Genomic DNA, 107800 nt, shown 5'->3' on the forward strand with positions numbered 1-107800 from the left:
GGCGATGTCATTGATATCGCACTTCATACCGTACGGGTTCAGAACTGGGATAAAACCATCACCAACATCCCGACCAAACGCCTTATCTCCGAGTCTTTTAAAAACTGGCGCGGTATGCAGGAAAGTGGCGGACGCCGTATAAAGCGCGCCTTGTATATTGACCAGAACAGCATTCATTTTTTGTCCGACGAGCAGAAGAAAAAGCTTAAGCGTTTCTCCTTGCTTAGCGACTATCTGGAGCAAAAAGAGAAAGATATTTCAGAGTGGAACTCTAGCCTTGAGCAAACCGGAGCAGATCCAATTAATGGCCGACAGGTGACAAATATTGGTACCTTTCGCGCCTACGTGAAACAGTACCTTAGTAACAGACCTGACGTGCATAAAGGGCTGACATTAATGGTAAGGCAGCTGAGCCCTGGCCCTCAGGGCTTACCTATTGAAATCTATTGCTTTAGCAATGACACAGCATGGGAAACCTACGAAGGCATACAGTCTGATATTTTTGATCACTTGTTTGCCATACTGCCGCAATTTGATTTGCAGGTATTTCAGGAAACATCCGGCCAGGATGTGCGCACAGCGGTGCAGCAACTAGGGTTAACTCAAAATAAGCCGGAGTGAAATCTGTAGCAATTAATCAAGTATTTATTGAGTCAGCTCAAAAATGCTTGTATGGTCTTTCACCTCATTTGTAACCCGAGAATACAGTGGTGGTATCGTTGTGAAAGTGCTCTTCATGTTACCCAAGACCTTGTTGTTGCTGCTCTTCATTTTTGGCGTTTCTGATGCCAGCGCAGACAACAAAGAGCTCCTTAAACAAGTTACCTTTAATGAGGTGCTCGCCCTTAACAGTGAAGGCCCGACAAAAACTTACTCTTACGGAGACCAGACTTCACAGTTTATCCAGTTCTGGAGCACGCGCGAACATTCAGACTCAGCCGCTAACGTTATTTTTATTCACGGTGGCTGCTGGCTAAAAGACTACGACATTACTCACACCAACCCCGCCAGCAATGCATTAAGAAACGCAGGCTTTAATGTGTGGTCAATAGAGTATCGTCGTTTAGGCCAAGAAGGCGGTGACTGGCCAGCAAGCTTAAACGACGTAGAAGCCGCTATCGACTTTATTGGCGACAAGCTTAATGGCCGACCCAGCGCTGTTATGGGGCACTCTGCAGGCGGGCACCTTGCATTGCTGACCACTGCAAATGACACTCCTGCATCGCCTAACATCGAAGCTGTGATTGGTCTTGCTGCCATTACCGACATGGTCAGTTACACGCAAACCGATGGTAGTTGTAACCGCGCGGCTTTAAACTTAATGAAAACCGCCTACGAAAATACCAGTGATTACCAGAAGGCCAGTCCAAGAACCCAAAAACTGCACGATAATACCTGGTTAATTCAGGGAGATGCCGACCGTATTGTGCCACTGAGCCAAACTCACAATATTGACGTAGAAACAGAGATACTGGAAGGTGTCGGCCATTTTGACCTGATACACCCACACTCAAGCGCATGGAAAGCCATTATTAAACGCCTGAACAACGAGCTTCATCCATGAACCTTACCGACATACAAGAACTTGACATCATTGACCCTTTCGCAAAGCACCGCGAACAATTTCAGTTACCCGAGAATAAAGTCTATTTGGACGGCAATTCTTTAGGAATAATGACCAAAGCAACGGAAACACGTTTGCAGAACGTTATACAACAACAATGGTCACAAGATCTTATCAATAGCTGGAACGACCATAACTGGGTGAACTTGCCGCAAACCGTTGGTGAAAAAATTGCGCATTTAATAGGGGCCGAACCAGAGCAAACCATTTGCTGCGACTCAATATCGGTCAATTTATTCAAAGCACTCACCGCTGCGCTGACCATCGTTCAGACGCAGGACCCGGAGCGCACTGTTGTTCTGTCGACAAAAGACAACTTCCCTACCGACTTATATATGGTTCAGGGTGTTGCTCAGTTTTTAGGGCAGCATCGCTGCCAATTGAAGCTCGTTGACGAAAGCGAGCTTGAACAGCACATAAATAGCAAAACCGCTCTGGTGCTGGCAACCGAAGTGAACTTTCGGACCGGCCGACGCATTAACGCAAAGCAGTTGGTCGCCAATGCGCACGAAAACGGCGCTCTGGTAATTCTCGATTTAGCACACAGTGCCGGTGCTATGCCCGTTCATTTGGATGACTGGCAAGTGGATTTTGCGGTCGGCTGCACCTACAAATACCTGAACGGAGGGCCCGGTGCCCCCGCTTTTATCTACGCAGCAAAACGGCACCACAAAAACATGAGCCAACCCTTAAGCGGCTGGTTTGGTCACGCCAGGCCCTTCGACTTTTCACCGGAATACAAACCGGCTGCGGGTATACAGCAGATGCTTACCGGAACGCCTTCGGTTCTGGCTATGTCAGCCGTGGACGCCGCGCTGGATGTTTTTAAAGGCGTTAGCTTAGAAAAGCTAAGAGAAAAGTCGCTACAACTGTCCGATGTGTTTCATCAGTTATTAAAGACTCATGACCTTGATGACGTACTGCAGCCTATTTTTCCAGAACAACGAAGCGAACGAGGCAGCCAACTGTCTTATCACTACGAGCATGCTTACGGTCTCTGCCAGGCTTTAATTCAACGAGGCGTTGTTGCTGACTTCCGTGCACCTAACTACATTCGTTTTGGGTTCACCCCACTGTATAACAGCTTCGAGGACATTTGGCAGGCAGCCGAACAGTTGCGGCAAGTGTTAGCAGAAAACGAACATCTGGATCCGCGCTGGCAACAACGTAATACCGTCACCTAAAACCAAAAAGCCTCAACGAAACTCACTGCGTTGAGGCTTTTTCAGAACGGCTTTGGTTTACATCATATTTCCTAACGGAACTTTTTGACCATTGAGCATAGCCTCACCGCCTTCCATTTGGAACTCACTACGGTAATCGTCTTCAGTTTCCGTCAGTAAGCCCTGCTGTAAATACATGTTGATCATCATTGGCGCCTGTTGCTCAGCCATTTTCTGCATCTCGGCCTCATCAGCACCCGGATACTGCATACGCATAGTTGATAACAGTTGTTGTTCAGCAAGCCACTTTAATAGAGGTTTATCAACAGTCAGCGACGCATCGGCAATCAAACTCGAAAGCCAGAACCGAATATCATCCAAATTATCAGGTACCTGAGCCACACCAACCAATTTGGCTGATAAGTCGCCTTCAAAATTTCCCGGCTCCATTTCACCGCTAAACTCACTAACAACAAACTCAGGCTCTGCCTTCAGTAGTTGCGGTAAACTGTCTTTTACCAACTTCTCAGTTGCTGCCTCCATTTCGTCCGGCCCCTGATCATAAATAGTTTGCATAGTCTGGTTGTAGGCCCGCAAAAACTCGGCATCGAGATTATTAAACGCCATCTTTACAACAAGATTATCAAGGTGAGTGTCGCCAAACATAAATGATTTCATCGAATAGTTCATATCCACATTCATGTGTTTTTCATCATCGCTAAATGCACTGATAGCCTCGACATCAAGCTCTTCTACATTGAAAAAATCGACATCATCAGGCGAGCGCGCAGTAACCTTTTCAAGCTGCATCGACATTTCGCTTTCATAAAGTCCACCCTGCATAATACTGAGCAAGTCGCCTTTAGCTTCCGTACGGACTTTCATCTCACCAACGCTGACAGCCTGAACTTCCATAAGCACTTCAGCACCCTCTAATACGCCCTCATAGCTGAAGCTGTCTGACGAAACCTCGCCACTGCCTTCATAGCGGGACACTGAAATCTGCTGGCGGGCGTCATTTGGTACTAATGTAAACGAAGAAATGGAGTCGCTGTAGCTAAAGGTGCCGGAAAAACCGACAGAGCCAACCATATGATAAAAAGGCGTTTCATCTTCCCAGTCCAGAAACTCACGTAAGCCTTCGTCTTTAGAGCTGGCCTCAAGTGACGCCAGACCAAGCCCCGGAGAAAACTGAGTAAGCACAGGGCCATGCTGAACATCAATAACCACCTCAAAAGAAAGCTCTTCAGATTGTTCTGCTTCGGGAAAGGCGCCGCTGAAATCAACGCCCAGTTCGACAGTTGCGGTTGAGCCAAACCAGCCTCTGTCAAATGACACAACTTGCGCTGTATAGGCAGGCACATTATTTAATGCCTCGACGTGCTGCTTCAATGTGTCTTCAACTTGGGAGCCGGCAAAGCGGGGGCCAATTAAAGCAGCAGCGACAACGACAATACCGACGCCGCCAAGGAGTCCTTTCTTATTCATAGTAGTCCTTTCATTTATAGGGGTGAGTTGTAATTATTATGTTGAAATTATACATAGATTGAAAACCGACAGCAAAAGTTATGCCCGCAATAGGCGAGTGTGAACCTTTGTGTTAGTTTTCCAGTAGAAGTAACAGGTCTTTTTTAAGCAGGTATAGCAATATGGTCAGGATAGTAACGGCAGCATTGACTGCCCTCTTTCTTTTTGGATGTTCCTCAGGCGACTGGCGAGATGCGTCCAGAGAGCCCGCGGGTATCGCGCCTGACCCTGAAATTGAGAAACAAGCCGTCATTGAAGCCTATGCTGCCGATGCCTTTGGCTGGCGTGGCTGGTTTGCCGTTCACACCTGGCTGGCCGTGAAGCCAGAAAATGCCAGCGAGTATACCGTATACGAAGTTGTGGGCTGGGGTGTGGAGCATGGACGCCCAGCACTGCGCGTTTATCAAACAGCAACCCCTGACCGCTACTGGTATGGCGCCGAACCCGAAAAAATACTCTCGGTATCGGGAACCCAGGCCGCCGGCATGATCTCGCGCATTGAAGAAGCAGCTTCCCGTTACCCCTGGGCGGACCAATACGAAGTGCTACCGGGGCCTAACAGCAATACCTTTCCGGCCTGGATAGCCATACAAGTTCCTGAGCTTGGCCTAAAATTACCTTTCAGTGCTATTGGCAGCGGCTACGCGGATAATGATCAATGAATTTTAAATTGCTGAAGCTCTCTTTGCAGTGACATTGAAAGCTTGGCCAAATCATCGCTCGACTCTCTAACTTGAGCCGAACTTTGCGCCGATTGCTCTGCAATATCGGTTATGGTGCTGACATTCTTGTTAATATCTTCAGTTACTGAGCTTTGTTCATCTGCTGCGGTGGCGATATGATTGTTCATATCATTGATTTCAGTCACCGCTTCAGTAATTCCTTTAAGCGCACTATCAGCTCGCTGAGCTTTATCCACCGTAGCATCGGCACTTTCACGGCCCGCGTTCATAGAACTCACGGCTTCACTTGTTGCACTCTGCAAACGTTCAATCATATCCTGAATCTCTTGGGTCGATTGTTGAGTACGACTTGCCAAAGTACGCACTTCATCCGCAACCACAGAGAAGCCCCGACCATGTTCACCGGCTCTAGCAGACTCAATCGCTGCGTTAAGTGCCAGTAAATTGGTTTGTTCTGCAATACTGCCGATAACTTCAATTACTCTGTTAATATTGTTGCTGTCGTCAGCTACTTTATCAATTACCTGAGTAATTTGATGAACCTGATTAGCTAATGCCTGAATAGCATCAACAGTTTCACCTACAGCCTTGCGACCATTTCTCGTATGAGTATCCGCTTCTTGCGCTGATTGTGCAGCTTCATTGGCATTTTTGGCAATTTCATCCACCGTTGCCGACATTTCATGTATAGCAGTCGCAACCTGCTCGACCGCCTGATGTTGCTGTTTAATGCTCTGGTTAGACTGCTCAGAAATACTGGAAAGCTGCTCAGACGAAGTTGCCACTTGTTCAGCCATACTGCTCACTTTCTGAATGGTTCGCTGCAACTTCTCAATAAATTCATTAAACGCATCGGCAACTTTCCCTAGTTCATCCGTCCGTTGTAAGTGAATTCGTGCGGTTAAATCTCCCTCACCTTTGGCCATATCACGGAAACGCTCCAATAATAAATTCAGTGGCTTAGAAATCAGTGGAGGGAAAAACAATGCTAAAAGCACACAAACCGCTAAACCAATAATAAGCACTGCGCTTTGTGTCCAGTTACTTTGTGCAATGGTTGAATCAATTAACTCTGTCTGATCAAGTGCCGCCTCTTCTTGCCGCTGTTCCAACTGATCGAGGACACTGCGCATTGTCTCGAACTGGGGACCGCTTTGTTGCTGACTTAAACCCACCGCGGCATCAAGGTTACCGCTAGCATGCAATGCGATAACTTCTGCGGCTGTTGCAATCCAGACCTCACTCTTTTGTTTATAGTCGGCCACCATCCTGCGCTCGGTATCGCTTGAGGTAAGCTTCAGAAACTTATCGACCCGCTGCTGTGCTTGTTCAATATTTTCATTGTGAGTATCAATGAGCTTTTGCTGTTGCGAGCTACCCGGCTCTACAGACAGCAGTGTGCGCTCCGCCACTTGAGCCTGGTGTAAATCTCTGTCCGCTTGCAGCAAAAAATTAAGGCCCGGTAAATGCTCGGCTGAAATTTTGTCAACACTGCCCGCCACCGATTTGAAGTTAGTCATACTCACAGCCGTGATCGCAATGAGAACCAAAGCTAACAATACGATGGGTAATAGCAGCTTGTAACGAACGGTTAAATTATTAAACCAGCCCATAGATTTTTGTTCCTGTGACAGTTCTATTACTTTATATCGTAAGCAAAGCAACAAAGCTTTAGCCGGTCAATAAATATTCAATTTAAAGCATTCACCCAAGACGCCAACACTGAAAGCAGGCATAATACGCTCATATTTAAAATACCTTCGTTCAGCGGTTAATTTTCCCATGGAAATCAATGTAAACTTTCTCGACAATATGCGCCTTGAGGCAAAATTCGATGACTTCACGGTTATTTCGGATCAGCCCATTCGATACAAAGGCGACGGTTCCGCCCCCGGCCCTTTTGACTACTTTCTGGCGTCTTCCGTTATGTGCGCGGCGCACTTCATTCGTCTGTATTGCGACGCCCGCGATATTCCAACCGAGAATATCCGCATTTCACAAAACAACGTTGTCGACCCGGAAGACCGCTACAAACAGTTGTTCAAAATTCAGGTTGAATTACCGGCCGATGTTTCCGAGAAAGACCGCAAAGCCATTATTCGGGCAGCTGAGCGTTGTGCCGTTAAGCGCGTTATAGAAAATGATCTGGAATTTGACGTTGAAGCGGTTGAAAGCATTACTCAAGACGCTCAGGCGTTACTGACCATACGCCCTGACAGCGACAGCAGAACCTTTATTGAAGGCAAAGACTTACCGCTTGAGCAAACCATTGCCAATATGACCGCCATACTGGCGGACTTAGGCATGAAGATAGAAATATCTTCCTGGCGTAATATTGTCCCGCATGTGTGGTCATTACACATTCGCGATGCCGCCTCTCCTATGTGCTTTACCAACGGAAAAGGCGCCACCAAAGAAAGCGCTTTATGCTCCGCACTGGGCGAGTTTATTGAGCGTTTAAGCTGTAACTTCTTTTATAACGACCAATACTTTGGCGAAGAAATAGCAAACGCCGAATTCGTACACTACCCCAACGAAAAATGGTTTAAACCCGGCGCAAACGACGAGCTTCCCACCGAAATTCTGGACGAATACTGTCGTGAATTTTATGACCCGGAAGGCGAGCTGCGAGGTTCACACTTAATTGATACTAACTCAGGCCGTGCTGACCGCGGTATTGTGTCCTTGCCGTTTGTGCGTCATTCCGACGGCGAGACGGTCTATTTTCCATCGAACTTAATTGAAAACCTGTATTTAAGTAACGGTATGAGTGCGGGTAACACTCTGCCCGAAGCACAGGTTCAGTGCTTATCAGAAATTTTTGAGCGCGCCGTTAAAAAGCAAATTATTGAAGAAGAAATTGCCCTGCCGGACGTACCGCTAGAGGTACTTAACAAGTACCCGAATATTCAGGAAGGGATAAAAGCCTTAGAAGAACAAGGCTACCCGGTGTTGGTTAAAGACGCATCGTTGGGCGGTCAGTTCCCGGTTGCCTGTGTTACCTTAATGAACCCACGCACCGGCGGTGTTTTTGCTTCTTTTGGTGCGCACCCAAGCTTTGAAGTGGCGCTGGAGCGCAGCCTGACCGAGTTATTGCAAGGCCGAAGCTTTGAAGGTTTAAACGACCTCCCGGCACCAACCTTTAACTCCATGGCTGTGACCGAACCAAACAACTTTGTTGAGCACTTTATTGATTCGTCGGGCGTTGTGTCCTGGCGTTTCTTTAGCGCTAAGTCTGACATTGAATTCGTTGAATGGGACTTTAGCGGCTCTAACCAGGAAGAAGCCGATACACTGTTTGGCATTTTGCAGGACATGGGCAAAGAAGCTTACGTAGCCGTGCATGAAGACCTTGGCGCGCCGGTGTGTCGTATTCTGGTCCCGGGCTATTCGGAAGTCTACCCCGTAGAAGACCTCATTTGGGACAACACCAATATAGCTTTGCAATACCGTGAAGACATTCTCAACCTGCACCGCTTAACCGACGATCAGCTAGAAGACTTAGTTGAGCGCTTAGAAGACAGTCAGCTTGATAACTACATGGATATTATCACCCTGATTGGTATTGAGTTTGATGAAAACACGGTTTGGGGTCAGCTCACTATTCTTGAATTGAAGCTGCTTATTTACCTTGCACTGCAACGCCATGACGACGCTTTCGAATATGTGGAAATGTTCCTGCAGTTCAACGACAACACGGTTGAGCGTACGTTGTTTTATCGCGCTGTTGAAGCGGTGCTTGAGATTACTCTGGACGAAGAACTGGAATTAGAAGACTATCGCTACAACTTAGGCCGCATGTACGGCGAAAAAACCATTGAAGCGGTTATAGGCTCTGTTAAAGGCACTGCGCGCTTCCACGGTTTGGAACCGACCAATATGCAACTGGAAGGTCTGGACAGACACTTGCGCCTTATAGAGAGCTATAAGAAGCTACACACCGCCAGAACAAAGTAGACTACTCCTTCTGGCATAGTGTACAAAAGTTCCGGCAAGGGATAAGATCGTTGTTTGTAAATTGTACAATTTTCAGAACGATCTTAAGTAGCAGAGTAAGCATTTGATTCAAAACAGTCTTATTGCCGGAACTGACCCGCTCGATGCCATTGATGAGTTTCAGGCTATTGTTGACGACATCCCGTCCATCGTTTTTAGAACACCCATGTCATCAGACAATGGGGGCCCTGAAACCGCGTTTATTTCTAACGACGTTGAACGGTCTTTGGGCTATCCCAGGGCGACTATAAACAACCTGGAAGATTGGTGGTATGGCAATGTACACCCCGATGATATAAGCATTGCTAATGACCAGTTCTCCCGTTGGCAACAGGCCGACTTTAAAGGATTACTAAGACGTCAATATCGGTTTAAACACAAAACCGAAGACTACCTCTGGGTCGAAGACCTAATCAGAAAGCATTCTTCATCGACGCACCACGCGGACCAGTTTGTCGGCACCATTACGGTTATTGAAGACTTGGTAAAAACCCGGGAGCAACTCCGTCAACTGAACTACATTCTTCCCGGCGTCTTGTATCAATTACGGTTCGTTAGTCGCTCTGACATTTCGTTTCCGCTAATTAGTGCTCACTCCAAAAAGCTGTTTGATATATCACCCAGCGAATTAGCCGACTCTGCCGAGGCCTTTTTTGACAAAGTACACCCAGATGATCGGGAGCCTCTTATTGAAAGCCTGGAAGATGCCAGCAACAGGCTCACTGCGTGGCAGTTTGAGTTCCGGGTTATGGTTGAGCAGAAAGTGGTTTGGATATCAGGCAGGGCCGTACCGGACAAGCAAGTAGAAGAGAACCTTATCTGGAACGGCCTTTTTATTGATAATACTGATAAAAAGTCTCTGGAACTTGAGCTAAAGCGGACAAATGATGAACTGAAACGTGCTCAGCAAGTCGGTCGTGTTGGTCACTGGCAGGCGAATTTGAAATCCCGCGAATTAGTTCGCTCTACAATGGTTAGGGAGCTACTTGGATTAGAGAAAACGGATTCCAACACTTCGATAGAGCGCTTCAACAGTTTAGTTCACCCGGACGACCTGGAAGATATTAAATCGCTTGAAAGACTCACCCCTGACAACAATAAACTTCAAATTCAGCACCGTATGCAACATGCCGACGGGCATTATATTTGGGTTGAGGAATTCGCTGAGCTGCAAGACGATGGCTACACGCTAATTGGTACCTTCAGAGACATTACAGAGCAAAAAACATTAGAACTGGAGCTTTTGAAAAAGTCATCCACCGACAGAATGACCGGAATATACAACCGGGGCTATTTTACAGAGCAAGTGGACAAAGAGCTGTCACGCGCAAAGCGAAACGGCCGCCCTTTAAGCCTTATCATTCTTGATATCGACCACTTTAAAAACTGCAACGACTCTTACGGACACCCCTTTGGTGACGAAGTGATCATAAAAATTGCCTCGCTCCTTGAAAATGCCATTCGCTCTCACGACACCGCTGCCCGAATTGGCGGCGAAGAATTTGCAGCCTTGCTTCCGGAAACTAACCAGACTGACGCCGCCGCAGTGGCAGAAAAGCTACGCACGACAATTTCAGCACATAAATTCTCGAAAAATGGCGACGATATTTTTGTGACAGTGACATTAGGCGTGGCAGAAGTGCAGCCCGGCGATGATTGGACCAAACTCTTCAACCGCGCCGATAAAGCGTTGTATAGAGGTAAGCAGTCGGGCCGTGATCAGGTTTTTCTGGCGAGTGACCTTTAATTTAAACCTTAAAAGTTCAGCCCGACGAAAGCACCACGGTTACGTTTAGCCACAGCCTGCATAAAGGCAGCGAAGGTTTCTGCGTTACCACTTGCGCGGCTAAAGCCGATACCATGAATGCGCATTACAGGCTTGCCGTCCGCGCCCTTATTTTGACTCGTGATCTGCCGAACTATCGCATCCAGATTATTTACCCGATAATCATCACCAAAAACATAAATGCTGGTTGTGCCCTTGGTTTTTTTATAAAGGTTAATGGCTTTCAGAATACCCAGCTCAGGCGCACTTTTACCGCCGGTGAAGTTTGGCATTTGCTGCATAGCCGTTTGCCTGAAGCTTTTGGTATCTGGCAACCAGTCACCAGCTTTACTACTGAACATAAAGTCGCCATCAGCGGCCATAATTTGGAACCCTTTCATTTTAGGGTGGCTTTCAATAATGTCATTGACCACACTAATGACGCGGTTCCAGCCGTTGCCTCCGGACATCGATCCTGAGTTATCAATCACAAACACCACGTACTCCGCATCGGTAGGAATACCACCGACGTCATCGTCCGGCGTATCCGTGCTGTTAGGAGTGTTTAGCATTGCAGTGGCTTGCCGTATTTCGGCTCGTAACGAGGACGCTTTATTCTGCAGTTGCTGTAAGGTTTTCTGCGCCCGCGGAATAGAGCTTTCTAAATTTCTTTCCTGCTCGGTCACTGAAGCCGTTTTCTGTTCGGCGGCAGACAGTTCGTCTTGTTTGTCCGACAAAGCACCTTTTAATTCTTCAACCGACTGCTGGGCCTGAAGCACTTCAGAAACTAAGGTACTGAGGTTAGCCGGTCCGCGTTCTGTGTCTTCTGTACCATTTTTCGCCAGCAGTACCAGCATAATAACTGCACCAAAAGCGCAAGAAATAATATCCAGGAATGAGAGGTTAAAAACCTCAATTGGCGCACGCTGAATTTTTCTCATTATGGCCACTCCGGAGCTGGTGATAAGAAGGTGCCACCACTTACCCGCGACCAGTTCCAGTAAAGCGGTGAAGCGTAAGGGTCGCCTTCTATTGGCAAAAGGATAATATTGTAGCGAATACCTTTAGGCGCACGTTTTATGGTCTCAACCATCAATGCCTGACGGCAGTCTGAGGAAATAGATTTTTTCGTCGAAATAAAATTACGACAGGAAAGCGGCAGGCCGTCTCCCAATGTTGGCAGCCCATCCGTTACAATGTATACGTCAGTAATATCCGGGTTCGTCTCAAATAACGTGCTAATACCCAGCTGAAGGTTGGTTCCGCCCTCTGGCACAACCGCGCCTAAGTCCTTCACAATAGAGTTCATAGAGCCGCTGACTGAGGCAGTGCTAACGTTCCGTTGCCCTAAACGGTCCGCCGTATTGGAAAACGTCACCACACTCACTTTTGAGGTTTGCGGTAGACGTGCCAGCAACCACTGAGCAACCCGGCGGGTTCTTATCCACTTAGCGGTAGACACTTTGTCGCCATCGCTTAAAGCCAGCTTGCTCAGCACGTCGATTAAGTTGTCGCCCATCATGGAGGCGCTCTTATCCACCAGAATGCCTATTTGTTCGCCTTCCACCTTCATGCCGGTGATAAAGTTCTGCTCACCCGTACCCGAAAGCTCAACGTTGGCTGACTTCTCAACTTCTTTGGACAAAGCCGCTAACTGGTTTTCCAGGTCGGCAACAACAGCCAACTGAGTCGACAAGTCCTGCAAAGCTTTGGTTTGATCTTGTGTGGTGTCGTTTTTCGCTTCTTTAGAGTCTTCCTGCTTAGCCGACTCCAGCGCAATTTTGTCATTGATTTCGTCAATGGATTTTTTCAGGCGCTGCTGCTCGTCCATTGACGCCGCCAATTCCTGTTCGAGCTTTTCCTTTTCTTCCGAGGGCTCGGGCGTAAAGGCTTTAAAGTCTACCAGAATGAAAATAAGGATAACGGCGCCCAGCCCGCATGCCATGACATCCAGAAAAGATAGATTAAAGCCGTCGCCAGCCTGGCGTGTTCGTCGCATCTGAGTCGCTCAATTAACTGTGTAAATGAGACAGCAAATGCTTCTCGCAGGACTCTTGCGTGCGGATCACCATCTTGTCCTGACGGCTGTTCAGCAAGTGCATAAACAACATCAGAATCAAAGAAATAAACAGCGCCACCAAAGTCGAGTTAAAAGCTACCCCCAGTGATGCAGTCATACCGGCAATGTCACCATCCAGTGCTTTGTCGGCCTGCGCCAGCGCCGAGCCAATACCGCGCACCGTACCCACGAAGCCAATAGACGGAATAGCCCAGATAATGTAGCGGATCATGTTGTTGCCGCTTTCTAACTGAATGGCAATATTGTCTACCGACGACTCAATAGTGTCAGCGGCGTGCTGAACGTTTTTGGTGTTTTTAAAACGACGAATACAGTTAATCCAGGTGCTGTATGCGGGAGTCTCTTTATAAGCCGAGCTTTCTAAGTCATTTAATGCTGCATCAACGTCCAGCGCTTCAGACTTGTCGTAGCTTTCCAGTAAGTCGCGCGAATATATTTCTTCTTCGTCAATTAACCGCCACAGCTTATACAGCATAAGGAACAGACAAAACAACATGAGCGAAATACACACCTGCTGTTCAACATCTTTGAAGATGACCGAGAATGCAGTTAGAGCTTCGGTTCCTTGCTCTGCCATTGCCACTTCGGCCGCCGGGCGAATAAGTCCTGCATACAGCAAATGTACAAGGGTAAAAATAGCCAGTAGCACACCACCACTGACAAAAAAGTTAGGGCTCATTGAAAGCGTATTATTTTTAGACATTATGCATTCCGGGCGTTAAATGTTGGTGGGGAAATCTTGTGGTGCATCCAAAGACACAAAATAAGCCATCGCGCTGCCGGCCAGAGCCAGCAGTATGACGCCCAAAATCACGCGTTTTTTCATGATGTTTCTCCTCATCACTCATGATACCGGGCTATTCTAAAGCCGATATCCTCTGCCGAAGCACTTTCGCCGTCGCGAACGCTGGCACGAATATTTTTCAACCGTCCGACTTTGTATGACGCGCCTTTTACCACATGGCCATTACCACGCAACGCGCCCAGGTAGTCGGTATAAACCCGGTCAAGGTCGGGCGGGTTCAAAGTATAACTGTCGTGCACCCACTCTTTGACGTTACCGTCTAAATCAAAAAAGCCGCCACGTTCTGCTTTAAAGCTGCCGACAGGGGCTTTACCGGCAAAACCGTCATTGTAACCACGTAAAATGAAAGTTTGCTGACCTTTTGCAGACTCATCGGCAAAGTTGCCCTGCTTGTCACGCAGGTGTTCCTGGCTGCCCCACACATAAATAGTAGAGTCAGCTCTGCGATTAATTTTGGCAATGTATTCCCATTCGGCTTCGGTCGGCAAGCGGTAACCTCGCGAGCTCGCATCGGTTCCCACCACTTTACCATTACTGACTTTATAAAAAGGCTGCAGGCCTTCCTGTTCACTCAGCCAGTTGGTAAATAACGCAGCCTCGTCCCAGGACACATTCGTAACCGGCATTTTAGTTTTACCACCAGAGCCTTTAAACGCGGCGAACTGCGCCTCGGTAATTTCATGGCGCGATATCCATACGTCCCGCGAAAAGTCTACTTTCACCTGATGCTCATTACGCCCACGGCTAGGTTCATTAACCGGTGACCCCATAGTGAATTTTTTCGGTGACAGGCGGCTCATTTCAATACCCAGAGTACTGACAAACAAAGGCTTGCCTTCTTTTCTTCTGGCATCAAACTCGCGCAGCATTTCTGCTTTTACGTTCAAAGTTCGCTCGCTGCTTGGCTGAAATTCCTGTTTCACGGTACGGTACCCGTTCTTTCGGAATTCAACTTGTGAAGGCAACGTCTGTAGCCTGGCACGAAAAGGCGTTACGCCCTGCTTCTGCCCATTAATGTATACTTCACTTGGCTCGTTTGCAGCAAAGGCCACATCGCCCATTTCTGGCGTCAACCTGAAGCTCAGCTGCTGATTTTCCGCTGGCCCTAATTTAACGGTCTGGCTTTGCTTAATATAGCCAGCCTTTTCGTAACGAATAACGTGCTCTTTATTGGCATCAACACTAATTGGATTTTTTGCCGGCGCTCCGTTGACCAGCAACGCACCGCCTTTCGGACTCACTGAGACATTGACCGTTGCCTGAACGGGCTGAAGACGGTAGTTACGCTTCGGTTCTTTGTTGCGCGCGTTTAAAGACACGGTGTCCGTGACCGGCTCATACCCCGGATAATTCACCACTACAGAGTAGTCGCCACCCACTTTAGCAACGGTTACCGGCGTTGACCCAACCTCTTTGCCGTCAAGGGTAACCGCAGCACCAGCCGGGCTGGAATTAATAGAGATAGTGCCACTAATAGGAGTTAACCGAATTTGTTCTTCAACTTTACCGTCTATTAGCGCTTCAATAGCAACTGAGGTCGGCTCGTAAGCCGGATGCGAGGCCGACACCGTATAAGTTCCCGGAGCAAACTCACCCTCAAAGGTAGAAGCCGTTTCGCGCTGCTCACCGTTAACTGACCAGACAATATTGTCTGCGCCCGGCTCTGTTGTTATCGTCACTTTTGCGGGCTTAGGCTCCAGCTCAACTTCAATAGTTGAAGGGCTGTTGTCGTTTACCTGCACTTCTTTGGTTTGGTATTTGTCGGCCGACACGGCTACAAGGCCACCAGAGCCTACCGCGTAATATTTGTTGTCGATGAAAAAGCCAACACCAGAATGAACAGCAAAGCGCTGAGTTTGCACGGCTTCTGCCGGTTTTACCGTAAAACTGTAACCTTTGGTTAAAAACAGCCAGCCAAAATAAATAACCAGCAGTGCAAGAGTACCGACCGAGAAGCCAATAGCCATTAACCGTCGTTTACGTCGTCCTTTTTCAATGGCTTCGTCAAGTGAGTTCACGAAGTCTCTCCTGTTCTTTTATTATTTTTCGCTAAATGATGCTAAACGCGTTCGTTACATTGAACGTTAATAACAATAGGTGTGCCTGATTTCTCCACCACAACATCGACAATGGTTGAGCGGTATCCTTCGCGACTGCCTTCAAATTGATACTTTCCCGGTTTTAACTGAATGGTTTTTTCTCTGACTTCACCCACAACCCCAACACCTAATACTTTTATATAGGTTCGGTTGTCGGAGCGAACCGTTACGTCTATGGGTTGATTTTCCTGCTCAATTAGCTGCTCAACCTGGCTTATTTTTTCACCCAATTTGGCGCTCAATTGCGTAAGCCCGCTGTAGCGCGAAACCGCATTCACAGCATTTTGACGAATGTTGTTATCGGCAAGACGATCCGGTCTATCAATATAAACATCCAGCGCGCTACTGGCTGCTAATATCTCACTTGCGCTTTGTTTAGCCTGCTGCACAACCTGGCTGTCCGGGTAATCAGCCATCCCCTTTTCCGCCAGTATCAGCACGGTTTGCCATTCGTCAGCCCCTGCAAATACCTGAATTCGCTTTTCCAGCGACTCCATACCCTGGCTTTTTAACTCAGCGTCAATTTGCGCCTGTAGGGTTGCCAGTTCCGGTCGATTGTTGTCTATCGCCGAAGCTTTGGCTAATGCTTCCTGGGCCCGATCAAAGTCCTTGCGATCAATCGCGTTCACCGCCGTTGCCAAAGCACGAGCAAAACGTTGTTGTTTAATTTGCTGTTCCACTTTCGCTAAGGCTGCCTTTGCATCCTGCTGTTGCGGATCAAGCTCTATAATTTGTTGATAAGCAGCACGCTGCTTCTCTATGTTACCTTCTACACCGCCCACTCTGGCCTGTTCATACAAATCAGCGACTTCATGGTAGGTGTCTATGCGCTTCTGCAACGCCAGCGCGTCGCTAGAGTCGCCTTTTACCTTTAAAGCCTGAGCATTCAACTGAGCGGCTTCATTAATGTCGTCTGCAGCAAAGGCTTGTGCTGCGTTTTCATAAGCCTGCTTATAAGCCTCTTCAAACGCGCTTTGGTAGTTTGTAATATCCGTATTGAGTTGCTCAATAGTGGTTTGCGCCTGGCTATAATTACTGGCGCCATAGTCATTAAAAGCCTGATCTATGTCGGCCTGAAAACCCTCAACTTTGACAGGCTTCCACTTCGACAAATACGGGCTAGAAACAAGCTCGGAAACACGCTGGTTAGTCTCGTTCAAAGCCGTTTGCAGCGCTTTTCTGTCTACTGCATGGTTAGCTAAACTAGCCTGCGACTCACCTTTCTCCTCGGCTACCGGCGTGTCGCCGCCAGAAACCGGGAAATAGGCGAGTAAGGTAACGACAACGCCAATCAGCAAACAGGCAAAAACGGAGGTAATTACGCCAGTTACAATAACTCTCTTCTTTTTAGCCCGGCTTTGCGCTATTTGCTCATCGACAGACGACATTGTTACCCTTCCCTGAGTGAATTAAAGCTGAGTTAATGGTGTTGATTCAAGGTCATAAATTTCTTTCAGCTTTTCGCGTAATTGCGCGTACTGCTCACCGGCGGTACCGGTTAACTCAATGTTTTGCTCATTCAGCTCAACAACTTGTGGGGTTACTTTAATGTCCAGGTTTTGACCCATTTCATCAAGCAACGCACGCTGTGTGCCTAACTCTCGGTTAGTCTTTATTGCTTCGCTTAAGCTGTATACCGCACCTAAACCTGCTGCCGCACTTGCTACCTGGCCAGCTGTAGAGCCGGAGTTTTTGCCCAGCAAAATTGCCGCTGTTGCTAAAATACCGGCGCCAACCTGAGCACGCGTTCGCTCTTCTTTTTTCCGGCGTATATCAATAGCAACCGGAAGCGTTTCCTGCTGATACGTGCGATATGCATCGTGTGTGCTTGCGTAGAACGTGTCGTAACTGTCCTGTAGCGAGTCAATAAACTGCTCGTCTTTCGCCTTAATAACGTTAACCCGCTGGTACATAGGGTCAGACTCAGCCGGAGCGCCGGTCAAAGTTATAGTCGAACGGTTCGAGAAAAAGTTACTGGACTCACCCAAATAGCCTCCAAAGGCCTCAGGGCTGTACATAGTGGCGTAGCGCATATCTGAAACCGCCTGAATGGTTTTCTTTTCCTCATCGGACTTTTTCATTAGCAAGTCATAAACATAACCCGCAATGCTTTTAAAAATAGGTCCGTACGGGTTCTCACCCTTTCTTAATGCATCGCGGTAGAAACCCTCACCCACGCGAAACTCAAACTCTTCCTCGCCCCAAATTTGGTTACTGGCATCCATAACGCGAACGCCAATTTCAACCGTTTCAGTGTCTGAATAATTGATTTTTCCCAGCACATAAACATCCGCGCTTACGTTGGCATCGGGCGTAACATTAACAGCGCCAAAAGCTTTAGTGTCAGAAAGCGCTTCGCGAGTATTAACGGCAAAACGATTGGCTTCTAAACGACGTACCTGTGGCCAAATGTCTTCCTCAACCAACTCTTCATCGTCGATATTTCCGTACTCATCTTTTGGCAAACCCGGGTCAAAAACCGGAATAGCGACATTAAGATAAACATTGGAATTATAGCTGTAGCTGCGCTCTTCTTTTCCTAGCGCCTTAGAACTGCCCGGGCCACTCATACTTGGGCCTACACTGGTGACATTGGTTTGGGTTGACTGGCATCCGGCTAATGTAAATAGTGCGGAGAGTGTCATAACGACTGAAAATCGTTTTATTTTTTTTAATTGAGCTAGTGTATTCATTGTTCTGTCTTCCATTAATTATTGACATCCATATTCGGCCATCAGGCCTTTGAAATGCTCTTTTTCGGCTTCTGTTGTGGCAGAAGCCATACCTTCTTTCACCGCGTCGCATACCGCCGAACTGCCACTACCGCTGTTGCCACGCTTATGATCTTTTGTATCCACTGAGGAGCTTTCCGATACAGCTGAGCTCGACTGCTGTTGTGTTTCACTGCCCGTTGCACCACCTGCGCTCGAGCCGGTTGAACCCGATGTGCCTCCCCCTCCGGAACTGCCAGCCGCAGCTTCTGCAAGGTTGTCGGCGGCAGATGCAGTTGCCGCTTCCATACACTCGGCAGACTCATCCAAAGACGCAAAGAGCGCAGCTTCTTCAAGAGCAATGCGCTCTTGCAGTGTGAGAGTGCTGGGGTCTACGTCATCAAACTCAATATACGAACAGTCGGAATAGCCAATCTCTTGTGCCTCAGACATTCCGCTTGTTAAACCAAAAGCAACGAACAAAGAGACTGAAGCGTATTTAAAACTAATAATCGATGAGCTGATTTTATCCACGGTGGGCCTATAACCTTGCCTTACGGGTAACGCTAACAAAACATTAAGCTAAGATTATTATATAAAGAAGTGTAAATAAACTGTAAACAGAAAGTTTTATTCTTTTAACTGCACTCTGAGCTTTCTATTCCGCGCACCCTGTATCCTTTAACTCAAAAGGAATCGCCTCTTTAACTCGTTAAACGAAGACTGAGTATATTGTTAAAATAGACTGGCTAGCGTAAGCTCACAGCCGTGATTAACTGCAAAGTATGATGTTATGAAAAAGTATGTAAGTGAGGTAATAACGTATTTATTTGTTTTCACTATTATTGCCGCTGTCAGCCCAACGGCGAACGCTAACCCAATGCAGCGACATAAAGAGTTCTCGCGGGTTGCTCAAAATATGGCGGCAAGACAGTCCTCTGTATATCAAGTAACACAGGATACAACCGGATTATTGTGGTTAGCGACAGATACCGATGGAATTCTGCGTTATGACGGCAATCAGTTCTCTCGCTGGACAGAAGCGGTTCTACCCTCAGTAAAAACGGCTGATTTTTCTAAGTTACTCATTGACGACGATATTATTTGGGCTGCTACCTGGGGTCATGGTTTAGCTGCCTGGAATTCAAAAACACAAAAAACTCATCAGTTCAAACAAACCAAAAACAGCAGCGACCTCAAAAACAATCGTGTACAAACCCTGTTTAAAGACAGCCAAAACCGTCTTTGGGTTGGCTCACTGGGTGGCCTGCAATACATTAAGCCCGGCCAGACGATTCAAGAGGACCTAACCTTTAAGTTTTTAGCAGAGCAGCACCCTCTTAATAACCTTCGAATATGGTGGATTACGGAATCAAGTTCTGCCTTGTGGGTTGCCAGTTCTCAGGGCGTTTTTAAAGTCTCACTCGACTTAAAAACTTGGGAGCAGTACTTTGTCGATCCTGACAATATTGGCGAAAACAGGGCAAATCAGGTACGGACCATTGAGTTGGTAGGTGATACGCTCTGGGTAGGCACGGCTCAGGGGCTATTTTATCTTGATAATGAAACCAACACGTTCAAGCCGACACACTTTGATGGTGTGAAAACACCGGCCAGTTTACGCGTTAACGATATGATTGTTGAAAGCAACAACGGCAAGCAGTCTTCGCTATGGGTTGGCGCCAGCGAAGGGCTCTACCAAGTCAATACCGAAAGCCGGACCTTTATAAAACAAAAAAACGACTGGGCAGCCCTTAAAAATGTTGACATTCGCTCCTTGCACTTCGATAAAACAGATACATTATGGATTGGCACTCGATCGCAAGGTTTATTTAAAGGTATAACCACAGTTAACAACTTTACCGACCCGTTAGCCGGCGTAAAGGCCCTCTCTAATGTGCCTGCCACTGACAACCCCGTACAAGCTATACATTACGCCAATAACAACGACCTTTGGCTAGCGAACACCGCGGGGCTTTATAAACGCGATTCCGTAACCGAGTTATGGCAGTTTTTTCCTTTTAACAACGAGTACCCCGTAAGAGAAGTTAATGTACTTATTACCGACAGCCATGGCGACCTATGGGTGGGCACCAACCAAGAGCTTTTTAGAACACCGGGCGATAATCCCAAACTCGACCCGGTAGATGCCATAGAGATTCAGCTTGGGCTTGAAGAAAATACAGTCACAGCGATACATGAATCAGACGATGGCACAATTTTACTGGGCTTATGGGGCCAAGGAATCGTAAAGTTCGATCGAGACTCGGGAATGTTCTCCTGGCACAACCAAAAATTTGGCGAGCTTCGGAACGATCAGGCTTACTCCATCGTCACCGTTGAAAGCTCGGGAATTTATAGTGCGACCGGCTACTCAGGTCTGCTTAACCTAACAAACCAGTCACTAGTAGAAGGCCCCTTCAACAGCGAAACTCTACTCTGCGCATACTCATTTAAGCCAACCATCATTTGGTTATGCAGCGACAACGGCTTATGGGAGTACAACACTCAAAGCAAAACAACCCAACATTTCACTGAATCTGACGGATTACCGTCTAACCGAATATTGGGCATAACGGCAGATAAGACCGGTAACCTCTGGGTAATCACGTCACTGGGCTTGGCTCGATTAAATTTAACCTCTCATAAAATTATTACACTAAACGAAGCCGATGGCTTGCCATCAAGTAATTTTATAGAGCACGCAATTGACAGTTCCTCTACCGGAGAGGTAACCATTGGTAGCACAGCGGGAGCAAGTTCATTTTCGCCCGAGCAGGTTAAAATTAAAGAAGTGGTTGCCAATACTGCATTGACCTCTATTGAGGTGAATGATGAAAATATTACCGATCGATACGCTTTAACATCAAAACGTTTCATTTTGCCAGAAGATTACCAAAGGTTTCGTTTATCATTCGCTATTACTGATTTTCGGGCCCCCGAAAAGAACTCAATTCGCTATCAATTATCAGGAGTAAATGATCAATGGAGCGAATGGACAACTGATCTTTCACTCAACTTTAACGCGCTACCGCCGGGCAAGTACCAGCTCACTGTTCAAGGCAGAAACAGTCAAGGCATAGAGAGTAAAAAGCCACTGACCTTGTCACTCGTAGTCCGTGCGCCGTGGTGGTACAACTTTTGGACATTTTTTGTTGGCACCTCAGTGTTCATAGTATGTATTTATGTTGCCATTCGACTACGTACTAAAACGTTGGAGCGTGCGAACCTTAAACTTGAAGCTGAAATAGCGCTGCGTACGAATGAACTCAAATTTGCAAACGAAAAGCTCCAAAAATTATCGGAAACAGATCCGCTGACAGGACTGTTGAATCGCAGGGGGTTCGAAAACAGTTTTCAGCGTTTGATACTACTACATCAAAAGAGCAAGGAGCCATTAAGCATCCTACTTATTGATATCGACCATTTTAAAAAGTTTAACGATAAATACGGTCACAACGCTGGTGATAGCACATTACAAACCGTTAGTCAGACACTCACTAGCTGTGTCAGAGAGCAAGACATTGTTGCTCGTTGGGGCGGTGAAGAATTCGTCCTCGCTTTACCGAACCTCAACATTAAAAAAGCTGAAGAGACTGCGAACAGGCTTCGCCTGGCAATTGCTAACCAAGAGCTCGACTGCGAAGGTATTCCGGTAGCTATTACCGCTACGATAGGCATTAGCAGCTTCAATGCCGAAGAAGACAATTTAGCGGTCTGGATTAAAGCCGCAGATGATGCGCTGTACGAAGGCAAAGAAAAGGGAAGAAACAGGTTTGTTGCCAATACGAACCCCTTTAAATAGCCTTCTATAAATAAACACCAGCCATACAGCTGCTTCCATGAGCATAACATCTCATAGGTGGAACTCCGGCATTTCACCATGCAGACACTCAAACGCAACGGTCATCTGTTCGACATCATCACTGATGTACAGCTGACCATCACTGATCATCACGCCCCAATGTGTCGAGCGTTGTAGTTTGGAAGCAATCTCAGCTAATTCATTTTGCGGTAAAACAAACACATTCACGTTGGTTAAGTGAGCAAACTGAGGTAGCACTTTTTCTCGCCACAACCGCGCATTACCATAAACAACTACCGACATCCGCGGTGCACGCCGACTGGCTTTGATAACCCGAGCCGCATCAGGAAGGCCAACATCAATCCAATGCTGAATTTCACCAGTGAGATCCATTTCCCAGAGTGCCGCTTCATCGCTGTCAGATAACCCTCGGCCAAAGGCTAATTGAGGATGATAGAACATCGCATAAGCCAATACTCGCGTGGCTAAACGAAGCTCCGTCTCGGACGGATGTCGGGCAACGGTAAATTTCACACTCTCGTAAACGCCGCGATCAGTATCCGAAATATCCAGAGAGATTTTATAAGGGGTTGCTTGCAATGCCATTTCGGTACCTAAATGAACGAGTGTGGTAGCGCGAAAGTCACATGAGCCTCGCGCTATTGATATAGTTAATCAGTGGTTTCAGTCTGCGTCTGAATAAACTGTCGGGTATCTTCCAGTAACGCCTTTCTCGCCGGTTCATGCACATACATCATGTGCCCGCCGTGGTAGTATTGGTAGATAATATCGTCAGATGCAATACCGTGGCGATTCAGTGTGTACTCAGCATCAAAAAACGGGGTAATCAGATCATAGTAACCAGAGCCCACCATGACTTTTAACGCGGGGTTACTGCGCAAAACTGCGGCTAAATCAGGAGCGGTATTCACGTAATGAGGCTCCCATGTTTGGCCTTCAGGCTTAGGGCTCCAACGCCATTTTCCGGAAAGCTCCGGGTCAGCCGGATTTAAGTAAGTGCGACCCCAATCGATTCCTAATTCATTGCGCATGTAGTGCATCAGCGATGCCTTATAGGCCGGTGAAATGGCGCGGGCAGCATCTTCACGCGGGCTTGCGGCAACATCGTCGCGTTCATCTTTGGTGTAACGGCTATCGAGCAAGCCTACGGCTACACCTTCGTCGCGCCGCAACTCTTTAGCAAAACGAAACGCATTAATGCGCAAGTCAACGCGCTCAATATACCCTTTGCTCAAACCGGTAAAACGTTGCAGTTCGCTGACTAACTCTGCTCTTTTATCCTCACTAAGCAAATTCCCTTCAAACAACGCAGGTAGTAGCTCTTGTGTTGCGAACTCACGGCTTTGCTGAATAAAAGCCTCAAAGTCACCCGAGTTATCTACTTTGCCGTGATACCACGCCGTGGCAGACATGGTCGGAATATAAGTAATGTAGGAAATGATATTGTCATCGACATACGGGGTAGAGCCCTGATAATCAAGCGCCTGAGACACAAACACAATACCGTTAACGTTTATTACGTAGTCGTCGAGCAGTACCTTAGCAACGGCAGCGGCTCGGGTGGTACCAAAGCTCTCACCTAACAAGAATACCGGCGAGTTCCAGCGGTTGTTCTCGGTTAGCCACTGGGCAATAAAAGCAGCCATGGAGTCTGCGTCTTCCGTCAGCCCCCAAAAGTCTTCTTTTTTGCCCTTACCAATAGCGCGTGAGAACCCCGTACCAACCGGATCCACAAACACCATGTCGGTAACATCGAGAATGGTTTCAGGTGCATCTTTAATGGTATAAGGCGCAGCACCCGGATGCTCTGCGTCGCTGGGCACGACAATACGTTTAGGGCCATAACCGCCCATATGCAACCAGTTTGAAGACGAACCCGGGCCGCCGTTCCAGACAAACGTCACCGGGCGATTTTCTTCATCCTCGGCAACATAATCAAAAGAAAAAATGCTAGCCGTCGGCTCGCCCTCAGCGTTTTGCAGGTAGGTCTCGCCGGCAGTCACCCGATAATCAATGCGTTCTCCGTTAAAAGAGCCGGTATGCTCGGAAACAAACTCGGTTGGATCAGGTACAGGTTTTTCTTCACTTTCTGATTCAGTGGTTTGTGCCAGCGCGCTGGTGGGTAATGACACCAACAGAAGAAAAGATAAAAGAGTTAGATAGTTGGTCAACAATTTCACAGTTTTACTTCCTAATCAGGGTAATTTCATCAGATTACCACAAATTACTGTTCTGCTAACCCATCAAAACGATCTGATACATACCGGCTATGACAAGCAATACAGCTAGCCGTCATTTCGTTATAAAGTTCATATTGTTTTTGAGTATCTCTGTCTTTCGCCGCCTCAGCCAGCCCTGCTGCGAGTCGGTGAAAGTCTTTATCCAGCTTTACGAAGCCTTCTGGAACCGCCGACATTAAGTCTTCTTTGTCCTGTTCAGTCAAAGCCTGCTTCATTATAAAACTGTCGTGTATTTGCTGCGCATTGGTTGCTACCCGTTCATGCTCACCCGTAACCATGGAAACATGAATTGAGGCCATTGCCGATTGAATTGAACGCATTTCTTGTTGTAATAACTGACTTAGCCTGTCTGTAAGTTTAGGCGTGACAGGATCCGCCGCTAAAGTATTTAAAGACAAACCAACCGCGGCTAACGTTAAACCTACATAGCCTACTTTCTGACGAAGTTTCATGATGCCTCCTTAATAAGACTGCCACATCTTTGTGTTCTTTATTTGCTCGGTTTACGCGCTAGCATGGTTGCAAACTGCAGTTGCGCGCCATTGTGCATAGTACCGACATCTTCGTTGTACTTAACTAACTCCCATCCCTCATAGGCATCACGTAACTGCCCAGCTTTAAACATAAAAGGGAAAGGAACCGGGCACGGGTGCTCATTAGTATCCATAGCACAAACAATTAAGTTATAACCACCGGGTAGGGTATGCGACTGCATATCTTCAATAACTGCATCAACACGCGAAGGATGAAGGAACATTAAAGTTACCGTGCAGGCAATCAACCCATAGTCATCGCTTAGTTCTGCATCATTAATGTCGTAAACTCGCGCTTCAATGTTGTTGATACCCTTTTCACTGACTATTTGCCGCAGCATATTGATAGCGTCAGGGTTATTGTCTAACGCGGTCACGTTGAAACCAAGCTGGCTCAAATACAAAGCGTTACGGCCATTAGAACAGCCCATATCCAGGGCGTTACACGGCGCTATAGTCTCGCCTGCTTCTATGACTTCGCTGTGCGCAGGGTTTAGCCCATAACGGCTATTTATATCAGCTGGCATTGTGCTCACCTAGTTTTCAATAATGAGCTGGCATGGTACTACTTTTAGTTCGTTATTAAATAAGCGTAGCTGACGACATTGACGATACAGATCAATATCTGCGTGGTTAAGAGTAACGAGTAAGAGTGGTGGCCCCTCCCAGATTTGAACTGGGGACCAACCGATTATGAGTCGGGTGCTCTAACCACTGAGCTAAGGGGCCATTTTTGATTGGAAGCTGTAAAGCGGCGCAGATTATACGAAGTTTTTACGCTTTTGTCATGGGTATCAGCACGTTAAATCGCGAAGTTTTGTCGACTTTTTCGTAGCTGATGTCGCCATTCTGGTTCCGCAGTGTATCACGCACTACCTTAAGCCCTATACCGTATTGGGTCGGCGCAAGCTCATCGGCATGAAACAGCAAATGTTTGTTTTTATTCTCTATACCGGCACTTTCGTCGCTAATAGCAATTTTCACAAAGTTTTCTTCGGCCGTTGCCTGCAGCATAATTTCTGAATTGGCTGGCACAAAGGTTATGATATGCCGTATCAGATAATCCAGTGCAAAACGCAGTAATAAGCGCTCCGCTTCAAATTTAAGGCCTTTTTCAGCTATTGCGGTAAGCGTTATGTCTTTAACATTTCCGGTGCTTTCATGGTAGTCGGACAGCTCCTGGAGAAAGTCTTCGGCATCAATGGACGTTGGCTTGCTTTCCCCGGCACCCTCAGTAACTCTCTCAAAAGAACTGAACAACTCTGTCAGCTGTAACACCCTTTCTTTAATGTCGTCAGCGTTTGCTTTGGGTAACTTACGCTTTATTTCTTCAAGTTCAGTCATTGCAAGCGCTGTCATAGAACGAGCAATACGACCAATCAACGTTTTTTGATTAGCCATAATAACTTTGTTCATTTGCTGGCTTAATTCGCGCTCTTTAGACTGAATTTGCTGTCGAGCCTGATACAACAGCATTAACAATGGCTGAATTTCCGGAATTTCGGTGGTGACAGAAACCGCCTGAGAGCTGTCTTCGGCCTGTGCAACAATGCGATCTCGCTCTGAATGCCAGTTACGGTTAAAGACAGACTCGCGCACAATTAAAACGCCGCCAATAACGGCAAGCACCACAAACAGAGCGCTAACAATAAGAGTAAAGTTAGGAGGTACAAACTGGACATGCTTTTTCAGCCAAATACCCAGGTTGTAGTGATTCTTTTCAGGGCAGGCCGCCACGACAGTTGCAAGTTGCTCATTAGACTGAACAGAGACAATGTCCCTTTGCTGCTCTAAAGAACGCTGCACAGCAGAGCGAACAATTGGGATGTCGTCGTTACGAATGCCAACGTCTGTAACGTCACCGCCGTTTGTCGGTAAAGAGAAGCCGATAAAGCCTTGGGCTGTATGCCAAAACCCGCCTTTAACGCCATCGACATTGGTTAGTGCTTCATCCAGTGCCTGATGCATTAAATCGGGGTTAGTTACTTGCTGCTGAGGCGACTCCGATTCAGGGTAAAGACTGTCGACAGCAAGCTGAGCATTTTTACAGGCTTTGCCCATTAGCGCTTGATTGCGCTGCAATGTCTCGCCCGCAGAAAACCAGAACGCAACAAGTAAACCGCCAACGGCTACTGCAATCATTGCAATAGCCAGCCAGCGGTTATGTTTTGTGTGGGAAGAGAGAGACTGCACTTACCTCACTCTCTTTTACTAAGGTAGATTGTAAAAATTTCGGGCATTCTGATAAAAAACCTTATCAACCGCTTCATCGTCGTCCAATGCATTCACAATCGTGGTAATGTCAGAGGGCTCAAATGAGCGAGTACTGCGCGTACCCGGTAAATCGGTACCAAACATTAAGGCATCCGGGTTGGTCTTATTCAGTGTCTTAATGGCGTCTTCTACATTAACTTCGGTACGACCAAAGCCACTGGCTTTAATTTTTACGCCACCTTCAGCTAAACGACGCACCTGAGACAACCCTGATTTTGCCATACCTAAGTGGTCTACACTCAGTTTAGGCAACTTAAGTAAGGTGGGTACCATGTCGTCGAGCTCACGGCTATCGACGTAAATTTCCAAATGCCAGCCGGCTAAGTCCCAAATACGCTTACCAAACTCGACAATACCTTCAATGTCACGATGAACGCCGCGTTTTAAGTTAACGCGTACGCCGCGAATACCATGCTCATTCAGTTGCTGAATTTTTTCATCGCTAACTGAACCTGGTAACTGTGTAACACCAACAAAGTTGCCGCCCAGATTTTCCAGCGCCGCTTTTAAATAGCGTTGCTCGAAGCCCTGGAAGGAACCAGACACAATGACACCGCCTTCTATCGGCATGCCACGCACTAAGTTCCGATAATCATCAATATAAAAAGGCTCAGGGATATGACCTTGGTTTTCAATTAGCGGAAACTCGTCATCATAAATGTGCAAATGAGAGTCAATAATACGTTTCGGCCAATTGTCACGGTTGTTACCCATGCTGCCTCCTGTGTCAGAGAATATCTTACTCATCCAAGAACGATTTAAGCTGCTCAGAGCGACTTGGATGGCGAAGCTTTCTTAATGCTTTGGCTTCAATTTGACGAATTCGTTCACGAGTTACATCAAACTGCTTACCAACTTCTTCTAAAGTATGGTCTGTATTCATATCAATACCAAAGCGCATACGCAATACTTTTGCTTCACGAGCTGTTAAACCGCCAAGCACGTCACGAACCGAGTTACGCAGGCTTTCTGACGTTGCTGAGTCAATAGGAAGGTCCAGCGTATTGTCTTCTATGAAGTCACCCAGGTGCGAATCTTCGTCGTCACCAATTGGGGTTTCCATCGAAATTGGCTCTTTCGCAATTTTTAATACCTTACGGATTTTGTCTTCCGGCATCATCATGCGCTCGGCAAGCTCTTCCGGTAAAGGCTCACGACCCATTTCCTGCAACATTTGGCGTGAAATGCGGTTAAGCTTATTAATGGTCTCTATCATGTGGACCGGAATACGAATAGTACGGGCCTGGTCCGCGATGGAACGGGTAATAGCCTGACGGATCCACCAGGTAGCATAAGTTGAGAACTTATAACCACGGCGATATTCGAATTTATCCACGGCTTTCATCAAGCCAATGTTACCTTCCTGAATTAAGTCCAGGAACTGTAAGCCACGGTTTGTGTACTTCTTAGCAATAGAGATAACCAGACGCAGGTTAGCTTCAACCATTTCTTTTTTCGCACGGCGGGCTTTAGCCTCACCAATAGACATACGACGGTTGATGTCTTTTACTTTACCAATGGTTAAGCCGGTCTCTTTTTCCACATCAACTAACTTGTTGACGCAGCGTTCAATTTCGCCGCGAACTTCTTTTAGTGTGTCGGAGTAACCGGCACCAGAGTCTATTTCTTTATCCACCCAGGCCATGCTGTTTTCATTGCTGGCAAAGGCTTTCATAAAGCTGCGCTTAGGCATTTCGCCCTGCTCGACGCTTAGCTTCATAATAATGCGTTCCTGAACGCGTACGCGTTGCATCATGGCACGCATGTCTTTAACCAGACGGTCAAACTGTTTAGGAACTAAGCGGAACTGTTTGAATAAATCACTGAGCTTGTCAATTTCAACGCGGGCATCGGCACCATCACGACCATGCTTTGCAATAGCCTGACGAGTTGCTTCGTATTGTTCGCGTAGGGCATTGAACTTGCTGCGAGCAAATTCCGGATCAATACCGGTATCCGTTTCTTCTTCGTCATCGTCATCATCGTCGTCTTCATCTTCCAACTCTTCGGTTGGAAGCTCAGAACCAACGTGAGTAGCAGCAACGGGAGCTTCGTCTACTTCGTCGGGGTCAATGAATCCGGAAATAATATCGGTTAAGCGCAGTTCTTCGGCTTCGTAGGAGTCCCATTGCTCAAGCAGGAAGTTAATAGCTTCAGGATACTCAGCAACAGAGCACTGAACCTGATTAATGCCTTCTTCAATACGCTTGGCAATGTCAATTTCGCCTTCGCGGGTCAGTAGCTCAACCGTACCCATTTCACGCATATACATGCGCACAGGGTCGGTCGTACGACCAATTTCACCGTCAACAGAAGCTAACGCCTGAGCGGCCTCTTCGGCAGCGTCTTCATCAGCAGCACTTTCTGCCATCATCAGATCATCAGCATCGGGCGCGCTTTCAAAAACGCGGATCCCCATGTCGTTGATCATGCGAATAATGTCTTCAACCTGATCGGAATCAACAATTTCTTGCGGTAAATGGTCGTTGACTTCAGCAAATGTCAAAAACCCTTGCTCTTTGCCTTTCGCAATAAGGACCTTAAGTTGCGATTGCCGATTCTGCTGCATACAGACGTTCCACCTGTGACTGTGAATGTAGAGTATCCAAAATGACCAAACAGTATAACAGAATACTGACTTTTAAGCTAGCGTAAGACGCACCGGGATGTACTATCTTGCCTTACTTAAGTACTGAATGAGCGTCTGATATTCTTGACGTTCAACCCGGGTTAAAGCCCCTTTTTGCTCTTTCTTTAAAAGTGCGTTTGCACGCTGTTCCACATATTGGTCAATAAGATAAATAAATATATCGTTAAATTCTTGCTCAACGTTGTCTTCGTCGAGCTGATGCTGCCATAAAGCCAGCTTCTGTAAAGGCTGGTAATACTCGGTATCGCGCCACCCTTCTAAAACCTGCGCTGTCGTCATAGTTCGTTCTGCGCATTGTTTATGCAACGCTACGAGTAAATCGATACCATTGACTTGCAACTCCCGCAGTTCCTCTCTAACCGGAATTGACTGCGCTAGCTGAGGGTATTGAACCAGCAAAGCTATCGCTTTACGCAACGGAGTCATTTTAACGCTGTCTTTTGGTCGGGACTGGCGCTGAGGCTTATCAAAATGACGTTCCAGTTGTGAGGTTTCACGACGAAGCTTCTCTGCCAACCGTTGCATTAGGGTATCGCGGTAGTAGTCACTCGCGACTTTCTCTATTAATGGTTTTGCAATACTCAGCAATTGTGAGCGTCCGGCGTCAGAAGTAACATCAATATCCGCCTGTAAATGCTCAAAGAAGTACTCAGTGAAAGGTGTCGCTCGTTTTAATTGCTGTTCAAAAGCTTCTGCGCCATGTTCCCGCACGACAGAGTCCGGGTCTTCACCTTCCGGTAAAAACAAGAACGCCATATCCAGTCCGTCACGCAATAAAGGTAGTGCATTTTCTAATGCACGCCAGGCTGCGTCCCGACCTGCTCGGTCACCGTCATAACAGCAAACCACTCTTGGACTCGTACGGAATAAACGCTGTAATTGTTCACTTGTCGTTGCCGTTCCAAGTGACGCCACCGCATAATCAATACCGGCCTGCGACAAGGCAACAACATCCATGTAGCCCTCGACAATGCAGACCTGCTCAGGCTTACGCACGGCTTGTTGCATATGCCAGTAACCGTAGAGTTCACTGCCTTTATGAAATAAGCGGGTTTCTGGCGAGTTCAGGTATTTAGGTCCGTCGCCGTCAATAATTCGTCCGCCAAAACCAACAACCCGGCCGCGTCTGTCATGAATAGGAAACATGACCCGGTCACGGAAAAAGTCGTAATGCCGCCCTTTTTCATTACGATTAATGAGCTTTAACTCTAATAACTGTTGCCTTTGCGGCGCTGAACTACCGAACGTACTCAGCAAGCTGTCCCAGGCGTCCGGCGCATAACCAATTTGAAAACGCTTTACCGTTTCACCGCTTAAACCGCGACCTTTTAGATAGTTGATAACCCGTTCAGAATTTTCATGGTGTTTCAGCTGATGCTGAAAAAAGCGGGCTGTTTTGCTCATCAGCTCGGCATCGTCCCGCACTTGCTGTTGTTTCTTTTGAGCAAGCTCTGGGTTTTCCGCCTGTTCGCGCGGCACTTCAACCCCCATGATTCCCGCCAGCTCTTCCACTGCATCAGGAAAGTTTAAGCCGTCGAACTCCATCAGAAAATCAATGGCGTTGCCATGCTGGCCACAACCAAAGCAATGGTAAAACTGCTTGTCCTGGCTAACCGTAAATGAGGGGGTCTTCTCGTTATGAAAAGGGCAGCAGGCCTGATGGTTTTTGCCGGCTTTTTTCAGCGGCACACGGCTATCTACTATCTCGACAATGTCTGCTCGTTCAAGCAAATCATGAATAAAGCTTTTAGGGATCAAGCCTGCCATATTGTCTCAATATTAAAATTTTAAAAGCGTGAATTGGAAAACAATAAAGTAGCAGAAACACGAAAGCCGCGACAATACAGTCACGGCTTTCAGCACTTTACGAAAAAGTGAACACTCAAATTGTCGTAAGTAATGTCTTAGTAAAGACGAGTACGACGAGCGTTTTCACGAGACAGTTTTTTCGCGTGACGCTTTACCGCAGCAGCTTTCTTGCGCTTACGCTCTGAAGTCGGCTTTTCATAGTGCTCGCGACGACGGACTTCAGACAGAACACCTGCTTTTTCACAAGAGCGCTTAAAGCGACGCAAAGCTACGTCAAACGGCTCGTTTTCTTTCACTTTAACGACTGGCATTAAAAAATCACCTCGGATAAATTATCTGTTTCGGTTAAAAATTAACCACTACGGGTTCAATTGGTGCTGAATTGTACCGACTCAGAATCGCCTTGTAAAGTGTTATCCGATGCATCCCAACCAGAGTCATTATCGCTAAGCAGCTCGCGGACTGGCGTGGACTCGAGTAAGAGTGTACTGACTAAATCCTGTAAATTATTTGGTTTTTCTTTATACGCCAGCCCTAATTGCCAAAGTTGCGGGCCGACAGACTTAACGCTTCTCACCAAAAGCTCCGAAAAGAAGACTGCCTGCGGGGTAGTTTTAACTTTCACCTCAGCCTTAAACTGGGTCATTTCAGTTGCATTAACAGGGGAGGTTCCGCGATAGTTAAAAGCTATTCCCTTATCTGAAATATCAACCACCTTACCAGGCAGGCGATCTCCAAACTTATTGTTCTGCTTCAATTGCAGTGTCGCGTCGCAGTTTACCGCTATTCTTGGCGACGAACGTAATACTTGTACGTCTGCTTCTCTTGGATAGCTAACAAATAATAGCTTTTGTGGATATTGTGTCATATGAAGCACATCGACAACGCCTGTTATCTGTTCGCCGTTTGGAGAGACGGTCTTTAACCCGATGGTTTTATCAGCAACCAAAAGCGGTAAAGTGTCCTGCCAACAGTACTGCCGGGACAGTTCCAGAATAAGGTAGTCTGGATGTTGCTGCCCCACTAGCGTCATATTCAAGCGCGTATAGCTGTCATTGTTCTTAATCTGGACTTCAACAAATTGCCTGAATCCACTGTTTGCTAAAACATCACTGTCTTCCTGCATCAGTGCTAACCCCTGCTTTATTATTTTTTTATGAAACTCATCATAGCTTATATCTGCTACTTTTTAAGCACTGGCTCGATTATTTTTAATTGATGTCAATTGACGTCAACCCCAAAGTTAATGATGACTAGCCACTCAAAACCTGTTGTTTGATCATAGTCATAGTTAGACTGGATTTGAGCTTAACCAGTAAGGATACGAATTTGGCTGAAGCACATCCGGACAAAACATTTCCTTATCCAATACCGGCACGATACCAGTGCATAAAGTTATTGGGGCATGGTGGCAGTGGTCTGGTCTACAAAGCTTACGACCAGCGCTTAAAACGTGAGGTCGCAATTAAGTTTGCGCGCTCCCCGTCTATTGTCAGTCGCCATAGATTAGTCAATGAAGCGCGCCTTTTATCCAGCGTTAACCACCCTGCATTGTGCCGGGTGTTCGACATTGGTGAGCCCGAGGTTTCCTCGTCGTCATTATTTATGGTTTTAGAGTACATTGAAGGTGAGCCCCTTAGTAAAGCTAAGGGCAGTATGTCGGCTAACGAGGCTATAAGTGTTACCAGCTCTTTAGTGGATGCGGTTTGCCGTATGCACGAAGCCGGGTACGCACACAACGACATTCATCCTCATAATATTATGATCCGCTCATCGGCGGAGGCTACCAAGGAATACCACAATAACGTTGCATTAGTTGACTTGAGCATTGCAGCTCCAAGTTCTCCGCTAACCATTCAACGAGATATTTATCAGTTAAGTGCGTTGCTGCTGTTTTTGTTAACGGGAATGATGCCTGAACCATTTTTTCAAAATTCAGTCGTACAGCGCAACCGGCTTCCATCGGGGCTGGGAGAAATTATAAAACGTGCACTTTCGCTGGAGCCGAACTCGAATTTTCGCAACTGTCGAGATTTTCAAAAGGCTCTGAACACCTGGTTCCATCGTTATAAATTGAAGCAACGTTTCTTGAAACTTGGTGCCGCCAATGCTGCCGCTCTGATTATCGTACTGGTTATGTTCGCGTTTTTGCGCGAACCAACCAATGCCTTTCTTTTTAAAAATTATTCAACCGACAAAAATCAGTATGCGCACGCAGTTGTTTTTGCACATTATTCCATACACTTAGTTAACGATGGTTATATTCAGCAGGCAACAGAACAGGCTGAGCTAGCTTTGACGCACTTTGACGACGCTGTCAGTAATAACCCTGACAAGCTTCAATATCATGTTGAGCGCGCAAACTTCATCTTAAACTCGGAGCGTATTTTTAGTCAGGCCCAAATCACCACTATGTTACTTAACGCTGTTAATGAATTGGGTGAACCTGAACATTATGAAGATAAACCGGGAGCTTTTTATTTGAGAGCCAGAATGTATTTAGGCTTAGCCAAGCTTAATAGTGAACAGCCTCACCTGGTAAAACAGTGGGCGGACTCGGCATCGCAATCCGCTAAAGCAGCGATCAACAGTCAACCGAATGTCGATCGCTACCAAAAATTACACCGTCAAATAAGTCAGTATCAGTCCAGTGGTGGTACTGACTGATCTCTTAATCGATAGAACTCTTCTACGAACTCATCAAAGGTTCCCGCATCTAAAGCGTCACGCATGTCACTCATCACTTTTTGATAAAAGCGTAAGTTATGGATGGTGTTCAGGCGTGAGCCCAGCATCTCGTTAGTGCGGTCCAGATGATGCAGATACGCGCGAGAATAGTTTTTACAAGTGTAGCAGTCACAGTTTTCGTCTAACGGTGAGGTATCTGTGCGGTGCACAGCGTTACGAATTTTTACCACGCCCGAACTAATAAACAAGTGGCCGTTACGTGCATTACGGGTTGGCATAACACAGTCGAACATATCGATACCACGACGCACCGCTTCAACTAAGTCTTCTGGTTTACCCACACCCATTAAGTAGCGAGGTTTTTGCTCAGGCATTTGCGGCGCAGTGTGCTCTAAAATGCGCATCATGTCTTCTTTAGGCTCGCCAACCGACAAGCCACCAATAGCATAGCCATCAAACCCGATATCGGTCAGGCCTTTCAGAGAAATATCACGCAATTCTTCGTACATGCCGCCCTGAATAATGCCGAAAAGCGCGGCGTTATTGTCGCCGTGCTCCTGCTTAGAACGTTCGGCCCAACGCAGCGAAAGCTCCATTGAACTGCGGGCTTCTGCCTGCGTCGCAGGGAACGGTGTGCATTCATCAAATATCATGACAATATCGGAGCCCAGCTCACGCTGAACCTGCATAGACTTTTCAGGCGTTAACAGAATTTTCTCACCGTTAATTGGCGAGCGGAAAGTCACGCCCTCTTCGGTAATTTTACGAAGCTCACCCAGGCTAAAAACCTGAAAGCCACCTGAGTCGGTCAAAATAGGCTTGTCCCAGTTCATGAAGTCGTGCAGATCACCGTGCTGCTGGATAATTTGTGTCCCGGGACGCAGCATTAAATGAAAGGTATTGCCCAGGCAAATTTGTGCGCCGGTTTCTTTCACTTCCTCTGGTGTCATGCCTTTTACCGTACCTAAAGTCCCAACAGGCATAAATGCCGGCGTTTCTACGGTTCCGCGTTCAAACACCATACGTCCGCGACGCGCGCGACCACTGGTTTTATCTAGTTCAAATTTCATTGTCATAAGTATTCACTTCAGTGTATTAAATTTAGCGCTGTAACAGCATGGCGTCGCCGTAGCTAAAGAATCGATAGCGCTCTTTAATGGCTTCATTATAAGCCTTCATAATTAAATCACGACCCGCAAATGCTGACACCAGCATAATGAGCGTGGACTCAGGTAAATGAAAGTTGGTTATCAAACTGTCGACAACTTTAAATTCATACCCCGGAAAGATAAAAATATCGGTGTCATCAAAAAACGGTTCAATGTCTTCTGACGGTGAAGCCTGAGCAGCTGACTCCAGCGAGCGAACAGAGGTTGTACCAACCGCCACCACCCGGCCGCCCGCAGCCTTGGTTTGCTTAATAGCATGGCAGGTTTCGGCACTGACTTTGGCGTACTCACTGTGCATTACATGGTCGTTAATGTCTTCAACTCGCACCGGCTGAAAGGTTCCGGCGCCTACGTGCAAGGTGACATAGGCAAAGTTCACGCCTTTATCCCGCAACTGCTGCAAAATTTCGTCGTCAAAGTGCAGGCCTGCGGTAGGTGCTGCAACGGCACCGGGTTCGCGGTTATAAACGGTTTGGTAGCGCTCTTTGTCAGAGCTTTCATCGGGGCGGTCGATATAAGGCGGCAATGGCATGTGCCCGTATTGTTCCAGCAGTTCCAATACCGTTTCTTCGTGTTCAAATTTCAGTTCAAAAAGCGCATCATGCCGGGCCAGCATAGTGACTTTTACGTGGCCTTCCAACAGCAATTCAGCACCCGCTTTAGGAGCGCGGTTAGCACGGACATGCGCAAGCACCCTATGGTCATCCAGTAGGCGCTCGACCAGAACCTCTACTTTACCGCCAGAGACTTTTTCACCCAGTAACCGGGCCGGAATAACCCGGGTATCGTTAAACACCAGTAAATCACCCGCGTTTAACTCATCAACGATATTCCTGAACTGTTTGTGAGCAATGCTGTTTTCATTCGCATTCACCGACAATAGCCGGCTTGCACTGCGCTGCTCCTGCGGATAGCGGGCTATAAGCTCATCGGGTAGTTCGAATGAAAAGTCACTGACTTTTAAAGAAGAATGATTGGTATCTGACATGTCCGTGCTGCAATTGCGAGATGTAATGAAGCGCGGATTTTACTGGAAAGTGGACAGCCTGTCACTGTTACAGGCTGTCCGTTTATCGCAAGCTTAGGCTACACCGAAAATTGCTTTCAGAATGTAGAAGAAGATGATGGACATAATGGCACCTGCCGGCAAGGTAACAACCCATGAAATAACGATATTGCGAACAACACCAAGATTCAGGGCCGCGATACCACGCGCCATACCAACACCCAATACTGCACCAACCAGCGTTTGTGTGGTTGATATCGGCAACCCGGTACCTGACGCCAGAACCACGGTTGAAGCAGCGGCAAGTTCCGCCGCAAAACCGCGACTTGGGGTTAAATGCGTAATGCCATTACCAATGGTGGCAATAACGCGTTTACCCAACATAGCAAGACCAGCCACAATACCTACAGCGCCTAAAGGCAATACCCACCAGGCTAATGTCGCTTTACTGCCAATATCACCACCGCTGGTAACCACGCTCACCACAGCGGCCAGTGGGCCGATAGCGTTAGCAACGTCGTTTGAACCGTGAGCAAAAGCCATAGCACAGGCGGTTACCACCATTAATATCGCAAAGACTTTTTCCACATTGGTGTAGTGCATGTCTTTGTCGTCTGAAGGGTTAAACTTAAGACGACCAATGGCCATTTTGCCAATAGCAAAGACCAATACAGCAATACCCAGAGCCCATAAATAACCTTCAATGCTACCAAGGTTTAGTCCAACGTGCTTAAGGCCTTTTTTGATGGTGACCAACGACAGTACGAAGCCGGCTAACCCCATATAGTAAGGCACATAGCGCTTAGCCATTGCTAAAGGATTAGAGCGGTCAAAAATGAGCTTTTGTGCACTCATAAATATGAGATAGGCAATAAACCCGGATATGGCGGGGGTGACAACCCAGCTTCCAACGACACCTCCCACTTTCATCCACTGAACCGACTCCATACTAACGCCAACGGCAGAGAAGCCAACAATGGCACCAATAATGGAGTGAGTCGTTGATACCGGCCAGCCAAGGTAAGAAGCTATCAGCAACCAAAAGCCGGCGGCTAATAGCGCTGAGATCATACCAAATACAAGTAGTTCGGGTTGATCAACGAAGTAGCCCGAGTCAATAATGCCTTTGCGGATGGTTGAAGTGACTTCTCCACCTGCCAGGTAAGCACCGGCAAACTCAAAAACCATAGCAATAAGAATTGCCTGTTTTATTGTTAGCGCCTTGGAACCAACCGACGTACCCATGGCATTTGCGACGTCATTTGCGCCAATACCCCAGGCCATGAAGAAACCAAAAACCGCTGCCATCCCGATAAGCAGGAGGCTGTAGCTAGAAATAATATCCATAAATCAGACTCCGCTTAAACGCGTGCTAGCATCAGTTCGAAACGTGCACCGACTCGCTCAGCCAAGTCAGCCAAGTCGCCCACCCAATCCAGAATACGATATAAGAACATCACATCTACCGGGTTCATTTCGAGCTCAATTCCACGCAAGTCCTGACGTAGTTTAATTTGAAGTTGATCAGTATCGGCTTCAATTGCGTCAAGCTCGGCAATGAAATTGTCGACAAGATCACGTTCGCGGCCTTTAAAGCCCGTCTCCAGCAAGTCGTCAAATTCACCAATGGTTTCACGAGCCTTGTCTGTAGCATCCAGGCAACGACTTAAATACGCATCAAAGTCTTTAACTAATGACTCAGGAATGCTCAATTCACGTCCCGTAACCAGACCGGAGATGTCTTTGGCTTTATTAGCAATTTTGTCCTGTTGTGAAACAAGCTCAAGTAAGTCAGCTCGTTCTACAGGCATAAATAAGCCACTAGGAAGGTTCAGGCGGATTTTACGCTTCATGTCATCCGCGGTGGATTCGTGTTTTACGATGGTTGCGCGAGCGACTTCTGCACTCTGCCAGTCCTTTGAATAAACCGCTTTAAAGAAATCTTTCAACGCATAGGCGCAGCGGTGCACTTCATCCATGTGCTCAATCATCGGTTTGATTGGCGACTTCGCAAATACGCCAAGAAATGAGTTCACTGACATAACATTATCCGATTTTTTTCAGCCGATGTTAGCTGCGGCGAATGTTAGCGAAATCTAAAGATAAAGGAAACCGTAAGATTTGATTAATTACTCAATTTTTATTCGACTTCTTCGCAAAGAAAAAAGCCGCGGCATAGCCACGGCTTTTTATCTGCAGTCACAACAGTTTATTAAAAGGAGTAAACTAAAGTCACAGCGGTTTCTGTATCCAGTTTTTCGATGCTTTCATCAGCAACCTGAGAGTTGTGATTTGCACCAACAGAAAACTTCATAGCCAGAGAGCTATTAATGTTAGCAGATACAGAGAGTTCAGCTTTGCTCTTGGTATTGTCTTCACCAATCTCCGATGACAACAATGCGTTAAAGCGCGAGTTTTCACTGATTTTCCAGTTCAAACCGCCAGCCAGACGCAAAATCATAGAGCCATCAGACTCCACTGGTGGTTCACCTTCAACCTGAACCGGTTTGGTTCGTGAATAACCAGGACCAATTTCATAGTCGGCATAGATGTCTTCGTCGTAGCGATAGCGAGCACCGTAACCGGTTGCTACGGTTGCCTGATATTCAAAGCCACTAAATTCATCTTCTTCATAAGAACCGAAAACAAACAGCGAGTCGCGGCTATCGGGATCAAACTTGTAGTTACTCTGAGCGGATACGAACATCCGGTCTGCAGTTTCTACACTTTCACCAGTTTCCTGATCTTCCTGTTCGGCGGTGTAATAGTCAAAGACACCTTTATGGCGCCAATTTTGAATATCGCGCGATGCATTAAACTTACCTTTCAGGCTTTCTGTTTCGGTATTACCAGAAGTGTAAAGCAAGCCAAACTCTGCACTCGCCTCCCACTCTTCAACCGTTTCTGTATCAATGTCATCAGCATCGTCAAACATAAATGTTTGAGCACTCGCTACAACAGGTAAAAACAAACTAGCGAATAATAAAGAAAATCGCACACTAACCTCGTTATTTGTGTCTTTTATAAAGTACTTCATTACTTAACAATAGCGTCTAATTCGCCATTTTCATAGCGCTGAAACATTGATTCTAAGTTAATTGGCTTAATTTTACTCGCCATACCAGCACAACCAAAGGCTTCATAGCGTGCACGGCAAATATCTTCCATTGCCGTTGTCGCTGCCGCAAAGAATTTACGCGGATCAAAGTTTGACGGGTTTTCAGCCAAGTGCCGGCGAATAGCACCAGTTGAAGCCAGGCGTAAATCGGTATCAATGTTTACTTTGCGAACACCGTGCTTAATACCTTCCTGAATTTGCTCTACCGGCACACCGTAAGTTTCCGGAATTTCGCCACCAAATTCATTAATAATTTTCAGCCACTCTTGCGGTACAGATGATGAACCATGCATAACCAAGTGTGTACCCGGAATGCGACGATGAATCTCTTTAATGCGATCAATGGCCAAAATATCACCAGTTGGTGGACGAGTGAATTTGTAGGCACCATGTGACGTACCACAAGCAATAGCCAGTGCATCCACATTTGTAGCTTTAACAAATTCAGCCGCTTCTTCAGGGTCTGTCAGCAGTTGTTCATGCGACAGTTTACCCTCGGCACCAACACCGTCTTCTTCACCCGCTTCACCAGTTTCCAGTGAACCAAGACAACCCAGCTCACCTTCAACAGAAACGCCACAGGCGTGCGCCATTTCAACAGTTTGCTTGGTAACTTTTACGTTGTAGTCGTACTCTGCTGGTGTTTTTCCGTCTTCCAGCAAAGAACCGTCCATCATCACAGAGCTAAAGCCCAGTTGAATAGAACGCTGACATACCGCCGGAGAGGTACCATGGTCCTGATGCACAACCACAGGAATATGTGGCCATTCTTCAACAGCGGCCTGAATTAAGTGGCGCAGGAAAGGAGCACCGGCGTATTTACGAGCGCCAGCAGAAGCCTGCACGATAACCGGGCTGTCGGTTGCATCAGCAGCCTGCATAATTGCACGCATCTGCTCGAGGTTATTGACGTTAAACGCCGGGACACCGTAGTCATGCTCTGCAGCATGGTCAAGTAACTGTCGTAATGACACCAGGGCCATAAAAATACTCCTTATTTAAAACTTATGTTCAGGCGTCTTTAGCCCGTTCTTGTAAAATCGCAACGGCTGGTAATGTTTTACCTTCCAGGAATTCCAGGAACGCTCCGCCACCTGTTGAAATATAGCTTATCTTATCAGCGATAGCGTATTGATCAATTGCCGCCAGGGTGTCGCCACCGCCTGCAATTGAAAACGCGTCACTTTGTGCAATGGCTTCGGCGATGGTTTTTGTACCATGCCCAAACTGCTCAAATTCAAAAACACCCACTGGCCCGTTCCAGACTATGGTGCCTGCATTTTTCAGCATAGCGGCTAGCTGCTGTGCTGTTTCCGGGCCAATATCAAAAATCATGTCGTCATCTGCAACGGCGTTAACGGCTTTAGTTTCAGCTGTTGCTTCTGCGCTGAATTCCTTACCTGTCACCACATCAACGGGTAATGGAATGTCACCGCCTTTGGCTTTCGCCTGCGCCATTAAACGGGTAGCTTCGTCGGTTAAATCGGCTTCGTATAATGACTTACCAACCTTATGGCCTGCAGCCGCAACAAAAGTGTTCGCAATACCGCCGCCCACAATTAACTGGTCAACAACGCCGGACAATGACTCCAGTACCGTGAGTTTGGTCGAAACCTTTGAACCACCAACAATGGCCACTAATGGGCGCTTAGGGTTTTCCAGTGCTTTGCCTAAAGCTTCTAGTTCACCAGCCAGCAGAGGCCCGGCACAGGCAACTGGCGCATATTTAGCGACACCATAAGTAGATGCCTGAGCCCGGTGCGCGGTGCCAAAAGCATCCATCACATAAACATCACACAAGCTGGCTAACTTTTTAGCAAGCTCGTCGTCGTTTTTCTTTTCACCCACATTAAAGCGAACGTTTTCAAAAACTACCAGTTCCCCGGCACTAACTTCAACACCATCCAGGTACTCTTTACACAGGCGGACAGGGCAATCCAGTGCCTCTTTTAGGTAATCGACAACCGGCTGCATAGAGAACTGCTCGTCGTACTCACCTTCGGTCGGGCGACCAAGGTGAGACATCACCATAACTTTAGCGCCAGCTTTTAACGCTTGTTGAATACTTGGCATTGCTGCTTTTAAACGCGCATCGGAGGTGACTTTGCCATTTTTTACCGGAACGTTTAAATCTTCCCGGATAAGTACGCGTTTATTACTTAAATCCAAATCAGTCATAGCAATGACAGACATGCGGTATCCTCTCTAAACTTAGTGTTCTATTTGTTCAGCCATCGTCTTTGCTGTATCCAGCAAACGATTAGCGAAGCCCCACTCGTTATCACACCAGCACAACAACTTAACCAGCCGCTTGTGGCTGACCCGGGTTTGCGTGCCATCGACAATCGAAGAATGTGGATCATGGTTAAAATCTATTGAAACTAAAGGTTCTTCAGTATAGTCCAGTATACCCGCCAGTTGATGCTCACTTTGCTCACGCAGCACATGGTTTATCTGCTCGATTGTGGCATCACTGTTTAACGTAACACTTAAGTCCATGGCGGTGACGTTTGTGGTAGGCACTCGCACCGCAATAGCCTCAAAACGCCCTTCTAAATGCGGCAGTATACGTTCAATGCCTCGCGCCAGCCGCGTATCCACCGGAATAATAGAACGCCCGGCGGCACGGGTACGCCTTAAATCAGGGTGGTAGGCATCAATAACCTGTTGGTCGTGCATCGCGGAATGAATGGTAGTAATAGCGCCTGAATCAATACCAAAGGTGTCATCCAGCACTTTTATCACCGGCACAATACAGTTAGTTGTGCAGGAACCATTGGATACGACTTTATGCTCGGCCGTTAACTCTTTTTCATTCACTCCATAAATTGCAGTGAAATCAACATCCGGTTTGCCGGGATGGGAGTACAGTACCCGCTTCACTCCTTGCTGCAGGTAAAGCTGGCCGTCAGCCTGGCTGCCAAATACCCCGGTACAATCAACCACAAAGTCAACGTCATTAGCGCGCCAATCAACAGCTTCAATCCCGGTTTGATGCGTTAAAGCAATGGCGTCACCAGCGACTGTTAAAGTGTCACCTGAGTGCGTCACTTTTTCTCCAAACCGGCCGTGGCTTGAGTCGTATTTCAGTAAATGAGCTATTGCTTCCGACGCTGCAGGTTCATTAATCAGAACCACCTGCACGCTGTCGCGATAGCCATTTTCATACAAAGCACGCAAAAAGCTGCGGCCAATTCGGCCGAAACCATTAATTGCAATACGAGCCGGTTTGCTCATTTACGCTCCCAGCAAACGTTTAGCGGCAGCCACAGTATTTTCTGCGGTAATACCAAAGTGTTTGTATAAGTCGCCGGCCGGAGCAGATTCACCAAAGGTGGTCATGCCGACTATTTCGCCGTTAAGGCCAATGTACTTGTACCAGAAGTCCGCAATACCGGCTTCAATTGCAACGCGACGAGTAACCTTTGATGGCAGCACAGACTCTTTGTACTCAGAATCCTGAATATCAAACACGTTGGTCGATGGCATAGAAACAACACGTACCTTATGACCTTGTTCTGAAAGTTGCTCATAAGCTTCAACCGCTAAATCAACTTCAGAGCCAGTAGCTATTAAGATGACTTCGGGCTCACCATCGCAGTCTTTCAGCACATAACCACCACGGGCAATATTAGTGAGCTGATCTTCATTGCGCTCCTGCTGTTGCATGCCCTGACGGCTGAAAACCAGCGCAGTAGGCGTTTTGCTGCTTTGTATTGCCGCACCCCAGGCAACGGCGGTTTCAACCGGGTCACACGGGCGCCAGCACTGTAAATTAGGGGTTTGTCGTAAATTAGCCAGTTGCTCTACCGCCTGATGAGTCGGCCCGTCTTCACCCAAACCAATAGAGTCGTGGGTATAAACAAAGATGCTGGGCTGTTTCATAAGCGCTGACATACGCACAGCATTGCGGGCGTACTCCATAAACATCAGGAAGGTTGCGCCATAGGCTTTAAACCCGCCATGCAGGGTTACGCCGTTCATAATGGCAGACATACCAAACTCACGAACGCCATAAAACACGTAGTTGCCACTGGCGTCATCCGCCGTAATGCCTTTTGCGTCCTTCCATAAGGTTAGATTGGAGCCGGCCAGGTCAGCCGAGCCACCTAACAGTTCAGGTAATTTAGGACCAAACTCATTCAGTACATTCAAAGACGCCTTGCGCGTAGCTATAGCTTCTGGGCTACTTTGCAGTTGCTTAGCATAGTTGTGTACTGTGTTTTCGAAGTTTTCCGGAAGCTCTCCATTCAAACGGCGCTTCAATTCTTTTGCCAGTTGCGGGTGTTCCTGTTCATAAGCCACCCAGCGTTTGTTCCACGAAGACTCAACCGCTGCGCCTTTATCGACCGCAGACCATTTTTGGTAAACATCAGCCGGCACTTCAAAGGCTTCGTGTGGCCAGTTCAACTGTTTGCGCGCTGCTGCAATCTCGTCATCGCCCAAAGGTGCACCGTGGCAGCTTTCAGAGCCTTGTTTGTTCGGTGCGCCATAGCCAATCACCGTTTTGCAAATGATCAGAGTCGGTTTATCTTCGTTAGCACGGGCTTCATCAATAGCCCGGGTGATGGCTGCTGAGTCGTGTCCGTCGACTTTATTGACTACGTGCCAGCCATAAGACTCAAAGCGCTTCGCAGTATCGTCGGTAAACCAGCCTTCAACTTCGCCATCAATGGAAATGCCGTTGTCATCGTAAAACGCGATGAGCTTACCTAAGCCTAAGGTACCCGCCAGTGAACAAGCTTCGTGAGAGATGCCTTCCATTAAACAGCCATCACCCAGGAAAGTGTAGGTGTGGTGGTCAACAATTTCGTGGTTCTCACGATTAAACTGCGCGGCTAATACTTTCTCGGCCAGTGCCATACCTACCGCATTTGCAAGCCCTTGCCCCAACGGGCCGGTGGTAGTTTCCACACCAGGGGTATAACCATATTCAGGGTGACCCGGGGTTTTTGAGTCTAACTGACGGAATTGCTTTAAATCATCAATACTCAGCTCATAACCCGACAAGTGTAACAACGAGTAGATCAGCATTGAGCCGTGCCCGTTTGATAAAACAAAGCGGTCGCGGTCAGCCCAGCCCGGATTATTCGGGTTGTGTTTCAGGTAGTCACGCCATAGCACCTCGGCGATATCTGCCATACCCATGGGCGCTCCCGGGTGGCCGGACTTAGCTTTTTGAACTGCATCCATACTAAGCGCGCGGATAGCATTGGCGAGATATTGACGATCTGACATGAAAAACCCCCTGGAAGATGAAGAGCAACTTGCGATGCGCGTATTCTCCACATTTCAGGGGGTACAAGCAAATTTATAGGCAAAATTTTGTTTAAATATCAGCCTGTAAATCGGCAGCTTTGTCCGTTTGCTCCCACGGCAGGTTATCACGGCCAAAGTGCCCGTATGCCGCTGTCTGCTTATAAATTGGGCGCTCCAGGTCAAGCATTTTGATTAATCCGTAAGGACGTAAGTCAAAATGACGGCGAACCAGCGCAATTAACTGCTCTTCTGAGTGCTTAGACGTTCCGAAGGTATCAATGCTAATAGAGGTTGGTTCAGCAACACCAATGGCGTAAGAAATTTGCAGTTCGCAACGCTCTGCTAAACCGGCTGCAACCAGATTCTTAGCAACATAACGTGCAGCATAAGCCGCACTACGGTCAACTTTTGAGGGGTCTTTACCTGAGAAAGCACCGCCACCGTGACGCGCCATACCGCCATAGGTGTCGACAATGATCTTACGACCCGTCAAACCGCAGTCACCCATAGGCCCACCAACAACGAAACGTCCGGTTGGGTTAATATGGAATTGCGTATCTTTGGAAATCCACTGCTCCGGCAGTACAGGTTTAATGATTTCTTCCATAACCGCTTCGCGCAGCGTTTCCTGAGTAATGTCTTCTCGGTGTTGAGTTGACAGAACCACGGTATCAATAGCGACCGGCTTGCCGTTCTCGTAAACGAAGGTTAGCTGGCTTTTGGCGTCAGGACGTAGCCAGTCCAGGGTGCCATTATTACGCACTTCCGACTGACGCTGCATAACTCTGTGCGCATAAGTAATTGGCGCAGGCATTAAAACAGAGGTTTCATTAGAAGCATAGCCGAACATGAGGCCCTGATCACCAGCGCCCTGCTCTTCGGGATGAGCGCGATCAACACCCTGGTTGATATCGCCACTTTGTTTACCAATGGCGTTCAATACCGCACACGATGCGCCGTCAAAACCCATATCAGAATGTCGGTAACCGATATCTTTGACGGTCTCGCGGGCCAGGTCTTCAACATCCACCCAGGCATTTGTTGAGATTTCGCCGCCAACCAGCACCATACCGGTTTTTACATAGGTTTCACAGGCAACACGGGCTTTCGGGTCTTTTGCTAAAATTGCGTCTAAAACCGCATCGGATATCTGGTCGGCAATTTTGTCCGGATGCCCTTCGGACACTGACTCTGAGGTAAACAGGTGACGTGACATATGCCCACTATTCCTTTATTTTGATGAAATCACTCAATACTGGTTGCATAATGTAACCGATCACTCTGTTTTTTTCTACTTCTGGACGTCTAAAAGTCCGAATAAGGCTGACGACATGCGAGTACCGCGGATTTATCACCCCGCTCCTGTAAGTTTACAAACTGAAACCGAATTGAGTTCGGATGCATTCCAGCACCTGATCAAAGTATTGCGCTTGAACGTAGGTGATAACATTGCTTTATTTAACGGTGACGGACAAGACTACGAGGCGACCATAACCTCGGTTCAAAAAAAGTCTGCGTATTTTCTTGCAACCGGCAGCAAGGTAAATGATTCAGAGTCGCCTGTCAGCGTGCATCTTGCTCAGGTCATTTCACGCGGTGACCGCATGGATTTTGTTCTGCAAAAGTCAGTCGAACTGGGTGTTACCGAAATTACGCCTCTGTTCAGTGAACGTTGCGGCGTTAAACTCAGTGGTGACAGGCTGGAGAAAAAGCAGCAGCAGTGGCAAAAAATTGTGCGCTCAGCTTGTGAACAATGTGGTCGCAGTGTAGTTCCTGAAGTTAAACCAGCTCAGCAATTCAGCGACTTTATTGAAAGCACATTTGCCGGGCTTCGTCTGACTTTAGACCCGACTGCGACAAAACCGCTTTCATCGTTTCAACACGCCGAAAAGGGGATACAATTGCTCATTGGGCCCGAAGGTGGATTTACCGACGAAGAAGTCAGTGCTGCTGAACAGCAAGGGTTTAATCCAATGCGTTTGGGCCCTCGCGTGTTACGAACAGAAACCGCCGCGCTATCGGCGCTTACCACCGTGCAATATCAGTTTGGCGACTTAGGTTAAAGGAGTTTACATGAAAAAATTAGCTATGGTGATGGACCCAATCGCCGCTGTAAAAACCGAAAAAGACACCAGTTTCCGCTTACTGCTGGAAGCGCAGGCTCGCGGCTATCAATGTTTTTATCTGGAAATGGGCGACTTAGTTATTGATAACGGTCAACCAATGGCCTTTGCTCGGGAAGTTGGTGTTCAGGATCAAAAAAGCGACTTTTACAGTTTAAGTGACAGCCAGTACCGCCCGCTTGAAGATTTTGATGTCATTATGATGCGCAAAGATCCGCCCTTTGACAGCGAGTTCTTATACGCGACACAAATTCTGGAACTGGCCGAGCAACGCGGTAGCCTGGTGGTGAATAAACCGCAGAGCCTGCGTGACTGCAACGAGAAGCTCTTTACCTCCTGGTTTGCCGACTCCATTGCCGACACATTGGTCAGTTCCCGGGCTGACGTAATTAAAGCGTTCCATAAAAAACACGGTGATGTGATTTTAAAACCGCTGGATGGCATGGGCGGAGCTTCGATATTTAAAGTAGGGGCAGACGGCAGTAACCTCGGCGTTATTATTGAAACCCTGACCGAAAAAGGTCAGCGCTACGCCATGGTGCAAAAGTACCTGCCTGAAATTAAAGACGGCGACAAACGTATTCTGATCATAAATGGCGAACCTGTACCTTACTCTTTAGCGCGAATTCCCAGCGCCGGAGAAACTCGCGGAAACCTTGCCGCCGGGGGCAGCGGACGAGCTCAACCTTTATCCGACAGTGACTGGGCTCTGGCTCGTAAGGTCGCACCTGAACTGAAAAAACGAGGGCTCATTATCGTTGGGCTGGACGTGATTGGCGACCGCATTACCGAAATTAATGTCACCAGCCCAACCTGTATGCGTGAAATTGAAAACGCCTACGACATCAATATTGCAGAAATGGTCTTTCAGGCAATTGAAGAGAAGCTGAATTGAATTTCTATGAGACGCCCCCATATCCTTGTTAGAGATTATCGTTAAGGAGTCGGTGAATCGATGAACAATTTGCAGAATCACTTTTTGATAGCAACACCTATGCTGAACGATCCGATGTTTAAACGGACCGTGACCTATATCTGTGAGCATAATGAAGAAGGTGCGATGGGGCTGGTAATTAATCAGCCTGCAGATTTAAGCGTTACCTCGCTGCTGGATAAACTGGAAATTGTTTACCCGGAAAATAACCAGCACTTGCAGGGTAATGTCTACCAGGGTGGTCCTGTGGGTCGTGAACGGGGCTTTGTGATTCACCCGCCTCAGGATAACTGGCGTGCCAGTCAGAAGCTGAGCGATGACATCATGGTGACCACCTCTCGGGATATTCTGGAAGCCTTAGGTTCATCAGCGGCTCCGCCTCAGTTTTTACTGACCCTGGGTTACGCAGGCTGGGAAGCCGGTCAGTTAGAGGAAGAACTGGGTGAGAATTCCTGGTTAGCGATTCCGGCAGACCCTGAGCTGTTATTTAATACACCAGCAAGTGAGCGCTGGCAAAAAGCCACAGAGCAGCTTGGTTTTGATGTGTGGCAACTGGGACCGGATGTCGGCCACGCATGAGTACGGTTATTGGCTTTGACTTTGGTACCAAAAGCATTGGTGTTGCGGTTGGTCAAACCGTTACCGCAACAGCTTCGCCATTAACCGCGCTAAAAGCAAAAGAAGGTATACCCGACTGGCAGCTTATTGAAAAGCTGTTTGCCGAATGGCAACCAGAGCAACTGGTCGTTGGCCTGCCTCTGAATATGGACGGCACCGAACAACCATTGACGCAGCGGGCCAAAAAGTTTGGTAACCGACTTCATGGGCGTTTCGGCTTACCTGTCACTTTTCAGGACGAAAGACTGACTTCAACCGCCGCACGCGAAAGCCTGTTTGCCGAAGGCGGCTTTCGAAAATTGGAAAAAGGACTTGTCGACAGTCAAGCGGCGTTAATAATTGTTGAAGATTTTCTGAACGGTTATTTGCCAAAAACCGATAATTCGTTATAGTGTCGTCAGTAATAAGTTGACACGACAGGAGCTGGCTTTGTTTGGTAATGAAGAACCCTATTCAGTAACGGGTAATACCATTCTACTGAAAGACGAAAATAAGAAACTGCTTTTAATTACTGGTCCTCGTTACCAAAACATACTGGTTTCGCGAGGTTCAGTTGAATTTACAGACTTACCTGCTGAGCGTCGCCCAGGCTTAAGGCTTGTTTCCCTGCAAGAAGTCTTTAAGAAAGAAAAGACTTATTTTTTCGTTCGCGCCGGCGGCATTGAGTATCAAGTAGACCTTAAATTCGAAGACAGCCCTATTACTGAAATGAAGTTTTAAGGGGCAACAGGAGTAATCAGAGTGACACATAAAATCTGTGCTGTTATCTGGTTACTCTTTACTCTTCCTCTAACAGCAAATGGCCAAAACTTTTTTAACCTTAACGAAACCCAAGACGGCCAGTTAACCTTTTCTTATCAATGGCGTGACTTTAACGACAGTCAGCAATCCTTTGACTTCCAGGTCGATAAAAGAGAGTTCCTGCAACCTTTAAAGCGTTATCGCGGATTTAATCTGGAGCGCAGTCAACGCGAGCTTACTCACCAGTTGAATCGCTACATCCGGCAGCAACAATGGCAGGGTATTCAGGCTCGCCTTACACCCCGTCAACAGTCAGTAGAGCTGGTCACCGCCAATAGCAGAACTCAGGAAAAACAAGCACAGCTGACTGAATACAAAAGGCTTTTACGCGAATACTACAATGAACGCTGGAATGATTATTTAGAAGCCAACTTTTATCGTCAGCTCACTCTGCCTCCGGGTGAACAGGGCATTATTCCCGACCACCCCGCTATTGCCAGCGAAATGACGGCTGTATTACGCCCGTTAATACAAGCTATTGGAGAGCAGCTAGGTAACAACACACAGCGCAATTACATCAATTACATCGCCAGCTTTATTCAGCAGATCCCTTATAACGACTTGAGCAGTAAGCTTGATAGCCGTGGAGATGGCTTCGTACCCCCTAACCAGCTGCTCTACTATAATCAGGGCGACTGCGACAGCAAAGTCACGTTAATGAGCTCGGTAATTAAAGAAATTATTGAGACCCCAAAAATGGCAATCATTTACCTGCCCAACCATGCGGTTTTCGGTATATCTATTAGTAGCAGAAGCGATGACATTAGCGTGAAACACAATGGCGTGAATTACATACTAGTAGATGTTACTGGCCCGGCGGCAATGCCTCTGGGCCAGGTTGGAGGAGAAACCGAGTTTCAGGTCAACACTGAGCAATACACGGTTGTGCCCATTAACTGATTAAAGATGCTCTTCTGCGAACTTAGCTAACGGACTGCGCACCACCCCATTCAAGTTAACTGTTGCACTACCGGGGTAGTCTTTAAAGCGCTCAACAATATAAGTTAAACCTGAAGTCACAGCCGTTAAGTAATAACTGTCAATTTGTGCCAAATTACCCGATACCACCAGCTTAGTATTTTCACCACAACGCGTTATTAGGGTTTTCAACTGAGACGCCGTTAAGTTCTGCGCTTCATCCAGAATGACTATAGCGTTCTGTATGCTGCGTCCGCGCATAAAGTTGAGTGACTTAAACTGAATATTGGCTTTTTTCATAATATAGTTCAGGCTCGACTCCATACTCTCATCGTGTTTATGCAAAGCCTCCAGGGAATCTGTTATTGCCGATAACCAGGGCGCCATTTTTTCCTCTTCGGTGCCCGGCAAGTAGCCAATTGACTCGGCAATTTCCGGGGTATTGCGGGTCACGATAACTTTCTCATAAATTCCCTGCTCTACCACCATTTGCAAGGCCGCTGACAAAGCCAGGAAAGTTTTTCCACTGCCAGCAGGACCAGTCAGAATGACCATATCCATGCTGGTATCAAGCAATGCATGCAACGCCATGGCCTGATAGATGTTCTTAGGGTGAACACCCCAGGCGCCGTAAGACATCATGCGCTCGACGCTCAAGTCCATTAAAGTAACGGTGTCGTTGTCGTACTCCTCTACCCGGGCCGCAAAGCTGTCTGTTGAGTCAATAATGTATTCATTGGCAAAAATTTGCGGCAGTAAGTCCCGGCTTACGGTGTGATACGCATCGCGACCTTCCTGTTGAGTTTTTACCTCGCCCACCTGCGACCAAAAGTCCCCTTCAAATTTATAGAAGCCTTTGGTCAGCAATCGAATGTCATCAATAAGCTGGTCGGTACGATAATCTTCAACAAATTTCATGCCCGCGCCTTTGGCTTTCAGGCGCATATTGATGTCTTTGGTTACCAGCACCACACCGGCCGGGGTTCGCTCGCGCTGAATTTCCAGAGCGGCCTGAATAATCCGGTGGTCATTTTCCGCTAACGAAAGCACCGACTCGGTTTGCTCAAGCTGATAATCGGGGAAAATAGCCAGGGTTCCGTTCGCCGTATGCTCACCATGCATTCTGCTTAAGGGCACTCCAGCAACAATTTCCTCTGGTGTTGCTTCTTTTAACACTTCTTCTAAAGAGCGAATAGCCACCCGCGCTTCCCGGCTGACGTCCTTATTCCGATCTTTGATCTTGTCGAGTTCCTCCAGAACCACCATGGGAATAATAACGTTGTGTTCATCGAAATTAAGGAAGGCGAGCGGGTCGTGCAGAAGAATATTGGTATCCAGGATAAAGAACTTGCCGGTGTTTTTAGTCATTAGCGCATACCTTTGCTGTGATTATTCTTTTCTTACAGCTTAGCCTAAAATTCATGACATAACGGTTACAGAAATAAATTTTTCCTCGGAATTGGTGACTGAATTAAGTACCATTGCGGCCTTGGAAAATGGCATGCGGGAGTGTGTAGTGAGCGAGTTTAGAGTTGGACAGCGTTACCTCAGTGAAACTGAAACCGAATTAGGGCTGGGTATGATAACTCAGGCCGAAGGTCGTCACTTAACCGTGATGTTCCCTGCCACCGGTGAAGTGCGACTGTACTCTGCTCAGGATGCGCCTCTGGCTCGATATCAGTTGCAAGTTCAACAGCAAGGTAAGCACGCCGACGGCTGGAGCTTCACTATTCAGGAGCTGACTGAATCACAGGGTATTGTGACTTACCACGGACTGCGTGATGACAACCAGGAGTCAGTTGTTGTTCCTGAAACTCAACTCTCGCATCAAGTTGACAGTAATCCGGCATTAACTCGTTTGCTTGCTGGTCAGGCCGACCGACTCGATATGTATCAATTGCGCTGTGAGGCTGGTGAACATTTGGCGCATCACCAGGCAAGCGAGGTGGCCGGCTTATTAGGCGTTCGTACCCATTTGCTGCCGCATCAGCTGTATATTGCTAAGACGGTCGCTGATCGCTATCACCCACGCGTGCTTTTGGCCGACGAAGTGGGCTTAGGAAAAACCATTGAAGCCGGCATGATCATTAAACGCCGATTGACCACCGGCCGCTCTCAACGCGCACTCATTGTTGTGCCTGAGTCTCTTATGCACCAATGGTTAGTGGAGCTACGTCGCCGCTTTGCACTGAACTTTACCCTGTTTGATGACGAACGTTGTGAGCAAGCGGAAGCCGACAGTGAAAATCCTTTTCTGACCGAACAACACATTATTATCAGTAGTCGGTTTATGCATGAGTCACGCTGGAATGAGGCCTTACTCGATGCGGAATTTGATCTGCTGATTATTGATGAAGCCCACCATCTGCAACCGGATGCTCCTGAATTCAGCGCCGTAAAAAGCCTTTGCGAAGCAGTGCCCAGTTTGCTGCTGCTGACGGCAACACCAGAACAAGAAGGTGCTGAGGGACATTTCCAGCGACTGCAGTTACTGGATCCGGACAGGTTCTCCGATTTCGCCAGTTTTCAGCAAGAACAGGCGCATTATAAAGAGTTAGCAGAACAAGCTGAGTCAGTGACTGACCCGGCAGAGCTTGATGACCTGCTCGATAAACACGGCACAGGCCGCGTTATGTTCCGTAATCGTCGGGCCGATATCGGCGGTTTCCCTGAGCGTCATTTTCATCCGGTAGAACTGGATGAGTGTGAACCCGATGACGACATGCCCTGGTGGATGGAAGATCCGCGTATTGACTGGTTATTGGAGCACATTAAGCAAAACCGCTCAGAAAAAGCGCTGCTAATCTGTAAAACTGCGGAGCAAGTGCTGGATTTGTCTGAAGCTCTGCGCGTACTCGCAGGTGTGCACGCGGCCACCTTTCATGAAGGAATGACGCTGACCGAACGAGACCGTTCTGCCGCCTTTTTTGCGAGCGAAGAAGATGGCAGCCCTATCCTACTGTGCTCAGAAATTGGCAGTGAAGGCCGCAATTTTCAGTTCGTGCATCAACTGATCTTATTCGACTTACCAGCCAACCCCGACTTGCTGGAACAGCGTATTGGTCGTTTAGACCGTATTGGCCAGCAGCAGGACATTGATATTTACCTACCTTATTGTAGAGGCTCTGCCGAAGCTATATTGCTGCCATGGTACGAGCAGGGAATGAATGCCTTCACTCAGTGTAATGCGATAGGCCGTAAACTGTACGACGCTTTCGGCGCTGAAATTGAGCAGGCTATTACTGAACAGCAGCCTTTAAGTTCTGAACTATTAGAGCAGACAAAAGAGCTGCACAAAACCTGGCTGGAGCACAACAGGGAAGGTCAGGACAAGCTGCAGGCACTCAATGCTTGTCGCCCGGAAACCGCAGAAAAAATCATAGAGCAAATTCATAGCGACAGCGATACCGATACGCTCGCCGATTTCATGATTGCCTTCTTTGACCGTTTTGGTGTTAATAACGAAGTTCTGGATGAAGAACGCTGGTTTATTCGCCCGGGAGAACACATGCGTGTTGGCAGTCTGCCTGGTTTGCCTGACGACGGTATTACCATAACCTTTGACAGGGTTACCGCGCTGAACTTTGAAGATACCGACTTTCTGAGCTGGGATCACCCGATGGTACAAGCGGCGCTCGAGTTGCTGACTGCTGATGACTTTGGCAGCACTTGTGTGGCCGAGTTAAAAAACCCGGCAATTCCGGCGGGCAGCTGGTTCCTTGAATTAGACTTTGCCAGCATAGTTCCTGCGCCTAAAGCCGCGGCCCTACAGGAGTTTTGCCCACTGCAAAGCCTGCGGCTTCTGTTTAATGGTCAGGGTCAGGAGCTCTCTGCCAAAGTATCGCGCGAGCTACTGGATCAGCAGTCTAACTTCATTGATAAGAAAACCGCCCGTCAGGTATTGCGCCAGCTAAGAGATGCAGCGCAAAAGCTTATCCAGTCAGGCCAACAACAAGCACGCAAATGGCAGCAAGAGCAACTGGAGCAGGTAAGACAAGAGGCTACAGCGGCACTGCAACATGAACGCCAACGACTGCTCGACTTGCAGAAGAAAAACCCGTCGGTACGCAGCAGTGAAATAGAAGCTATAAACTGGCGCGAAGAGCAGATTACAGCGGCACTGGAAAGTCCGCAGTTGTCGCTACAGGCTGTTCGCATTTTGGTGAACAACCATTAATGACGCTGCTTCACTATGAGCCACCAACAACGCCATTTCTTCAAGTTATTTATGAAGACGCTCAGTTGTTGGTGGTTGATAAACCCAGCGGACTATTGAGTGTTCCGGGAAAACGACCGCAGCATAAAGATTCCACTTATACTCGAGTGCAGCGGGTACACCCGGAAATTAGAGTGGTTCATCGGTTGGATATGGCTACCTCAGGTATTTTGTTACTGGCAAAAACCAAAGCTGCACAAAGCCACCTGAACAAACAATTTCAGGACCGCACAACCCACAAAAAATACATTGCCAAGGTATGGGGGGAGCTACCTGCTTCACAGGGCGAAGTTGAACTCCCGCTTTCCTGCGACTGGCCGAATCGCCCGCGCCAGCATATGGATTTTTTCACCGGCAAACCAAGTACGACCTTCTACCGGGTGAGTGAATTTGACGGCAAGTGTAGTCGCGTTGAACTGACCCCATACACTGGCCGCTCGCACCAGCTTAGAGTTCATATGCAGGCCATTGGCTGCCCGATATTAGGCGATAAATTCTATGCGCACAGCGAGGCGTTTTCTGCCGCTGAACGCTTATTGCTGCATGCTGAGGACCTTTGCGTAACACACCCACAAACTGAACAACCTATAGCCTTTCATAGCCCGGTTCCGTTTTAATACTTTGCGCTCAAGCTGACGCCGCTGTGGCCGATATAAGCTGCATGAAGCGTTATTCATTATTGCTACTCGCGGCACTGTGTATCAGTCCCGCAGTCAGCCAGGACGACTTACAACGTTATTTACCGCAAGACCAGCTACACTGGTTGTCCGGTAATGACGACCAACGCTATTTGGTTTTAAAGAAAGAATACCTACAGGCTTTTGAGCGCGGTCAAATCGTGCTTATACCCGACTGGCACTATCATCCCTTGCAGTCTTTTTATATTCGCCCGGTGTATGAAAACGCACCGGATTTTGGCTGGACCACCTGGGCGCTCACTCCGCCGGAAAATGACATACGCACGGACAATCTGCAGACCCCCGCCAGTGCCACACACTTTCCTGAAGCAGCTGATGAAGAGGTCTTCGAGCCTCTGGTTGGCGCCTTGCAACAACGCATGACACTGCTTCTGGACGAGACCTTAAGCCGGCCGGGCTTCTCAGTGTGGGTGGTTGAAGGTATTACAGCGGATATTACTTTGCGACTGTTAGAAAGTGATCCGTCGATAATGCCGGATGCTATCGTCCTGATTAATGCTTATGTTCCGCAATTTCAGTATAACCGCGCTCTTGCCGACCGTATTAGTCAGTCACAACTGCCGGTTCTGGATATTCGCAGTGCTGAAAGTAATCAATGGATAAGCAAGCACTGGCAACTGCGCAAAAAGCTGGCGAGTAAATATCAGCACCCGGCTTACCGGCAGCGACAACTTATCAACTCCGGGAATGCCGGGCAGCGTGAGTTAATCTCAACCATAAAAGGCTGGCTTGAGTTTCACGGCTTTTAGCAGCAATCTTTTAACGAATATCCCGCTTTTCTTTGATTTTTTCATAAGCCGCCTGAATATCCTGCGCCCGTTGCTGAGCCTGCTTCATGACTTCTTCAGGTAAGCCTTTCGATGCCAGCTTGTCCGGATGATGTCGGGCCATAAGTTTACGATAAGCCTTTTTAATTTCAGCGTTACTGTTCTGGGCGGTCACCCCAAGCACTTCATAGGCGTTGTTAATTTCATCCTGACTGGTGGTTTTACGCTGTTGTTGATGCTGCTGACGGCGATGCTGATGAAAACGAAAAGCCGCTTTTTCCATCATTAACCATTGGTCTAACTGAAAGCGCGTAAAGCCCAGAGACTTAGCAACGTTAACCAGCACTTCATGCTCCGACTTTTCCAGAATTCCGTCATTCAATGCCAGACCAATTAACTGCTCCATGAAAAGCTGCAAGACATCCCGGTTGCCGTAAAAGGACGCACTAAAATCTTTCATGACCTGCTGCAAAGGAAATGTCGGTTCTTTACCTTCTCTGAACGCTTCCTGCGCTTCACGGGTTGCATCAGAACTTAAGTTCAGGCGCCGCATAAGCTCCTGCGCCTGCGCAATGTCACTGGTTGTTACTTTTCCTTTTGCCTTGGCAACATGACCCATTACAGCAAACAAGGTGTAAATGAAGTTGGCATCCCCGGCAGCCTTCTCTGCACCGTATAAAAAGCGTCCCCAGGCGCCTTTTTGGGAAAAGTCCTGAGCCATTCCCCGATCAAACCAATGGCCAATCAGAACGCCTAAAATAGCGCCCGGCCATTTCATAAATGCAAAACCTGCCAAGGCTCCTACTACTTTTCCCCAAACCATGTTATTTCTCCAACTGCTGGTTAAGTTGATGCAGCCGCTCAGGGGTCCCTACGTCGGTCCAGTGCCCTTCCCAATAGCTTGCCGCTAACCTGCTTTGATTTATTGCCCGGTCAAAGAAGGTTTTAAGTGGCTGCTTTCCCTGAGGGTATGGTTCCAGCAGCTCTTTTCGGTATAAGCCAACACCGGAAAACGTCTTGCGGTCGTTTCCGTCATTAACCAACAAACCATTTTCTAAAGCAAAGTCGCCCTCTGGGTGATGAACTGGGTTCTTAACCATGATCAAATGCGCCAACTGTTCTGCTTCCAGTTGAGTCGGCAGATCACGGTAATCCCAGTCGGTCCAAATATCTCCGTTAATGACCCAGAAAGGTTCATCACCTAACAAGGGCAAGGCTTTAATAATGCCACCAGCAGTTTCCAGCCCACCTTCCGGTTCTGCGGAAAAAGAAACCTGTAACCCCCACCGACTGCCGTCACCAACAAAGTTCTCAATTTGCTCACCGTGCCAGGCATGATTAATAACAACCTCATTCACGCCAGCCTGCGCCAGCTTTTCTAAGTGATAAGCCAACAATGGTTTACCCGCTATGGGTAGTAAAGGTTTAGGCTGATTATCGGTTAACGGCCGCATGCGACTGCCTCGGCCAGCGGCTAAGATCATTGCTCTCACTTTGCTTCCTTCCAGGCCGGTATGACACGTTTTTCCAGCCATTGGTTATAATCCGACAACTGTGAATAGTTAGCGCTTACTCGCTGTAAATAACCTAAAGTTCTGGGTACGTCTTGTAAGTAACCCGGCTTGTGGTCACGATGAGCCAGGCGAGCGAAGATACCTGCGGCCTTAGTGTGACGCTGTAAGCCCATCCAGTCGAACCAATGCTGCCATTGTTCAGGCTCAATCTGAGCAGCTAAATGATTTGACTCAACGAGCTGTTGCCGTAAGCCCTCACCCAGTTCAGCCACCCATTCATCTGGCCACTCAATATAGCAATCTCGTAACAGCGATACCGCATCGTAGGTGACCGGTCCCAACACTGCATCCTGAAAATCAATAACCCCAATGCTGTCGTCATCCAACAGCATTAAATTACGTGAGTGGTAGTCTCTGTGCACGCCAACCTGAGGTTGCTCCAGCGCGTTATCAATCAGTTGCTGGCTGAATTGCTGCCAAATTTCCTGGTCTTCATTATTCCAGTTAAGGTTTAAGTGAGTCTGGAGCAGCCAGTCTTTAAACAACGACAACTCGCGTTTGAGCAAAGCCGTGTCGAACGCAGGCAATTCACCTAACTCGGTACTGCGTACTGACATAATATTCGGCAAAGCCGCTAAAGCTTGCTGGTAATACTGCCGGGCATTACGAGGGTGCAGCTTACTGAGCAACAAAATCTGGCCGAAATCTGACTGCAACATAAAACCTTGCTCGGTATCGGCTGCGATAATTTCAGGCACAGTAACGCCAGCATCAGCGTAAGCTTGTGCAACCGCCAAAAAAGGTTCCATAGGTTCTTTTTCCGGTGGACAGTCAACCGCTATCAGGCTTTCCTTTCCGTCAGTTGCCCGAAAATAACGACGGAAACTGGCATCGCCGGATACAACCTCTAAAGTCGGCTGGGGAACCCCGGTCTGGGCTTCGCACCAAGCCTGCAGAGCCACTTCTCGTTTGTCTTCCAAATTATCCTCCACCAAATTTTGTCGCAAAGCCTTAAAACTAGCAGTGTACCAAATAGCGAAACAAACAAAATTGCTTTATTATACCCTCGCGCTGCAAAACAGAATAAATGCATTTAATAACAACGAACGGAAGATTCAATTGCTGCTAAGGTTTATTACTCCGCTGATGCTACTGTCGTTTACTGGCGATGCGCTAGCGGCTTTACAAAATCAAAACGTGCAACAAGGCATGGCTTGTGAGGCTTCCCGGCCCGCAGAAAATGTAATTGGTTCAGTGCAACTGCAGCAAACTGAAGCAGGCACTATTGGCGTTGAATCGCGCAGCGCCGAAATTTTTGCAGATGAAAAAGCGTACTTTACCGGTAATGTTATCATTCACCGTGATGGGCAATGGCTATCCACATCAGAAGCGACTATCGACCAGCAAAAAGGGGAGATTTTTGCCTCTGACGGTATTACCTTTAGTGACGGCTACCTTAACGTCAAAGGCGATTCTTTATTTCTCGACCTGAATGAAGACAGAGCAGAGCTTTATAATAGCGATTATCGTCTGCAGGACCATAATGCCCGTGGCCATGCTGAACGTCTCTCTTTATCGCGACAAGAGGTGTTACTGCAAGACTCAAGCTTTACCACTTGTCCCGGAGATTCACCGGCCTGGCAATTACGCGCTCAGCGTATTCAAATTAATGAAACCAGTGATTTCGGGGAAGCCTGGCACGCCCGTTTCGAGCTATTCGATGTGCCCATTCTTTACTTGCCTTACTTTAACTTCCCTATAAGTGACGCGAGAAAAACCGGGCTGCTTTACCCTACTTTTGACTCATCATCTAACAGTGGCTTTGAAGTAGAAATACCTTATTACTTTAATATTGCACCCAATATGGATGCGACTATAGCACCAGTCTATATGTCCGAACGCGGCACTATGTTGAAAGGCGAGTATCGCTATCTGTTTGAGCAAAATGCCGGACAATTCAATTTAGAGTATTTAGGTAATGACGATACCCGCATCGAAAATAAAAAGCGTTACCTTTGGCATGTTCAGCATGCAGCACAAATTAATCCGGACCTGAGCTTTTACCTGGATGCCACCGAAATTAGTGACGACAATTATTTAAACGACTTTGGCAGTGACTTCGCTGGCAGAGCCGATACTCATTTATACCGTGTCGCACAGCTGGACTACGATAACGATAACTGGACCGCCCAGCTGCGGACTGAAGACTATGAACTGATAGGTGATTATCGAAGCCCCTACCGGACACTTCCACAATTGAGCGTGGACTATAGTGCAAAGACTCTTCATGGTTTCAGTGCAGGTATTTATAACGAGCTGACTTATTTTCAGAATCAGGATCAATCACGCGAATACGCTACCCGCGCCCATATTGAGCCAAGTCTAAAGTATCGTTATGAAAAACCGGCCTTCGATACCGAAGCAGAACTGTCTTATCTCTATACGCGCTACTGGCAGGAAAGTCCCGACAGTGCAATTGCGGAAAGTGTCACACGAACGTTGCCAAGAGCACGGGTCAGAGCTCGTATGCACCTGGAAAGGTCTGTTGAAATTGGCAATGAGCAATACCGCCAAACGTTATCGCCGCAAATTCAATACCTTTACGTGCCTTATGAAAACCAACAAGACATCGGTATTTACGACACCTCGTTGTTACAGGACGACTATCATGGTTTATTCCGTAGCCGCAGGTTTTCAGGTCTGGACCGCATAGCAGAGGCCAACCAGGTAACTTACGGAATCAGTAGCAGTTTGTTCACTCAGAATGAACGTGAAATGCTACGCGCCAGTCTTGGTCAAATATACAACATTGAAGACAGTCGCACGCAGCTGTTTGCCGCTAATGAAGAAACCACCACTTCCAGTAACAGTGAGTGGGTGGCCGATATAAACTGGGCGGTTGATGAGAATTGGTCGTTACGCAGCTCAATTCAATACGATACGGAACTTAACAGCACCCGTAAGAGTCAGACCGCGGTAGAGTTTCGCAAAGACGATTCGAACCTGATACAAGTGAGTCACCGCACAGCAACAAATATTTTGAATAACGATATAGAGCAGGTTGGAACACAAGCAGTTTGGTCGGCTAGTTCGCGTTGGCAAGTAGCTGCAAATGTCTTTTACGATCTCACACATGACCGTTTAAATGATGCTATGGTGGGCGTCCAATACAGCAGTTGTTGCTGGGCATTACGAGTTAGTGCTTACCGACGGATAAACCGTGATCTCGAGCCAGCATTTAGTGAGAACCAGATAAACGGCGACACACAGTTTGACAACGGCATTAGTATACAATTTATTATCAGTGGATTAGCTTCTGATAACAGTGGTCTAATTAACATGCTTGAGAAAAGTACGTACGGCTACCGCCGTCCTTTTTATCTCAGTAACTAGTGGTAGGTATAATGAAAAAAATTGCAATGTTTTGTTCAGCAGCAGTGCTGATAGCATCGTCCCTTTTGCTGAATAATAGCGTTCAGGCTCAACAGATTCTGGATCGTGTCGTCGTTATTGTTGACGAAGGCGTGGTTCTGCAAAGCCAAATTGATCATCTGGTTCGGCAAGTAAAAAACAGTCAAAACTTTAATAATGGTAATGCCCCTTCCGATGAGGTTTTGGAAACTCAGGCAATTGAACGTTTAATATTACAGGAAATTCAGCTTCAGATGGCTGACCGCATGGGCATCGAGGTCGATGACGGTCAACTTGAGCAAGCCATTAGCGACATCGCCAACAATCAAAACATCACTGTTGCTGAGCTGCGCGAAGAGATGGTCAATAACGGCATGACCTGGGCTTCGTACCGGGAAAATGTCCGTAATGAAATTGTTATTCAGCAAGTTCAAAGAGCTGCCGTGCGACAACGAGTTGCAATTACGCCTCAGGAAATAAATAACCTGGTAAAACTCATTGATAATAATCAGGAAGTTCAGGAAGAATACCGCTTGGCTCAAATATTAATCGCCGCGGATTCCGATGCTTCGCAAGCTGAACTTGAAAAAGCCAAAGAACGTGCTGATGCCGTTTTAAGCCTTCTTGAAAAAGGGCGGGACTTTTCTGACCTGGCGGTACGTTCTTCATCAGGCTCTGCTGCTTTAGAAGGTGGTGATATGGGCTGGATGACAGCGAACAGTATGCCGACACTATTTGCTGAAGCCGTCGACGGAAAACCCGTTGGTGAAGTTGTTGGTCCTATTCGTAGCGGTATTGGCTTTCACATTCTAAAAGTTCAGGACAAACGTGGCGAACAAACGGTAGAAGTCCAGGAAGTCAAAGCTCGACATATTTTAGTAAAACCATCAGTTATCTTGTCGGACAATAAAGCGAAAGAAATGCTCAACAACTATCGTGAGCAAATTGCCAATGGTGAAAAAACGTTTGCTGAACTTGCCCGAGAGCACTCATCGGATCCGGGTTCAGCCTCACGCGGCGGTGATTTAGGCTGGGCACGTCCTGACAAATACGCGCCAGAATTTAAGCAAAAAGTTGAAACCATTGAAGCAAACACCATAAGCGAACCTTTCCGTACTCAGTTTGGCTGGCACATAGTGGAAGTTACTGAACGCAGAACTCAGGACGCCACTGAAGAAAGCAAACAAGAACGAGCTTATCAAATGCTTTTCAGTCGGAAGTTCCGCGAAGAGTTGGATAACTGGCTACAGGAAAAACGCGAGCAGGCCTATGTCAGAAGAGTTGCTGAGTGAGTCTACCGACACTAGTTTTTACACCGGGTGAGCCGGCAGGTATAGGCCCGGATCTGATTATAAAAATTGCACAGCAGCCCTGGCCGGCTGCTGTGATTGTCTGTGCCGACAAAAACTTATTAAAACAGCGCGCTGAGCAACTCAACCTGCCTATTACTTTGCATCGCTATCGCAAAGGTGAGGACGTGCCGGAACACCAGCCAGGGCATTTATGGGTTGAGCACATCCCTGTATGCGAAGAAGTCACCGCCGGTCAGCTATCTGTATCTAACGGTCATTACGTAGTGGACTGTTTAAAGCGAGCCTCCGATGGCAACCTTGCAGGCGAGTTCGATGCAATCGTCACAGGTCCGGTGCATAAAGGCGTGATTAACCAGGCAGGCGTTGCTTTCTCGGGACACACAGAGTTTTTAGCCCACGAAGCCAACTGCAATGATGTTGTGATGATGCTGGCCACCGAAGGCTTACGCGTTGCTTTGGTAACGACTCATATCCCTTTAGCCTATGTTGCAAAAGCAGTGACCAAAGAGCGCCTGACCAACATTTTAACGATTCTGCATAACGACCTGAGCAAGAAATTTGGTGAGTCCTACCCCAAAATTCTGGTTTGTGGTTTAAACCCTCATGCCGGAGAGTCCGGACACTTGGGCCGTGAAGAGATTGAGACTATATCTCCAGTCATAGAGCATCTGAAGCAACAGGGTATGAACCTACATGGCCCCTACCCGGCGGACACTATCTTTCAGCCCAAATACCTGGAAGACGCCAGTGCAGTAGTTGCTATGTATCATGACCAGGGGCTCCCCGTGCTAAAATATAAGGGCTTCGGTCAAGCGGTAAATATCACTCTGGGTCTACCTTATATACGAACCTCTGTGGACCACGGTACAGCCCTTGAACTGGCTGGAACAGGTAAAATAAATGACGGTAGTTGTCGACTGGCAATGAAAACCGCTATCGATATGGCAAGAGCAGCGTACTATGAGTAAAAACCAAAATGGGAGTAAACACTCAGGCGGGAGCAAAACCCATCTGGGGCACCGTGCACGGAAGCGGTTTGGTCAGAACTTTCTGAACGATGAGCACATTATTGAACAGATAGTTGATGCCATTAACCCTCAAGCTGGTGAAAACCTCATTGAAATTGGTCCGGGGCTAGCAGCGTTAACCGAACCCACAGTGGATCGCGCCGGCCATCTGAAGGTCATTGAAATTGACCGAGACCTGGTTGAGCGTCTTCAACACCATCCTTTTTTAAGTGCGAAACTCGAAGTGATACAGGGAGACGCATTAAGCATCGACTTTAGCCAGTTTGCAGAGAAAGCGCAGGCAAGAGTATTCGGTAATTTACCTTACAATATTTCGACGCCTTTGATTTTCCACCTGCTAAAATTTGCAGAGCACATACAGGACATGCACTTTATGCTGCAAAAAGAGGTTGTGGATCGCCTGGCTGCAGAACCCGGCTCAAAAAGCTATGGTCGAATTAGCGTCGGCGTGCAACAAGCCTGCAGAGTAACACCTGTAGTTTCGGTTCCACCGTCAGCCTTTACACCGCCACCTAAAGTTGAGTCTTCCGTCGTTCGTTTAGAGCCATACAAAGACAGCCCCCACCCGGTGAAAGACAAAGCTCAGCTACACAGCTTATGTTTGACAGCATTCAATCAACGCCGTAAAACAATACGTAACAACTTAAAACAGCTGGTTCCTGCAGAGCAACTCGAAGCGCTTGGCATTAATCCTGGCGCCAGACCAGAGACGTTATCGGTGGATGACTACTGCAGAATATCGGACTGGCTCACAGAACAAGCGGAAAAGAATGACAGTCAGTAAAATTGAAATTGATGTAAAAACGCAATATTTAGCGGCGCAGTCGAACCCTGATGCCGGCCAGTACGTGTTTTCTTATACGATAACCATAACCAATGAATCCAGTCAGTTGGTACAATTGCTTGCCCGTGAATGGCGAATTACTGATGCAGACAGTAAAATAACCCGGGTAGCTGGTGACGGTGTTGTCGGTCAACAACCGAAGCTTGAGGCAGGAGAGTCTTTTAGCTATACGAGCGGTACGGTCCTGGCAACACCTATTGGTACTATGGAAGGTCATTATTTGATGATAGATGCCCAGGGCGAGCAGTTTAAAACACCGATTCCCTCATTCCGGTTGGCTATTCCTAATATTATTCATTAACTATGAGCCATTACATTGTTGGAGATATTCAAGGCTGCTTCCGCGAACTTGAAGCTCTGCTAACCAAAGTCAGTTTTAACCCAGAAAACGATACTCTATGGTGCGTTGGGGATATTGTTGCGCGCGGTCCGGACTCTCGTGATGCACTCAGGTTCTTCTATCAAAACAGCCGTTCAGTGCATACTGTATTGGGCAACCACGACTTAAACTTAATGGCCGTATTACTCGGCTACCGCAAGCCAAACCCGAAGGATAAACTCGACACCTTACTTGCTGATAGCGAACGTTTCCGTTGGCTAGACTGGCTGCGTCAGCAGCCCTTGCTGCAGCAGCTAAAAAGTCATGAAACGGTTATAGCCCATGCAGGAATTTACCCTTGGTGGAAGCTGGAAGAAGCAGCTCAATACGCTAACGAAGTCGAAAATGTTCTTGTCAGCACTCAATTTGAGAGCTTCATGCGCGAACTATTTGGCAACACTCCTGAAAAATGGGACTCAAGTCTGCAAGAATTCGACCGATACCGTTTTATAGTGAACGCATTTACCAGAATGCGTTACTGCAGCCCGGATGGTGAACTCGAATTTTCTAAAAAAGATAATCCGTATCAAAGTTCATCGCAGGATTCGTTTAAGCCGTGGTTTAACTTTTGGCCTGAATCCGATAATCGCGTAATATTTGGACACTGGGCTGCGTTAATGGGTGAGACCCGACGTCAAGATGTAATAGCGCTCGATACTGGCTGTGTCTGGGGTCAGCATATGACGTTATATAACGTTGAAAGTAAGACATTCTTTCATCAACCGGCTTTGTCCGGGAAGTGATAATAATCATGCAGTGCTGAGGAAAGTTTCATGAAAATTACTGTTGCCATGCGAGTCATTGGTGGTTTTGCCATCATTACATTGCTGTTACTCATCATTAGCTTAAGCTCGTTGTTTAATATCAACAGCATTGGCTCATCGGTTGATAATCTCAACGACCAGGCCGTGCCCGCGCTCAATGAAGTAGCTGCCGTCAAAGTGGATATTCTTGAATTGGGCAGCGTGCAATTAGAAACTTTCTATGATGAAAAAGTTGGCGAGGTCGATGCTCACAGAAAAGAATTTGAAGCATCCCGTAGTTCGCTTTTTTCTTCGTTAAACGAACTCAACCGATTAATTCAGGGCGCCGGTCAAGGCGACAGAATTGATGCTATTGAAAAGGACTCTCAGAAGTATGTCGACTTAATCGACCGCTTATTCAATCAGCAACGCGAATACCTGGAACTTCAAACCACAACAGCTTCTCAGTTGGATGAAATTGCATTCAATATCGATGACGCTGCTATAATGCTGCTAGACACCATGGATATGTCTAACAACGAAGTTATTTCACGCGAAGCCAGTAATGTTGAGTCCTCGCTGTCGAGCCTTATCACCTTGATGTACGACTTAAACAAAGCCAACAAACTAGACAGTGCCGAAGTTATTCGTAGTGAAATTGATATTAATATTGACAGTATCCGCCCCCGCTTAGAAGTTTTAGAGAACGAGGCAACCGGCAGAACTGAGACAATGGTTAGTGACGCTATCACGACCGTTCGTAATGCCATCGACAGTCTGCAGGGTAATGGTTCCTATCCCGCAAATGTCATTCGCCGTCAACAACTTCGCGTAGACGCGGAAAACTCACTGAATAGTTCACAAACCCAGTTGAACAAGTTAATGACAGAAACTGATGAGTTGCAGAATGCGGTTCGTGGCATTGCTGAAGACACACGAGTTTCTGTGACAGATTCAATTTCAACCAGCAGCTGGATAAACAGCATTATTACGGTTGTTTCAATTGCACTGGCCATTTTAATTTCCTGGTATACCGTACGCAGTATCAGTCAGCCATTGTCTCGTGTTAACCATATGCTGAATATTATGGCCGACGGTAACCTGACTGAGCGAGTCGACTACAACGCTCAGGATGAGTTTGGTGAACTGGCATCAAACACGAACAAGCTGACCGGCAATTTGCGTAAACTTATTGAAGGTATCGCTAACCGCGCGACTCAATTAGCGACAGCGGCGGAAGAGTCCTCTAATGTCTCTGACGAAACAACGAACGCGATTGATGAGCAGCGCCGTCAAATAGAGCAAGTGGCAACAGCCACCCAAGAAATGAATAATACAGCGAGTGAAATGGCTGATGGCGCTGATCAGGCTCTTCAGGAAATTCAGCACTCCGATGACGAAGCCAAGCGCGTACGGGAAATTTCAGATAAAAACCGTACCACTATCGAAGGCCTGGCTCGCGAAATTCAGAGTGCCTCCGAGGTTATCGATCAGTTATCAGAGAACAGCAAAAATATTGGCGGTATTTTAGATGTTATTCGCGGTATTGCGGATCAGACCAACTTGCTTGCCCTGAACGCTGCTATTGAGGCTGCTCGGGCTGGTGAACAAGGTCGTGGCTTCGCTGTTGTTGCCGATGAAGTTCGTACCCTGGCCAGCCGTACTCAGGAGTCGACCGAAGAAATTCAGGATATGATTGAAAGCTTGCAGAACGACTCTCAACGCGCTGTTAGTGTAATGAATAAGGGCCGCGAACAAGCCGAACTCAGTGTTCAACAGTCGGATGAAGCCGCTCAGGCACTGCAGTCAATCACTGAGTCAGTCCACCAGGCCTCTGACAGCAGTAACCATATTGCGAACGCTGCGAAAGAACAGAGCAGTACCGCACACGATATCAGCGAACGTCTTGAAGCTATTGTTTCTATTGCAGAACAAACCGCTTCTGGTTCGAAACAAACCGCTCAGGCGTCTAACGAAGTAGCGAAACTGGCCGATGAGCTGCAGGACTCAATCAAGAGCTTTAGAGTCTAAAAGCACGGAAATAAAAAAGGTGCCAACTGGCACCTTTTTTATTGTCTGAAACCTTGAACGGTTAAGCTGTTAAGTTAAGTTTTGCGAAGCGACGCTTGCCTACCTGATAAACCCCTGAGTCCTTCTCAGTGCACACATAACGCGAATCACTGAACTTCTCACCATCTACTTTAACGGCATTCTGTTTTATCATCCGTAACGCTTCAGAGGTTGACTGAACTAAGCCTGCTTCCTTTAGCACATTACTTATAGCCATTCCCTCGGTTCCAACTTGCACCGTCTTTTCCGGAATATCATCCGGTAATGCATTCTTTTGGAAGCGCTGAATAAAATCCTGTTCCGCTTTCTCTGCGTCTTCTTCAGAATGGAAGCGTGCAATAATTTCTTTTGCTAACAGTACTTTGACATCGCGTGGGTTTTTACCGTCGGCTACCGCTGCCTTCAATTCATCAATTTCCGTTATGGAGCGGAAGCTGAGCAGCTGGAAGTAACGCCACATAAGCTCATCAGATACCGACATAATTTTACCAAACATGTCATTAGCGGATTCGGTAATGCCAATATAGTTGTTTAATGACTTCGACATTTTCTGAACGCCATCGAGGCCTTCCAGTAACGGCGTCATAATGACAGTTTGTGGACGCTGCCCTTCTTCTTTTTGCAGCTCGCGCCCCATTAGCAGGTTAAAACGCTGATCGGTACCACCAAGCTCAACATCCGCCTTTAGCTCAACAGAGTCCCAACCTTGTACTAACGGGTACAGAAACTCATGAATCGCAATAGACTGATTGTTCTGGTAACGCTTTTTAAAGTCATCACGTTCTAACATACGCGCGACCGTCTGACGGGCAGCTAGCTTAATCATATCGGCAGCCCCCATTTTCGACATCCACTCAGAGTTGAAGCGAATTTCCGTTTTAGCGGGGTCCAGAATCTTAAAAACCTGTTCTTTATAAGTTTCAGCGTTTGCAATAACCTGTTCAGTGGTCAGCGGCTTTCGGGTGACATTTTTGCCTGTGGGATCGCCTATCATGCCGGTAAAGTCCCCTATCAGGAACACAACTTTGTGACCAAAGTCCTGAAACACTCTCAATTTGTTAATTAAGACCGTGTGGCCTAAGTGCAGATCCGGGGCAGTTGGATCAAAGCCAGCTTTCACTATTAGTGGCTTACCACTCGCTAATTTCTCAGCCAGTTCCTGCTCGAGTAAAACTTCTTCGGCACCGCGAGTAATCTCGGCAATAGCTTCCGCCACTTCGGTTTTCATCCTCATCTCCAACTGTAAAAACTGATAAACCAGCCATTTTACGCGATTATTAACACTGTTTTAAGCTTATTAATCTGGTATTCTTCTTTTTTTCGTATTATCCTCGAAACCATAAGGTTATTCCGTGGTCGTAAACAGGTGCGGTAAACCCCGTGTTTGCTGACAAATGTTTACTGGATAATCACAATAAAGAAAGTGAAGTGCGCTAAAATATGACATTGAAATCTGTCACCCAAATTCAGCGGATGTTCCTGCAACTTCCGCATTCTCATAAAATTCTGATCAGTGCGATCAGCGTTGCTCTCCTGCTATTACTGATCATTCCGTCAGAACCGGCGACTGCTTCTAAGAACAGTACGCCAGCGGAACAGTTAATGCCAGGCAAACGCTACCAATTGGAGCTGGCGTTTGAGCAATCAAACTCGAATGAAAATTCTGAGAGCTCCGAGCTTACCTGGCAAACTTATCAAGTTAAGTCCGGCGACAGCCTGGCCAAAATATTCAGTAAAGTGGGCTTTAGCGCTCAACAGCTGTATCGCGTTACCGAGTCGGGTGACGAAGCTAAGTACTTGCGTAAAGTTCACCCGGGCGACTTATTGCGCTTCGCAACTGACGGTGAAGGCGAGCTGGTTCAGCTGGCACATCAAATCAATGATACCGAGACTCTCATCATTACTCGTCAAAGCGACAACTTTGTAGCAGAGGTAGAAACCAAAGAAGTCGAGATTCGTACCGAGTTTACTCACGCCGTTATTGATTCAAGCTTCTGGAACGCAGGCATAGATTCAGGACTGACTGACAATCAAATTATGCGCATTGCTAATATCTTTGGTTGGGATATCGACTTTGCTTTAGATTTACGCAAGAACGATGAGTTTAGCGTGCTTTACGAAACTCACTATGTCGACGGCGAATTTGTCGGTTACGGCAAAATTTTAGCCGCAGAATTTGTTAACCGGGATGAAAACTTCCAGGCGATTTTGCACGACAACGGTCAATATTACACACCGAATGGACGTGCCATGCGCAAAACCTTCTTGCGCTCGCCGGTAAACTTCACCTATATCAGCTCGAGCTTTAACCCTCGACGCTTGCACCCGGTTACCGGTAGAGTACGACCGCATAATGGCATTGATTACGCGGCTTCGACAGGAACACCGGTGATGTCTTCCGGCGATGGAAAAGTTGTAGCTGCAGGTTATACCTCGTTAAACGGGAATTATATTTTTGTTCAACACGGTGAGCGCTACGTTACCAAATACCTGCACCTTAGTCGCAAACACGTAAGAAATGGCGACAGAGTTAAGCAGGGTCAGGTCATTGGACGTGTCGGAGCAACAGGTCGAGTTACCGGCGCTCATTTACACTATGAATTTCTTGTCGACGGCGTGCACCGTAATCCGCGTACCGTTGAGCTGCCCAAAGCCAAGTCATTGGCTGAGTCAGAACTTCCGTCGTTCCGCCAGCATGCGGATCAGGTGATGGCAATACTCAACGACAACAAGCGCGTTTATTTGGCGATGCGATAATGCCTCAGCGTTTTATCGGACTCATGTCGGGCACCAGTATGGATGCTGTTGACGCGGCATTAGTCCAGATAAACGCTCAAGGTCAGGTTAAACTGGAAGCCTGCTACTCTCTGGCGATACCCCAAAACCTCCGCTCTCGTTTACTGACAATAAGTCATACCGACAATTGGATAGCCGATGAGCTGGCAGCTCTGGACGTCGCGTTTTCTGAACACTGCACTCAAGCCGTTAAAGCGCTTTTAGTGAAGGCACGGCTTACACCCGAAAGCATCACCGCAATTGCCAGTCACGGTCAAACGGTACGCCATAAACCCAACTTTAAAACCCCTTATACCTGCCAGATTGGCGACCCGGCCCGCTTGGCAGCTAGCACAAGTATCGATGTCATTTATGATTTCCGGCGCAAAGACATCGCCGCCGGTGGTCAGGGAGCTCCACTGGTTCCTGCTTTTCACAAGCAAGTATTTGCGCATCAGAAGCAAAGTATTGCTGTCATTAATTTAGGCGGTATAGCCAATGTCACCTGGTTAGGTCCAGAAGGCCAGGTGCTCGGCTTTGATACAGGCCCTGCCAATACCTTGCTGGACCAATGGGTTCAGCAGCATTACCCGAATGAAAGTTTCGACAAAGACGCACAGTTTGCTCGCGCAGGTGAAGTTCAGGCTGCGCTGTTAGAACAGTTACTTCAGCACCCCTTCTTTTCAAAACCTGCCCCAAAAAGCACGGGTCGGGAAGAGTTCAACTTAGACTGGCTTAAGCCCCTATTAGAGAAAAAGCAGCTTTCTTTTGACGATGTTCAGCGCACCTTAGTTGAACTTACGGCTATAACGGTCAAAGATGCTCTGAAAACACTACCACAACAACCCCACGCGGTTTATTTTTGCGGCGGCGGCACGAACAACCCGTTACTCATGGAGCGCTTTGCAGAGCTACTGACGCCGGCTAAATGCAATACCACGGAGAACCTGGGAGTGGATCCGCAATGGGTTGAAGCCATGGCCTTTGCCTGGCTAGGCTGGTGCTATGAGCATAAAAAACCGGGTAACCAGCCTGAAGTTACAGGAGCCAGCCACCCGGTTGTTTTAGGTTCTAAAGTTCTGCATCAATAGACGTATTATTCAGCGCCCAATTCTTTAAACGCATCGCGGGTCAGATTCTCATTTCCATCGGCTCCAACCACGATACTGTCTTCAATACGCACACCGCCGTATGGACGCAATTCATCCACCTTATCCCAGTTGATATCAGCACTGTCTTTGTGCTCTTCCAGCAACTGATCGACCACGTATAAGCCCGGCTCAATAGTAAAGACCTGACCCACTTCAATGTCGCGCAGTAAACGCAAGAATGGATGACGTTCGCTACGCTCGTAGCTGTCACCTTTATCGTCTTTCAGGAAGCCACCAACATCGTGCACCTGTAAACCAATAAAGTGACCCAGTCCGTGCGGCATAAAGGCGCTGGTGTAACCTTTGTCGTAAATGCTTTGTGCATCACCTTTAATAAACTCAAAGTCACTTAAAATTTGCGCAACTTTCAAATGCATTGACACATGCAGGTCGTAATAATTCACGCCTGGCTTAATTTCGCTTAATAGCTCCTGCTGAGCCTTATCCATGGCTTCAACTAAGTCTGCGTAGAAACCTTCTTCATAAGCGTAAGAACGGGTTATATCAGAGCAATAACCGCGATATCGTGCGCCAGCATCAATCAAGAACGAGCGAATTTGCTTAGGCGGAACCGTGTCGTAAACATCATAGTGCAAAATTGCTGAGTGGCTGTTCAGAGCAACAATGCTGTTATACGGCACTTGTGACTCGCGAAAGTCGATAGCTCCTAAGTAGGCATGGTGTATTTCCAGCTCACTTTTACCCGCAAAAAATGCTTCTTTGGCTGCAACATGAGCTTTTGCTGCTAAACGGTTGGCTTCGCGCAGATTTTCCACTTCCCACTCGGTTTTTATCGAGCGGTGGAAATGCAGGTGATCAATCAGTGCCTGTGGGTTACGAGCTTTTACTTTCCAGTCACTGACTGGTTGAGCAAAGTCTTCTCCAATAAAGGCTGCCTGTTCCAGGTCACTGCCTAAATCTTCGGTCAACATGCTTAAGTCGTCGATAATTTTTAAATCGACATACTGCTGCCACTCTTCTTCCGGAACGTTAACCGGAGCGTGCCAGAAGTCACGTGCCTGAAATAAGTACACAGTAGGACGCTGACTGCCTTTGCGATAAAAAATCGCACTTTTAGGGCTTTCTGTAACCGGTACCCAATACTTAAACAGAGGGTTAACACGGTACGGCGGCGCGTTGTCATCAAGAAAATCAACCCGGGGTTGCCCCGAGTAAACCAATACGGATTCAAATTGATTGTCCTCTAACGCTTTATCAAAGCGGCTACAAACTGTCTTGATGTGTTCTGCGTACGCGCCCATAAAAAAACCTCACAAAAAATTGTGAGGTTATTCTAGCGGAAAAAGCGCAAACTTTCAGCCGCTCAAGTCTATTGGGGCAGGCGTTAAATCGAAAAGCTGGACCCACAACCGCAGGTCGTGGTTGCATTGGGGTTGTCAACGAAAAAGCGAGAGCCCTGCAGCCCTTCTTCGTAACTGACCACACCGCCCATCAGATATTGTAAACTCATAGGGTCAACCAATAGCGTAACGCCATTTTTCTCTATTTCCATGTCACCCGGGTTTTTCTTTTCATCAAAGGTAAAACCGTACTGGAAGCCAGAGCATCCGCCTCCGGTTACGTAAACACGCAACTTCAAATTTGGGTTTTCTTCTTCAGCAATCAGCTTACCCACTTTGCTTGCCGCTTGCTCAGTAAACTCAATCGGCATCGCCTGTTCTGCTGCACTGCTCATGATTTCTCTACCTTCGTTGAACTCTACGGCTATTTTCTCTTACCTGAGTATTTTGGTCAAGTATCGCCATCGCTCCGCACACCAGGGGTTGTTTCATTACGGCTAATTTCTTTCCAGAAAAAAGCTCTGTCCAGGGTTCCTTTGCCACCTTTGGTTAACCGAACCCTAACTTCAACCCGCTCAGGGGCCAGGCCCTCCGGCATAAAAAAGTCTCCCTCATACAGCGAAAAGTAGCGCATTGAAAAGCTGCGGTCGTCGTCGCCAATGTTCGCCAGATCTAATAAGTCGTAACGCTTTTTTTCTCCGTCGATGCGACCTATAAGCTCGACTGTCACATTACCCTGAACGAAATTACGGCGTTGTTCTATCTGCAATAACGCGAGAGAGAAGTGAAAGTGATTCTCAGAACGGTTCGCGGTGACAGTCAGCGAGTCAATAGTAACCCCGCTTTCCTGCAACTCCGGCGCCATAATTTTCTGATAGAAAGCTAAGTCGCGTCGCAGCCCATAATTATCGTTTTGCAGTGCGGACAGCTCGTCCTGCAGGCTTTGGTTCGCTGAACGTTCAATGTCCAATTCAACCTGCAGCACATGTCTCTGATATTCCATTTGCTCTAGTCGCTGATACAGCTGATCTAACTGCTCTTCCTGTTCTGCAACTTCTTCCTTTAACGCCTGCGCGTGCCATACACCAGCCAAATACGCCAGGTAGACAACCAAAACGGCAGCCAGGATCATTACTAAAAATACCGGGAAGGCTCCCCAGCGCTGTTGCCAGTATTTCAGGTTAAAATAGGGCTTCATAACTTCCAGCTCATTTCCATCAAGCGTTTATGCTGATATGTTATTGATAAATATGCAAGCGTCATCCCACGGTTTAAGGTAAGGATCGTATTTCAAATGGCCACTAGCTCCGTACTCCGGCAACAACTGCGAAAACAACTGGCGACGCCCTCTACGACTATCGCAATTTGTTTAATGGGCCTGGCCGGCGGTATTCTGGCAGCACTCATGATTGCCGGTTTTCGGTTCGCCATAGAGCAAGGCGCCTATCTTGTCGGTAATGACAGCTATTGGCAACAGCCTTTACCAACTACTTACCGCTTTTTACTCCCGGTTGTTGCGGCTGTCATGATTTATATTCTGTTCAGGCTTTCAGGGTCAAAGCATGTTCGAATGGGCATACCTTACGTTATTCACCGCATGAAGCAGCATTACGGTATGCTGCCCTGGCGCAGCACGGTGAATCAGTTCTTCGGCGGTATTATTGCACTGGTTGCGGGATTTAGTGTTGGCCGAGAAGGTCCCGCCGTTCATTTAGGCGCTGCGGCTGCAACCTGGCTGGGCTTTCATTTTGATGCACCAAAAAATGCCGTTCGCACCCTGGCGGCCTGTGGTATTGCAGCTGCAATAGCTGCATCCTTCAATACCCCTTTGGCCGCTATGATTCTGGTTATGGAAGTGGTTCTGCGGGAATATAAGGTTCATGTTTTCATCCCGGTTATGCTCTCGGCGGTTGCCGGCTCGCTGATAACTGAAGAGATTTTTGGTGTTGCCTCCGAATTAGCCGTTTTGTCTGCACAGGATATTCCGACCACGCAACTGCCCTGGGTCGTATTGCTTGGTGTCGTTCTTGGGTTAGTCGGCGTAATGTTTAAAAAACTGATGCTGGATGTCATGGAAACGGTCAAGGACATGTCGTTGTTTACCCGTTTATTATTTGCCGGACTTATCACCGCCATGCTTGCTGTCATTATACCCACCAGTTTAGGCCCGGGGCTTACCGCCATTGAGCAGGTGCTGAATCATCAAGGTCAAATGTCATTACTGGTCACCTTACTGATTGCCAAACTCTTTGCTTCTGCGATTGCATTAGGTATGGGCATACCTGGTGGGTTAATCGGTGCTGTATTTGGAATAGGCGCTATTATTGCGGCGGTATTCGTAGGGGCTGTCAATGGTCTCGGTATTCAGCAGGGTCTCTCTTTTGACAGCTTCATCTTGTTGGGTATGGCAGGCATTTTGGCAGCCTGTATTCACGCCCCCATGGCAGCTCTTCTGGCTATCGTTGAATTGTCCCGTAGCGTTGAAATTATTATTCCGGCTATGTTGGTTATTGTGCCCGCTTATCTGATATCCAGCCAGTTACTCAAATCCAAGTCGATTTTTATTGCCCAACTTGACCTTCAGAACTTGCCCTATCAACTTGCGCCAGTGCATGTTGCTCTGCAAAAAACGGGGGTTGAAAACGTTATGGAAACCGACTTTAAACTCCTGCTTGAACCGACTCAAAATGAACTGGTTGACGCATTAGAATCAGCACAGGCAAAAACCGTTATCGTAATGTCGGTCGATGAAGAAAATCAGGCCCTTTACCGACTCGTATCCTATGATATCAATGCCGGTGACAGCCCAAGCCTGAGCTATACGCCAATTAAAGGAATTCGGGTAACCTCTACTTTGGCTGAAGTTTATGATGAAATAGGCCAGCAAAGACGAGGCGCCGTATTTGTTTATGAAACAGATGACGGACAACCTTGTGGAATTGTCACCTGGGAAATAGTCCGTAAAGCCTTACAGAGAGAGCTCGCATGACGTGGATACTATGGGTTAAAGCCCTGCACATTGCCTTTATGGTTGCCTGGTTCGCTGGCATTTTTTATTTGCCACGCTTGTTTGTTTATCACGCAATGAATACAAAACCAGCTGTCGACGAGCAGCTCTGCGTCATGGAAAGGCGACTGCTGTATTTTGTCACGCCTTTCGCTATTCTTACCCTCATTTTCGGCGTTGTGCTGATTTTTGCTTATGGTTCGGCCTGGTTTGCCGCCAGTGGCTGGATGCACACTAAGCTGGTGTTGGTACTGTTGCTTTATATCTATCACGGCTACTGCTTTAAGCTGCTTAAAGACTTTAAAACCGGTAATAACCGCCGTAGCCATCGATTTTACCGTGTTTTTAACGAGCTCCCGGTACTGGCGCTGTTCGCGATCATAATTTTGGCCGTGGTTAAGCCTTATTAGATTCTCTTGTGCCACATGATTTGCTATAGTGTGCGCCCAGTGACATTCTGCGGCAGAGGCGCACCTAAAGATGAATTTCACCGGCTCCAATATTCTTTCTGTAAACCAGTTCGATCGCGACAGTATTGATTATATTTTCTCCGTTGCTGACAAGATGCAACCTTATGCAAGGCGCAAAACACGCACCCGCGTTCTCGACGGCGCTATTCTCGGCAACCTGTTCTTTGAACCATCTACCCGTACCCGGGTCAGTTTTGGTACTGCGTTCAACCTGCTAGGGGGCGAAGTACGCGAAACCACCGGAATGGAAAGTTCTGCCATAGCCAAAGGTGAGTCGCTTTACGACACCGCCCGTGTGCTAAGCAGTTACAGTGACGTTATTGCTATGCGCCACCCAAAGTCTGGCTCAGTGAGAGAGTTTGCCGAAGGCAGCCGGGTGCCTGTCATTAACGGCGGTGACGGAGCAAACGAGCACCCCACGCAGGCACTACTGGATCTTTACACCATTCAAAAAGAGCTGGCATATCATCAACAAAGCATTGATAACATGCACATTTGCATGATTGGCGATTTAAAATACGGACGTACAGTTCACTCGCTGTCGACGCTGCTATCCATGTACAAAAATATTAAGTTCACTTTAATTTCTCCACGTGAACTTTCTATGCCGGGCTCCGTATTAGATACGCTGGAAAACGCAGGTCACCGTGTCACTGTCACAGAAAAGGTCGACGGTATTGTCGACGCTGATATTGTCTATCAGACTCGCATTCAGCAAGAGCGTTTTGCCAGCCCGGAAGACGCTGATCAGTATCGCGGTAAGTTTCGTTTAAACCAGGATATATATACTAAGCACTACAAACCCAACACCGTCATCATGCACCCTCTGCCGCGAGATTCCCGCGCCGAGGCAAATGAACTGGATAATGACTTAAACCAAAACCCCAACCTGGCTATTTTCCGCCAGGCAGACAACGGCGTATTAATTCGTATGGCTCTGTTTGCATTAACACTTGGGGTCGTTGATCAAGTTGATAAACACCAATGTGAGGTCAACTGGTACAGCGAGAAAAGCCAACAGTAAAGAGGTAGTTACGACATGAGTCGCTCAGAAGAATTATACACTCAAGCACAAATCAGTATTCCTGGCGGCGTTAACTCGCCGGTTCGGGCTTTTAATGGCGTTGGTGGTACACCCATCTTCTTTGAGCGCGCTGAAGGCGCTTATATGTTCGATGCTGACGGCAAACGTTACATAGACTACGTTGGCTCCTGGGGACCTATGATTCTGGGCCACAACCATCCGGCAGTTTTAGAGGCGACTCTGCAAGCGGCCAAGCGAGGCTTAAGCTTCGGAACGCCGACAGAAGTTGAAATCACTATGGCGGAAACTATCCGCAAAATTGTGCCTTCAATTGAAAAAGTGCGTATGGTGAATTCTGGTACAGAAGCAACCATGACCGCTATTCGCCTGGCCCGAGGCTATACCGGCCGGGATAAAATTCTGAAGTTTGAAGGTAACTACCATGGTCACGCTGATTCATTGCTGGTTAAAGCCGGTTCAGGTGCTTTGACTCTGGGTGTACCTAATTCGCCCGGCATCCCGGAAGACTTTGCCAAACACACCCTAACTGTGAATTACAACGATATTGAATCAGTGAAAAAAGTTTTTGCTGAAATGGGTGACGAAATTGCCTGTATTATTGTTGAACCTGTCGCCGGAAACATGAACTGCATTCCTCCGGTTGAAGGCTTTCTGGAAGGTTTACGCAGCATTTGCGACGATCACGGTTCGGTATTAATTTTTGACGAAGTTATGACCGGTTTCCGTGTAGCACCTGGCGGGGCCCAGGAGCGTTACAACATAAAGCCTGACCTGACTACTTTGGGTAAAGTTATTGGCGGCGGTATGCCGGTTGGTGCCTTTGGCGGCAAAAAGGAAGTGATGGACTACATTGCCCCGGTCGGCCCTGTTTATCAGGCCGGTACGTTATCGGGTAACCCTGTTGCTATGGCTGCAGGCTTAGCGGCTTTACAACAATTATCAACACCAGGGTTATACGACCAGCTTTATCAGCGAGTTGACACTTTACTCAACGGACTACAGGAACGTGCTGACCGTGCCGGAGTTCCAATGACCACCAGCCGTGCCGGCTCCATGTTTGGTTTCTTCTTTACCGAAGAACCTGAAGTCACAACCTTTACACAGGCGACCCAGTGCAACATGGAACACTTCAAAACTTTCTATCACGCCATGTTAGAGCAAGGAGTGTATTTGGCACCGTCAGCCTTCGAAGGCGGCTTTATGTCTGCGGCACACAGTGAAGAAGATATTCAGCAGACCCTGGATGCCGCTGAAAAAGCTTTCGCTAAATTGCTTTAGTATTAGCTGATTAGCCACCGAACAAACGTTCCCACCAGTTTTTCTCGCGGATATTACCGTCACAGGTAATATCCTCGGGGAGTCTGACTTCCTCTGCCGGTAATTTACGACCATTATTACAATCCTCCGGAATTCTCTGTCCCGTAGTTGGGTGAAAATTCTGCATAAGCAAAGGTTCGGGTACGTCCAGCGCCATGCTCAACGGAGGCAGATACCCATAGAAGTCGGCGGCAACTTTCAGTGCTCCGCTGCTTCCCGTTAAACCAACGGGTTGGTTATCGTCCCGCCCTAACCAGACAGTCACAACTTGCTCTCCATCAACAGCCACAAACCAACTGTCACGGTAGTCATTCGTGGTGCCTGTTTTGCCACCAACAATCTGTCCGGCCAGTGCACTTTGAAGCCGGCTGGCCGTGCCTTCAGCGACCACGCCGTGCAAGCCATAACGCGTCAAATAGGAAACGCTTTGGTCAAATACCTTCTTCTGTTCAGGTGTCTGACGACGGTATAAGACCTCTCCCTGATGAGTAGTAATTGAGGAGACCGCTGTTAAAGACTGGTAATGGCCATCATTCATTAACGCGCTGTATATTCGCGCGACAGCCATGGGAGATAGCGAAGCAGAGCCCAGCGTCAATGATGGGTAGGCCTGTAACGGTGTTGTCACGCCTAACTCACGTAAGTACCGCACTAACTGGTCTATACCCACTTCCATACCAACCCTGACCGCGGGCAAGTTCCGCGACTGAACAAGCGCATCATAAAGCAGTAAGCTGCCACTAAATTCTTCATCATAATTCAGCGGCTGCCATTCTTTGCCGTTCTTATCGGACAGGGTAACAGGCTCATCAGCCACCGGCGTATTTAAACCTATGTTGGAGTCCTGCATAGCAGCAGCATAAATAACTGGTTTCATTAAGGAGCCAATGGGCCTTAAGGCCAACAACGCGCGGTTATAACCTATTGCCTGACTCAAACGTCCCCCGGCCAGCGCAGTAACCGTCCCACGACGATAGTCAGCTACCACCATAGCGCCTTCTAATTTCTCATCCTCGCCATCTGCCATCAGCTTTTTTGCCAAGGAACGTTGCACTGCGTTTTGGGTGTCTACCTGAAGGTGAGTAAAGATCTTTAATCCGGTATCCTGCCAGTCTTCCGGTAAAACAATGCGTTTCATTTCACGCCGCACCAGATCCATATAATGTGGGTATGGGTGCTCGACCAAACGTCGACTCTCTTTAACATCGAGCTTTTGTTCAACAGCAGCAACAAAGTTGTCTTTACCGACTAAGTCATTCTCAAACATGACCTTAAGCACCGTGTCACGGCGCTCGCGAGCGCGCTCAGGGAAGCGCCTTGGGTCGTAATAGGAAGGTCCCTTTATCATCCCCACCATTAACGCAATCTCGCTCGGACTAAGCTCCTGAACCTGTTTACCAAAATAAAATTGACTGGCAAGTCCAATGCCATGAATGGCGTTGCTGCCATCCTGACCAAAATAAACCTCGTTCAGATAGGTCTCTAAAATTGTGTTTTTATCAAAGCGGTAATCAATCACCAGCGACATCATGGCTTCATGAAACTTACGCCACAGTGTTTGTTCTCTGGTCAGATAGATATTCTTAACCAGTTGCTGAGTAAGCGTTGAGCCGCCCTGTACCGTTCTGCCTGCTTTAAGGTTAGCAACCAGTGCCCGCAGAATAGACCAGGGGGACACTCCCTGGTGATGATAAAACTCCTGGTCTTCAACTTTCAGCAAAGTTTCAATGAGTAAGTTAGGAACCACCTCCAGACCAACTAACAAACGATCTTCTTTACTCAACGTGCTAATACGCCCTATCAATTCAGGTTCCAGTCGTAATCTTTCTAACTCCCGACCACTAGGCCAGCTTTTCAACGACTCAATGCGCTCGCCCCGGAAGTTTACCTGCACTCGTTGAGCCATTTGCGGCCCGTCAGAAAAATCAAAAGGCCGACGGTGCACCATGACATTGCTTTCGCCGACCGAATAATACCCCGACTGTTCAGTGTTAGTGTTGCGCTGGTAACCCACCCGCTCCAGAATATCGACTAACCTTTGTAAACGCATAGGGTGATTTTTTTCTAGTGTCACCTCACCAGCATAAACCAACGCCGGAGCCTGATAGCGCTCATTACTAAAATGACGGGATAAGCTGGCATCGAGGTAAATCGCGTAAAGACCAATTACAGCGATAAGTACCAGCCCTATCTTAAAACTTGTCCAGAAAAGGTATTGAAACCACCGACTTTTAATCACTGCTGCTGCCTTTTGGTTTTAAACGTTGCGGTTGCATTCAATGGGTCTTCAGGCCACGGGTGCTTAGGATAGCGGCCACGCATCTCTTTACGCACATCGGCGTAAGCGTTCTGCCAAAAGCTGGAAAGGTCATTGGTGCGCTGCAACAACCGGCCAGCCGGCGAAAGAAGATCAACGGTTACAACTTGTCGATTATCGATAATTTTGGGTGACTCAGAAACACCAAACATTTCCTGCAATTTGACCTCAACCCGGGGGGTGTCGTCCAGATAATTTATAAACACTTTACGTTCTGTCGGAGTGTGCCACCATTCAGGACAAGCCGAATTCAGACGTTGCAGTTCTGAGTAGTCGAGAAAATAGCATAAAGCCTCATAAGGGTCCCACTGTTGCAGCTGTTTCAAAGACCGAACGCTCGTCCAGTACGGTACAGCCCATTGCTCCAGGGTGCTCAGTAAGCCCTCTGTCGTCATGTCATAAGAGAGCAGTTCTCCACCAACTTGTTGTAGCCAGTGTATTCGTCGCTGTAGCTGCTGTGACCGCCTGCTCCAGTTCAGCCTGTCCAGGCCATTCTCTCGCAGCCACAAACAGAAAGCTTGAGCCCTTTGTTCGTCATTTACAGGGGCATTACTGACTTTCTCGCTCAGCACTATAGCGCCTAACTTTTCACGAGTTATCTGCCGCAGCTGTTGCTTTTCACCGAACCACTCGCTTGTCTGGCTAACTTGCGGTGCAATCCCGGCCTTTTTTAAAAGTGGCATGATGTCGTCAATTGGTAACAGGCAGCGACTGCGCCCCAAGTTACTTTGCTCATTGAAGGTCACGTCAAAAATAACGGCCCAGGACGGCTGCTTAAGGCGGCTACTGTCGCCAGTGACCCGTCCGCCACAGGCTAATTGAAAGTCACCTCGGGTAGCATCAAACTTTGCCAACCGGTCGGGGTAACCCTGCAGCAAAGCTTCGCTAAGCCCGTCATCACCAATCTTTTCATGGCACCCGGACGAATCCGTGAGCCCAAAGTAATTAAGCCAATAACGCCAGCGCTGCTGCCACAAAGCAAACTGATTACGCTGCTGGAAATGCGCCCGGGTTCGCTCCGCCAAGTCAACCGATTTAATACTGCTTTGAGGCTCTTCAATGGTTGCCAGACTGCAGGCCATAGCCGCCTGCTGTTTTTCAGACAACTGTTTCGCGGCACTAGCCACAAGTAAGACTCTGGGATCTGAGCCACCGAGTTCCAGTTGCCGGGCTTTGCTCGTTAACTGCCCATGCTCCAATAGGCCAGTACTGGTTAAAAAGTCGATAGCTGCAGCGCAATGTCCCGGTTCAGGCTGAGAAAACCAGGCCAGCTGCTTCACCTGAGAGCCCCAGCGCAGAACGTCCAGCATTAAGGCCGATAAATCCTGTGTCGCGACATCCGGCGGGGCGTACTCTGCAAAACCATGCTCATCGGAGCGCGACCACAAACGAAAACATTGCCCTGCCTGCTGACGCCCCGCACGGCCAGCACGTTGTGTCGCCGATGCTTTGGCAATACGTTGAGTCACCAACTGACTTAAACCGTACTGAGGCAGATATTGAGCCCGACGCTCGCGGCCACTGTCAACAACCACATCAATACCATCCAGCGTTAAGCTGGTTTCAGCAATATTGGTTGCCAGAATAATGCGCTTCTCGTCCGTCGCCTTTAATGCCTGCCGCTGTTGCTGCAGTGGGATACGACCATGGAGGGGTAGAATGAGTGTTCCCGGCTGGAGTCGTTGGCTCAATTCAGCTGCCACTTTTTGTATTTCATAGACACCGGGCAAGAACACCAAAACGCCTTTTTCGGCGACAGCAAAGGCCTCAACAACCACTTTGGGCAATTCAGTCAGCCACTGGGTGACATGAGACGGAGGACGGTAATGGTATTCAACCGGATAACTGCGGCCGTCGCTGCGCAGAACCTGAACTTTATCGCAGTAGTTTTCTAACCAGACCTTAAGACTTTCTGCCGGTAAGGTGGCTGACATAATCAGCAGGTTTAAGTCTGGACGCAGTGGCAGGGCATCAATAACCAGCGCCAGGCTCAAGTCACTGTGCAAATTGCGTTCGTGAAATTCATCGAAAATCAGAGTGCCAATGCCGCTAAGTTCAGGGTCGTCCTGTAACCATCGCACCAACACGCCTTCCGTAATAATAAGTAACTGAGTTGCCTTACTGCGCTTGCTGTCGCCGCGCACCGTATAACCGACCTGCTCCCCCACCGACTCGCCCAACTGCTTAGCCAAATAATGAGCAATATTCAGCGCAGCAACACGCCGGGGCTGCAGCATGACAATAAGGCCGTCATCGGCAATACCCTGCTGCAACAGAAATAACGGAAGTTGTGTTGATTTGCCGGCACCGGGCGGTGCCTCAATAACGACACGTGCTGCCGGAAAGGCTTTCGCCAGCTCTGGCAGCACGCTCTCAATTGGCAAGGTCATGCCAAATTAATCACCTTGTACGGTTGCGGCGATGGTGCGCACACCGGCGGCGGTAGCGCCTGTCGCCCACATAGAGGTCGCCGATTTTTGGTAAGCGCCAGCTAAATCGAAGTGCAGCCAGCCTTTGCCGCTGTTCGGCGCAAAGCGCAGTAAAAAGCCTGCGGCGTTGCTTGCACCACCGGCACCACCGCCTTTTTGCGGACGGCTGTTTGCCGTATCAGCAAAAGGCGACGGGCAGTTTTCACTGTGCCACGGAGCCAGAGGCAAACGCCACAACAGCTCGTTTTCTTTATCGGCGTTGGCCAGAGCTTTAGTGGCAGCAGGCTCATCTACACTAAATAACGCATTGTACTCATTACCGACCGCCATTTGCGCAGCGCCGGTCAGAGTTGCTGCATCAATGATCTGCTTCGCACCAAACTCCCCTGCTGCTTGTAAGCCATCGGCCAGCACCAGTCGACCTTCTGCATCGGTATTCACAACTTCAACGGTCAGGCCGTTTTTATAGCGAATAATGTCGCCCAACTTGTAAGCACGGCCATCAATCATGTTTTCAGCGCAGCAGAGCAGCAGCTTCACGCGCTTATTCAGGCCGCGACGTATTGCCAGTGACAATGCGCCGGATACTGTGGCGGCGCCACCCATGTCGCACTTCATAGACAACATGCCTTCGCTGGGCTTAATGCTGTAACCACCACTGTCGTAGGTAATACCTTTACCAATAAGAGCTGTTTCAACCGGCGCGTTGTCATCACCGGTTGGGTTGTAATCCAACACCAGTAACCCCGGTGCGTGCTGACTGGCACGACCTACCGTGTAAATTCCCATCCAGCCGGCATCTTTCAGTGCTTCACCTTTTATAAATTCCGCACTGACTGCATCCGGTGCCAAGGCTTTAAAGTGATCGGTTACCCGCTTCGCTAAGCTTTCAGGGTAAATTTCTTCGGCTGACAAATTGGTCAGTTCGCGACTGAAGCGAGTCGCTTCACGCATGGCATTAAGCTCTTTTGCAGCGGGCTCATCGGTTTTATTCCAGATAACCTGATTGGTTGACAAAGTTGAGGTGAAACCTTGTGACAACGCCCACTGACGCTCCAGGTTCCAGTCACCGCCGGCAGCTTCAATGGTAACGGCTCCGGTATTGTCCAGAGTCCGGCCTGCTTTCTGGATACGTCGCAAGTTTTCAGCTTCATCATCAACTAAGACGATTTGTGCTTTGTTTTCACCAAACACTAAATTCGATTTTGGGTTCCAATAACTTGCGGGGGCTTCCTGAGTTAAATAGATTGCGAGTGCGCTGGACATTCTGTACCTCTCCCGATAATTTGCTGTCTGTTTATACTTTAGAGTTATGAGGCCTCTGATGCAATTTAACAAGCCCCTGCGCCAGGGAGTTTTGCAAAAAAGGTACAAGCGCTTTCTGGCTGATATTGATTTTGGTCAGGGTGATATCATCACAGCGCATTGTCCTAACACTGGTGCTATGACGGGTTGTGCCCAGCCAGGCTTTAAAGCCTGGTGTAGTGTTTCCGACAACCCTAAACGTAAATACTCACTGACCTGGGAGCTAGCTCAAAACGGCAAAGCCGAGATGATTGTGGTCAATACGCAACACGCCAATCGTATGGCCGGCGAATTATTGCAGGCGAACCTTGTGCCTGAACTTAGTCAGTGGCAGGAGCTGAAGCCCGAACAGCGCTATGGCAGGGAAAAAAGTCGTATCGACTGGTGGGGAATAGATGCAAACCGCCAGGAATGTTTTATTGAAGTGAAAAGCGTCACCTTAGCCGATGATAAGTGCGGTTACTTCCCGGACGCCGTTAGCCAAAGGGCTCACAAACACCTCAATGAACTCATGCAAATGACCAGAGACGGTCATCGCGCCATACAACTTTATATGGTGATGCACCAGGGAATCGAATCGGTTACACCAGCAAAACATATTGATCCTAAGTACGCTGAACTCTGTAAACAAGCAGAGTCTGAAGGCGTCGAGTTCTACGCCGTGAAATGTGTTATCACGCCACAGGAAATTAAACTGGAGAGACCAGTTCCCGTAACCCTTTGAAACTCAGCACAGTGGGGATTTTAAGCAATAAAATTGATGCTAATAACGTTGCCAATACCAATCCTTTCTGGTATACGTAGCGTCCTTTTTTTAAACGCACGCTTTTAAAGCACTCTTTAATAGAGAATGTAGGAGATCCATGATGCCTCAAGGCAAGGATAAGAAAACCCATGGCATCCTGGCGATGGCCGGCTTAGAGCCGTATCAGGAGAAACAGGGCGAAGAATACATGAACGATGCGCAGCGCTCGCATTTTCGTCGTATTCTGGAAGAATGGCGTCGTCAATTACGTCAGGAAGTTGATCGCACCGTGCATCACATGAAAGATGAAGCGGCGAACTTTCCTGATCCGGTAGACCGTGCTGCTCAGGAAGAAGAATTCAGTATCGAGTTACGTACTCGTGACCGCGAACGTAAATTGATCAAGAAGATTGAAAAAACGTTACAGAAAATTGAAGAAGACGACTTTGGCTTTTGCGACTCTTGCGGCATTGAAATTGGTATTCGCCGTTTAGAAGCTCGCCCTACAGCTGACCAATGTGTTGACTGTAAGACGCTGGCTGAAATCAAAGAGAAACAAATGACCGGAGCCTAACGGCTCATGTATCGTGGCCGTTTTGCGCCGACACCTTCAGGGCCTTTGCATCTGGGTTCATTAGTTGCTGCCGTTGGTAGTTACTTAGATGCCAAAGCCCACCAGGGAGAATGGTTGGTTCGTATCGAAGATGTCGATAAACCAAGAGCGATTCCCGGAGCGGCCGATACCATTTTAACGCAGCTGGAGTCCCATGGTTTAGAATGGGACGGCTCCGTTTTGTACCAAAGCCAGCGTGACTCAACTTATCAATCTCAGTTAGATCAGTTACAAAAAGCTGAACTTCTCTACCAGTGTGACTGCAGTCGCCAGGCTATTCGGGCTCGTAATGACCATTACGATGGATACTGCCGAAACCGTCAACCACGTACACCGCCTTATGCTCTGCGCTTTATAAATAACGCCCCCATAACTGAGTTTAATGACCGAGCCCAAGGCTTACTTTCTGACCACTCGCCTTCTGTTAGCGAAGATTTCGTGTTGAAACGTCGGGACGGTTTGTATGCTTACCAGCTGGCCGTTGTGGTTGATGATATTGAGCAGGGGGTTACCGACATTGTCAGGGGGAGTGACTTAATCACACCCAGCTATTGGCAGCTCACTTTATGGCAATACTTGACCGGTAAGCAACCCAGAATGATGCATTTGCCTCTGGTAACTAATGACAAGGGTCTGAAGCTGAGTAAGCAAAATCATGCGCCCTCAATCGAGTCACGCTATGCCAGCAATAACCTGCTGACGGCGCTCGACTATTTGGGGATTCAGCTTGAGCCAGAGTTGCATACAGGCTCAGTGAACGACATTTTGCAGGAGGCGCTGCAAAGTTGGCGCAAAAAGTGGCATATCCTTGGTTGTTAACGGTACAATATCCAAACAGCTACTAACTCTGAATAAAAAAATGGTAAGGGAGAACCACCATTATTAAGCGAATTAAAGCACTGGCAAAGCGCGCCTTTTCCAGTAAAGCGGCGGAGCAGGACTCCAGCCGTTTACCCAAATTACAAATTATCTCCAGGGATAAACACCCCGTATCTCGTAACGATATCAGTAAGAACGCCATAAAGGTTCTTTACCGCCTGCACAACAGCGGTTTTGAAGCCTATCTTGTTGGCGGCTGTATCCGCGACATCCTGCTCGGCCTGGAGCCAAAAGATTTTGACGTTACCACTAATGCCACACCTGAGCAGATAAAGTCTTTGTTTCGCAACTGTCGCTTAATTGGGCGTCGGTTTCGTCTGGCTCATGTGGTGTTCGGGCGTGAGGTCATAGAAGTTGCAACTTTTCGCGGCCATCATGGCGACAGCCCCCAGGAAGAAAATAAAAAGAACCGGACAGCGGACCAAGATGAGCACGGTCAGTTGGTGCGAGACAACGTTTACGGCACTATAGAAGAAGACGCGGAACGTCGTGACTTTACTGCCAACGCGCTCTATTACAATATTGCCGATTTCGCAATTTACGATTTTGCTAACGGCGTTAGTGACATTAATGCCGGTATATTACGCATGATTGGCGACCCGGAAGTACGTTACCGGGAAGACCCGGTACGAATGCTTCGTGCGGTGCGCTTTGCCACCAAGCTCAATATGCAGATGGATAACTCGGTCAGCGGTCCGCTAAAAGAGCTTGCCCCCTTGTTGATTAACATTCCTCCGGCTCGTTTATTTGACGAATTTCTGAAGATGTTCATGTCGGGTAAGGCGGAAGCAAACTTTCTTATGATGGTAGAGTTTGGCCTGTTCCAACAGCTCTTCCCAATGCTGAAAGATTACTTAGCCGATGAGCAGGCCGCACCTTACCAAATGATGCTGAAAGCTTTTAGAGACACCGACAAGCGTATTGCCGAAGAGCAACGCGTAACGCCCGCATATTTAATTGCGGTGCTCTTATGGTGGCCGCTGCAGGCTCGTCGTGAACAACTTGAAAACGAAGGCGGTCTGCCGCCAATGGATGCCCTCAATGTTGCAGCGGCTGACGTTATTCACAGACAGTCACAGCGCGTATCACTGCCTAAGCGTTTTAGCCTGCCAGCGCGAGATATCTGGCAGTTACAGCGCCGGCTGAATGTAACTAAAGGCGTTCGTGCCATGAAGGTGCTGGAGCACAAGCGCTTCCGTGCTGCTTACGACTTTCTTTTACTGCGTTCATTTGCCGAAAGCGGTGACAAAAAACTATCTGAACTTGCGGCCCACTGGAGCAAAGCACAGGACAACCCGGCTCAACTAAAAGCTTCAAAGCCAGGCCCCGGAAGCGGCCGCCGCAAACCACGGAGACGCCGTGGACCGCGCCGTAAACCTCAGGAAAATAAAGGCAATGACGCCACATAAGGCCTTTATTGCACTAGGGAGTAATCTGGGCCAGCCGACAGACAACCTTTTGTCGGCATTACAGGCTCTGAGCGAGGACTCACGCTGGCAGTTATTAGCCTACTCGTCTCTTTACGGTAGCAAGCCAATGGGCCCTCAGGATCAGCCAGACTACGTTAATGCCGTTTGCTCGGTAGCGACAGAATTAACAGCAGCCGAACTTCTTCAGGCCTTACACGATATTGAAGATGCATTTGGTCGCAAACGAGTGAGACACTGGGGAGAACGCACGCTGGATCTTGATTTGCTTCTGTTTGGTGAGCAACAGCATCATTCCGAGCAATTGAAAGTGCCCCACCCAGGCTTATACGAACGTAACTTTGTTCTTTTCCCTTTAGCCGAAATAGCGCCGGACAGGATTCTTCCGAACGGAAATACCGTTAAGCAACAGGCAGAGGCACTTACCGAAGACGGCTTAGACGTGATAATCTGTTCGTCTGACATCATAATCTAATACTGCTGAAGGTGCGTTATGGCAACAACCAAAACCAGCATTGCAACGTTACAGAAAATGAAAAAAGAAGGGACCAAAATAAGCTCCCTGACTGCATACGATTCAAGCTTTGCCAAACTTATGACCGAACAGGGCGTGGACTTTATTCTGGTCGGTGACTCCCTGGGTAATGTCGTACAGGGCCGGGATTCAACTGTACCGGTTACCACCGACGATATGGTCTACCATACGCAGTGCGTTCGTCGTGGCGCCAGCGACGCCTTTGTTATAGCCGATATGCCTTTCATGACTTACAGCACCCCCGAGCAAGCCTACGAGGTTGCCGGCCGCTTAATGCAGGCCGGCGCAAATATGGTTAAGTTAGAAGGCGGACAGTGGTTAGTCGAGACCATTGAAGGCTTAAAAACTCGCGGCATTCCCGTCTGCGCACATCTGGGACTATTGCCACAGTCGGTGAATGTTCTGGGTGGCTATAAAGTGCAGGGTAAAGAGCAACAGCAAGCTGACGACACGCTCAATCAGGCACTATTGCTTGAAAAAGCGGGGGCTCAGTTGCTTGTTCTGGAGTGCGTTCCGGCTTCACTTGGTAAGCGCATTACAGAGCAGCTATCCATTCCAACCATTGGTATTGGCGCAGGTGCCGATACCGACGGACAAATTCTGGTTATGCACGATATGCTGGGCATGAACAGCGACTATTTGCCTAAGTTCGCTAAAGACTTCTTAGGCCAGGGCGGCTCTCTTGCCGATGCCTTTCGCTCATTTGCAGAGCAGGTACGGTCAGGCGAATTCCCAACTTCAGAGCACAGCTATAAATGAGGGTACTAAAGTCACTGGCTGAGCTTCGGAAGTGGCGCCAGCAACAATCAGAAGTTGCTCTGGTACCGACCATGGGTAATTTACACGATGGACACCTGCATCTGGTAAAAACAGCGCTGGAGCGTTGCGATAACGTTGTCGTTAGTATTTTTGTGAACCCTATGCAATTTGGAGCAAACGAAGATCTCGACAGCTATCCGCGCACTTTAGAAGCCGACTGCCAGGCATTGGATGCCCTTGGTGTTTCTGCCGTATTTACGCCACAGGTCAGTGACGTTTACCCCAGAGGCCTGGACAAACAGACCCGTATTGAAGTGCCGGGTATTAGTGACATTTTATGCGGAGCCAGTCGGCCTGGGCATTTCACCGGAGTTGCGACCATTGTCTGCAAACTCTTTAATATGGTACAGCCGCAGTTAGCCGTATTTGGCGAAAAAGACTATCAGCAGTTACAGGTCATTCGTTTAATGACACAGGACTTAAGCTTACCCGTTGAAGTTCTGGGCGCACCAACTCAGCGTGAAACCAGTGGCTTAGCGATGAGCTCGCGCAACGGTTATTTATCGCCTGAACAGAAGCAACAAGCGGCCACACTTTACCGGACTCTTCAAAAGACCAAAGTTGAACTGGGTGTAAGCACTAACTTTTCTGAACTGGAAAAAGCAGCCGAAAAAGATTTAAGTCAAGCAGGCTTTGTACCTGACTACTTCAGTATTCGTAATGCAAAAGACTTGCAGGAAGCGACAGCAGAAGACCCTGAGTGGGTGATCCTGGCAGCCGCCTTTATGGGGAAAACGCGCCTGATTGACAACCTAAGGGTTTCCAACACCAGCGCTAGGTAAGCATACCGAGTTCACGCATTTCGGTATGCAGTGCGCCTCGCAAACTGGTCGCTTTTGAGGCAATTTGACGCTGCTCATTCAAAACTTCCTGCAGCATTTCATCCGTTGTTAATGGGTTAGCCAGCACCACACGAAACACCACGGTTGGCTCATGATGATATTGGCCTGGCGTTAGCTTTGTACGCGACACAAAAGATTGGCCACTTTCCCGCTGACGTTTTTGAATATAGCGGGTCAGGGCATTCAAATGAGGAGTCAGCCGCGCCAACTGCTCAGGCGTTGCTTTTTCCAGAGCCGCTTTCACTTTAGCCGGAACAAAACGGTACGTTAAAATACAAAGCTCCGGCTCTGTAATCACTTCAAAATCGTCCTGCTCTGCAATGAGCTTTGAGAAATAACGCGCTTTATCAATGCTGTTATTAATCAGTAATTCATAACCCCGGCGCCCAATAACGTGCATAGCCGAAAATACCATCATGGCCATACCCGCTCGCGAACCTTCCATTGAATGCGAACCCAAATCCTTAGAGCCCTGACGAATAATGTATTCCGCATGGTGTTCTATAGATTTGACCAAAGACGGATTCTTAAACAACACCAAACCCGCACCCATAGGCACATACATTTGTTTGTGAGCATCAATAGTGACACTGTCGGCCCGTTCAATACCCGCCAGTAATGGACGATGCTGTTCAGACAATAACGTTGCCCCGCCCCAGGCAGCATCAACATGAAAGTGAGCATCCACTTCTTCCGCAACTGTTGCCATATCGTCCAGCGGATCAATGTGCCCCGTTTCCGTTGTACCTGCAACACCAACCAGCGCCAGCACCTTGCCGCCCTCTTTTGCAATCTGTTCACAGGTCTTTCGCAACTCATCTATACGAATGCGGTTATCACTGTCTGTCGCCACTGAGACTAAATTCTTACGACCAATACCCAGTACATCAGCTGCTTTGCTCAGCGAATAGTGCCCTCGCTCAGACACCACCACCGTTAGCTTAGAGTAGCCATAATGCTGAAGACCGGCAGCCAGGCCATCGGCTGCAATACCGGCAAAGTCACCGTCAGCCTGCAATAAGCGGTTACGGGCTACCCAAAGCGCCGTCATATTGGCGATGGTTCCACCCGAACAAAACGCCCCCAAAGAATGCTGAGCACTGTGCATCCAGCGGTTATAGAACGGCGCATCCTGTTGATACACCAAATGATGCAGCATGCCGATAACGTTACGCTCTAAAGGTGTAAAGGCCTTGGAGGTTTCAATTTTTACCAGGTTCTGATTGAGCCCGACCATCAGTTTGGCCAATGGCAAAAGGAAATACGGCAGGGCCGATGTCATGTGACCAATAAAGCGTGGCGATGCTGTATGCACAGAATGTGCAACCAACTTATCCAGCAGAAACTCGGTATGGTCAGAAACAAACTGAGGCTCTTCCGGGATCTGTGATTTATCGAAGTCCCTTTCAATTTCCTGCAACGGCTTCTCACGGGCGACAATGTGCTCACCCAGAAACCCCATCAGGTTTTCTGAAAGGTGCTTTTCGATTTTACCCAGCGTCGAGTCCGGTGCCTCTGGTATGGTAAATATACGATACAGAGATTCCTGGCTGACTTCCGCTATGTCATTTTTGGGGCTCAATCAAGACTCCTTAGATAGGTTCGCATGCAGTTGCCATAACGCCTGGCCGCTGTTTTTATATTTACGTTCAAACGGTGTTATCGGGTCTGCGTTGTCTGCCAATAACGAAATATCGGCATGGTATCCGCTCACCTTAAGGGCCTGAGCCACTTCAAGCAAGTACAGGCTCCAGTTTGAACGCATCTGCAGTTGACCACCCAGCGCAACAACGTCTTTCCATACTGGACTACCGTGCCAGCGACGCGATAAGTGAGCAGATTTAGGCCAGGGGTTAGGATATAAAATGCAATGCTGCTGTGGCTGCCAATTTGCCTGGTTAGCCAGTCGCCAGAAGTCATTCAAGTCAGCCCGCACAACCCAGTAGCGCTGACCATTCTCGCCGCTCTGGTAGTGACTGTGCCGTTCTACCCGGTGCGCCGATTTATCGACACCAATAACCATTGCGTGAGGATTAAGCTCTGCCAGTTTCGCGGTGCTTTCTCCAACACCACAGCAGGAGTCGAGAATAATTGGCCCGCCCCAGCTTTCAACTTGTGCGTTAATTTCATCAAACGCCTGCTGGTTATGCTCCTGAATCGGCTTCAGAAACTCGCTTTGCAAATGACGACGAACCACCGCTTCGGTATCTTCGTGCGGCCCGTTTTGATTCGTCGAAACTGGTCTTGCCTGCTGCATCAGGAGCGAATTCCTATGCCTTTATCCAGAATATAATAAGCCGCCGCGAAAAACAGAATATTAAAACCAACTAAGACTCCTATAGCCAGGCCAATGCTTACATCAGACTGTCCTAAAAAGCCGTAACGAAAACCGTTAACCATATAAAGAACAGGGTTTGCCATAGAAACCTTTTGCCAAAACTCAGGTAACAAGCTGACTGAGTAAAACACCCCGCCTAAATAGGTAAGAGGCGTTAAAACGAACGTTGGCACAATAGAAATGTCGTCAAAAGTCTTACCGTAAACCGCATTAATTAGTCCGCCCAGACAGAATAAGGTCGAGGTTAAGACCACGGTTAAGATGACATAACCAATATGGGCAATCTGGATATCGGCAAATAAGAAGGATACGCAGGTGACAATAACGGCAACAATCATCGCCCTTGCCATACCACCACCGACATAACCGGCAATAATAACGGCAGTAGGTACCGGCGACACCAGCATTTCTTCAATGTTGCGCTGAAATTTAGCACTAAAGAATGACGATGCGACATTAGAATAGGAGTTAGTAATGACTGACATCATGATAAGCCCGGGCACAATAAACTCCATATAACCCACGCCACTCATGTCACCAATTCGTTCACCCACAATGCTACCGAAAATGACAAAATACAGAGTCATAGTGATAGCAGGCGGTACCAGAGTTTGTATCCAAATACGGAGAAAACGGGTGCACTCTTTAATCCAGATGGTTTTTAACGCGATAAAGTTAGCGGCGGAATGACTCATTTCGCGGCCTCCTGCTGACGCCCTTGTTCTACCATAGACACAAACAGCTCCTCTAAACGGTTCGCTTTATTACGCATCGATAAGACTTTTACCTTTTGTGCTGAAAGCTGCTCGAATACCGCATTCAGTCCGGCATCCTTATCTACCTCAACTTCTAACGTATGTTCGTCTTTCCAGAGGTGGTTGAAGTCTTTAATCTCAGCGCCGTTATGGCCAGGGGCCAGGTCCAGCACAAAGGTCTCCCGACTTAACTGCGCCAGCAAACGCTTCATTGAGGTGTCTTCAATAATACGACCACTATCAATGATGCCGATATTACGACACAGAGTTTCCGCCTCTTCTAAATAATGCGTGGTCAAAATGATGGTAATGCCTTGTTGATTTATTTTTGTCAGGTAATCCCACATTGAACGTCTAAGCTCAATATCGACACCCGCTGTCGGCTCATCCAGAATCAACAGTTTCGGTTCGTGCAATAACGCCCGGGCAATCATAAGGCGTCGCTTCATACCACCGGAAAGCGACCGCGATGGTTCATTACGCTTATCCCACAACCCAAGTTGTTTAAGGTATTTCTCTGAGCGTTCTTTCGCTAGCGAACGAGGCACACCGTAATAGCCCGCTTGATTCACCACTATCTGATGCACTGTTTCAAATTGGTTGAAGTTAAACTCCTGAGGTACCAGGCCAATTTGACGTTTTAAGTCAGTCAGTTGTGTATCCAGGTCATAACCAAATACCTTTACCTTGCCTGACGTCTTATTAACCAGCGAAGAAATAATACCAATAGTGGTCGACTTGCCGGCACCATTAGGACCTAGCAGAGCATAGAAATCGCCCTCTTCGACCACCAAATTAATACCTTTCAGGGCTTCAAAGCCACCGCGGTATGTTTTGCGTAAGTCTTCAATTTCTAAAGCTTTCATAAACCTCTTTATGACTCCTTTCCATAGCCCCAGCGGCTAACTAAACGCTGCTCAAGGCCCAGGTGGTCTAAAATTCTGGCCACCATAAAATCAATTAAATCATCAATACTTTCGGGTTGATGATAAAAGCCAGGCGCTGCCGGCATTATGGTCACGCCCTGCTGACTGAGTTGCAGCATATTCTGTAAATGAATAGTTGAAAGCGGCGACTCTCTCGGCACCAAAATAAGTTGCCCGCGCTCTTTCATTACGACATCGGCAGCTCGCTCGATCAGCGTATTGCTACTGCCATGGGCAATGGCTGACAAAGTACTGGTTGAACAGGGACAAACCACCATTTTAGCAGGCGCCGCTGAACCAGATGCGACCGGCGAAAACCACTCTTCTTTGCCGTAGACTTTGAGCTTTTCAGCATCTACCGAAAAGTGCTCACACAGCATAGCCGCTGCTTTCTCAGGGGCTGCCGGAATTTGCATATTCTGCTCTGTGGCCAGCACTACTCGCGCGGCACTTGAGATCAACAACAGTACCTGTTGATCTTGATCAAGCAGGCATTGTAGCAAACGCAGGGCATAAGGGGCACCCGAGGCGCCGGTTATCGCAACAGTGATTCTATTGTCGTTTTTCATGACTCGGCTCCTGTGTCATCCAGTTCTTGCAGCGCTTTAAGAAAGCGTTGATGCAAGCCATCGAAACTGCCGTTACTCATAATCAGTACAGAGTCCCCCGCATGCGCTTCAGTCAACAACCCTGCCAGCAAATCATCTGTAGATTCAAACACATGAGCATTCGGCATTTTTTCAGCTAAGCGCCACTTCAGCCCTTCTGGCTGCAGTACAAATATGTCGTCGGCATCGGCTAACGAATCAGCCAGAGTATCGCTGTGAACCCCCATTTTCATGGTATTTGATCTGGGCTCCAGTACGGCAATAATGCGGCTCTTTGGTTGATGCTGTCGCAAGCCAGATACGGTTGTTTTGATTGCACTGGGGTGATGGGCAAAATCATCAAAAACCTTTATACCGCCGTATTCACCCAATAACTCCATGCGCCGTTTCGGGCTTTTAAATAAGGCAAGAGCCTGTGTGCTTTGCTCTGCTTTAATACCAACATGAGCTGCAGCAATAATGGCCATCATGGCGTTATTTACATTATGGGTCCCCAGGATGTTCCAGTTAACCCGTGCGATACACTTGCCCTGATAATGTACTTCAAACTCAGTCCCATCAGCTTTAAGCAGTTTAGCCTGCCATTCGCCTTGCTCTCCGACACGTACGACCGGGCTCCAGCAACCTTGCTCAATGACCGCTTCCAGAGCGGCATCATCGCTGGGTAAAATCACCTGTCCGGTATCGGGAACCACCCGCAGTAAATGCGCAAATTGTCGCTGAATAGAAGCTAAGTCAGGGAAGATATCCGCATGATCGAACTCAAGGTTATTCAGAATCAAAGTATCCGGAGCGTAATGAACAAATTTAGAACGCTTATCGAAGAAGGCCGTATCGTACTCGTCCGCTTCAATGACAAAAAAGTTGGAATCGGTTAGGCGTGCACTCACAGGGAAATTCCCCGGTACGCCACCAATCATAAAACCGGGTTCAAAGCCGTTCTCTTGTAAAACCCAGCTCAGCATACTGGCTGTCGTGGTTTTTCCATGAGTGCCGGCAACCGCCAGCACCCAGCGTTGAGTCAACACATTATCGTGCAGCCACTGCGCACCAGAAACGTAGGGAATGCGCTCGCGTAGGACTGCTTCTACTTCATCGTTACCGCGGCTTAGCGCGTTACCAATAATCACCATATCGGGGCGCGGCTTTAAGTTGTTCTGCGAATACCCCTGCATTAATTCAATGCCGAGATTTTCCAGTTGCGTACTCATAGGCGGATAGACTTGAGCGTCAGACCCGGTAACACGGTGTCCCAATTGCTGCGCTATAGCGGCGACGCCCCCCATGAAAGTACCGCAAATCCCGACGATATGAATGTGCATGCGTTATCCAAACCCGTTCGTTTAAAAAATATCGAAAGTGTACCACCGTCGTCGCTGACAAGCAGGATTTTTACCAAAAAATAAGGTATCATTTGCGCTCTCTGAACATACATTTGTAAGCATCCAACAACCAGAGCTGCAGGAACTTTCATGAAACGTTTATTACCAACACTGAGAGCGGATCAAACCAGCGAGTCGCTTATCTCTGTTATTAACACCATTCAAATTGCGGCCAAGGAAATCTCTTTCCGTCTGCACCAGGGCGCATTAGCCGGTGTATTAGGCTCAACACTGGATGAAAACATTCAGGGCGAGACACAGAAAAAACTCGATGTTGTTGCAAATCAACTGTTAAAAACTCTGTTGCTGGAATCACCTAACGTACATGCCATTGCTTCTGAAGAAGAAGACTCCATTGTCGAAAGCCCAAATTCAGGACACTATTTGGTTGCCTTTGACCCGTTGGATGGCAGTTCTAACATCGATATAAATGGTGGTGTTGGTACCATTTTTTCTATTCTGCGCAAGCCCGAAGGCGAAGAAACCAGCGAGAACATGTTTTTGCAGCCCGGCAAAGCTCAGGTAGCAGCAGGCTATGTTTTGTATGGACCGGCGACCATGTTGGTTATGACCACAGGCAAAGCAGTGCGCATTTACACTCTGGATCAAACCGTTGGTGAGTTTTTACTGACCCACGAAAAAGCAGAAATTCCGAAAGACACCAAAGAGTTCGCGATTAATATGTCGAACCGCCGTCACTGGGCCGACCCTATTCGCGCCTATATTACTGATTTACTCGACGGTGAAGAAGGTCCTCGCGGCAAGAATTTTAATATGCGCTGGAACGCCGCTATGGTCTCCGACGTACACCGTGTGATTTCACGCGGCGGATTGTTCACTTACCCCTGGGATGCCCGTAACCCCGACAAACCTTTTAAACTGCGCCTTTTATATGAAGTTGCGCCAATGTCTATGCTGGTTGAAAAAGCCGGCGGTAAAGCGACTGACGGTTATCGTCGTTTAATGGAGATTGTGCCGGAACATATTCACCAACGGGTATCCGTGGTTATGGGGTCCGCAAACGAAGTGGATATGTGTATGGAGTACCACAGTAAGCACCCAAAACCTTATTAGACTGATATCGATATTGCGTGAAAAGGTCCAACCGTTATAATCGCGCAGTAACTTTTATTTTATACATACAGCAGGAAGTACTATGAGCTTAGGAAACGTCACCGCAGGCGCCAATATGCCTGAAGAAGTTAACGTTATTATCGAGATCCCGGCAAACGCTGACCCGATCAAATACGAAGTCGATAAAGACACTGGTACACTTTGGGTTGACCGCTTTATGTCGACACCAATGTTCTATCCGGCGAACTACGGTTTCGTTAACGAAACCTTGTCATTAGATGGCGACCCGGTTGATGTGTTAGTGCCTACTCCATACCCTCTGCAGGCAGGTTCTGTCATCAAATGCCGTCCAGTTGGCGTATTGAAAATGACGGACGAGTCGGGTGAAGACGCAAAAGTCATTGCTGTTCCGGTGAGTAAACTGACCAAAGAATACGACCACATCAACGACATTGATGACTTGCCAGAGCTACTCAAAGCACAAATTACTCACTTCTTTGAGCGTTACAAAGAGCTTGAAAAAGGCAAGTGGGTTAAAGTTGACGGCTGGGCTGACGCAGCTGCCGCAAAAGAAGAAATTGTGTCTTCTTTTGAGCGCGCAAAAAAGTCTTAATTTAGAGTGAACCATAGCACCGACATAATGCATGCTGTCAGCATAGAAAAGTTACTCTTTTCATGGTCTGGACAACAGCCCACCCTGGATATTCCTGCCTGGCAGATAAAACAAGGTGAGACGGTGCTGCTGCGCGGCCCCAGCGGTAGTGGTAAATCAACACTGCTATCGCTGTTGGCCGGCATTAATACCCCACAAAGTGGCTCTTTAAATCTATTTGAAACCGCTTTTCCCAGTTTGTCCGGCAGACAGCGTGACCGTTATCGTGCCGACAACATTGGCTATATTTTTCAGCAATTCAATTTGCTGCCCTATTTATCGGCTCTAGATAATGCGCTGCTCGCCTGTCAATTTTCCAAAAAAAGGCGGCAACGTATCGCAGAACAAGGCAGCTCTGCTGAAGCGACAGCAAATGAGATGCTGCAGCGCTTAGGGTTAAATTCCGCACAAATTGAGCAACCGGCTCATACTCTGAGTGTTGGTCAGCAGCAACGTGTTGCCGCGGCACGCGCCTTGTTGGGTGCTCCTAAGCTTCTTATAGCGGATGAACCAACCTCAGCACTCGATGCCGAGCATCGGGATACGTTTATTCAATTGTTGCTTGAGCTCAGTAGCCAAAATAACACCACAGTTATTTTTGTCACTCATGACGCTGCATTGTCATCCTACTTTGATAAGCATGTTGAGCTTAATGAGCTCAATCAGGCAGGAGCTCAACCATGATCCGCCTGGCCATAAAAAGCTTAATGAACAGACGAGCGAGTGTTCTGCTGACTGTTATCGCTATTGCCGTCAGCGTTACCTTACTGCTAGCTGTAGAACGGGTTCGCGAACAGGTGCAAAGTCATTTTGCTAATACGGTTTCTGGCACTGACTTAATAATTGGCGCCCGAACCGGACAGACACAATTACTACTGTCTTCAGTCTTCCACATTGGCAGCATGACCAACAATATGAGCTGGGAAAGCTTTGAAGATATTCGTGAACGCCCCGAAGTCAGTTGGGCAATACCCATGTCATTAGGTGACAGCGTTCAGGGCCTGCCCGTTGTCGCAACAACCAATGCCTACTTTGAGCATTTTAAGTACGGCAACAAGCAGGCTCTGGAGTTTTCTCAAGGTAGTGCTTTTGCTTCAGATGAGGAAGTCGTACTAGGAGCCGATGCCGCCGAGAAGCTCTCTAAAACCATGGGTGACGACATTATTATTGCTCATGGCAGCGGTGGCATTAGCTTCAGCGAACATGACCAGCATCCGCTTACTGTCACTGGTGTCCTGCAACGAACAGGAACTCCGGTTGATCAGGCTGTGTTCGTTACATTACACAGCCTTGAAATGATTCACAGCGGTGAGCATGAGCATTCTGGTCACGATCATCACAATGAAGCCCCGGCAGACAGCATCAGCGCGGCCCTGCTTGGCTTAAAGGCAAAACCACTGGCTTTGCGCTTGCAGCGTCAGATAAATACTTATGAGAAAGAGCCCTTAACCGCTCTTTTACCGGGTATGACCTTGCAGGAGCTATGGAAAACGCTGCGAGTCTTTGAGCAGGCTTTAACAGCAATATCGGCAATGGTTGTACTCATAGGTTTATTGGGCATGCTGACAATTATGTTGGCCAGCTTAAGGGAACGCCGCCGCGAAATGGCTGTCCTAAGAGCAGTTGGAGCTGGTCCTGGAACCATATTCGGCCTGTTGCTCAGTGAGGCTCTGCTATTAACTGTAGTTGGTGCTTTTTCCGGCTTACTTCTGCTATATGGTCTGCAGTGGTCATTAGCAGGCGTTATTCAGTCTCAGACAGGACTAATACTCAGCACCACCTGGCCTGGCGCTAGTGAATGGTGGCGTATGGCACTCGTGATTATTGTCGGCTTTATGTTAAGTTTAATTCCGGCCTGGCGAGCTTATCGCCAATCTCTTGCAGACGGACTTACGGTGAAAATATGAAGAAGTTATTAGCGGTTGTATTATTAATGCTAACTTTTCCCGCATTTGCGGCTGCGGAAAAAATTGGCTGGAAAGATTTAATTCCCGAAGGTTTTACACCGCCTCCGGTTAAGCCTCAATCATATTATGATGCTAACCCTGAAGAAGATCGGCAGACTAACCTGGACGCCCCGGTAGTCGAGTCACTTAACGGAAAGAAAGTCCGTATTCCCGGGTATGTTGTTCAACTAGAAGGGGATGCTGATAAGGTCACTGAGTTTCTGTTGGTTCCTTATTTTGGTGCCTGCATTCATGTGCCACCACCACCTCCCAATCAAATTATCCATGTTGAGTATGAAGAAGGTGTTCCGTATGAGAACACTTATGATGCCGTCTGGATAGAAGGCACCATAAAGGTTGAACGCAAAGAAGGTGATCTTGCTGTTGTCGGCTATCAAATGGATGCCGATAGCGTTGAAGTTTACAACTAAGAGTAACTCATTTGCTTTTGCAGCAAGCTTATTAATTGATCCGCGGGCATAGGTTTGGCAAAGAAATAACCTTGCCCCTCGGCGCATTCTAATCCTAAAAAGTAATCGAGCTGACTCTGTTCTTCAATTCCTTCAGCTAAAACATTCAAGCCCAAACGACCGGCCATATCGACAATAGTTTCGATGATGATTTGTCCACTCGCCTGATCGGAGTTGTTTACAAAGGTTTTATCTATCTTAATTCGGTCAAGCGGCAGTTTCTGAAGGTAGCTTAGCGACGAAAAGCCAACGCCGAAGTCGTCAATGGCAACTTTTATACCTTGCTGCTTTAATCGTCTTAAAATATCAGCTACCAGATCAGGATCTTCCATAACGATACTTTCAGTAATTTCTAATTCAATTCGTTCCGGATTAATTCCCCATTGTTCAATTTGTTTTTCAACAAGCTCTGGGAAGTCGCGTTTACGAAACTGAGGTACCGATACGTTAACAGCAACTCTTAACTGTGGCAGACCAATTTCATCAAATGCATTAATTTGCCGGCAAGCCTCTTCAATAACCCAGGAGCCAATTTCTACAATAAGCCCAGAATATTCAGCAAGAGGAATAAACTCAGCCGGCGAAATAAACGAGCCGTCACTTTGAGGCCAGCGTAATAGCGCTTCCACCCCTATGACTTTTTGGGTTGTTAACTCCACCTGGGGCTGATACCAAACTTCCAGTTTTCTGTTAGCAAAATCCGCACGTAATCGGCGTACCAGATGAAGCCTGCGTTGGGTATCTTGCTCCATCGAGGGTTGGTAGTAGTTATAACGGTCAAAAGAGTTATTCTTCGCATTTTTTAAGGCGATATAAACTTGCTTCAATAGCCCTTTGCCATTAACTCTTTCCGGGTTAGCTCCCGATGCAAAGCCGCAGGTAACGCGCAGTGGGATGTAATGCTCGCCAGCTCTAAAAGGTAAAGAAAAAAGCTCATTAAAAGCGTTAGGTGTGACAATATCTGTCGGACCAAAAATACCAAATACATCGGCGGCAATACGGGAAACGAATACATTACTGCCGAGTTGATCAGTAAGGCGCAAAGCTACTGAGCGAAGAAGCAAATTTCCTACATCCTGACCCAAGCCATCATTTACGTCAGAAAAGTGGTCAATATCGATAACTGCGACCATTTTATCTTTGTCGGGTTTCTCCGACAAAGCCTGAAGGCTTCTTGTAAATTCAGCCCGATTAGGAATACCCGTTAGCGGATCAAGGTACGCGGCAGTTTGTAACTCTTCAAACAAGTTGGCATTTTCAAAGCCAACAGCGATATTAGCGAGGAAGACTTCCAGTAACTCTTGATCGTATTCCGCTACAATGTTTTTTGTTTCTATATAGGCTGCGGCTTGATGCACCTGTCCATCAATGAAGAAAACGGTAGCATCCTCAGTATGAATATGACGTTGTTCATTCAGACACTGCCTGACGCTTTTCTCAATTTCGCTTGAGTTCAGCGTTGATAAGCTCTTATTAATACTATCTGCAAAGTGTCCTGCGGCTCCTAACACTAAAATTTCGTTATCTTTATGGGGGGCTCTGGCACCGACAATGCCTTCTGCACTCAATCCTAGCAAAGACGCAATTTGCGTAACAACACCTTCAGAAAAATTCACAATGGAATGCTTTTCCATCAGGTTTGACGCTGAATGAATAATTTTTCTCAAACCACGGCGGTTTTCATTAATTGTGCAGAGTTGCTGATAGGAACGAACAGCGGAAAATACAGTCGTTAATAAACGGCTTCGGGTTAATTCCGTTTTAGTTTTATAATCATTAATATCATAATTCTTTACGACACTTTCTTCCGGCGCATAACCCGGTTGACCAGTACGCAAAACAATCCGAATCTCATCATTGCCAAGTTGCTCTCTAATGGCTTGTGCCACTTTCAAACCAGCGTTATCGGTTTCCATTACGACATCAAGCAGCACCATCGCAATGTCATCATGCTCGACTAAGCGGTCCAGCGCTTCATTTCCACTATAAGCATGATGGAACTCAAGCTGGCGGCCACAAATAACAACATCGGCTAAAGCCATCTTAGTCACTGCATGAATTTCCTGATCATCATCGACAATCAGGATTTTCCAAAAACCTTTACTGTATTCCGACTGAATTATTTCGTCATCATCGTGAAGAAATAGAGGTTCGTCTTGACTACTGACCATCCGAGGCCATCCATTAATAAGAAGTTACAAACATATAACAATCTAGCTTATATAACGGATAGCCTGCAAGCTTAGAATAGTCTAATTAATCGATTAAAAATGTACTTCTACCCCAAAAAATGGACCTTTAAAGGTGACATCTGAATAAATTTCATCAACATCATCCAGTTCAACAACTGAATGACGGTAGCCCGCATTAAGATTTATATCGACGGCTAAATTTTCTACCAAACGATATTCCACACCAATTTGAGCATCCTGAACTTTACTGTCTTTCACGCTAAGTGCACTGGCATCAGCAAAGAACGTCCAGTCGGTAGCGGGCACGCCCACTCTCGCTGCCACGTAAGCTGTTGGCACGACAACAGAAAAGTCCTGACGACCAAAGGTATTGCTTATTTCGGTTCGCAAAGTACCGTCAAAGTCCATTGCGTTTATACCAATATCGAAAGACACTAAATCATTATCGAAAATTTCGTAGTATAAAATGTAATCTCTATGACTAAAGTCATTTTCTCCGTAACCACCATTAACTTCTATAGAGTTTTCTCTGATTTTAATATTAGGAATTAATGGGACTGGATGCTCAAGTGCGATGTAATAGCTGCTGTGATTATCATTTTCGAAATTAGGTTCTATTAAATTAGAACCAACGGCATATTGCCCTTCATTGTCAGCATTCCAAATTTGACCACCGGCATAAACACCGAAAACGGTGTCAGCTAATACACTACCCGGAGCTGCTAATGCAGCTGCCAACACTAAGGTTCTTTTGTACATATCCATTCCTATAAAATTTGAAGCTTTGGTTATTTAACTAAAATTTCTATTTCTTGGCTTGAGCCTGATTCAAAATTCAATGTCAGAGAAAAGCGCTCTTCTGCTTTTAAAGGAGCATTAAGTCCAAACAACATAAAGTGGTAACCACCAGGCTGGAACTTGATAACTTCATTAGGATCAAGAGATAGGGATTCGACCGCTTCCATTTTCATCACATCACCAGACATAACATGCCGGTGTATTTCTGCCACGCGGCTAACATCCGAGCTGATGTGAGTTATTTTTACGGTTTCATTCCCTGGGTTTTTAAAGGTTGCATAAGCGGCTCCGTTTTCAGTTCCCGGAATGCTGGCACGAGCCCATGCATCGGTAACCGTTAAAGAATCTGCAAAAGCCAGAACAGGTAGACAGCACGCCGCGGCTGCGATTATTTTTAGCATTGCCTTAGCCTCTTAATGTAACTAAGGGCTTATAGTACACGTGATTAGCCTGTTCTAGAAACCTTTGGTTTACGAAAAATAAAGTAAAGAACCAAAACGCAAAGTATAAGAGGCCAGAATAAGCCTATGCCACTGAGTAACAGCGCAACAAGTGCTGCTCCAATACCCAGAAGCACGCTACCAAATACGGTTGCAACGATAAAAAACACCAGACCAACAAAAAATAAGCTCACCAATAATGAGACCGATATTTCAATTACAGATCCAATTGCCATTCCAAAAACAGAAAATATTTCCTCTGCAAAAAATAGCAGCCCAACAATAGATAGAACCAATAACCAACCAAAGCTTCGATTTGACATGACCATGACCTCAGTAACGAACGATTTAAAAAGATTTATTGATACAGTTACAACTACCATGCCAACTATTTAATTTAATGTTTTCAATTAGTTAAAAATATACTTGGAGAGCGGGTATAAAAAAACCGCCACTATTTGGCGGTTTTTACTAATATTCGTTTTTATCAAGAAGCTAGAACTTATACTCAACTTCTGAGTAAAAATACCCACCGTTAAAACCAATAGGCGAGTTGGTTAATGGGTATTTAAAAATACCATTAAACTGATTTCCCTCTGCACGTTCATCAGGGTACTCACTGAATAGGTTCTGAGCTCCTACCCTTAGGGCTAGCGCATCGTTCCATTGATAATTAACAGTAACGTCTGTTATCCAATTTGGGCCGTAGGTTTCAGTTCCACTCGTGTAACCTATAGAGTAATTCCCAAAGTAACTAAACTGTACATTACTGGTCCACTTCCCTTTCGTATGAGTTAAACCTATTGATCCTGAATGATCAGGTGTCGATCGGGTCATTCTAATTTGCTCATCACTATCAAACAGAACGTCGTCCAGACCATCCAGCAATTGTGGTAAGTTAATAGAGTCTATTTCCGTATTATTATAACCATACGCCAACTGTGCTTTCAGATCGCCATAAGCACCGACACCAAAAGTTTTACTGGCAACAATATCCAGACCCTTAGTCGTTGTATCAACAGCATTCAAAAAGAACCGGGCGTTTTCAGCAGATGTGGTCGCTAATGCTTCTTCAACCGCAGGTGAATCAACCGGTGAAACATCGCCTGACAGAATAATGCGATCTTCAATTTCTATTTGGAACGCATCGACGGTAATAGCAAGACCATCATAACCGTTCCAGACCATTCCCAGACTCACGCTTTCAGATTCCTCAGGTTGCAAGTCGCCAATTCCTAGCGCCTGAGTCACCGGGCTAATGTTATTGAATGTTCCTGACTGCTCTGGCTCCAGGCCATCACCACGATCAACAAACAGCGTAGAAATATTAGTAAAGTAAAGTTGCTGAACACTCGGTGCCCGGAAACCTGTATTAATGGCGCCACGAACCGCAACTCTGTCCGTCAAATCGTATCTTCCGGAAAGCTTCCAACTCGTATTGTTACCAAAGTCGGAGTAATCTTCATGACGAATTGCTGCACCCCACATAAAGTCAGTAGTGAGTTGATTTTCAGCTTCTACGTATACACCAAGGTTATCACGCGATTCATCAACCGTCGACTCAGGCGTGAACCCTGTGAAGCCCTGACTTCCGCCTGGGCGATCCTGGTAACCACCATTGATGTAAGAGGCTTCATCGCCGGCAATGACTTCATAAGAATTCTCACGGTAGCTAATACCCATAGCAATAGAAAGCTCGGAGTTATTGGCAAAAGGAATGAAGCGCTGAGCATCAAATGTCAGGTTCGCTTCACTGTTTTCCAGTGTTCCGGCTTCAAAAGAAGTTGGTGTTAAGTCAGGACCCAAAGATGCGTTCAAAGAGTTTTCAACGTTGTACTGGAATTTGCTGAAACCATAACCACCGCTGAAATCTAGTGTCCACTCGGCCACAGCCCATTCGTATCCGGCATAAGCAGAATAATCATTTACGTCGGGAGCTAAAATTGGCAAGAATCCGTCAGGGTAAATTTCGGTTAATGTATTGCTTTGTAATGCACGACGGTAGAAGGCACCAGACTCTGACGTGCGATCGCTAATACCACCAAAAGCGTAAAAGTTTCCGTCACCTATGCCGATGTCAAGATTGGCAAACAAAGCTGCATTTTCATATTCCGCATCACCGACGTGAAAGCTTTGTCTATCAAAAGTCTGTTCGCGGGGATCAAGCCCACCGCTTGGCAGTTCAGGGTATTGTTGACGCGGATCATTGCCAGCTCGATTTGTTCTGTTTTTGTGATGCAGCTCTCCTGATAACGTAAAAGCGCCGTCATCGCCTATAGAAAAGCCGGAGCTTGCAGACAGTTTCCATTGCTCACCATCGCCTTTATGCGTCTGGCCGGCCTGAAAGTTTGCACTGCCTCCACTGTCATTGTCTTTTAATACGATATTAATCACACCCGCTATGGCATCAGAACCATAAAGGGCTGCCGCTCCGTCTCTTAAAACCTCAATGCGCTTAATTGCCGCAATAGGAATCGCATTTAAGTCTACATTCGAACTGCCGCGTCCGGTGGTGCCGTTTAGATGCACCAAAGCTGAGCTATGGCGTCGCTTACCGTTAATAAGTACCAGCGTATGATCAGGTGACAACCCTCTTAATGAAGCTGGTCGAACGGCGTCCGTACCGTCAGTAACAGATGATGAAGGGTAATTGAAACTTGGTACGGCGTATTGAAGCGCCTTTGCTGTTTCCGTAATACCTGTTGCAGCTAAATCTTCGCCACTAATAATATCTACCGGCGCCGAACCATCTGTCGCTGTGCGCATGGACAATCGGGAACCCACCACCTGAATGACTTCTTCCACACTCTCAGCTTCAGAGCCTTGTTGCGCAGACGCAATTGGCGCTATGAAGAATGAACTTGCCAACGCAAGTGTTATCGCATTAAAACATTTCATACTGCTCTCCCCCTGTGGTTATACAATGAATATAGCAGGAGATCAGTGATTTGGTTCAGTCTGGAAAAACCTTAGATATAAGCAAAAGTTATAATAGCGTGATGCTGAAGTGAGGTATTTTGTGACGGACATAAAAAAAAACCGGCGCGTTAGCACCGGGGTCTTCCTATTTGTAGTCTGGACAAGGTTTCGCAGAGCTCAACCTGTTCAGCGGGGTAAAGCCAAATGGTTGGCTTTACCAGGGACCCGCTTCACCCTACTCTCGCCGTAGCTCCCCACCAGAAATAAAAAACCCCAGCCGATTGGGCTGGGGTGATTTATTTGTAGTCTGGCGGTGACCTACTCTCGCATGGGGAGACCCCACACTACCATCGGCGCTGGTGTGTTTCACTTCTGAGTTCGGAAAGGATTCAGGTGGTGCCACACCGCTATGGCCGCCAGACATAAACTGTCACACAAAATTGTCCGGAACTATTTTGAACGCACTTTAGTGCGGCCCGTCAGGGCAAAGTTCAGGACGAACTTTGTAACATGTAAAAACTGACTGCGTCTTTAAAAATACGCCACTCTATTTGTTCTAATTCGGTAAAGTCGCTCGCTTGTGCGTAACGTCCCAAACACCTTGGGTGTTGTATGGTTAAGTCTCACGGGCAATTAGTACGGGTTAGCTCAACGCATTACTACGCTTCCACACCCCGCCTATCAACGTTGTCGTCTTCAACAACCCTTCAGAGCACTCTAAGTGCTAGTGAGAGCTTATCTCGAGGCTCGCTTCCCGCTTAGATGCTTTCAGCGGTTATCGATTCCGAACGTAGCTACCGGGCAGTGCCATTGGCATGACAACCCGAACACCAGCGGTTCGTCCACTCCGGTCCTCTCGTACTAGGAGCAGCTCCTCTCAACTCTCAAACGCCCACGGCAGATAGGGACCGAACTGTCTCA

General features: G+C 47.5%; 93 protein-coding genes, 1 tRNA gene and 2 rRNA genes (1 of these 96 only partly in view). 42 read left to right on the top strand and 54 right to left on the bottom strand.

The genetic code is table 11. The annotated features are described in order from the left end of the window. The 3 genes in view from BM359_RS06620 to kynU are tightly spaced (at most 43 nt apart) and all read left to right on the top strand, a layout consistent with a single transcriptional unit that may run on beyond the window. On the top strand, nt 1-621 hold the 3' portion of the coding sequence (locus tag BM359_RS06620) for a mechanosensitive ion channel family protein (RefSeq protein WP_054489505.1). 648 nt of this gene lie to the left of the window's left edge; 621 of the gene's 1269 nt are visible here — the last part of the coding sequence; the start codon falls outside the window, past its left edge; the stop codon is at nt 619-621. 43 nt (nt 622-664) lie between these two features. Next, complete coding sequence (locus BM359_RS06625; protein WP_234972468.1) at nt 665-1564, top strand: alpha/beta hydrolase; 900 nt, start codon at nt 665-667, stop codon at nt 1562-1564. Further along, entirely contained in the window at nt 1561-2808 is a 1248-nt protein-coding gene (kynU, locus tag BM359_RS06630) for a kynureninase (protein ID WP_054489509.1), read from the top strand. The genes BM359_RS06625 and kynU overlap by 4 nt, the downstream gene beginning before the upstream one ends. A 57-nt stretch (nt 2809-2865) precedes the next feature. On the opposite strand, the gene BM359_RS06635 is transcribed toward kynU, so the two are convergent. Continuing rightward, entirely contained in the window at nt 2866-4275 is a 1410-nt protein-coding gene (locus BM359_RS06635; RefSeq protein ID WP_054489512.1) for a YdgA family protein, read from the bottom strand. Between the two features lie 161 nt (nt 4276-4436). Between BM359_RS06635 and BM359_RS06640 the strand changes: the two genes are divergently transcribed. Further along, nucleotides 4437-4976 (top strand): DUF3750 domain-containing protein, encoded by a 540-nt coding sequence (locus tag BM359_RS06640; RefSeq protein WP_054489513.1) that lies wholly within the window; start codon nt 4437-4439, stop codon nt 4974-4976. Here the strand turns inward: BM359_RS06640 and BM359_RS06645 are convergent. Then, entirely contained in the window at nt 4970-6610 is a 1641-nt protein-coding gene (locus tag BM359_RS06645) for a methyl-accepting chemotaxis protein (protein WP_054489515.1), read from the bottom strand. The two genes, BM359_RS06640 and BM359_RS06645, sit on opposite strands and share 7 nt — an antisense overlap. 169 nt (nt 6611-6779) lie before the next feature. On the opposite strand from BM359_RS06645, the gene BM359_RS06650 reads away from it, so the two are divergent. Both BM359_RS06650 and BM359_RS06655 read left to right on the top strand, forming a co-directional pair. Next, nucleotides 6780-8954: an OsmC domain/YcaO domain-containing protein gene (locus BM359_RS06650; protein ID WP_054489517.1), complete on the top strand. Its 2175-nt coding sequence runs from the start codon at nt 6780-6782 to the stop codon at nt 8952-8954. A gap of 103 nt (nt 8955-9057) precedes the next feature. Then, nucleotides 9058-10740 (top strand): GGDEF domain-containing protein, encoded by a 1683-nt coding sequence (locus BM359_RS06655; protein ID WP_054489519.1) that lies wholly within the window; start codon nt 9058-9060, stop codon nt 10738-10740. Nucleotides 10741-10748: 8 nt separating this feature from the next. Here BM359_RS06655 and BM359_RS06660 read toward each other — a convergent pair whose 3' ends face one another. The 7 genes from BM359_RS06660 to BM359_RS06690 form a co-directional block, all read right to left on the bottom strand. Beyond that, entirely contained in the window at nt 10749-11699 is a 951-nt protein-coding gene (locus tag BM359_RS06660) for a vWA domain-containing protein (RefSeq protein ID WP_054489524.1), read from the bottom strand. Continuing rightward, entirely contained in the window at nt 11699-12757 is a 1059-nt protein-coding gene (locus BM359_RS06665) for a VWA domain-containing protein (protein ID WP_054489526.1), read from the bottom strand. Before BM359_RS06665 ends, BM359_RS06660 begins: the two co-directional genes overlap by 1 nt. 13 nt (nt 12758-12770) lie before the next feature. Further along, nucleotides 12771-13541: a MotA/TolQ/ExbB proton channel family protein gene (locus tag BM359_RS06670; protein WP_054489528.1), complete on the bottom strand. Its 771-nt coding sequence runs from the start codon at nt 13539-13541 to the stop codon at nt 12771-12773. A gap of 137 nt (nt 13542-13678) precedes the next feature. Beyond that, entirely contained in the window at nt 13679-15661 is a 1983-nt protein-coding gene (locus BM359_RS06675) for an SUMF1/EgtB/PvdO family nonheme iron enzyme (RefSeq protein WP_054489530.1), read from the bottom strand. Between the two features lie 41 nt (nt 15662-15702). Then, on the bottom strand, nt 15703-17130 hold the full coding sequence (locus tag BM359_RS06680; RefSeq protein ID WP_054489532.1) for a tetratricopeptide repeat protein: 1428 nt from the start codon (nt 17128-17130) through the stop codon (nt 15703-15705). Between the two features lie 21 nt (nt 17131-17151). After that, a complete protein-coding gene (locus tag BM359_RS06685; protein ID WP_054489534.1) occupies nt 17152-18435 on the bottom strand; it encodes a hypothetical protein in 1284 nt (427 codons plus the stop codon). A gap of 18 nt (nt 18436-18453) precedes the next feature. Next, the gene (locus BM359_RS06690) at nt 18454-18987 is read right to left on the bottom strand and encodes a hypothetical protein (protein WP_054489535.1); all 534 of its coding nucleotides are present in this window, start codon (nt 18985-18987) and stop codon (nt 18454-18456) included. Nucleotides 18988-19246: 259 nt separating this feature from the next. Here BM359_RS06690 and BM359_RS06695 point away from each other — a divergent pair, with 259 nt between their 5' ends. Beyond that, on the top strand, nt 19247-22258 hold the full coding sequence (locus tag BM359_RS06695) for a ligand-binding sensor domain-containing diguanylate cyclase (protein ID WP_054489536.1): 3012 nt from the start codon (nt 19247-19249) through the stop codon (nt 22256-22258). 51 nt (nt 22259-22309) lie between these two features. On the opposite strand, the gene BM359_RS06700 is transcribed toward BM359_RS06695, so the two are convergent. The 11 genes from BM359_RS06700 to BM359_RS06750 form a co-directional block, all read right to left on the bottom strand. Then, on the bottom strand, nt 22310-22864 hold the full coding sequence (locus tag BM359_RS06700; RefSeq protein WP_054489537.1) for a YaeQ family protein: 555 nt from the start codon (nt 22862-22864) through the stop codon (nt 22310-22312). 65 nt (nt 22865-22929) lie between these two features. Next, on the bottom strand, nt 22930-24459 hold the full coding sequence (locus tag BM359_RS06705; RefSeq protein WP_234972469.1) for a S10 family peptidase: 1530 nt from the start codon (nt 24457-24459) through the stop codon (nt 22930-22932). 44 nt (nt 24460-24503) lie between these two features. After that, entirely contained in the window at nt 24504-24971 is a 468-nt protein-coding gene (locus tag BM359_RS06710) for a cytochrome c (protein WP_054489539.1), read from the bottom strand. A 38-nt stretch (nt 24972-25009) separates the two neighbouring features. Then, nucleotides 25010-25579, bottom strand: coding sequence for a tellurite resistance methyltransferase TehB (gene tehB / locus BM359_RS06715; protein ID WP_054489541.1), 570 nt, complete (start codon nt 25577-25579; stop codon nt 25010-25012). A gap of 126 nt (nt 25580-25705) precedes the next feature. Then, nucleotides 25706-25781 (bottom strand) — tRNA-Ile (locus tag BM359_RS06720). A 45-nt stretch (nt 25782-25826) separates the two neighbouring features. Continuing rightward, entirely contained in the window at nt 25827-27245 is a 1419-nt protein-coding gene (locus BM359_RS06725; protein WP_054489543.1) for a sensor histidine kinase, read from the bottom strand. A gap of 18 nt (nt 27246-27263) precedes the next feature. Then, a complete protein-coding gene (locus BM359_RS06730; protein ID WP_054489545.1) occupies nt 27264-28040 on the bottom strand; it encodes an amidohydrolase family protein in 777 nt (258 codons plus the stop codon). Nucleotides 28041-28065: 25 nt separating this feature from the next. After that, complete coding sequence (rpoD, locus tag BM359_RS06735; protein ID WP_054489547.1) at nt 28066-29895, bottom strand: RNA polymerase sigma factor RpoD; 1830 nt, start codon at nt 29893-29895, stop codon at nt 28066-28068. Between the two features lie 102 nt (nt 29896-29997). Further along, entirely contained in the window at nt 29998-31743 is a 1746-nt protein-coding gene (dnaG, locus tag BM359_RS06740; protein WP_054489549.1) for a DNA primase, read from the bottom strand. A gap of 137 nt (nt 31744-31880) precedes the next feature. After that, the gene (gene rpsU / locus BM359_RS06745; RefSeq protein WP_054489551.1) at nt 31881-32096 is read right to left on the bottom strand and encodes a 30S ribosomal protein S21; all 216 of its coding nucleotides are present in this window, start codon (nt 32094-32096) and stop codon (nt 31881-31883) included. A 56-nt stretch (nt 32097-32152) separates the two neighbouring features. After that, entirely contained in the window at nt 32153-32911 is a 759-nt protein-coding gene (locus BM359_RS06750; RefSeq protein ID WP_054489553.1) for a PilZ domain-containing protein, read from the bottom strand. Between the two features lie 203 nt (nt 32912-33114). Here BM359_RS06750 and BM359_RS06755 point away from each other — a divergent pair, with 203 nt between their 5' ends. Beyond that, entirely contained in the window at nt 33115-34452 is a 1338-nt protein-coding gene (locus BM359_RS06755; RefSeq protein ID WP_054489555.1) for a serine/threonine protein kinase, read from the top strand. Here BM359_RS06755 and tgt read toward each other — a convergent pair. The 10 genes from tgt to metK all read right to left on the bottom strand — a co-directional run bounded on the left by tgt (nt 34428) and on the right by metK (nt 46241). After that, nucleotides 34428-35543 (bottom strand): tRNA guanosine(34) transglycosylase Tgt, encoded by a 1116-nt coding sequence (tgt, locus tag BM359_RS06760; protein WP_054489688.1) that lies wholly within the window; start codon nt 35541-35543, stop codon nt 34428-34430. The genes BM359_RS06755 and tgt overlap by 25 nt on opposite strands. 31 nt (nt 35544-35574) lie before the next feature. Next, nucleotides 35575-36630: a tRNA preQ1(34) S-adenosylmethionine ribosyltransferase-isomerase QueA gene (queA, locus tag BM359_RS06765; RefSeq protein WP_054489564.1), complete on the bottom strand. Its 1056-nt coding sequence runs from the start codon at nt 36628-36630 to the stop codon at nt 35575-35577. A gap of 93 nt (nt 36631-36723) precedes the next feature. Then, nucleotides 36724-37995: an inorganic phosphate transporter gene (locus BM359_RS06770; RefSeq protein WP_054489566.1), complete on the bottom strand. Its 1272-nt coding sequence runs from the start codon at nt 37993-37995 to the stop codon at nt 36724-36726. Nucleotides 37996-38009: 14 nt separating this feature from the next. After that, nucleotides 38010-38690, bottom strand: a complete 681-nt coding sequence (locus BM359_RS06775; protein WP_054489568.1) for a TIGR00153 family protein — start codon at nt 38688-38690, stop codon at nt 38010-38012. A 170-nt stretch (nt 38691-38860) separates the two neighbouring features. Beyond that, entirely contained in the window at nt 38861-39583 is a 723-nt protein-coding gene (locus BM359_RS06780; RefSeq protein WP_054489690.1) for a DUF481 domain-containing protein, read from the bottom strand. Between the two features lie 101 nt (nt 39584-39684). Then, nucleotides 39685-40749: a class II fructose-bisphosphate aldolase gene (fba, locus tag BM359_RS06785; protein ID WP_054489570.1), complete on the bottom strand. Its 1065-nt coding sequence runs from the start codon at nt 40747-40749 to the stop codon at nt 39685-39687. Nucleotides 40750-40777: 28 nt separating this feature from the next. Further along, complete coding sequence (locus BM359_RS06790; RefSeq protein WP_054489572.1) at nt 40778-41959, bottom strand: phosphoglycerate kinase; 1182 nt, start codon at nt 41957-41959, stop codon at nt 40778-40780. 18 nt (nt 41960-41977) lie between these two features. Continuing rightward, entirely contained in the window at nt 41978-43003 is a 1026-nt protein-coding gene (gene epd / locus BM359_RS06795) for an erythrose-4-phosphate dehydrogenase (protein ID WP_054489575.1), read from the bottom strand. Further along, the gene (tkt, locus tag BM359_RS06800; RefSeq protein ID WP_054489577.1) at nt 43004-45004 is read right to left on the bottom strand and encodes a transketolase; all 2001 of its coding nucleotides are present in this window, start codon (nt 45002-45004) and stop codon (nt 43004-43006) included. Nucleotides 45005-45095: 91 nt separating this feature from the next. Continuing rightward, a complete protein-coding gene (gene metK, locus BM359_RS06805) occupies nt 45096-46241 on the bottom strand; it encodes a methionine adenosyltransferase (protein WP_054489579.1) in 1146 nt (381 codons plus the stop codon). A 115-nt stretch (nt 46242-46356) separates the two neighbouring features. Between metK and BM359_RS06810 the strand changes: the two genes are divergently transcribed. Genes BM359_RS06810 through BM359_RS06835 form a run of 6 tightly spaced genes read left to right on the top strand, consistent with a single transcriptional unit; the run spans nt 46357 to nt 50401 of the window. Further along, nucleotides 46357-47088, top strand: coding sequence for a 16S rRNA (uracil(1498)-N(3))-methyltransferase (locus tag BM359_RS06810; protein ID WP_054489581.1), 732 nt, complete (start codon nt 46357-46359; stop codon nt 47086-47088). Nucleotides 47089-47098: 10 nt separating this feature from the next. Beyond that, nucleotides 47099-48043: a glutathione synthase gene (gene gshB / locus BM359_RS06815; protein WP_054489582.1), complete on the top strand. Its 945-nt coding sequence runs from the start codon at nt 47099-47101 to the stop codon at nt 48041-48043. A 60-nt stretch (nt 48044-48103) separates the two neighbouring features. Continuing rightward, nucleotides 48104-48661 (top strand): YqgE/AlgH family protein, encoded by a 558-nt coding sequence (locus tag BM359_RS06820; RefSeq protein ID WP_054489583.1) that lies wholly within the window; start codon nt 48104-48106, stop codon nt 48659-48661. Continuing rightward, nucleotides 48658-49092 (top strand): Holliday junction resolvase RuvX, encoded by a 435-nt coding sequence (gene ruvX / locus BM359_RS06825; RefSeq protein WP_054489585.1) that lies wholly within the window; start codon nt 48658-48660, stop codon nt 49090-49092. Before BM359_RS06820 ends, ruvX begins: the two co-directional genes overlap by 4 nt. Before the next feature lie 37 nt (nt 49093-49129). Then, nucleotides 49130-49420 (top strand): hypothetical protein, encoded by a 291-nt coding sequence (locus BM359_RS06830; protein WP_054489587.1) that lies wholly within the window; start codon nt 49130-49132, stop codon nt 49418-49420. A 21-nt stretch (nt 49421-49441) separates the two neighbouring features. Beyond that, nucleotides 49442-50401, top strand: a complete 960-nt coding sequence (locus tag BM359_RS06835; RefSeq protein WP_054489589.1) for a hypothetical protein — start codon at nt 49442-49444, stop codon at nt 50399-50401. Here the strand turns inward: BM359_RS06835 and BM359_RS06840 are convergent, their stop codons facing one another. Next, nucleotides 50402-51787 carry a PhoH family protein gene (locus BM359_RS06840; RefSeq protein WP_054489591.1) on the bottom strand — a complete coding sequence of 462 codons (1386 nt, stop codon included), beginning with the start codon at nt 51785-51787 and terminating at the stop codon, nt 50402-50404. It abuts the gene before it with no gap. Nucleotides 51788-51935: 148 nt separating this feature from the next. Between BM359_RS06840 and rapA the strand changes: the two genes are divergently transcribed. The 3 genes from rapA to BM359_RS06855 are packed head-to-tail and all read left to right on the top strand — an operon-like array spanning nt 51936 to nt 56082. Then, a complete protein-coding gene (gene rapA / locus BM359_RS06845; RefSeq protein WP_054489692.1) occupies nt 51936-54596 on the top strand; it encodes an RNA polymerase-associated protein RapA in 2661 nt (886 codons plus the stop codon). Further along, nucleotides 54596-55252 carry an RluA family pseudouridine synthase gene (locus BM359_RS06850; RefSeq protein ID WP_054489592.1) on the top strand — a complete coding sequence of 219 codons (657 nt, stop codon included), beginning with the start codon at nt 54596-54598 and terminating at the stop codon, nt 55250-55252. The genes rapA and BM359_RS06850 overlap by 1 nt, the downstream gene beginning before the upstream one ends. A 26-nt stretch (nt 55253-55278) precedes the next feature. After that, nucleotides 55279-56082 (top strand): DUF3530 family protein, encoded by an 804-nt coding sequence (locus BM359_RS06855; protein ID WP_234972470.1) that lies wholly within the window; start codon nt 55279-55281, stop codon nt 56080-56082. A gap of 10 nt (nt 56083-56092) precedes the next feature. Here the strand turns inward: BM359_RS06855 and djlA are convergent, their stop codons facing one another. The 3 genes from djlA to BM359_RS06870 are packed head-to-tail and all read right to left on the bottom strand — an operon-like array spanning nt 56093 to nt 58594. Beyond that, complete coding sequence (gene djlA / locus BM359_RS06860; protein ID WP_054489597.1) at nt 56093-56923, bottom strand: co-chaperone DjlA; 831 nt, start codon at nt 56921-56923, stop codon at nt 56093-56095. Between the two features lies 1 nt (nt 56924). Then, nucleotides 56925-57593, bottom strand: coding sequence for an N-acetylmuramate alpha-1-phosphate uridylyltransferase MurU (murU, locus tag BM359_RS06865; RefSeq protein ID WP_054489599.1), 669 nt, complete (start codon nt 57591-57593; stop codon nt 56925-56927). Further along, nucleotides 57590-58594, bottom strand: coding sequence for an aminoglycoside phosphotransferase family protein (locus BM359_RS06870; RefSeq protein ID WP_054489601.1), 1005 nt, complete (start codon nt 58592-58594; stop codon nt 57590-57592). Before BM359_RS06870 ends, murU begins: the two co-directional genes overlap by 4 nt. A 139-nt stretch (nt 58595-58733) precedes the next feature. Between BM359_RS06870 and BM359_RS06875 the strand changes: the two genes are divergently transcribed. From BM359_RS06875 to BM359_RS06905, 7 genes are read left to right on the top strand one after another with little or no spacing between them, the layout of a single operon-like run. Further along, nucleotides 58734-61007, top strand: a complete 2274-nt coding sequence (locus tag BM359_RS06875; protein ID WP_054489603.1) for an LPS-assembly protein LptD — start codon at nt 58734-58736, stop codon at nt 61005-61007. An 11-nt stretch (nt 61008-61018) separates the two neighbouring features. Next, complete coding sequence (gene surA, locus BM359_RS06880; RefSeq protein WP_054489605.1) at nt 61019-62317, top strand: peptidylprolyl isomerase SurA; 1299 nt, start codon at nt 61019-61021, stop codon at nt 62315-62317. Next, nucleotides 62314-63306: a 4-hydroxythreonine-4-phosphate dehydrogenase PdxA gene (pdxA, locus tag BM359_RS06885; RefSeq protein WP_054489607.1), complete on the top strand. Its 993-nt coding sequence runs from the start codon at nt 62314-62316 to the stop codon at nt 63304-63306. Before surA ends, pdxA begins: the two co-directional genes overlap by 4 nt. Next, on the top strand, nt 63299-64150 hold the full coding sequence (gene rsmA, locus BM359_RS06890) for a 16S rRNA (adenine(1518)-N(6)/adenine(1519)-N(6))-dimethyltransferase RsmA (RefSeq protein ID WP_054489609.1): 852 nt from the start codon (nt 63299-63301) through the stop codon (nt 64148-64150). Before pdxA ends, rsmA begins: the two co-directional genes overlap by 8 nt. Then, a complete protein-coding gene (apaG, locus tag BM359_RS06895; RefSeq protein ID WP_054489610.1) occupies nt 64137-64511 on the top strand; it encodes a Co2+/Mg2+ efflux protein ApaG in 375 nt (124 codons plus the stop codon). The genes rsmA and apaG overlap by 14 nt, the downstream gene beginning before the upstream one ends. A 2-nt stretch (nt 64512-64513) precedes the next feature. Then, on the top strand, nt 64514-65332 hold the full coding sequence (locus BM359_RS06900) for a symmetrical bis(5'-nucleosyl)-tetraphosphatase (RefSeq protein WP_054489612.1): 819 nt from the start codon (nt 64514-64516) through the stop codon (nt 65330-65332). Nucleotides 65333-65362: 30 nt separating this feature from the next. Beyond that, nucleotides 65363-67363, top strand: coding sequence for a methyl-accepting chemotaxis protein (locus tag BM359_RS06905; protein ID WP_054489614.1), 2001 nt, complete (start codon nt 65363-65365; stop codon nt 67361-67363). A 61-nt stretch (nt 67364-67424) separates the two neighbouring features. Here the strand turns inward: BM359_RS06905 and tyrS are convergent, their stop codons facing one another. Continuing rightward, on the bottom strand, nt 67425-68630 hold the full coding sequence (tyrS, locus tag BM359_RS06910; RefSeq protein WP_054489616.1) for a tyrosine--tRNA ligase: 1206 nt from the start codon (nt 68628-68630) through the stop codon (nt 67425-67427). 212 nt (nt 68631-68842) lie between these two features. On the opposite strand from tyrS, the gene BM359_RS06915 reads away from it, so the two are divergent. Together BM359_RS06915 and BM359_RS06920 are read left to right on the top strand one after the other, a co-directional pair. Then, nucleotides 68843-70159, top strand: a complete 1317-nt coding sequence (locus tag BM359_RS06915) for an OapA family protein (RefSeq protein ID WP_054489618.1) — start codon at nt 68843-68845, stop codon at nt 70157-70159. Beyond that, on the top strand, nt 70159-71268 hold the full coding sequence (locus BM359_RS06920) for an anhydro-N-acetylmuramic acid kinase (RefSeq protein ID WP_054489620.1): 1110 nt from the start codon (nt 70159-70161) through the stop codon (nt 71266-71268). The genes BM359_RS06915 and BM359_RS06920 overlap by 1 nt, the downstream gene beginning before the upstream one ends. Nucleotides 71269-71273: 5 nt before the next feature. Here the strand turns inward: BM359_RS06920 and pepQ are convergent, their stop codons facing one another. The 3 genes from pepQ to BM359_RS06935 form a co-directional block, all read right to left on the bottom strand. Continuing rightward, nucleotides 71274-72590: a Xaa-Pro dipeptidase gene (gene pepQ, locus BM359_RS06925; RefSeq protein WP_054489622.1), complete on the bottom strand. Its 1317-nt coding sequence runs from the start codon at nt 72588-72590 to the stop codon at nt 71274-71276. Between the two features lie 83 nt (nt 72591-72673). Next, nucleotides 72674-73024, bottom strand: coding sequence for an iron-sulfur cluster insertion protein ErpA (gene erpA, locus BM359_RS06930; protein WP_054489624.1), 351 nt, complete (start codon nt 73022-73024; stop codon nt 72674-72676). 56 nt (nt 73025-73080) lie between these two features. After that, nucleotides 73081-73827, bottom strand: coding sequence for a DUF6776 family protein (locus BM359_RS06935; RefSeq protein WP_054489626.1), 747 nt, complete (start codon nt 73825-73827; stop codon nt 73081-73083). Between the two features lie 96 nt (nt 73828-73923). On the opposite strand from BM359_RS06935, the gene BM359_RS06940 reads away from it, so the two are divergent. From BM359_RS06940 to hemL, 4 genes are all read left to right on the top strand, one after another. Beyond that, the gene (locus BM359_RS06940; RefSeq protein WP_054489628.1) at nt 73924-75618 is read left to right on the top strand and encodes a chloride channel protein; all 1695 of its coding nucleotides are present in this window, start codon (nt 73924-73926) and stop codon (nt 75616-75618) included. Beyond that, complete coding sequence (gene hemJ / locus BM359_RS06945; RefSeq protein ID WP_054489630.1) at nt 75615-76046, top strand: protoporphyrinogen oxidase HemJ; 432 nt, start codon at nt 75615-75617, stop codon at nt 76044-76046. The genes BM359_RS06940 and hemJ overlap by 4 nt, the downstream gene beginning before the upstream one ends. Nucleotides 76047-76116: 70 nt before the next feature. Then, the gene (locus BM359_RS06950; RefSeq protein ID WP_054489632.1) at nt 76117-77130 is read left to right on the top strand and encodes an aspartate carbamoyltransferase; all 1014 of its coding nucleotides are present in this window, start codon (nt 76117-76119) and stop codon (nt 77128-77130) included. A gap of 15 nt (nt 77131-77145) precedes the next feature. Then, nucleotides 77146-78429, top strand: coding sequence for a glutamate-1-semialdehyde 2,1-aminomutase (gene hemL, locus BM359_RS06955; protein WP_054489634.1), 1284 nt, complete (start codon nt 77146-77148; stop codon nt 78427-78429). Between the two features lie 10 nt (nt 78430-78439). Here the strand turns inward: hemL and mrcB are convergent, their stop codons facing one another. Genes mrcB through pepB form a run of 3 tightly spaced genes read right to left on the bottom strand, consistent with a single transcriptional unit; the run spans nt 78440 to nt 84480 of the window. Then, on the bottom strand, nt 78440-80707 hold the full coding sequence (gene mrcB / locus BM359_RS06960; protein WP_054489636.1) for a penicillin-binding protein 1B: 2268 nt from the start codon (nt 80705-80707) through the stop codon (nt 78440-78442). Beyond that, nucleotides 80704-83175: an ATP-dependent helicase HrpB gene (gene hrpB / locus BM359_RS06965; RefSeq protein ID WP_054489637.1), complete on the bottom strand. Its 2472-nt coding sequence runs from the start codon at nt 83173-83175 to the stop codon at nt 80704-80706. Before hrpB ends, mrcB begins: the two co-directional genes overlap by 4 nt. A 6-nt stretch (nt 83176-83181) precedes the next feature. Next, entirely contained in the window at nt 83182-84480 is a 1299-nt protein-coding gene (gene pepB / locus BM359_RS06970) for an aminopeptidase PepB (RefSeq protein ID WP_054489638.1), read from the bottom strand. 58 nt (nt 84481-84538) lie between these two features. On the opposite strand from pepB, the gene sfsA reads away from it, so the two are divergent. The 7 genes from sfsA (at nt 84539) to panC (ending at nt 90319) form a co-directional block, all read left to right on the top strand. Next, nucleotides 84539-85243, top strand: a complete 705-nt coding sequence (sfsA, locus tag BM359_RS06975; protein WP_054489639.1) for a DNA/RNA nuclease SfsA — start codon at nt 84539-84541, stop codon at nt 85241-85243. Nucleotides 85244-85385: 142 nt separating this feature from the next. Continuing rightward, nucleotides 85386-85838, top strand: a complete 453-nt coding sequence (gene dksA, locus BM359_RS06980) for an RNA polymerase-binding protein DksA (protein WP_054489640.1) — start codon at nt 85386-85388, stop codon at nt 85836-85838. 6 nt (nt 85839-85844) lie between these two features. Next, complete coding sequence (gene gluQRS / locus BM359_RS06985) at nt 85845-86696, top strand: tRNA glutamyl-Q(34) synthetase GluQRS (protein ID WP_054489641.1); 852 nt, start codon at nt 85845-85847, stop codon at nt 86694-86696. 149 nt (nt 86697-86845) lie between these two features. Next, nucleotides 86846-88165 carry a polynucleotide adenylyltransferase PcnB gene (gene pcnB, locus BM359_RS06990; protein ID WP_054489643.1) on the top strand — a complete coding sequence of 440 codons (1320 nt, stop codon included), beginning with the start codon at nt 86846-86848 and terminating at the stop codon, nt 88163-88165. Further along, entirely contained in the window at nt 88152-88658 is a 507-nt protein-coding gene (gene folK / locus BM359_RS06995; protein ID WP_054489645.1) for a 2-amino-4-hydroxy-6-hydroxymethyldihydropteridine diphosphokinase, read from the top strand. The genes pcnB and folK overlap by 14 nt, the downstream gene beginning before the upstream one ends. Nucleotides 88659-88676: 18 nt before the next feature. After that, nucleotides 88677-89477: a 3-methyl-2-oxobutanoate hydroxymethyltransferase gene (gene panB, locus BM359_RS07000; protein WP_054489648.1), complete on the top strand. Its 801-nt coding sequence runs from the start codon at nt 88677-88679 to the stop codon at nt 89475-89477. Beyond that, nucleotides 89474-90319 carry a pantoate--beta-alanine ligase gene (gene panC, locus BM359_RS07005; RefSeq protein ID WP_054489649.1) on the top strand — a complete coding sequence of 282 codons (846 nt, stop codon included), beginning with the start codon at nt 89474-89476 and terminating at the stop codon, nt 90317-90319. The genes panB and panC overlap by 4 nt, the downstream gene beginning before the upstream one ends. On the opposite strand, the gene panP is transcribed toward panC, so the two are convergent. The 6 genes from panP to mpl are packed head-to-tail and all read right to left on the bottom strand — an operon-like array spanning nt 90312 to nt 96328. After that, the gene (gene panP / locus BM359_RS07010) at nt 90312-91961 is read right to left on the bottom strand and encodes a pyridoxal-dependent aspartate 1-decarboxylase PanP (protein WP_054489651.1); all 1650 of its coding nucleotides are present in this window, start codon (nt 91959-91961) and stop codon (nt 90312-90314) included. The genes panC and panP overlap by 8 nt on opposite strands. Then, nucleotides 91962-92636 (bottom strand): tRNA (guanine(46)-N(7))-methyltransferase TrmB, encoded by a 675-nt coding sequence (trmB, locus tag BM359_RS07015; RefSeq protein ID WP_054489653.1) that lies wholly within the window; start codon nt 92634-92636, stop codon nt 91962-91964. Continuing rightward, nucleotides 92636-93412 carry an ABC transporter permease gene (locus BM359_RS07020; RefSeq protein ID WP_054489655.1) on the bottom strand — a complete coding sequence of 259 codons (777 nt, stop codon included), beginning with the start codon at nt 93410-93412 and terminating at the stop codon, nt 92636-92638. The genes trmB and BM359_RS07020 overlap by 1 nt, the downstream gene beginning before the upstream one ends. Then, entirely contained in the window at nt 93409-94338 is a 930-nt protein-coding gene (locus tag BM359_RS07025) for an ABC transporter ATP-binding protein (RefSeq protein ID WP_054489657.1), read from the bottom strand. Before BM359_RS07025 ends, BM359_RS07020 begins: the two co-directional genes overlap by 4 nt. Before the next feature lie 8 nt (nt 94339-94346). Continuing rightward, the gene (locus BM359_RS07030; RefSeq protein WP_054489661.1) at nt 94347-94967 is read right to left on the bottom strand and encodes a flavin prenyltransferase UbiX; all 621 of its coding nucleotides are present in this window, start codon (nt 94965-94967) and stop codon (nt 94347-94349) included. Beyond that, nucleotides 94964-96328, bottom strand: a complete 1365-nt coding sequence (gene mpl, locus BM359_RS07035; protein ID WP_074930802.1) for a UDP-N-acetylmuramate:L-alanyl-gamma-D-glutamyl-meso-diaminopimelate ligase — start codon at nt 96326-96328, stop codon at nt 94964-94966. The genes BM359_RS07030 and mpl overlap by 4 nt, the downstream gene beginning before the upstream one ends. A gap of 150 nt (nt 96329-96478) precedes the next feature. Between mpl and BM359_RS07040 the strand changes: the two genes are divergently transcribed. The 5 genes from BM359_RS07040 (at nt 96479) to BM359_RS07060 (ending at nt 100491) form a co-directional block, all read left to right on the top strand. Next, the gene (locus tag BM359_RS07040; protein ID WP_054489665.1) at nt 96479-97462 is read left to right on the top strand and encodes a class 1 fructose-bisphosphatase; all 984 of its coding nucleotides are present in this window, start codon (nt 96479-96481) and stop codon (nt 97460-97462) included. Nucleotides 97463-97544: 82 nt separating this feature from the next. Further along, entirely contained in the window at nt 97545-98075 is a 531-nt protein-coding gene (gene ppa, locus BM359_RS07045) for an inorganic diphosphatase (RefSeq protein WP_054489667.1), read from the top strand. A 27-nt stretch (nt 98076-98102) separates the two neighbouring features. Further along, entirely contained in the window at nt 98103-98798 is a 696-nt protein-coding gene (locus BM359_RS07050; RefSeq protein ID WP_054489669.1) for an ABC transporter ATP-binding protein, read from the top strand. Continuing rightward, nucleotides 98795-100021: an ABC transporter permease gene (locus tag BM359_RS07055; RefSeq protein WP_054489671.1), complete on the top strand. Its 1227-nt coding sequence runs from the start codon at nt 98795-98797 to the stop codon at nt 100019-100021. The genes BM359_RS07050 and BM359_RS07055 overlap by 4 nt, the downstream gene beginning before the upstream one ends. Beyond that, nucleotides 100018-100491, top strand: coding sequence for a DUF3299 domain-containing protein (locus BM359_RS07060; protein WP_054489673.1), 474 nt, complete (start codon nt 100018-100020; stop codon nt 100489-100491). The genes BM359_RS07055 and BM359_RS07060 overlap by 4 nt, the downstream gene beginning before the upstream one ends. Here BM359_RS07060 and BM359_RS07065 read toward each other — a convergent pair. The 7 genes from BM359_RS07065 to BM359_RS07095 all read right to left on the bottom strand — a co-directional run. Continuing rightward, the gene (locus BM359_RS07065; RefSeq protein ID WP_054489675.1) at nt 100488-102701 is read right to left on the bottom strand and encodes a bifunctional diguanylate cyclase/phosphodiesterase; all 2214 of its coding nucleotides are present in this window, start codon (nt 102699-102701) and stop codon (nt 100488-100490) included. The two genes, BM359_RS07060 and BM359_RS07065, sit on opposite strands and share 4 nt — an antisense overlap. 93 nt (nt 102702-102794) lie before the next feature. Next, nucleotides 102795-103481 (bottom strand): TIGR04219 family outer membrane beta-barrel protein, encoded by a 687-nt coding sequence (locus BM359_RS07070; RefSeq protein ID WP_054489677.1) that lies wholly within the window; start codon nt 103479-103481, stop codon nt 102795-102797. A 29-nt stretch (nt 103482-103510) separates the two neighbouring features. Continuing rightward, nucleotides 103511-103921 (bottom strand): copper chaperone PCu(A)C, encoded by a 411-nt coding sequence (locus BM359_RS07075; RefSeq protein WP_054489678.1) that lies wholly within the window; start codon nt 103919-103921, stop codon nt 103511-103513. Between the two features lie 44 nt (nt 103922-103965). After that, nucleotides 103966-104283, bottom strand: a complete 318-nt coding sequence (locus BM359_RS07080; protein ID WP_054489679.1) for a hypothetical protein — start codon at nt 104281-104283, stop codon at nt 103966-103968. Nucleotides 104284-104455: 172 nt separating this feature from the next. Next, entirely contained in the window at nt 104456-106858 is a 2403-nt protein-coding gene (locus BM359_RS07085) for a TonB-dependent receptor plug domain-containing protein (RefSeq protein WP_054489680.1), read from the bottom strand. Nucleotides 106859-107184: 326 nt separating this feature from the next. Then, a 5S ribosomal RNA gene (gene rrf / locus BM359_RS07090) occupies nt 107185-107300 on the bottom strand. Nucleotides 107301-107491: 191 nt separating this feature from the next. After that, a 23S ribosomal RNA gene (locus tag BM359_RS07095) occupies nt 107492-107800 on the bottom strand; the annotation flags it as partial.

The sequence above is a fragment of the Idiomarina abyssalis genome, from assembly GCF_900116625.1.
Classification (GTDB): Bacteria; Pseudomonadota; Gammaproteobacteria; order Enterobacterales; family Alteromonadaceae; genus Idiomarina; species Idiomarina abyssalis.

Coding starts and splice junctions, on each gene's coding strand:
- BM359_RS06625 (WP_234972468.1), top strand. CDS start 665: ATGCTTGTATGGTCTTTCACCTCATTTGTAACCCGAGAATACAGTGGT.
- kynU (WP_054489509.1), top strand. CDS start 1,561: ATGAACCTTACCGACATACAAGAACTTGACATCATTGACCCTTTCGCA.
- BM359_RS06635 (WP_054489512.1), bottom strand. CDS start 4,275: ATGAATAAGAAAGGACTCCTTGGCGGCGTCGGTATTGTCGTTGTCGCT.
- BM359_RS06640 (WP_054489513.1), top strand. CDS start 4,437: ATGGTCAGGATAGTAACGGCAGCATTGACTGCCCTCTTTCTTTTTGGA.
- BM359_RS06645 (WP_054489515.1), bottom strand. CDS start 6,610: ATGGGCTGGTTTAATAATTTAACCGTTCGTTACAAGCTGCTATTACCC.
- BM359_RS06650 (WP_054489517.1), top strand. CDS start 6,780: ATGGAAATCAATGTAAACTTTCTCGACAATATGCGCCTTGAGGCAAAA.
- BM359_RS06660 (WP_054489524.1), bottom strand. CDS start 11,699: ATGAGAAAAATTCAGCGTGCGCCAATTGAGGTTTTTAACCTCTCATTC.
- BM359_RS06665 (WP_054489526.1), bottom strand. CDS start 12,757: ATGCGACGAACACGCCAGGCTGGCGACGGCTTTAATCTATCTTTTCTG.
- BM359_RS06670 (WP_054489528.1), bottom strand. CDS start 13,541: ATGTCTAAAAATAATACGCTTTCAATGAGCCCTAACTTTTTTGTCAGT.
- BM359_RS06680 (WP_054489532.1), bottom strand. CDS start 17,130: ATGTCGTCTGTCGATGAGCAAATAGCGCAAAGCCGGGCTAAAAAGAAG.
- BM359_RS06685 (WP_054489534.1), bottom strand. CDS start 18,435: ATGAATACACTAGCTCAATTAAAAAAAATAAAACGATTTTCAGTCGTT.
- BM359_RS06695 (WP_054489536.1), top strand. CDS start 19,247: ATGAAAAAGTATGTAAGTGAGGTAATAACGTATTTATTTGTTTTCACT.
- BM359_RS06700 (WP_054489537.1), bottom strand. CDS start 22,864: ATGGCATTGCAAGCAACCCCTTATAAAATCTCTCTGGATATTTCGGAT.
- BM359_RS06710 (WP_054489539.1), bottom strand. CDS start 24,971: ATGAAACTTCGTCAGAAAGTAGGCTATGTAGGTTTAACGTTAGCCGCG.
- tehB (WP_054489541.1), bottom strand. CDS start 25,579: ATGCCAGCTGATATAAATAGCCGTTATGGGCTAAACCCTGCGCACAGC.
- BM359_RS06730 (WP_054489545.1), bottom strand. CDS start 28,040: ATGGGTAACAACCGTGACAATTGGCCGAAACGTATTATTGACTCTCAT.
- rpoD (WP_054489547.1), bottom strand. CDS start 29,895: ATGCAGCAGAATCGGCAATCGCAACTTAAGGTCCTTATTGCGAAAGGC.
- dnaG (WP_054489549.1), bottom strand. CDS start 31,743: ATGGCAGGCTTGATCCCTAAAAGCTTTATTCATGATTTGCTTGAACGA.
- rpsU (WP_054489551.1), bottom strand. CDS start 32,096: ATGCCAGTCGTTAAAGTGAAAGAAAACGAGCCGTTTGACGTAGCTTTG.
- BM359_RS06750 (WP_054489553.1), bottom strand. CDS start 32,911: ATGCAGGAAGACAGTGATGTTTTAGCAAACAGTGGATTCAGGCAATTT.
- tgt (WP_054489688.1), bottom strand. CDS start 35,543: ATGAAATTTGAACTAGATAAAACCAGTGGTCGCGCGCGTCGCGGACGT.
- queA (WP_054489564.1), bottom strand. CDS start 36,630: ATGTCAGATACCAATCATTCTTCTTTAAAAGTCAGTGACTTTTCATTC.
- BM359_RS06770 (WP_054489566.1), bottom strand. CDS start 37,995: ATGGATATTATTTCTAGCTACAGCCTCCTGCTTATCGGGATGGCAGCG.
- BM359_RS06775 (WP_054489568.1), bottom strand. CDS start 38,690: ATGTCAGTGAACTCATTTCTTGGCGTATTTGCGAAGTCGCCAATCAAA.
- BM359_RS06780 (WP_054489690.1), bottom strand. CDS start 39,583: ATGTTTGACGATGCTGATGACATTGATACAGAAACGGTTGAAGAGTGG.
- fba (WP_054489570.1), bottom strand. CDS start 40,749: ATGGCCCTGGTGTCATTACGACAGTTACTTGACCATGCTGCAGAGCAT.
- BM359_RS06790 (WP_054489572.1), bottom strand. CDS start 41,959: ATGTCTGTCATTGCTATGACTGATTTGGATTTAAGTAATAAACGCGTA.
- epd (WP_054489575.1), bottom strand. CDS start 43,003: ATGAGCAAACCGGCTCGTATTGCAATTAATGGTTTCGGCCGAATTGGC.
- tkt (WP_054489577.1), bottom strand. CDS start 45,004: ATGTCAGATCGTCAATATCTCGCCAATGCTATCCGCGCGCTTAGTATG.
- metK (WP_054489579.1), bottom strand. CDS start 46,241: ATGTCACGTCACCTGTTTACCTCAGAGTCAGTGTCCGAAGGGCATCCG.
- BM359_RS06810 (WP_054489581.1), top strand. CDS start 46,357: ATGCGAGTACCGCGGATTTATCACCCCGCTCCTGTAAGTTTACAAACT.
- gshB (WP_054489582.1), top strand. CDS start 47,099: ATGAAAAAATTAGCTATGGTGATGGACCCAATCGCCGCTGTAAAAACC.
- BM359_RS06820 (WP_054489583.1), top strand. CDS start 48,104: ATGAACAATTTGCAGAATCACTTTTTGATAGCAACACCTATGCTGAAC.
- ruvX (WP_054489585.1), top strand. CDS start 48,658: ATGAGTACGGTTATTGGCTTTGACTTTGGTACCAAAAGCATTGGTGTT.
- BM359_RS06840 (WP_054489591.1), bottom strand. CDS start 51,787: ATGACTAAAAACACCGGCAAGTTCTTTATCCTGGATACCAATATTCTT.
- BM359_RS06850 (WP_054489592.1), top strand. CDS start 54,596: ATGACGCTGCTTCACTATGAGCCACCAACAACGCCATTTCTTCAAGTT.
- djlA (WP_054489597.1), bottom strand. CDS start 56,923: ATGGTTTGGGGAAAAGTAGTAGGAGCCTTGGCAGGTTTTGCATTTATG.
- surA (WP_054489605.1), top strand. CDS start 61,019: ATGAAAAAAATTGCAATGTTTTGTTCAGCAGCAGTGCTGATAGCATCG.
- rsmA (WP_054489609.1), top strand. CDS start 63,299: ATGAGTAAAAACCAAAATGGGAGTAAACACTCAGGCGGGAGCAAAACC.
- apaG (WP_054489610.1), top strand. CDS start 64,137: ATGACAGTCAGTAAAATTGAAATTGATGTAAAAACGCAATATTTAGCG.
- BM359_RS06900 (WP_054489612.1), top strand. CDS start 64,514: ATGAGCCATTACATTGTTGGAGATATTCAAGGCTGCTTCCGCGAACTT.
- BM359_RS06905 (WP_054489614.1), top strand. CDS start 65,363: ATGAAAATTACTGTTGCCATGCGAGTCATTGGTGGTTTTGCCATCATT.
- tyrS (WP_054489616.1), bottom strand. CDS start 68,630: ATGAAAACCGAAGTGGCGGAAGCTATTGCCGAGATTACTCGCGGTGCC.
- BM359_RS06915 (WP_054489618.1), top strand. CDS start 68,843: ATGACATTGAAATCTGTCACCCAAATTCAGCGGATGTTCCTGCAACTT.
- BM359_RS06920 (WP_054489620.1), top strand. CDS start 70,159: ATGCCTCAGCGTTTTATCGGACTCATGTCGGGCACCAGTATGGATGCT.
- pepQ (WP_054489622.1), bottom strand. CDS start 72,590: ATGGGCGCGTACGCAGAACACATCAAGACAGTTTGTAGCCGCTTTGAT.
- erpA (WP_054489624.1), bottom strand. CDS start 73,024: ATGAGCAGTGCAGCAGAACAGGCGATGCCGATTGAGTTTACTGAGCAA.
- BM359_RS06935 (WP_054489626.1), bottom strand. CDS start 73,827: ATGAAGCCCTATTTTAACCTGAAATACTGGCAACAGCGCTGGGGAGCC.
- BM359_RS06940 (WP_054489628.1), top strand. CDS start 73,924: ATGGCCACTAGCTCCGTACTCCGGCAACAACTGCGAAAACAACTGGCG.
- hemJ (WP_054489630.1), top strand. CDS start 75,615: ATGACGTGGATACTATGGGTTAAAGCCCTGCACATTGCCTTTATGGTT.
- BM359_RS06950 (WP_054489632.1), top strand. CDS start 76,117: ATGAATTTCACCGGCTCCAATATTCTTTCTGTAAACCAGTTCGATCGC.
- hemL (WP_054489634.1), top strand. CDS start 77,146: ATGAGTCGCTCAGAAGAATTATACACTCAAGCACAAATCAGTATTCCT.
- hrpB (WP_054489637.1), bottom strand. CDS start 83,175: ATGACCTTGCCAATTGAGAGCGTGCTGCCAGAGCTGGCGAAAGCCTTT.
- pepB (WP_054489638.1), bottom strand. CDS start 84,480: ATGTCCAGCGCACTCGCAATCTATTTAACTCAGGAAGCCCCCGCAAGT.
- sfsA (WP_054489639.1), top strand. CDS start 84,539: ATGCAATTTAACAAGCCCCTGCGCCAGGGAGTTTTGCAAAAAAGGTAC.
- dksA (WP_054489640.1), top strand. CDS start 85,386: ATGCCTCAAGGCAAGGATAAGAAAACCCATGGCATCCTGGCGATGGCC.
- gluQRS (WP_054489641.1), top strand. CDS start 85,845: ATGTATCGTGGCCGTTTTGCGCCGACACCTTCAGGGCCTTTGCATCTG.
- folK (WP_054489645.1), top strand. CDS start 88,152: ATGACGCCACATAAGGCCTTTATTGCACTAGGGAGTAATCTGGGCCAG.
- panB (WP_054489648.1), top strand. CDS start 88,677: ATGGCAACAACCAAAACCAGCATTGCAACGTTACAGAAAATGAAAAAA.
- panC (WP_054489649.1), top strand. CDS start 89,474: ATGAGGGTACTAAAGTCACTGGCTGAGCTTCGGAAGTGGCGCCAGCAA.
- trmB (WP_054489653.1), bottom strand. CDS start 92,636: ATGCAGCAGGCAAGACCAGTTTCGACGAATCAAAACGGGCCGCACGAA.
- BM359_RS07020 (WP_054489655.1), bottom strand. CDS start 93,412: ATGAGTCATTCCGCCGCTAACTTTATCGCGTTAAAAACCATCTGGATT.
- BM359_RS07025 (WP_054489657.1), bottom strand. CDS start 94,338: ATGAAAGCTTTAGAAATTGAAGACTTACGCAAAACATACCGCGGTGGC.
- BM359_RS07030 (WP_054489661.1), bottom strand. CDS start 94,967: ATGAAAAACGACAATAGAATCACTGTTGCGATAACCGGCGCCTCGGGT.
- mpl (WP_074930802.1), bottom strand. CDS start 96,328: ATGCACATTCATATCGTCGGGATTTGCGGTACTTTCATGGGGGGCGTC.
- BM359_RS07040 (WP_054489665.1), top strand. CDS start 96,479: ATGAAACGTTTATTACCAACACTGAGAGCGGATCAAACCAGCGAGTCG.
- ppa (WP_054489667.1), top strand. CDS start 97,545: ATGAGCTTAGGAAACGTCACCGCAGGCGCCAATATGCCTGAAGAAGTT.
- BM359_RS07050 (WP_054489669.1), top strand. CDS start 98,103: ATGCATGCTGTCAGCATAGAAAAGTTACTCTTTTCATGGTCTGGACAA.
- BM359_RS07055 (WP_054489671.1), top strand. CDS start 98,795: ATGATCCGCCTGGCCATAAAAAGCTTAATGAACAGACGAGCGAGTGTT.
- BM359_RS07060 (WP_054489673.1), top strand. CDS start 100,018: ATGAAGAAGTTATTAGCGGTTGTATTATTAATGCTAACTTTTCCCGCA.
- BM359_RS07065 (WP_054489675.1), bottom strand. CDS start 102,701: ATGGTCAGTAGTCAAGACGAACCTCTATTTCTTCACGATGATGACGAA.
- BM359_RS07070 (WP_054489677.1), bottom strand. CDS start 103,481: ATGTACAAAAGAACCTTAGTGTTGGCAGCTGCATTAGCAGCTCCGGGT.
- BM359_RS07075 (WP_054489678.1), bottom strand. CDS start 103,921: ATGCTAAAAATAATCGCAGCCGCGGCGTGCTGTCTACCTGTTCTGGCT.
- BM359_RS07080 (WP_054489679.1), bottom strand. CDS start 104,283: ATGTCAAATCGAAGCTTTGGTTGGTTATTGGTTCTATCTATTGTTGGG.
- BM359_RS07085 (WP_054489680.1), bottom strand. CDS start 106,858: ATGAAATGTTTTAATGCGATAACACTTGCGTTGGCAAGTTCATTCTTC.